The sequence below is a fragment of the Pseudoduganella sp. OTU4001 genome, from assembly GCF_038440195.1.
Taxonomy (GTDB): Bacteria; Pseudomonadota; Gammaproteobacteria; order Burkholderiales; family Burkholderiaceae_D; genus Rugamonas.
This window is the reverse complement of record NZ_JASATG010000021.1, coordinates 1-84,605: the sequence shown is the minus strand read 5'-3', so window position 1 is coordinate 84,605 and position 84,605 is coordinate 1. Positions and strand designations below refer to the sequence as shown.

Below are 84,605 nucleotides of genomic sequence, written 5' to 3'. Positions count from 1 at the left end.
CGGCGTCGTTGCGCGCCAGCGCCGCCAGGTGTTCGTCGCGCGAGCCGACCATGCCGCGCAAGCCGCCGGCCGACAGCACCACGGCCACCAGGACAATGCTGCCAAAACCGATGGCAATCCGGTTTGCTACCCGCATAAACCTTGTCTCCTTGTAAAAAGGGCCGGGGCCCTCAGTCATCCTGAGGGGGCCCGGCCCGTCACGCACCCCTCGACTCAGGGGGTGCTGCGGCGCGGCAGCAACAAGGCCGCCAGCGCGGGGATCATAATGATGGCGCCCACCATATTCCACAGGAACATGAACATCAGCAGCAGGCCCATGTCGGCCTGGAACTTGATGTCCGACCAGACCCAGGTCAGCACGCCCAGCGCCAGGGTGACGCCGGTCAGCGCCACCGCCACGCCGGTGGTCTTCAGGGTCTCGAAGTAGGCTTCCTTCAGCGCCATGCCGCGGTCCAGGAAGCACTGCAGGCGGTTGTAGATATAGATGCCGTAGTCGACACCGATACCGATACCGAGCGCAATCACCGGCAGGGTGGCCACCTTCACGCCCAGGCCCAGCTGGGCCATGATGGCCTCGCACAGCGCGGAAGTGATGTACAGCGGCACCATGATGCAGATGGTCACGCGCAGCGAGCGGAATTCCCACCAGACCAGCAGCGCCACGATGGCATACACCAGCACCAGCATCATGACCTCGGCCTGCTTGATCACGATATTGGTGGCCGCCTCGATGCCCGAGTTGCCCGCCGCCAGGATGAACTCCGCCTGCGGCGTGTTGTTCTCGGCGGCGAAGGCCTGCGCCGCCTTCACCACGCGGCTCAGGGTGTCGGCCTTGTGGTCGGCCAGGAACACCAGCACCGGCAGCATCGAGCAGTCGTTGCTATACAGCTCGGACGGGATCATGCGCTGCGCCGAATTGGACACGAAACGGTTGCGCGACAGCGCCTGCCATTTCAGGCTGCCGCCGTTGACGTTGGCGATGATCTTCTTCTGGATGGTAAACAGCGAGGTGGTCGATTCCACGCCGGCCACGTTCTCCATCTCCCACTGGAAGCGGTCCACCACTTCGGCAGTCGGATAAGCGCCGCATTCGCCGGCCGGGGTCTTGACCATCACCACGAACACGTCGGAGCTGGTCGAGTAGTGGCCGGTGATGTAGGCGTTGTCGCGGTTGTAGCGCGAGTCGGCCCGCAGCTCCGGCGCGCCCGGATCGAGGTCGCCGATCTTCAGGTCGCGGTTCAGCACGAAGGCGGTGGCAAAAATCGCCACGGCGCCCAGCACCGCAATCTTGGCGAACTTCGGTTCGGCAAAGCGCGACAGCATGCGCATGAAGCGGTGGTCGCTCTGCGCCTTTTTCGCCTGGTGGCGCAGGCAGGCGTCGGTCACGCCCACATACGACATCAGGATCGGCAGCAGGAACATCTTGGTCAGCACGATCACCGCCACGCCGACCGAAGCGGAAATGGCCAGCTCGCGGATCACGCCGATCTCGATCACCAGCAGGGTCGAGAAACCGACCGCGTCGCACAACAGCGCGATGGTGCCCGGGATGAACAGCTGGCGGAAGGTCTGCTTGGCGGTTTCCATATTGGACTTGCCCGCCAGGCGCTCGGTGGCCATGGTGTTGATGTTCTGCACCGCGTGCGACACGCCGATGGCAAAGGTCAGGAACGGCACCAGGATCGAGTACGGGTCCAGGCCAAAGCCCAAGAGGCGCACGATGCCGAGCTGCCAGATCACCGCCAGCGAGCAGCAGAACACCGTCACCAGGGTCGACTTCCAGCAGCGCGAGTACCACAGCAGCAGCACCACCGTCATCACGAAGGTGATGGCGAAGAACAGGCCGATCGCCTTGGCGCCGTGGATCAGGTCACCCACCACCTTGGCAAAGCCGACGATATGGATCTTCACGCCCTGCGCTTCGTACTTGTCGCGCACCAGCTTTTCCAGGCGCTCGGAGAACAGGCCGTAATCGAGCTTGGTGCCCTTGTCCGGATCGATCTCCAGCAGCGGCACCTGGACGATGGTGGACTTCTGGTCGGCCGCCACCAGGCTGCCGATGCGGCCGGAACGGGCAATATTGGCGCGCACCTCGTCCAGCATGGCCGGCGAGCCGTCGAAGCCCTGCGGGATGATCTGGCCGCTGTTCAGGCCCGTCTCGGTGACCTCCATCCACTGCACGTTCGGGGTCCACAGCGACTTCAGGTTGCCGCGGTCCACGCCCGGGATGTAGAACACTTCATCGGTCACCGCCTTCAGGGTGTCCAGGTACTCTTTCGAGTAGATGTCGCCGTTCTTGGCTTCCACCGCAATACGGATATTGTTGCCCAGCGGGCGCAACTCGTTCTCGTATTTCAGGTAGTTGGCGATGAACGGGTGGGTGGCCGGCACCATCTTCTGGAAGCTGGCGTCCGGCTTCAAGAGCGCCGCCTGCCAGGCGAACAGCACCGACGCCAGCAGGAACAGGATCATGATGACAAAGCGGTGCTGGAACAGGCGCGGCTCCAGCCAGTGCTCGACCGAGGTGAAGCGCTGGTGGCCTTCCTCGGCTACCTTGCAGGTTTTCTCGTCGTCGCGCTTCATTTCGCGCCCTCCAGTTGTGCGGCGCGCACGCCGCCGATGCCCGACAGCAGCACGGTGCCGTTCAGTGCCAGCATGCCGGCCGTCGCCACCGCATCGCCCTGGCGCACCAGGCGGAAGCTGGCGCCGTCGTCATCGCTTTGCAGCAGCGCGCCATCCTGCGCCGCCAGCACGATGCTGGCGCCGCGCAGGGTGGCGCCGATCAGGCTCTTCTTGGTCACGGCCGGCGTTTCGCGCCAGGTGGCGCCGCCGTCTTCGCTGCGGAACACATGGCCGCCGAAGCCGTAGGCCAGCATGCTGCGGCCCGTGAACAGCACGCCGTACAACTGGCCGCTGTAGCCGGTCTCGATGCGCTGCCAGGCGTTGCCGCCGTCCAGCGAACGGTAGATGTAGCCGCCTTCGCCGGCAATCGCCAGCAGGTTGCCGGGGCCGCCGGCAATCGCGTTGTAGTGCAGGCCTTCAGGGTTCGGCAAGCCGGCGCCCATCGAAGTCCAGTTGATGCCGCCGTCCGTGGTACGGAAAGCCTGGCCGTATGCGCCCACCGCGTAGCCGGTCTTGGCATCGCGGAACCATACGCCCAGCAAAGGGCGCGACGGGCCGAACTTGGCCGCCGCTTCGATATCGCCCAGCGCGTTCTCGGCGTCCATCAATTTGTCGCCGCCGGTCGCCTGCGCCTTGTCCACTGCTGCCTTGGCATCCGCCAGCATCAGGGTATTGGCCTTGTTGCCGTCAAAGCGGGTCGTCCATTGGGCCCCGCCGTCGTTGGTGGAAAGGATCACGCCGTCGTGGCCCACCGCCCAGCCATCGCGGCCGTTGGCGAACGCCACGTCGGTCAGGGTGACCGAGACCGGCACCTTGGCCTGCTGCCAGGCCGCTTTTTCGCCGCCGTCGCGCACCAGGATGATGCCATGTTCGCCCACCGCCACGGTGCGCTGGCCCGCCAGCGCCATGGCCGTCAGCATGGCTTTCGGCGCGCGCGCCGACATGCGGGCCGGCGTTTGCAGCGGATCTTTTGCCTGCGCCGGCAAGCCAGCCAATGCGCCCAGCAGGACCGCACCAGCTTGTATCAATACTTTATTCATGCTTTTCCTAGGGAAAAAAAGGGCGCTTCGCCTGGTCAAAGACGAGCGCCCAAAGAGACACCCCCAAACCCGCTACACCACTCTTAGTTGGAAGAGCGGCGCAGCGTATCTGGCGTGAAGTTCGACGGATCGAGCTTCACACCAAATTTCATCGGCTTCTCCTGGTTGGAGATGCCGGACAACAGGTAGCGACGCGCCTGCAGGTCGTAGAACACTTCGTTGGCGAAGTAGTGGGTCTGCGCATCGTAGTACTGGATGCCGCCGATCTCGTGCACGCGCCACAGTTCACCACGGCCGTCATAGGCGTCGGTGTGGGCAACCTGCCAGCTGTCCTCGTCCACGTAGAACACGCGCTTGGCGTAGATGTGGCGCTTGTCCTTCTTCAGGGTCGCTTCCACCACCCACACGCGGTGCAGTTCATAGCGCACCAGGTCCTGGTTCATGTGGCCCGGACGCACCACGTCGGCGTACTTGATCGACTTGTCGGTCAGCTTGTAGTTGTTGTAGGAGATCAGCATCTCCTTCTTGCCTACCAGCTTCCAGTCATAGCGGTCAGGCGCGCCGTTGAAACCGTCGTAGTCGTCAGTGGTACGCAGGCCGTCCGCGCCCTGGCCTGGCGAGTCATACGCCACGTTTGGTGCGCGCAGCACGCGGCGCTGGCCCGGATTGTAGGTCCACGCCATGCGCGACTCCTTCACCTGGTCGAGCGGGTCGACCACCAGCAGCGCGTCGCCGGCCACCGAGGACGGGCCGGTCAGGGTCGCCATGTAGTACAGTAGGCGGTTAGGTTCCGCGTTGCTCATGCTCTGGGCGAAGGCCACCTTCTCGGTACGGGTCACCGGCGTGAAGGCGCCGTTGGTCTGCACCGGGAATTCGGCCGTGTTGCGCTCGATGGTGCCGCCGCGGTAGCGCATCAGGTGGTTCCAGATCACTTCCACGCCGGTTTTCGGGATCGGGAACGGCACCGTGGTCTTGGCGATGCCGGTCACGCCGTTGCCACCGCCGGTCAGGTCGGCCTTGGTCGCTTCCGCCTTGATGGTGTCGTACACGTTCTGCGGATAGCCGGCAGTACGGTAGGTCTTGTAGACGTTCATCTTGTAGGTCGGATAGCGCTTCAGCATCTCCATCTGGCCCGGGGTCAGCACGTCCTTGTACTTGTCCATATTGGCCGAGGTGATGGTGTACAGCGGCGCTTCCTTCGGCAGCGGGTCGGCATAGCCCTTGGTAGGGTCATAGCCGGCCGGCGCCTTGGTGATACCGCCGGTCCAGGCCGGGATGGTGCCGGCCTTGTTGCCGTCCTTCTCGGCGCCGACCGGGGTCAGGTCCTTGCCCAAGCGGTCCACCTCGGCCTGCGACAGGCCGGCCAGGGCGCTGCCCGCGATGCACGTCAGCGCTGCGGCCAGCAAGCTTTGCTTCATCATCTTCATCGTGTCTCCTATGTCTCTTTATTAGAAGTTGGCGCCAATCACGAACGACATATTGTCGCGGTCGTGGAACTGGTCGTACTTGGCCTTCTTGTTATAGCTGGTGAAGCTCAGGTCCGCGTAGTAGCGCTGGTTGTAGTCGGCGCGCAGGCCGATGCTGCGGGTCTGGCGGTCTTCCACGAACAGGTTGTCCGCTGCGTAGCCCTTCACGTCGTGCGAGAAGAACAGGCGTGGCTTCAGGTTGACGCCGGCGATGGCGTTCGGGAACAGCATTTCAGCCGACAGGCGGTAGCCCCAGGCGCTGCTGGTGGCGTAGCCTTCGTTCTCGCAGTAGGAGGCGTTCGGCTGGATGCCGGCCGGGCCGCAGGTGCCGCCCAGGGCCTTGGTCGGGCCGAAGTTGTAGCCGAAGCCGCGCACATAGCGGGTGCTGGTGTTCGGATCGCCGATGCCGCTCCACTTCTGGCCGGCCACCTCACCCAGCAGGGTCAGGGAATCGGCGCCCATCAGCTGCGGGAACACGCGGATGAAGGACACCTGCGCCTGGGTCTTGTCCTTGCGGTCGTAGCCGTGCAGCACATAGCCGGTCGGCAGGGCCGGGTTGCGCGCGATGGCGGCCCACGACGCCTGCGGGCCGATGCCCAGCGCGGTGCCGACCAGCATGTCGATCGCGTTGATCTGGACCGGGATGTCGCGCGTGCGGGAGATTTCACCGAACACCGAGAAGCCGGCCAGTTCGGTGGCGGCCGACAGGCCCAGGGTCTTGACGTTCTCGCCGCTGTAGTCCCACACGATATTACCGGCTGGCAGCACGCCCAGGGTGCCCAGCGAAGCGGCCAGCTGCGGCACCGCCTTGACCAGCTGCGCCAGTTTGCCCGACCACACCGACGGCAGTTCCGACGGCTGCTTGATGACGGACACGATCGGCGAGTGGCTGTGGTAGCGCGCGAAGTAGACGCCGAAGTCGGTCGAAATCGCGTCGGCGAAGTAGTGGCTCGAGACGCCGAACTGGCCGGAATCCTTCGGCTCGATCTTCTGCGCGGTGGTCATGCGGAAGTTCAGCGGCATGGAGCGCGACAGGCCGAGCGAGGCCAGCACCGGATCCAGCGCGGCCGGCAGCGCGGCCAGGAATGGCGCGCCGTTGTACTGGCCGCGGTCATTCATCTTGGTGCCGTCGCCAAACAGCACGGTGCCGTTGTTACAGTTCAGGGAGTCGGCAGCCGACCAGTAGGTGCCGCAGCCGTCCACCACGCTCTGGCGCCAGCCCAGCTGGTAGAACGCCTCCATCGACAGGCCGTTACCGAGGCCGATATTGGCCATCAGGGCCGGCTGCGGACGCAGGATCTCTTTCACCTGGGCGCCAGGGCGGCGCGCCGCGCTGGTGTCGAACGCGCCCATGGCGTTCACGCCCGGCACGAACAGGCTCTCGCCCCAGTTGATCACCTGGTTACCCAGCTTGACGCTGACCGGCTTGCCGCCCAGGTCCCAGTTGGCGAACACGTAGGCATCGGCCAGGGCCGCGCCGTCGAAGGTGGACAGCTTGTCGAATTTCTTGTCGCTCAGCTCAGCGCCCGGCACGTAGCCGTTGTTGAAGCTGCCGTGCGGCATATTGTGGCTCTTCAGCGTGTAGTCGTACCAGGCGAAGGCGCGCATGAAGACGCCGTAGTTTTCGCCTTTCAGCTCGAATTCGCCGGTCAGCTTGCCGACGGTCGAGTAGGCGTCATGCTTTTTGAAGTTCAGGTTGCCGTCATCGGCGCCGGCGCCTGCCGTGCCGCCGTTGACGGTGGAAATCAGGTTCTTGTCTGCATCCTTCATCCGGATACTGGTGCCGACCGAAGCGCTGAGGGACCAGCGCCCTTCCAGGCCATTGTCGGTGGTGAAGGTATCTGCGTGCGCCAGTGGGGCTGCCAGCGCCGCCGCCACAGCGAGTGCCATGGTACGGTTGTACTTCCTCGTCATCCTTGTGTCTCCTTTGGTTTTTACAGCTTTTGATGTCCAGCTTTTTTATACTGCTTTCTTATACTGCTTAAACTGCTCGCGCAATTTCATCTTCTGCACTTTGCCGTTGGCCGAAACCGGCAGCTCGCTGACGAACACCACATCGTCCGGAAGCCACCATTTCGCTACGCGGCTGGCAAGGTAGCCTAACACTTCATCGCGCGCGGGGGAACTGCCATTACGCGGAACAACCACTAATAACGGGCGTTCCTGCCATTTTTCATGCGGGATGCCGATCACCGCGGCAGCCGCCACATCGGGGTGGCCCATCGCCGCGTTCTCGACATCGATCGATGAAATCCATTCACCGCCGGACTTGATGACGTCCTTGGCGCGGTCGGTGATCTGCAGGTAGCCGTCGCCGTCGATATTGGCGATATCCCCTGTATCGAAGAAGCCTTCTTCGTCCAGCACCGGCGCATCGCTGCCGTAATAGCCCGACAAAATCCACGGTCCGCGCACCATCAGGCGGCCCGACGCCACGCCGTCATGCGGCAGGCGCTGGCCGTTTTCGTCCTTCAATGCAAGCTCCACGCCGCAGGCCGGGCGCCCTTGGCGCGCCTGCACGCGCAGCTTTTCTTCTTCGCTGGCGTTGTCGTGTGTTTGCAACAAATTGCATACCGTTCCGAGCGGCGACATCTCCGTCATGCCCCAGGCCTGCATCAAAGTCGCGCCCAAGGTGGCGCGCACGCGCGTGAACATCACCGGCGGGATCGCCGAGCCGCCGCACAGCAGGCGGTCCAGGCAGAGTTCCTGCAGCGCCGGGCGCGCTTCGCTGTCGACATGGTTCAGGAGGCCCAGCCAGACGGTCGGCACGCCCAGGCCCATGGTCACGCGCTCGCCGCGCATCAATTCGTAAATGCTCTTGCCGTCCAGGCCCGGGCCCGGCAGCACCAGCTTGGCGCCGCTCATTGCACCAGCATAGGGCATGCCCCAGGCGTTCACGTGGAACAGCGGCACCACCACCAGGCAGCTGTCGCGGTGCGAGATGGCGGCGGTGCTGGCCTGGCACAGGCCCATCGAGTGCAGGTAGGTCGAGCGGTGCGAGTACAGCACGCCCTTCGGGTTGCCGGTGGTGCCGGAGGTGTAGCACAGCGCCGAGGCGCTGCGTTCGTCGAACTGCGGCCAGCTGAATTCCTCGGACGCGCCTTCCAGCAGCTCCTCGTAGCACAGCGTGCCCTCCGGCAGGCCGGCCGGCATATGGGCGCGCTCGGTCATGCAGACGAAGGCGCGCACGCAGCCCAGGCGCGGCGCCAGCGCCGCCACCAGCGGGGCGAAGGTGATGTCGAAGCACAGCACCTGGTCCTGCGCGTGGTTGACGATGTACTCGACTTGTTCCGGGAACAGGCGCGGGTTGATGGTGTTCAGTACCGCGCCCATGCCGGACACGGCGAAATACAGCTCCATATGGCGGTGCGTATTCCAGGCCAGGGTGCCGACGCGGTCGCCCATGCCCACCCCCAGCGCTTGCAGCGCATTGGCCAGGCGCCGCGCGCGGCGCCCCACTTCGCCGTAGCTGCTGCGGTGCAGCGTGCCTTCGCACAGGCGCGACACGATCTCGGCGCGCGGGTGCACGCGTTCCGCATGCTGCAGCAGCGAGGAAATCAGCAAAGGCTGGTCTTGCATCAAGGCTTGCATGGTCGTACCCATTACATATGGCGCTTCAGGAAGCCGGCCAGCGCGTCGAACACGCGGCCGTAAGGTGGTCGGAACAGGCCGAAACCGTTCAGGCGCGCCTGGCGGTAGATCGGCTTTTGCTTGGAGAAGGCCAGGAAGCCATGCTCGCCGTGGTAGGCGCCGATGCCGCTGGCGCCGACGCCGCCAAACGGCAGGTTTTCCTGCGCCGCGTGCCACAGCGCGTCGTTGATGGTGACGCCGCCGGAAATGGTGGACTTCAGCACCTTGCTGCAATTGCTGCGGTTGCGGCCGAACCAGTACAGCGCCAGCGGGCGTTCGCGCTCGTTGATGAAGGCGATGGCTTGCTGCAGCGTGTCATACGGCACCACCGGCAGCAGCGGGCCGAAGATCTCTTCGCGCATCACTGCCATGTCCGGCGTCACGTCCAGCAGCAGCACCGGCGCCATGCGCCGCCCGCTGCCCTCGCCCAGGCGCACCACGGTGGCGCCCTGCGCTTCCGCATCGCGCACCAGCTGCTGCAGGCGCGCGTGATGGCGTTCGCTGATGATGCTGGTGTATTGCTCATTGCCGCCGAACTGCGGGTACATGGCGGCGGCGGCGGCGCTGACTTCGCGCACGAAGTCGGCCACGCGCGCGCGCGGCACCAGCGCGTAGTCCGGCGCCACGCAGGTCTGGCCGGCGTTGAACAGCTTACCAAAGGTCAGGCGCGGCGCCGACTCGGCCAGGTCGCAGCTGTCGTCGATGATGGCGGGCGACTTGCCGCCCAATTCCAGGGTGACCGGGGTCAGGTTGTGCGCCGCGGCGAGCGCCACCTGGCGGCCGACGGCGGTGGAACCGGTGAACACCAGGTGGTCGAACGGCAGCGCGGAAAATTCGCGGCTGACCTCCACCCCGCCTTCGACCACCGCCAGCTCGGACGGATGGAAGTAGCGGGCCGCCAGCTGCGCCAGCAGGCGCGAAAAGGCCGGCGTCAGTTCGCTCGGCTTGATCATCACGCGGTTGCCGGCCGCCAGTGCGGCCGCCGCCGGCACCAGCGCCAGCTGCAGCGGGTAATTCCACGGCACGATATTGCCCACCACGCCCAGCGGCTGCGGCATCAGCTGGCTGCTGCCCGGCAGCATGTGCAGCGGCGTCGCCACCCGGCGCGGGCGCATCCAGCGCCCCAGCTTGTGGCGCTGCTGGCGGATCGCCGAGCGCACGATGAACAGCTCGGTCAGCACCATCTCCTGGCGCGAGCGGCCGCCGAAGTCGGCGCTGATCGCATCCAGGATGGCTTCCTCGTTGTCGGCCACCAGGGCGTGCAGCCGCTGCAGCCGTTCGCGCCGGATCGCGGCCGAAGGCAGCATGTCGGCGGCAAAGGCGGCGCGCTGGATTTCCAGCACTTCGGCCATCGCGCTAGCCTGGGTATGCTGCGGTGCGTTCATGGCTGGCCCAGCGAATTAGGTACATTGACGGCCGGCGTCACGATATTGAACGCCGGATCGAATTCGCGCAGGCCGCCGAACACTTTGGCCAACGCGCGCGGATCGCCTTCCACCTTGACGATGCCGGCATCGACCGCCTGCTGCAGCTGCAGCTTGCCCAGCAGCAGGCCAAACAGCGCCTGGCGCGGCAGCGACAGCGACACATCGGCCTTGGCCAGCTTGCGGCCCGGTGCATTATTCAGCACCGCGTTGGACAATTCCAGCGCGAAGTCCTCCTTGGTGTCGCTGATATGCAGGTTGATACTGGCCTTGGCGCCGTCCATTTTCTGATGGTCCAGGCGCACCGACAGGATGTCGAACACGCTTTCCAGCGGCAGCTTGGCCAGCATTTCCACCGACAGCGGCGAGGCAGGCAGCGGACCGGTGGCGCGCAGCTCCTTGGCTGCGGTCAGATACTGGTTGCGCCATACGCCCGATTCCGCCTGGTATCCCAGTTGCTCCAGCGCGTCGGCCTGCAACAGGCGTGCGGCGCGGTTGCCTGGCTCGGCAAACACCAGATGGCTGCCCATTTCAGTGGCCCAGCGATAGTCGCCAGCCTCGATGGCCTTGCGCATTTTCGCCAGCACCGCTTTGGCGCCGCCCATCGCTTCCACGTAGCGCTTGCCCTGCTCCTGGCGCGGCAGCGGATTGAGGGTGGCCGGGTTGCTGTCGTAGAAGCCCAGGTAGAAGTTGTACACGCCGCGCAGGTTGTGGCTCAGGGTGCCGTAGTAGCCGTGGGTCGAAAAGTCCTGCTGCAGGCCTTTCGGGTAGAAGTCGGCGTTGGCCAGGTCGGACATGGTGGCGCCCTGGTTGGCCATACCCATCGCGCGGTCGTGGATGAAGCGGTACATGTCGCGCTGCTGCGCCAGGTGGTGCTGCACCTTGCCCTGGCCCCACACCGGCCAGTGGTGGCTGCGGAATGCAATCTCCGCCTGCGGGAAGGCATCCAGCAGCTGGTTGACGTATTTGCTCCAGGCCAGCGCGTCGCGCACCTTGGCGCCGCGCAGGGTGTAGATATTGTGCATGGTAGAGCTCACCACTTCGGACAGGCATAGCGCCTTCAGTTCCGGCAGGTAGAACATGAACTCGGCCGGCGCCTCGGAGCCGTTCGCCATGTGGAACACCATGCGCACGCCATCGACATCCAGTTCCTGCCCCGATTTGGTGACAACGTCGGTCGGCGGCAGGATCCCGATGGTACCGCCGGCTACCGCCTTGCCCAGGCCGACCCCGACCGCGCCGCGTTCGCCGGTCGGCATGGTCATGCCGAACTGGTATTGCGCGCGGCGCGTCATCACGTTGCCGGCCAGGACGTTCTCCGCCAGCGCCGACTCCATGAAGCCGTCCGGCACGATCACCCGCACCTTGGCCGCATCCGCCGCAGGGACGATGCCGTTGACGCCGCCGAAGTGGTCGGCATGGCCGTGGGTGAAGATAACGGCGCTGACCGGGCGCGCGCCCAGTTTTTCCTGAGCCAGCGCGAAAGCGGCCTTGGCCACTTCGGAGGTGGTCAGCGGATCGACCACGATCCAGCCGGTCTTGCCGGCGATCAGGGTCATGTTCGAGACGTCATAGCCGCGCAGCTGGTACACACCCTCGGTCACCTTGAACAGGCCGTGGATATTGTTTAACTGCTCCTGGCGCCACAGGCTGGGATTCACCGAATCCGGCGCCGCGCCCTTCATGAAGTCATAGCGCGCGGTATCCCACACCACCTTGCCTTGCGCATCGGCGATCCTGGTGCCCGCCGGCAGGGTCGCCAACAGGCCGCGCGACGCCGCCTCGAAGTCGGCCTGGTCGGCCAGCGGCAGCTGGGCGCCGAATGCGCGGTTGGCTTGCGCGGTGTGGCGCGAGGCCGCCTGCGGGCCGACGTCGGCTGCATGCGCAAATGCGCAAGCAAGGGCCCCTGCCAGGGCAATGGCGTTCATGCGTTTCATCTTAAACCTCTGCGGTATCCAGGCTGGTGGTGGTTGTGCGCGCATCTGCGCGGATCATGTCGGCCGCCTTCTCGCCGATCATGATGGAAGGAGCGTTGGTGTTGCCGCCTACCAGGCTAGGCATGATCGACGCATCGACCACGCGCAGCCCGGCAATGCCGTGTACGCGCAAGCGTTCGTCGACCACCGCCAGCGGGTCGCTGGCCGGGCCCATCTTGCAGGTGCCCACCGGGTGGTACTGGGTATCTGCGCGGCGGCGGATATCGGCCTTGAGCGCTGCGCGGTCCTGGCGGTCCACCTGGTACAGCATCTTGCCGCGGATGGCGTCGAACGGCGCCGATTCCATGATGGCTTGCTGCTTCTGGGCGCCGGTGGCCAGCAGTTCCAGGTCGCGTTCATCGGAGAAGAAGCGCGGGTCGATGCGCGGCGCCTGGCGCGGGTCATTGCTCTCCAGGCCCACGGTACCGGTGCTGTGCGGGCGCAGCACGGTAACATGGCAGGAGAAACCGTGGCCCAGGTGCATCTTGCGCGCATGGTCGTCGACGATGGCCAGCACGAACACCAGCTGCAGGTCCGGCACTTCCACCTCCGGCGCGCTACGGAAGAAGGCGCCCGCCTCGGTATAGGTGCTGGTCACCATGCCGCTGCGCAGCTTGCGCCATTCGCCGACCGCCTTGGCCATGTGGTAGCCGCCGGCCGCCGATACGCCGAAAGTGTCGGCGTTGGAGCGCGTGCGGTAGGACTGTACGTAATCGATATGGTCTTGCAGGTTCTGGCCCACGCCCGCCAGCACATGGCGCGGCGCGATGCCGTGGCGCTGCAGCTCGTCGACCGGGCCGATGCCGGACAACATCAGCAGCTGCGGCGAACCGAAAGCGCCGCCGGAGACGATCACTTCGCTGCGGGCGCGCACCTGGCAGGTCTCGTTGCCCTGCAGGTATTCGACGCCGACCGCGCGCTTGCCTTCCATCAGGATGCGGGTGGTGGTGGCGTGCGTCACCACTTTCAGGTTGGGGCGCGCCATATTCGGCGTCAGGTAGGCCTTGGCCGCGCTGCAACGTTCGCCGTTGCGGTGCGTGACCTGGTAAGGGAAGCTGCCTTCCTGCTGCGCACCGTTGTAGTCGGCGGTCGGCTGGATGCCGTTCTGCGCGCAAGCCTGCATGAACATCTCGTTGAGCGGACTGCTGTGGCGCGGATAGGTCACGCCCAACGGGCCGTGGTTGCCGTGGTAAGGGTCGCCCAGGAACAGTTCGCAGCCTTCGGAGCGCTTGAAGTACGGCAGCACCTCATCGTAGGTCCAGCCGGCGTTGCCCAGGCCCGCCCAGTGGTCGTAGTCCCAGCGGTGGCCGCGCACATACAGCATGGCGTTGATCGAGCTGGAACCGCCGAGGGTCTTGCCGCGCGGCTGGTAGCCGCGGCGGCCGCCCAGGCCGGGCTGGGGTACGGTCTGGTAGCCGTAGTTGTTGATCTTGGTCGGCAGCATCGCCACCACCCCGGCCGGCGCGTGGATCAGCACGCTGCTGTCCGGGCCGCCCGCTTCCAGCAGGCAAACCGAAATGTTCGGGTCTTCCGTCAAGCGGGCGGCTACCACACAGCCGGCCGAGCCAGCCCCTACGACTACATAGTCGAATTCCTGAACATTCATCACAGTGTCTCCAGTTTGCGCCGCGTTTTATTAACGCTGTCGTTGAATGGAGTATGTAATTTGCACTACTATTCGTCCAATGCATTGTTTTTATCCGTCAAATGCATAACGTGCATACAAGGGGTCTTTCATGGATTTCAAGCGCCTGCGCTACGCCCTGGCGGTAGCGGACGAAGGCAATTTCGTGCGTGCGGCCGAGCGCGTCAGCATCAGCCAGCCCGCTCTGTCGCGGGCGGTGCAGACCCTCGAGGAAGAGCTGGGCTTCCTGCTGTTTGACCGCGGCAACCGCAATGTGGCGGTGACGGTGGCGGGCGCGGCATTTTTCAACCATGCGCGCCGTTTGCTGTTTGATGTACGCAACATGGAGCACGACTTGGCACTGTTGCGAAATGGAGACAGCGGCCAGGTGGCCTTCGGCATCGGCCCGCTGCACTCCGGCGCCCTGCTGCCGCGCATGCTGCGCCAGGTGCGCGCCGACCAGCCGGGCATCACGCTGTCGGTGGCGATCAACAACTCCAGCTACCTGCTGGACCACCTGCGCGCCGAAGACCTGGAATTCTTCATGTCCGACGTGCGCCTGATCGAGGCGGCCGAAGACCTGATCATCACCCACGAGTGCCGCCAGTACGGCGGCATCTACTGCCGCCCCGGCCACCCGCTGCTGGAACGCAGCGACGTGACGCCGACCGAGCTGCTGCCCTACGGCATGGCGGCGCCCACCATCCCGGAAGTGCTGATGACGCAGCTGAACAAGCTGTTCCGCCTGCCGCCGGGACGCGACCTGCCGATCGTGCTCAGTTGCGACAGCATCCACACCCTGGTCGACGTGGCGGCTGAAAGCGACCTGCTGCTGCTGTCCAGCCATGCGGCGCTGGCAGAGGCGGCCGAGCTGGGACGCCTGAAGCAGCTGCCGGTGCCGCTGCCGCCGGTGTACGCCGACATCGCCACCATCCGCCTGCGCGGCCGCACCCTGTCGCCCGGCGCCCAGCGCGTGCTGCAGGCGGCGCGCGCCATCCTGTCGCAGCTGGCCGGCACCGAGATGCCGCGTCAGTAAGCGATGCTATCCTACCCAGCATACGCAACAGCAACTACGAGGCCGCACTGAAATGAACGACCACGAAAAGCAACTGCGCATCGACCTGGCGGCCTGCTACCGCCTGGTGGCGCTGCATGGCTGGAGCGACCTGGTATTCACCCACATCAGCGCACGCATCCCGGGCCCCGAGCACCACTTCCTGATCAACCCTTACGGCATGCTGTTCGACGAGATTACGGCCTCCAGCCTGGTCAAGGTCGACCAGCAGGGCAACAAGCTCGATGACAGCCCCTACCCGGTCAACCCTGCCGGCTTCACCATCCACAGCTGCATCCACGCCGCGCGCGAGGACGTGGGCTGCGTGCTGCACACGCATACCCGCGCCGGCGTCGCCGTCAGCGCGCAGAAGGCCGGTGTGCTGCCGATCAGCCAGCAGTCGACCTTTGTGCTGTCGTCGCTGGCCTACCATGATTACGAGGGGGTGGCAGTGCGCGAGGATGAAAAGCCGCGCCTGCAGCAGGACCTGGGCCACGCCACCTTCTACATGCTGCGCAACCACGGCCTGCTGACCGTCGGCCCGACGGTGGCCGACGCCTTCCTGGCCATGTATGCGTTCGAGACCACCTGCCAGATCCAGGTCGCGGCGCAAGCCGGCGGCGCGGAACTGGTGCACATCCCGCAGCCGATCGTCGACGGCATCGGCCAGGCGCTCAAGGTGCAGGGTGTCGGCGGCGCGCTGGTATGGCCGGCGCTGCTGCGCAAACTGGACCGGCTGGACCCGGGCTACCGCCAGTAGCTAGCCGGCCGTTTGCGGCAGCATGAATTCGAAGCGCACGCCCTGGCCGGGTGCGCTGCTCAGGCTCACGCTGCCCTGCAGCGCGCCGCACACCAGGTTGTTCACGATATACATGCCCAGCCCGGAACCGCCGGCGCCGATCTTGGTGGAGAAGAAGGGTTCGAAGATTTTCTGTTGCAGTTCGGGCGCGATGCCGACGCCGTCGTCGCTGTACACCAGCCGGATATGTTCGCCGTCCACGCTGGCGGCAATCGTCACCTTGCCGCCGCTGCGCCCTTCAAAACCGTGCAGGATGGAGTTGACGATCAGGTTGTTGAAGATCTGCTCCAGGTGGCCGGGATAGGAATCCATCAGCACACCGGGCGGCACGTGCAGCTCCACCGCCACATTGGCCTGGCGCGTCATGCGGCCCAGCGTGACCAGGATGTCGTGCAGGCAGGTGTGCAGGTCGAACTGGCGGCGGCGCTGGCTGGTCTGGTCCACCGCCACGTTCTTGAAGCTTTCAATCAATTCGCGCGCCTTGCCGGCGCTGCGCACCAGCACATCGCCGGCCTCGCGGCACTCGGTGGCCGAAGTCACCAGGCCGGAACGTGTCAGCTTGCCTTCCAGCGCACGGTCCGCCATCTCGCTGATCCGGTCGCGCAGGGCGGTGGCCAGCAGCACCAGGTTGCCCAGCGGGGTATTCAGTTCGTGCGCCACGCCGGCCACGATGCTGCCCAGCGCCACCATCTTTTCCTGCTCCACGATCTGCTGCAAGGCCTGGCGCAGCTCGCAGCTACGCGCCTCCTCCGCCTCCTTGCGTTGGGTGATGTCGCGCACCAGGGCGGCATAGGCCGGCGGCTGCGATTGCGGCACCTGCCACTGCGACACCTCGATATCGAACTCGCGCCCATCGCGGTGGCGGCCGCGCTGCCCGCCGCCCTGCTGCGCCAGCAGTACGCGGCTGGACGGCTGGCCCATCATCTCGTCGCGGCGCCAGCCGAACAGCTCTTCCGCCGCATGGTTCCAGTCGGTGACGAAGCCGTGGGCGTCGCTGCCGATGAAGGCTTCGCTGGCGCTATCGATCACCATGCGCAGGCGCCGCTCCGATTCGTGCAGCGCCTGGGTGCGCTCCTGCACCTTGGCGTACAGCTCGCACAGCACCGCCACCTTGTTGCGCAGCACCGCCGGCTCGATCGGCTTGTTGAGGAAATCCACCGCGCCCATTTCGTAGCCCTTGAACTGGCGCACGCGGTCGTGCAGGCCGGCGGTGACGAAGATGATGGGCAAGTGGCGCGTGCGCGGGTTGGCGCGCAGCAGCTCGGCCGTTTCCAGGCCGTCCATCTCCGGCATCTGCACGTCCAGCAGCACCACGGCGAAATCGCGCTTGAGCGACTGGCGTAGTGCCTCATTGCCGGACAAGGCAGGCACCAGTTCCAGCGGCAGCGGCATGTCTTCCAGCAGCGCCGCCAGCGCCGTCAGGTTTTCCTGCCGGTCGTCGACCATCAGCACTGGAATCTTGCGGTTCATGCGCTCCCCTGGCGTCTTATCCAGACCCGCAGCAGCGACAACAGCTGCTGGGTGTCAATCGGCTTGGCGAGGTAATCGCTGGCGCCCGCCTCCAGGCATTTCTGATGGTCGCCGGGCATGGCCTTGGCGGTCATCGCGATGATTGGCAGGTCCTTGAAGCGCGCGTCGGCGCGGATCCGCCGCATCGCTTCATAACCATCCATCTGCGGCATCATTATATCCATCAGCACGGCGTCGAAGTTTTCCTCGTCCTTCAGCTTTTCCAGCGCCTCCAGGCCATGCTCCGCCTCCACCACCTGCACGCCGCGTTCGCCCAGCAAGCTGGCCAGCGAGAACAGGTTGCGCATATCGTCGTCCACCACCAGAACCTTGCAGCCTGCAAGCGCGAACGGCTCCTGCTGCACGCCGCGGTCGCCCTTCTCCACGCTATGCAGGAACAGCTGCACTTCGCCCAGCAAGCGTTCCGGGCTGTGGGTGCCTTTGATGATCACGCTGCGCGCGTAGCGGTTCAGCATGCGCAGCTGCTCGCGGCTCAGGTCCTGGCCGGAATGGATCACCACCGGCAGCTGGCGCAATTGCGGGTTGGCTTGCAGCTGCTCCAGCACGGCGTAGCCCGACATGTCCTGCAACCCCAGGTCGAGCACCATGCAGTCGAAATGGCTTTGCTGCAGCAGCTGCAGCGCTTCGCGTCCGCCACGGGCGCGCACCACTTCCACATCGCGCGCTGCCAGCAGGGCGGCCAGGCTGCTCAACTGGCCTTCGTCGTCCTCCACCACCAGCACGCGCTTCAGCGTAGCGGCCCAGGCACTTTCAACGGTGTCGAACACCTGCGCCAGCTGCTCCGGCGTGGCCGGCTTGGTCAGCAGGCCGATGGCGCCCAGGTCGCGCGCGCGCTGCAGTTCGTCCAGGCAGGTGATGAAGTGCACCGGCAGGTGGCAGGTGCGCGGGTCTTCGCGCAGCTGGCGCATCACTTCCCAGCCGTCCATGCCGGGCATCATGACGTCCAGCAGCACGGCATGCGGCGCTTCGTAGCGCGCCAGCGCCAGGCCTTGCTCGCCGTCGGACGCCACCATGGGCTGGTAGCCGCGCGCCAGCACCAGGTCAGCCAATATCCCCGCGAAGACGGGGTCGTCCTCCACGATCAGGATGCGGCGGCCGACAAGGTCCGTCCCGCGCACTGCCGCCGCCGCACCAGCATCCAAGCCCGCCGCGCCGGCCGTAAGCGCCGGCTGACCCGCTCCCGGCCACGCAGCTGCGCCCGGCGCGCCGCCAGCCTCCGGCTGCAGCGGCAGCATGAAGGTAAACGTGCTGCCCTCGCCCTCCTTGCTATGCAAGTGCAGCGCCCCACCCATGGTGCGGGCCAGCTGCAGCGAAATTGACAAGCCCAGCCCCGTGCCGCCGTAATGGCGGCTGATGCTGCCGTCCGCCTGCCGGAACGCCTCAAAGATCATCACCTGCTTATCGGCCGGCACGCCGATTCCCGTATCGCTGACCGCAAACGACAGCTGCTCCCCGACCACCGCGATCCGCAGCACAACGCTGCCGGCGTGGGTGAACTTCAAGGCGTTCGCCAGCAGGTTGCGCAGCACCTGTTGCACCCGCTGCCGGTCCATCGGCACCGACTGCGGCGTTCCCGGCGCACGCTCCACCTGCAGGACCAGCCCCTTCTGCTCCGCCTGCGGCCGGAACTGCGCCACCAGTTCATCGCACAAGCCGGCCAGCTCCACCGGCTCGATATGCAGCTCCACCTTGCCCGCCTCCATCTTGGCCAGGTCCAGGATATCGTTGATCAGGTTAAGCAGGTCGCGCCCCGCGTTATGGATGGTGCCGGCGTATTCCAGCTGCCGCTCGTCCAGGTTGCGTCCCTTGTTCTCGCGCAGCAGCGACGACAGGATCAGCATCGAATTCAAAGGCGTGCGCAGCTCATGCGACATATTCGCCATGAATTCGCTCTTGTAGGCGCTGACCCGCTGGATCTCCTCGCGCTGCCGCTCCAGCTGGTCGGCGCGCTCCTCCAGCTCGGAATTACTTTGCTGCAGTTCCTCCTGCTGCACCCGCAATTCCTCCGCCTGCTGCGCCGTCTCGGCCAGCAAGGCCCGCGTCCGCTGGCGCGTGATATTCACTTCCAGCCCGATCGCCATCACCTCGGCGCACGAATCCACAAAAGCCAGCTCGTTGTCGCTGAAGGGCCGGAACGAACCGAGCTCCATCAGGCCCACCATATTGCGGCCATGCTGCAGCGGCAGCACCAGCACCGACGAAGGTCCCGCGCTACCCAGCGCCGACCCGATCGACAGGTAGCCCGGCGGCGCCGCATCCAGCAGCACGCGCTTGCCATCGCGCAGCGCCTGCCCCGCCATCCCCTCGCCCGGCACCAGCTGCGCCGGGTGCTGCCCCTGCACCAGCCCATAGCCCGCCAGCAGCCGCATGCCCTGGCCCTGCCCTTCATCCACATACAGCGAGCCAACGCGCGCGCCCAGGCGCTCCGCTACATAGGTGAGGATGCGCTGTCCCAGCTCGGCCAGTTCCTGCTCGCCGCGCATCACGGTATTGAGTTCATTCTGGCTCGACTTGAGCCAGTCGCGTTCACGCTCGGCCAGGTTGCTGGCGCGCAGGGCCTGCGTCATCTGGGCGAAGGCCTGGTCAAAGCTGTGCTGCGCCTCCGCCAGTGCAGCCACCGATTGCAGCAAATCGCCCGCTTCGTCATGCGCTACGCCGCGCAAATCAATCTGTGGCAACGGCGCCGGCGCAAAGTCATGTTCCAGGTTCCCGTCCGCCACCGCCTGCACCGCGTTCACATGGCCCGCGCGCGAGCCGGCCAGGGCGCGCGCAGAGTCCAGCGCACGGTGCAACGGCTGCGCCACATTACGCTGGTAGAACACGCGCAAGGCCACCGCCACCAGCAGCAGCGTGGCACCCAGCGCGATCATGACCCAGCTCGCAATGCGCGCCGCGCTGGCTGCCTCGCGCGTGGAATTCACTTCCAGCACGCCGCGCACATCGCCCAGCTTCCAGTCGGTCTTCGGGCTTTGCGGATGGCTGTTATGGCAGGCCACGCAAGCCTGGGCGCTCATGCGGTCGGCCAGCGCCACGCGCACCGTGGTTTTGCCATTCACGGTTTCAGTACGCGAGAACACGCCGTCGGGAGTTTTCTGCAGATAGCTCCAGGCGTCCTGCGCAAACTGGTCGCTGGCGCGCTCGCGCCGCTGCGGGAAGGGAAAGGGACTGTAAAGCTTGACCGACGTGCCGCTGCCTTGCATCAGCGCGCTCAGGTCGTGGATCATGGTGGCCGGCAGCGGGATGGCATTTTCCTTGTTGCGGTAATCCGGGTCCACCTGCATGTCGGAATGCGCCAGCACGCGCGCTGCCACGTTCTCGGTGTAGTACTTGCGCAGCACCAGGAACTGACGCACGGTGGCCTGCGCCCCGTCCACCGCGTCGCGCTCCGCATTTTCCGTGATCAGGATCGGCAATAGTGCCGAAACGACCAGACCGCACAAGACCAGCAACGCGCCAATTGGCAGAAACAGCTTCCAGAACAGGCTACTGGAACGTGCAAGCACAGCGAGTCTCCGCAGGGAAAGGTAGTTGCCCTATTTTTACGCGGAAATGCTTGTTAAGCAAGCCTACTAATAGTTACTTCAACGTTTGGGACGCAGTTCAATCTCAAACAGCTTCGGCCAGCGCTTGCCGGTCACGAACAGGCGGCGCGACTTGGCGTCGTAAGCGATTCCGTTCAGGACATTGTCGACATCCTTGCCCGCCTTGGCGGTGGCGGCCAGGCCGGACAGGTCGATCCAGCCCAGTACCTTGCCGCTGAACGGGTCGATGCGCGCGATGCGGTCGGACTGCCAGACATTGGCGTAAATCTGCCCTTCCACCCACTCCAGCTCATTGATGCGCAGCAGCGGCTGGCCATCGACCGTGACCTTGATGCGGCGCTGTTCGCCGAACGATTTGGGATCGAGCACGCGGATCTCCTGCGTGCCGTCGCTCATGTACAGGCGCTCGCCGTCGCTGGTCAGGCCCCAGCCCTCGCCCATGTAATTGAAGGTGCCCTTGATGGCCATGCTGCCCTGGTCCATCACATAGCCGGCCTGGTTCATCCAGGTGATGCCGACGATGCTGTCGCCGTGCGGCGCAATGCCTTCGCCGAATACCTTTTCCGGCAGCTCGCGCTTTTGCAGCACCTTGCCGGTCGCCAGCTCCACCTTGCGCACCGACGATGCGCCGTACTGGCCGGTGCTCTCCCACAGGAAGCCGTCCTTGAAAAACAGGCCCTGGGTGAAGGCTTGCGGATCATGCGGATAAGTAGCCTTGATGGCGAAGCCCTGCACCGGCGTCGCAGCATGTGCGGCGGCGGCAGTCAGGACTGCCGCACCCAGCGCGGCGAGCTTACGCATCCCACAGGTCCCCGGAGGCATTGCTGCGCGGCGGGTTGACGCCGAAATGCTGGTAAGCCTGCGGCGTGGCGACGCGGCCGCGCGGCGTGCGTTGCAGGTAGCCCTGCTGGATCAGGTAAGGTTCCAATACGTCCTCAATGGTATCCGCGGCCTCGCCGATTGCAGCGGCCAGGTTGCCGATGCCGACCGGGCCACCGCCGAATTTGTACAGCACGGCCTCCAGCAGCTTGCGGTCCATGACGTCAAAGCCTACGTGATCGACATCCAACATGCGCAGCGCGGCATCGGCCAGCTCGCGCGTGATGTCGCCGTTGCCCTTCACTTCCGCATAGTCGCGCACCCGGCGCAGCAGGCGGTTGGCGATACGCGGCGTGCCGCGCGCGCGGCGTGCGATTTCCACCGCACCGCCGTCGTCGATATTCGCCTTCAGCAGGGCGGCGCTGCGGCTGACGATTTTCGCCAGCTCCTCGGTGGTGTAGAACTCCAGGCGCGCCACGATGCCGAAACGGTCGCGCAGCGGGTTGGTCAGCATGCCGGCACGGGTGGTGGCCCCGACCAGGGTGAAGGGCTGCAGGTCCAGCTTGACGCTGCGCGCGGCAGGGCCCTCGCCGATCATGATATCGATCTGGTAATCCTCCAGCGCCGGATACAGGATTTCCTCGACCACCGGCGACAGGCGGTGGATCTCGTCGATGAACAGGACGTCGTTGGCTTCCAGGTTGGTCAGGATCGCCGCCAGGTCGCCCGGGCGCTCCAGCACCGGGCCGGAAGTCTGGCGCAGGTTGACGCCCATCTCGCGTGCGATGATGTTGGCCAGCGTGGTCTTGCCCAGGCCGGGAGGGCCGAACAGCAAAGTATGGTCGAGCGCCTCGCTCCGCTTGCGGGCGGCGGAAATGAAGATTTCCAGCTGGTCGCGGATCTTGGCCTGGCCGACGTATTCATCCAGGTGCTTGGGGCGCAAGGCGCGCTCGATCGCCTCCTCGTTGGGGGAGGACGGTGCCGCATCGATAATGCGCTGTTCGGTGAAGTTGTCGGTCTGGATGCTCATCCCGGCATTGTACCTGTTAGCGGTACTTCGCTGCCGTTATGAACTGTCCAAACGTTTCACACCAGACAACTACCGTCGTGTAGCGGGCCGGGTCGACGCCGGGCGGCAGCGGCACCACGAAATTATTGAAGGTTTTCACGTCGCCGACCCGCACCATGGCGGGCTTGAGGCGGTGGAAGTCCGCCTCGGTTTCCAGGTATTCGGGCGACAGGTAGAGCTTATAGTCCGGCCCCGGCGCCAGCTCGCCGTCCAGGATCACCGAGGCCGGCGTCACCGACACCTTGCCCTCGCCCCAGTGCAGGGCGTCACTGTCTTTCAGGTCACGCCGGAAGGTGCCGCTATAGCGGGCTGCCGCCGCCTCGCTGCGCACCGCCTGCGCACTGGGAGCCTGCGGCGCGATCAGGATCGGCAGCAGGTAGACGCCCAGCGCAAAACCGGCGCCCAGGGCCAGCAGGTGTGTGGCCGCGCCAAGCAGCCAGCGGCGGGCGTTCATTTTGGCGCCTGCCGGCGGTACAGGACCGTCAACTCGCTCTTCCAGCCATCGCCGTCCGGCACTTCGCGGCTGACCTCAAAGGAATTGGCATCGATACGCTTCCAGACCGAACGAAACGCAACCTTGGACGGTTCTTTTCGGCTGCGCATCGGGAATACCAGCCGCTCGCCCTCGTAGTTTGCCTCCTGGCGCGAATGGTTGCCGTCAGAACCCCAGACGTAATAGTCGATGCGGCGCTCCGCCCCATTCCACGCAAACAGCGAATCGCCCTGGAAACCGATCGATAAATTCGAGGTACCGCGAATGAAGCGCCCGAACTGCTCCGTGTAGCAGTGGGTGTGCAGCGTTTTCCCATCGGGCAAAGTGCCGGCCCAGCATGAGCCGACCATGTCCGAGAACCAGCCGAATTGCGCCAGCGGCGGCGGTTCGGCAGCCCAAGCTGCGGAGGCGGCAGGAAGCATCAGAATGCAAGCGAGTTTGCGCATAAGACGGCCCACCTTTCTCAAGATTGCCCCTTCACCATATCACTTCCGTTTCAGCCGCACCAGCAAACACCCCAGCAGCCCGCCGATCGCGCCGCCCACCAACGCCTGCGGCAACGCCGTTAACGGATGGCGAGCACCTTCAGCGAGAGTAATCAAGTCCTCGATCACGAACAGCGGCCCCATCGCCGCGCCCAGCGGCACGGCCAGCCAGGCTGGCCACAAATGGCTCTGCTGCCAGCCGATGACGCCCCCGATCCACCATGCCACGGCGAGCATCCCACCAAGGAAGCCCAGCACGGCGCCGCGCATCAGTTTTCCTCGGGAATTGGGCGCGTCACCAGGAACAGGTAAGACATGGCGCCCAAGAAAGCAATCGCCGCGCCGGTCAACAGTGCCGGCGCGAAGGACCAGCTTTGCGCAATGTAACCGGTGAGCACGGGTGCCAGCGCACCGCCCAGGAAGCCGCCAAAGTTCTGGATCGCACCCAGCGAGGCGATACGGCTGCGTGGCGCTGCCACCGTCGCCAGCGACCAGGCGCAAGCCGATGAAGCATTGGCCAGGAAGATCACCATGGAAATGCAGGCCACCGCCACCACATTGCTCTCCGCCAGCGCCGCCGGAATGGTAAATGCCACCATGCCCAAGGTCGCCACCACCACCGCATTGCGGCGGCCCTTGATGGGCGACATGGCGTTGCGTGTAATGCGGTCCGAGGCCCAGCCGGCGATCAGGGCGCCGGCAAAACCGCACAGGAACGGCACCGCGGCAGCCAGGCCGGCCATGGCCAGATCCATTTTGCGTTCGGTGCGCAGATAGCCCGGCAGCCATGTGAGATAGACCCAGTTCAGGTAGACCGAGCCAAAGAAGCCCAGCATCATGCCCCAGGTCACGCGGTAGCGGAACAGCGCGCACCAGGCCGCGAAACTGGTTTTCGGTGCAGGCGCACTGCTCTCACCCTGCTCCAGGTAAGCCCGCTCCTCCGGCGACATCTCCGCCTTCACGGGATCGCGATACAGCGATACCCAGACCACGGCCGCCACCAGTCCCATGGCGCCGGTCACGAAGAACGCCCAATGCCAGCTGGTCGCCGCGATCAGCGGCGGCAGCAGCAAAGGCGCCAGCGCCACGCCAAGCGGCGAAGCGGAGTTATAGATGCCAGTCGGCGTACCGCGCGCGCGCAGCGGGAACCAGTTGCTCACCACCCGCGCCGCCGATGGGAATTGCGGCGCCTCGCCGATCCCCAGCACAATGCGCGCCACGACGAAATAACTGAAGGTCGCCGCGAAGCCGCCCGCCATCTGCGCCACCGACCACAGTACCAGTCCCGCCCCAAGCAGCCAGCGCGGCCCGATCTTGTCGACCAGCGCACCAACCGGCAGCTGGCACAGCGCATAGCTCCACGAGAATGCCGACAGCAGCACGCCCATTTCGCCCAGCGACAGCCCAAGGTCGGCCCGGATGTACTCATTGGCTACCGCCAGCGTCGCGCGGTCCAGGTAGTTGATGACGCCACAGACCACCAGCATGACAAGCGCCAGGGTCTGGCTGCGGCGGATACTCGGTGGAGTTGGGAGGGAGTGCGTGGCCAGTGCCGGTGGAACTGCGGACATTCAATGTTTCCTGATTTTGTTCTAATCCGCCAATTATAGATTGCCGGCTACGGGTAACGCCGCTGCGTGTCCTCGATCGACTTGACGATAATTTGCTCGAGCACCTTGCGGTCCAGGTCATCCAGCTTCTTGAAGTACAGGCAGGATTTGGTCATCTTGTGTTTCCCGAGCCGCTGCAGCAGCTCGCCCTCGCCCGCCTCGCAGGACAGGTACACCACCAGTTCCCGCCCGCGCACCGCAAAACCCGCCAACGGCGCCTCGCCGGTGCGGCCGCTGTCATAGGTATAGCGGTAGACGCCAAAGCCCACGATACTCGGCCCCCACATCTTCGGCGGCTGGCTGGTGGCCTTCTTGCACAAGTCAATCAGCTCCCGGCAATCCGCCAGCTGCTGCTCGGTGGCCCTGGACGCCAGATACTCCTCGACACTCGCCCCAGTGGCTTTAGTCTTATTCTCGCTCATGGTTGTCTGTCCCCTCGCGTTCAGTCTGAGTATCGCGTACTTTATCACCACCAAGCCGAGTGGCATGGAGCGCGTCAGTTGCCTGGTTCTTCCTGGACTGGAACGACGCACGCTGCTCCTCAGTCTGGCCCTGCAGCAGCTCCCCGGCAAACTGGAAATTGACCGCAGCAATCGCATGCAGGGCCTCATGCCGGGATAGTCCCTCGGACTGTAGACGGGCAATGGCGCGCTTACTCGGCCCATAGCCCTGTGCGATCTGAGTCTCCACGATCGCATGAGACACGGCATGGAATTTCATGCCACCGCCTCTTACCTTCGCTGCAACGTGGTAATTTTGCACCAGGCGTAATCGTTCCAGCTCCGGCAATGCAAGCCATTCACGGGGATCGGGAGCAACATCTGCGTCGTACAAAGTCGACATCGCGGTCCTATATCTCAATGCCCAACTTCGCCAGGCGGCGCCTCAGCCTGCGCTGGCATCACGCGACAACCAACCTGTGATCCGCATCCAGCACCCATCCGTCTTCGTAATCGACTTCGAACAGATGCCCGTCGGGATCTTTGAAATATCCGGCGACGCCCCAGTCAGTCCGGGTGGCAGGTTTGATTAATTCGCCCCCTGCTTCAACCGCCTGCGCCAGGATTTGCGGAACCTCCTCGGCGGTCTTAGCCAGGTAAACCAGGCCTACACCGGCAAACCCGCTGCCCCAAGAGGTGGGCGATAAGGCATCCCGAGCAAATGCCTCGCGTTCGATCAGGCAGAGGGCAAAGCCGCCAAGATCGAACTTAACGAAGCCCTCGCTGCTGCTGGCCGACTTCCGCCAGCCAAGGGACTCATAGAAATGAACGGATGCGGCTACATCTTTTACGCCGAGAAGTATCAGGTGCAGCCGCTGGCTGGGTCGTGTGGATTGGTGCATGTGCTATAGGGCTCAACGGAGTGGTTAAATTTGCGCGAGCATAAGCACGTAGCCGTCAGGATCTTCCAGCCGGCATTCGCCACCTGGCATGTAGAACGGGTACGTGATCGGACCTGGCGCGTGGCCCAGCGCTAGTAACGCGTCGCGCGTCTGTTTGATGTTGTCGAAGTAAAGATAGAAAAGGATCGCTTGCTGGGATGCGTCGATAGGCCCGTCGGCCAAGCCCACCATCAGGTCGGCCTTCTCGCTTTCCAGCCAGGCCCAGACTGGGGAAGACTGGCCTTGCGGGACGACGGTGTTCTTAACCTCAAATCCAAGGTCCGCATAGAACTTGATGCTGCGCTCCACACTTGCGACGTGGACGAATGCAACGAGTGATCGAGTTTGAGCTGCCATATCACGCCTCCTCTTTGGCGAAGCCAATCACGCTATCAACCCAATCCTTGTAATGCCTCAGGCGGACATTGCAGCTGATCTGGCCATACATCCCCGGACGATTCCGAACTGCGCCAAGAGGTGCCGTCCACGAAGTCAGCCCTGCCAATCGCCATTCCTGCTTGTTCTCGATAAGGACGGGACCACCGCTATCGCCACTTCCCGAGCCGCCTTCGAGCGGCAACGATTCCGACGACTTGTCGAACACATAGCAGAACCAGCGGCCGTGGGCGCTGGTGACCTTATTGAAAGCGCGCCGAAGCTCCGTACGGTGCGGGCTAGTGAACTCGTAACCAGTCGCGCCATTACCGGTTGCGCCCTTCCCGATGATTTTGATGATTTGCCCGAATTCGTCATCCCCTTTGTGGAGTATGGCCGGTGCAACGTCGGTGACGGGTTGCGCCAACTTTATGAGTGCAATGTCATCAGCGGAGGAAAGCAGCACCATGAACAGCGTCCAGTCCCAGGTGGCCAAGGCGTTTTGCTGCAGGTCCTGCGGCGGCTTCTTGTAGCCGGGATGAACCACCACGCGTTCAACTTCACGAATTTTCCCATTGATGGTCACGTGATTGATTTCGGATTGCCACGTGATCGCGTGGGCCGCTGTAATGATCCACTGCGGCGCAATCAGGACACCGTGCCCTTCACCAGGCATGTCGGCAAGAGCCGGAAACTCAGTCGGCTGAATTCGATACTTGGAGTCCTTCACGTCACCGCGGATGACGATAGCGTTCGCGTTGAAAGAGACAAGAAGAAAAGAAAGCAGCAGGAGTCGAATCATCAATTAATCCCTTCCACCTAGCTATGTCGCGAATGCCTTCGGTACTTGTGGCAAAAAGCGCTGAAACGCAGCGATGACCTTCTTCGCTTCGGTCTCATCCATCGATGCACCGATAAAAATGGCCCGCGATCCATAGTCGAAAGAAATCGCCCCATGGCCGGCCCCAAACAATGGTGGCATCGCCACTTTCTGGTTGCTGAATACGCTTAGGTTATAAGGAGCGGTTCTAAGATCCCGCACATCCTGCAAACGGTATGTCTTATTGATTCCAATCCCAAGCACTTCGATTCGCTGGGTAAGCGAGTGGTGATCGATCGTCAGGATTTCGTAACCCAGCAACTGCCACGCAATGGTGATCACCGCCCATATGCCACCCAAGGTCCACCCGGCTAACCAGAACATTGTGAATGTCCGGTTCGCGTCGTCGACTCCCGATGTCAATGTTCTGATGGCGCTGGTCTCCCCCAAATACCACCCCACCAGCCAAGCGCCGATAAAGAGAATGAAGAAGATGTTTTTGAATGACGGCACGCGGACAGAAGTCTCGGTCGCGCCTTCAGCGATCGTAAAGCGTTCGTTGGATGCGGAAATATGCATGCTTGCGAGGCCTAGCTAATAGGAACATTGGGAAGATCCTTTTATATTGTAAGCGTGATATCCCGCAAACATTCTCTCCGATCATTGCACTCTGCGAGGGCAATCAGCCCTTCGACAGGGCCTTGAGGGCCTGCTTGATGCCGTCGGAGACGGTGGAACCGGCGGGGATGGTCTTCAGCGCCAGAGTCGCTTCCTTGTCGGAGTAGCCCAGCGCCAGCAAGGCGTTCAGGATGTCGGCTTGTGAATCGTGGATCGGGTGTGCGCCACCGGCGCCAATGTCGGCGCCGAGCTTGCCTTTCAGCTCCAGCAGCAGGCGTTCGGCAGTCTTCTTTCCGATGCCCGGGATTTTCACCAGGCGACCGGCTTCCTGCAAGGTAACGGCTTGCGCCAGGTCGGCGATAGAGAGGCCGGACAAAATCGACAGCGCAGTACGCGCACCGATGCCGCTGATCTTGATCAACTGGCGGAACACGGCGCGTTCTTCCGCATTGCCGAAGCCGAACAGCAGGTGCGCGTCTTCGCGGATAGTCAGGTGGGTGAACAGGCTGACCTTCTCACCCACGCCGGGCAGGTTGTAGAAAGTGGACATCGGCACGTCGACTTCGTAGCCGACGCCCTGGACGTCTACCAGCAGTTGCGGGGGATTCTTTTCGAGCAGGATGCCGGTGAGGCGACCGATCATGTTCTTCCTTTGGATGCGGTTAGCCGACCAGGCGGCCGCGCTTCATGCGCAAGCCGGACAGGGCGGGATGGGCGTTGGTGACCACGGCCAGGGTGGCCTGGCTATTGGCGTGGCAGATGGCGATGCCAAGGGCGTCGGCGGCGTCGCTGCCGGGCAGGCCGGGCAGCGCCAGCAGGCGGGCGACCATGTCCTGCACCTGGACTTTGGTGGCGCGGCCGGTGCCGACCACGGCTTGCTTCAGCTGCGTCGGGGAGTATTCGGCGACTTTGAGGTCGTGCGTAACCAAAGCGCAGATCGCGGCGCCGCGGGCCTGGCCGAGCAGCAGCGTGGATTGCGGGTTGACGTTGACAAAGACTTTTTCGATTGCGGCGCAATCGGGTTTGTAGGTGGCGGCGATTTCCGCTACCCCGTCGAGGATCACTTTGAGGCGTTGTGGCAGGTCGCCCTCGCCGCTCTTGATGGTGCCGGAGGCGATGTAGCGTAGCTTGTTGCCCACTTTTTGGATAACGCCAAAACCAGTGGTGCGTAAGCCAGGGTCGATGCCGAGAATAATCATTCCCGGATTGTACCTTTTGTCCACCTTGGGGTCAGGAACGAAAGTGGACATTTTTTGCCTACAACCAAAAATTGTCCACTTTCGTTCCTGACGGACCGCCGTACCGCCCCAAAGTGGACAAAAGTTGCTTGGCGCTTAGTGGCGGAAGTGGCGGGTGCCGGTGTACAGCATCACCACGCCGCGCTCATCGGCGGCGTCGATCACTTCCTGGTCGCGCATGGAGCCGCCTGGCTGGATCACGCAGGTGGCGCCTGCATCAACCACCACATCCAGGCCGTCGCGGAACGGGAAGAAGGCGTCGGAAGCTACCACGGAACCTTGCAGCGACAGGCCGGCATTCTGCGCCTTGATCGAGGCGATACGCGCGGAGTCAATGCGGGACATCTGGCCTGCGCCTACGCCCAGGGTCATGTTCCCGCCGCAGAAGACGATGGCGTTCGACTTGACGTACTTGGCCACGCGCCATGCGAACATCAGGTCCGCCAGCTGCTGCTGGGTAGGCTGCAGCTTGGTCACCACGCGCAGTTCGGACTGCAGCACGTTCTTGGAGTCTGCCGACTGCACCAGCAGGCCGCCGCCTACGCGCTTGAAGTCCATCGGGTTCACGCCATCGCCCAGCGGGATTTCCAGCAGGCGCACGTTCTGCTTAGCCGACATGATCTGACGCGCTTCGGCAGTGAAGGAAGGAGCGATCAGCACTTCCACGAACAGCTTGGCCAGCTCGGTCGCCGCGGCGCCGTCCACTTCGACGTTGAAGGCGATGATGCCGCCGAAGGCGGAAGTCGGGTCGGTCTTCAGTGCGCGCTGGTAGGCTTCCAGTGCGTTCGCGCCCAGGGCCACGCCGCATGGGTTGGCGTGCTTGATGATCACGCAGGCGGTGGAGCCCATCGACTTCACGCACTCCCACGCTGCATCAGCGTCGGCGATGTTGTTGAACGACAGTTCCTTGCCTTGCAGCTGGCGGTAGTTGGCCAGTGCGCCGGCAACCGGGTTCAAGTCGCGGTAGAAGGCAGCCGACTGGTGCGGGTTTTCGCCGTAGCGCATGTCCTGCACTTTTTCGAAGGCCACGTTCAGGGTCGCCGGGTAGGCGGAACGGGTCTCGTGCTTGCGGTCCGGGCCCAGGCTGGAGAAGTAGTTGGTGATGGCGCCGTCGTACTGGGCGGTGTGCGCGTACACCTTCTTGGCCAGGTTGAAGCGGGTTTCGTAGGACACGTAGCCAGGGGCATTGTCGGTGCCCTTCATCTCCGCCAGCACCACGCCGTAGTCGGTCGGGTCGCAGATCACCACCACGTCCTTGTGGTTCTTGGCAGCGGAGCGCAGCATGGCCGGGCCGCCGATGTCGATGTTCTCAATCGCGTCCTCCAGCGAGCACTCGGCCTTGGCCACGGTCGCCTGGAACGGGTACAGGTTCACCACCACCATGTCGATGGTCGGGATCTGGTGCTCTTCCAGCTTGGCGACGTGCTCAGGGAAATCGCGGCGGGCCAGGATGCCGCCGTGGACTTTCGGGTGCAGGGTCTTGACGCGGCCATCCAGCATTTCCGGGAAGCCGGTGTAGTCGGCCACTTCGGTGACCGGCACGCCGTTATCGGCCAGCAGTTTTGCGGTACCGCCGGTGGACAGGATGTTGACGCCCATGGCCGACAGGGCCTTGGCGAAATCCAGCACGCCGGTCTTGTCGGATACGGAGATGAGAGCTTGTTTGATCATAGCTGTGGGGGGAAGGTTGTTGAAATCTGTACAAAACCCACCGGCCCCACGGCCCGTCGCGGCCTCAATGGGGACCGGGACGCGGAATCAGCCTTAGAGCAGGCCGTGTTCCTGTAATTTCTTGCGCAAAGTATTGCGGTTGATGCCCAGCATCTGGGCAGCATGCGACTGGTTGCCGTCGGCGCGGCCCATGACCACTTCGAGGATTGGACGCTCAACGGTCAGCACCACCATGTCGTACACGTTCGATGCTTGCTGCTCGCCCAGGTCATTGAAATAGTCTTCCAGGCTTTTCTGGACTACTTCCTGAATGCTTTCTTTGCTCATTTTTTTATCGATCTTGCTAAATTTTTTGCCAAACCGGCGCGTGTTACGCAGCCAGCGGTTCTTCGGCGAGGCGGTATTGTAACCGGTCGCCGTACTTCCATTGGGATTCGAAGAAGCTGTCGACTGCGCGCAGTTGTTCTGCGGTCGACTCGAGGCGGTTCATCTCCTGCCGGAACTCCTCCCCGCCCGGGAGGTCGCGCACATACCAGCCGATGTGTTTGCGCGCGGTGCGCACGCCCAGGAATTCGCCGTAGAAGGCGTAATGGGCCTGCAAATGTTCGTCCATCAGCTTGCGCACCTCGGCCACCAGCGGTGCCGGCATATGTTCGCCGGTGCGCAGGAAATGGTCGATTTCGCGGAAGATCCATGGGCGTCCCTGGGCAGCGCGGCCGATCATGACGGCGTCGGCGCCGGTCTTGTCGAGCACATAACGCGCTTTCTCAGGGGTGGTGATGTCGCCGTTGGCGACCACCGGAATGTTCGCTGCCGCCTTGACGGCGGCAATGGTGTCGTATTCGGCGTCGCCGGTATAGCCGTCGGCGCGGGTGCGGCCGTGCAGCGTCAGCATCTGGATGCCGGCTTGTTCGGCGATGCGGGCAATGCGCAGGGCGTTCTTGTTTTCGCGGTTCCAGCCGGTGCGGAATTTCAGGGTAACCGGCACGTTCACGGCCGGCACCACCGCTTCCAGGATGCGCTGGACCAGGTCTTCGTGCTGCAACAGGGCCGAGCCGCACCAGTTGTTGCACACCTTTTTCACCGGGCAGCCCATATTGATATCAATGATCTGCGCGCCGCGGTCGACGTTGAATTTGGCGCAATCGGCCAGTTCTTCCGGCACTGCGCCGGCGATCTGCACGGCTTTCGGCTCCATCTCGCCGGTGTGGTCGGTGCGGCGCGAGGACTTCTCGCTGGCCCACAGGCGCGGGTTGGAGGCGGCCATCTCGGACACAGCGTAGCCCGCACCCAGTTCCTTGCACAATTGGCGGAACGGGCGGTCCGTCACACCTGCCATAGGCGCGACAAAGACATTGTTGCGGAGCTCGTGGGGTCCGATTTTCAATTGATAAATCCGTAATGCGGCTTGGGAAAGGGGGCTATTTTAACCGATCCACTGCCCAAAAACTAAGCACTTTTTTATACGATGTCGTCGCGGCTTTCGGACAGGTGCTCGACCTCGCCCCATTGCTCAAGTGCCAATACACCGTTACCAAAGGTAAAACGGTTGATGCTGGCGTTCTTGACCTGGAAATCGCGCGGGCCGTCGATCGACAGGCCGCGTGCGGCGCGGTAGGCGCATTCCAGCACGCCGCCGTGGGCGACGATCAGGATGGATTGTTGCGGGTATTGCACCGCCCAGCGCGCGATGCCGTCCTGGCAGCGCTGGTAGAACTGGCGGAAGCTTTCAGCCACGCGCTCGCCGGCCGGCATCACGGCGTCCACGTCCCGCGCCTGCCATTCGGCAAACTCGATCGGGTAGCGTTCTGCGATTTCTGTATATAAGAGGCCTTCAAAGGCGCCGTAGCCGCGCTCGCGCAGGCCGGGGTCGGTGTGCAGCGGCAGCTGCGGGTGCAGCACGGCGACCGCCTGGGCGGTTTGCAGGGCGCGACCCAGGTCGCTGGAGATGATGGCGTCAAGCGGTTCGTCGGCCAGCGCGCGGGCCAGGGCTTCGGCCTGGCGCTCGCCGGTTGGACTCAGGGGGATGTCGGTGTGGCCTTGCAGGCGGCGCACGGCGTTCCACGTGGTTTCGCCGTGGCGGATCAGCAGGATTTTGGTCATTCAAACAGTGAGTAGCTGCCGATTACCTGGGCCTCGTCGAGGATATGGCCGTGGATGGCTTTCAGCACATCCTGGCAGGTAAAGCGGCCTTCCAGTTCCAGGCGCGGGATGTCCAACGCGTACAGGCGGAAAACGTAGTGGTGGGTGCGCTCGTCGTTCCATGGCGGGCATGGGCCGTCGTAGCCGTAATAGTCGCCGGCCATGTCCTTGTCGGACGCGAACCAGCCGGTGTAGTCGTTGATGCCGTGGCGCAGGGGCGCTGGCAGGGTCGCCGGCTTGCCTTTAGGGGTTACTTCTTTCGAAAACTCGCCGGCGGCAATGCTGGTGCGGCTGGTTGGGATGTCGACCAGGGACCAGTGGAAGAAGTCGGCGCGCGGCATCGATGCCGGCAGCGTGGCGCCTTCCTTGTTGACGTTGGTGCCGTCGGTGGGGGCGTCGCCGTCGATGCAGAGCAGGACCAGGGATTGGGTGCCGTTGGGCACCTCAGACCAGGCCAGGTGCGGGTTCTTGTTGGCGGACAGGCGCACTTTGGTGGCCGGGTCGCGCACGGCGAAGGCGTACTCGCCGGGGATGGCGGCGCCGTCTTTGAAGGAATCGCTCCAGATTTTCATAGTATTCTCCAAACCCAGATATGCCGAAGCCCGTGGCCGTAGCTCAGACAGGGTCTGACCCTTGGGTCAGACCCAGGTTTACCGGTTTACTTAGGATTCACCTGCAACCAAAACGTCACCGGCCCATCATTGGTCAGCGACACCTTCATATCCGCCCCAAACACGCCCGTGCCAACGACCGCGTGCTTCGAACGCGCCTGCGCCACAAAGTACTCAAACAAACGCTTGCCATCCGCCGGCGCAGCCGCCGGGCTGAACGAAGGCCGCGTGCCCGAGTTGGTATCCGCAGCCAGGGTGAACTGCGGCACCAGCAACAACCCGCCCGCAACATCCGTCACGGACTTGTTCATTTTGCCAGCATCATCGGAAAACACGCGATACGTCAGAAGCTTGGCCAGCAGCTGGTCAGCCTCCTTCTCCGTATCGCCCTTCTCCGCGCACACCAGCACCATCAGCCCGCCGTCGATAGCGCCGGTGGTCTCGCCATCGACAACCACCTTGGCCGACGAAACGCGTTGCAGCAGCCCGATCATGCCGACAGGGTCACTTTCGCAAACTTACGCTTACCGACTTGCATCACAAACGTGCCAGCCTCAACCTTGAGTGCCTTATCGGAGATCACAGTGCCATCGATACGAACGCCACCCTGGTCGATCATGCGCAGCGCTTCCGAAGTCGAAGCGCACAGGTTAGCCTGCTTCAGCAGCTGGCCGATACCGACCGGCGCGCCGGACAGGGCCACTTCCGGCACGTCGTCAGGAATACCGCCCTTCGAGCGGTTGACGAAGTCGGCCAGCGCATCTTCCGCCGCCTGGCGCGAGTGGAAGCGTTCCACGATTTCCTGCGCCAGCGCCACTTTCGCATCGCGCGGGTTGGCGCCGCCCTCGATCGCCTTCTTCAGGCCAGCGATTTCCTCGATCGACTTCCACGACAGCAGGTCGTAGTAACGCCACATCATCACGTCCGAAATCGACATCACCTTGGCGAACATGGTGTTGGCCGGCTCGGTGATACCAATATAGTTGTTCTTCGACTTGGACATCTTCTCCACGCCGTCCAGGCCTTCCAGCAGCGGCATGGTCAGGATGCACTGCTGCTCCTGGCCGTAATCCTTTTGCAACTCGCGGCCAACCAGCAGGTTGAACTTCTGGTCGGTGCCGCCCAGCTCCAGGTCAGCCTTCAGCGCCACCGAGTCGTAGCCCTGCATCAGCGGGTACAGGAACTCGTGCACGGAAATCGGGGTGCCGTTCTTGAAACGCTTGGAAAAGTCGTCGCGTTCCATCATGCGCGCCACGGTGTAGCGCGAAGACAGCTGGATCATGCCGCGCGCGCCCAGCGGATCGCACCACTCCGAGTTGTAGCGGATTTCAGTCTTGGCCGCATCCAGCACCAGCGAAGCTTGCTTGAAGTAAGTCTGTGCGTTCAGCTCGATCTGCTCGCGGGTCAGCGGCGGACGGGTCACGTTGCGGCCCGACGGGTCGCCAATCATGGAGGTGAAGTCACCGATCAGGAAGATCACCTGATGACCCAGGTTCTGCAGCTGGCGCATCTTGTTCAGCACCACGGTGTGGCCCAGGTGCAAGTCAGGAGCGGTCGGGTCCAGGCCCAGTTTGATGCGCAGCGGCACGCCCGTCTTTTCCGAGCGCGCCAGCTTTTGAGCGAATTCGCTTTCGATGATGAGCTCGTCCACACCGCGTTTGGTGATGGCGAGGGCTTCCTGGACGCTGTCGCTCAGCGGCAGGATTTTGTTATCTGTATTCATATTTCGCGAGATTCTCTCAAATTGTTGGCACGGCTCAGGACTTTGATATAATGCCCGATCCCATCAATCTTGCCCGATGAAAACGAATTAAATCAACAACTTAGAACAAAATACCAAGAATCCTAAAAGTTCAAGCGGCAAATTTTAACTGATTGCATGAACCCTATAAACAAGTTCACAAGCTCACGCTTGTACAATCTGCTAGGTTCGACGCGAAAAGCCCGGATCATCAGCGCATCGGCCCTCTTCCTGGCCGTATGCGCTTTTGGTGCAGCTGGCGTGGCTCCGCTGGCGCCCGACGCCAGCGACCTGCCCGTGAAGACCATTGCCCAGGATATCCAGCTCCCGGATCTCTCCACGCAGATCACCGCCCTGCAGCAGCAAGAAGCCACCCAGAAATACGTCCACGAAGAAAAGATCCGCGCCGGCGACACCCTCGCTACGCTGCTGAACCGTTTGGGCGTAGAAGATGACGCTGCTGAAAATTTCATCAAGAAGGACAAGACCGCGCGCGCCATCATGCAGCTGCGCAGCGGCAAGCGCGTGCAGGCGCAGACCGACGAAAACGGCAACCTGCTGTGGCTGAAAGCCACCGTTGTGGACGGCAAAGACAACCCCGTCAAGAATATTCTGGTCACCCGCACGGGTGACACCTTCACGGCCGAAGAAGTGGCCGCGAAACTGGAGCGCCGCGTCGAGATGCGCGCCCGTGAAATCACCACCACCCTGTACGCCGCAACCGACTCCAGCTCGGATGGCAGCAGCCTGCCCGATTCGATCGTGGCGCAGATCATCGAGATGTTCTCGACCAGCATCGACTTCCGCTCCGACCTGAAGCGCGGCGACCGTTTCAACGTGGTGTACGAAACCTTCTGGCAGGACGGCGAGTTCGTGCGCGCCGGCCGTATTCTGGCGGGCGAATTCACCAATAAGGGCACCACATACCAGAGCGTATGGTTTGAGGACCCGCAGACCAAGTCGGGCGGCGGCTACTACAGCTTCGACGGCAAATCGCTGAAGAAAGCCTTCCTGAAATCGCCGCTGGAGTTCTCGCGTATTTCGTCCGGTTTCGGCATGCGCTCGCACCCGATTTCCGGCAACTGGAAGCAGCACAAGGGCACCGACTTCGCAGCCGCAGCCGGCACCCCGATCCGCGCTGCCGGTGATGGCGTGATCGACTTCGCCGGCGTGCAGGGCGGCTACGGCAACGTGGTCGTGATCAAGCACTGGGCCAACTACACCACCGCTTACGCGCACATGAGCCGCTTCGGTAATGGCATGCGCAAAGGCGCCAAGGTCAGCCAGGGCGATATCATTGGCTATGTCGGCTCCACTGGCTGGTCCACCGGCGCCCACCTGCACTACGAATTCCGCGTAGGCGGCGAAGCCCGCGACCCGAACAAGCTCAACATCCAGGCGCAAGCCCCGTTGACCGCCGCCGAAATGGCCCGCTTCAAAACCCACGCAGGCGACATGATCCACCGCTTCGCCCTGCTGCGCCCGAATAGCAACGTCAACAACGTCGCCGCCAAATAAAGTCGGGGTCATGTCTGACAAATGGACAAAAGGCGCACTTTCGTGCGCCTTTTGTCCATTTGTCAGACATGACCCCGAATTACAATGTAGCAAAGGAGGAGCACATGAGCTTATATATCGGCCTGATGTCGGGCACCAGCCTGGATGGCGTGGATGGGGTGCTGGTGGATTTCTGGGCAGGCGCGGCGCGTACCATGTCGGCGGCCTATGTAGAGTTCCCGCAGGCGCTGCGTGACGAGCTGATGGCGCTGCAAGCCGCGTCTCCGAACGAAATCGAACGCGAGGCGCTGGCCGGTAACAAGCTCGCGGAAATTTACGCTGATTGCGTGGCGCAGCTGCTGGCCAAAGCCGACATGAAAGCGGCCGACGTGCGCGCTGTTGGCGTCCACGGCCAGACGATTCGCCACCGCCCTGAACTGGGCTTCACACGCCAGACCAATAACCCTGCCCTGCTGGCCGAACTGTGCGGCATCGATGTGATTGCCGATTTCCGCTCGCGCGACGTGGCAGCTGGCGGCCAGGGCGCGCCGCTGGTACCGGCGGCGCATAAGGCGCTGTTCGGCAAGGAAGGCAAAACGCGCGTGCTGGCCAATATCGGCGGCATCGCCAATATCTCCCTGCTGCATAAGGATGGCACGGTCGGCGGCTACGACACCGGTCCCGGCAATGTGCTGATGAATGCCTGGATCACCCGCCACAAAGGCGTGGAGTATGACGACAACGGCGCCTGGGCCGCCACCGGCAAGGAAGTGCCGGGCCTGCTGGCTGCGCTGCTGGCCGAGCCCTACTTTGCCCTGCCGGCGCCGAAGAGTACCGGCCGCGACCTATTCCACGCCGATTGGCTCGATGCGCGGCTGGCGCCGTTCTCCGGCGCTCCCGCTGAGGATGTGATGTTCACGCTGACGCGCCTGACCGCCGTCTCCCTGGCGCGTGAAATTGCCCCGCATGGTTCGGATGCCGTCTATGTTTGCGGCGGTGGCGCCTACAACGCCACGCTGATGCGCGAGCTGCAGGCAGAACTGGGCGAAGCGACAACGGTACAGTCGACTGATGCGCTGGGCGTCCCACCCAACCGGGTAGAGGCGCTGGCCTTTGCCTGGCTCGCCTTCCGCTTCGGCGAACGCCAGGCTGGCAACCTGCCCTCGGTCACCGGCGCGCGCGGCGAACGCATCCTCGGCGCTTTATATCCCCGTTAACGCAAGAGCCCGTGTCCACCAAAGGGTCTGACCCCAAGGTGGACACGGGCTCGGCCGTATAAGCTTGGCTTAGACGGAGAAGGATGAGCCGCAGCCGCAGGTGGAGGTTGCGGATGGGTTCTTGATCACGAATTGCGCGCCTTCCAGGTCGTCCTTGTAGTCGATCTCTGCGCCGACCAGGTACTGGTAGCTCATCGAGTCGATCAGCAGCTGGACGCCGTTCTTCACCATGGTGGTGTCGTCTTCGTTGACGATTTCGTCAAAGGTGAAGCCGTATTGGAAGCCGGAGCAACCGCCACCCTGCACGAATACGCGCAGCTTCAGGTCTGGATTGCCTTCTTCTTCGATCAGTTGCGCTACTTTCTCGGCCGCGGCGTCGGTGAAAACGATCGGTGCCGGAATCACGTCTTCGGCTACTGCAGTCATGTGTTACTCCTACTTAAAATCAGTTGACCCATTATAGTCCATGCCGGACCTGGCCGCTTTCTCAGCGTACGTTCGTTGCCTCGGTAGCAACGATTTTTCCCTTTTCCGACATGCTGACCGCAACAGCTACCGCTTTGGCGCCCTCGGGCAGCTCCAGCGTGCCGTCAACGCGCTGGTAATGCTCGATTTTCATGTCGTAGCGCTCGGCACCCTCTTTCGGGTACTCAAGCACAGATTTCTTGCCGCCCTGCTCGACCGTGACGGCCAGCTTGAGCCGGCCCGCCCAGGCGGCGGGGCCTTTCTTCTTTGCCCCATATTGGAGCAGAACCGTGTAATGCAATAGCCGGGGCGAAGCCATGCGGGCTTGCATGCCGCGGATCTGTAAGCCGCTGCCGGGCTTGGCTGGCGGGAGGACGTCTTCCAGCAGCGCCAGGTCGGCGTGCAGCTTGGCCAGCTCGGCGTCGGGAGCGCCGGACGTGGCAGCAGCGGCGACCGGCGGGGCAGCCTTCAGCTTTTCCGCCAGCGCATCGCGCTCGGCCGTCACGCGGGCCAGCTCCAGCTCGGCGGCGGCCAACTGCTTCGCCACCGTCGGCCCGGCTTCGCCCTTGGAAACCCCGATCACGCGCTTGCCCAGGTCCACGCCCCACATCACCAGCACGCCAGCGGCGACCAGGACAGCGGCGAGGCCCAGCACGCGCGCCAGCAAGGGCACGCGAGGCTGTTCAGCAGCAGCTTCCACTTATGGCATCAGGGCGATGGTTTGCAGGCCCAGGCCTTCGTCCAGGCCGAACATCAGGTTCATACACTGCACAGCCTGGCCGGATGCGCCCTTGACCAGGTTGTCCTGCACTACCAGCACGATCAGGGTGTCGCCATTGTCCGGACGGTGCAGCGCCAGACGCAGCATATTGGCGCCACGGGTGCTGCGGGTTTCCGGGTGCGAGCCCCATGGCATCACGTCGACGAACGGCTGGTCGGCGTAGGCGTCTTCGAACAGCTTTTGCAGCGCTTCGTTCGACACGTCCTTGGTCAGGCGCGCGTACAGGGTCGAGTGCATGCCGCGGATCATCGGGGTCAGGTGCGGGGTGAAGATCAGGTTGACCTTCTCGCTGGTGTAGCGCTGCAACTGGGCCGAAGTCTCCGGGGTGTGGCGGTGACCGCTCACGCCGTAGGCCTTGAAGTTGTCCGACGATTCGGAGAACAGGGTGCCGATTTCCGCCTTGCGGCCTGCGCCGGACACGCCGGATTTGCAGTCGGCGATCAGGTGGCCAGCGTCGATCAGGCCTGCCTTCAGCAGCGGTACGAAGCCCAGCTGCATGGTGGTCGGGTAGCAGCCTGGGTTGGCGATCAGGTTTGCCTTTTTGATGTCTTCGCGGTTCAGCTCCGGCAGGCCGTACACGGCTTGCTCCAGCAGTTCCGGCGCGGTGTGGTCGATCTTGTAGGTCTTTTCGAACACGGCGCGGTCCTTGATGCGGAAGTCCGCCGCCAGGTCGATCACTTTCACGCCTTTGGCCAGCAGCTCAGGCGCCTGCGCCATCGCCACGCCGTGCGGGGTGGCGAAGAACACCACGTCGCACTGGCTCAGGTCGACCTTGTCCGGCGAGCTGAAAGCGATGTTCACGCGGCCGCGCAGGGAAGGATACATCTCAGCCACCGGCAGACCGTCCTCTTTGCGCGAAGTAATCGCGGTCAGCTGGACTTCAGGGTGTGCGGCTAACAGTCGCAGCAGTTCCACACCCGTGTAACCAGTGCCGCCGACGATGCCTACTTTGATCATTTTTTTCTTCCTTGCGAGGTAAATTTTAAACGAGGGGTCATTCTATCAAAACCGGTAAATCTGGGTCTGACCCTTGGGTCAGACCCAGATTTACCGGTTCTAAAAAACAAAAAAGCCGCTGAATCCAGCGGCTTTTTGTACGAGAGCGTAAAGATTAACGCTTCGAGAATTGCTTTGCGCGACGTGCTTTGCGCAGACCAACTTTTTTACGTTCAACTTCACGAGCATCGCGAGTGACGAAGCCGGCACGTGCCAGATCGCCCTTCAGGCCTGCATCGTAGTCGATCAGTGCACGGGTGATACCGTGACGCACTGCACCTGCCTGGCCGGACTCGCCGCCACCGTGCACGTTGACTTTGATGTCGAAACGTTCGGTGTTGCCGGTCAGTTCCAGCGGCTGACGGATCACCATCAGGCCGGTTTCACGGGAGAAGTACTCAGCTGCTGGCTTGCCGTTCACGATGATCTGGCCGGTGCCAGCTTTGATGAACACGCGAGCAACTGCACTCTTGCGACGGCCGGTGCCGTAGTTGTAGTTACCGATCATGTCAGTTCCTTAGAATTCGAGTGCTTTAGGTTGCTGGGCAGCGTGTGGGTGGGAACCCTCAGCGTACACTTTCAGCTTCTTGATCATGGCGTAGCCCAGAGGACCCTTCGGCAGCATGCCTTTCACTGCCTTTTCCAGGGCGCGGCCTGGGAAGCGCTGTTGCATCTTCAGGAAGTTGGTCTCGTAGATGCCGCCTGGGTAACCGGAGTGACGGTAGTAGGTCTTCTCGGTTGCCTTGGTACCGGTCACGCGCAGTTTGCCTGCGTTCACGACAACGATGAAGTCGCCGGTGTCAACGTGAGGGGTGAATTCTGGCTTATGCTTGCCGCGCAGTCGGCGTGCCACTTCGCTGGCAACACGGCCGAGGACTTTGTCCGTCGCGTCAATCACGAACCAATCGCGCTGGACTTCATGGCCCTTAGCGGAAAAAGTTTTCATGTTTGAACTTTCTGTGAAAGATAAAAAACGCTCTATCGGTGGTTCCGCCCCTGTGCTTCAGCGGACGCAGCCTTCTTGTTTAATTTTCCCGAGCGAAAAGGAAAGCTGGCGATTGTAGCCCGGATCGGCTTGCCGAGTCAACCCCGCCCTGTACCGCGTTTCCGTTGCTAAGCAAATATTGCAGAGCTACTATGGAGCTCCAGAACCCATAAGAGGAGACGGCTATGCGTTCGGTCCTGGCCTTGGCGGCGCTACTGGCGCCGGCCCTGGCGCTTGCCCAATCCGGCAGGGATTGCCACCTGCCGGGCACGGAGGAAGCCTTGCGCTGCCACCGTCTGGCCGTGCCGCTGGACCATAACACCCCCGGCGCCACCCTCAGCCTGCACGTGGTGGTGGCGCCCGCCCTGCGCGAGTCGGCCCGGCGCGACCCGCTGTTCCTGCTGGCCGGCGGCCCGGGCGAAGCGGGCAGCGACCTGGTGCCCTTGCTGAATACAACCTTCCGCAAGGTGCGCGCGACGCGCGACATTGTCCTGATCGACCAGCGCGGCACCGGATTATCGGGCAAACTTGATTGCAAACCCGGCAAGAATGTCGAAACCGCCACCGAAGACGAGCTGCTGGCCGAAACCCGCAATTGCATCAAGGGCCTGAACAAGCGCTTCAACTTGTATACAACCGAGCAGGCGGCGCGCGATATCGAATTCGTCCGCTCGTCGCTGGGCTATGGCCGCATCAACCTGTGGGGCGGCTCTTACGGCAGCCGCCTGGCCCAGGCCTATGCCAGGCTGAACCCCGGCAGCGTGCGCGCCATGGTGCTGGATGGCGTGGCGGCGCCCGACCAGGTGGTGCCGGCCGGCGCGCGCGACGCCCAGGCCGCCCTTGACGCCCTGTTCAAGCAATGCGCCGACGATACCGTCTGCGCCACCGCCTTCCCCAACCTGCGGCGCGAATTCGACGCCCTGGCGGCGCGCCTGGCGAGATCGCCCGCCACCCTGAACCTGCCGGACCCGCGCACGGCCGAAGCCAGCAAGGTGGAAATGACCAGCATGCGCTTCCTCGGCACCGTACACAACATCCTTTATTCGCAGGCGGACAGCCGCCGCCTGCCCTTCCTGATCCACAGCGCCTACCAGGACCGCTGGCAGCCCTTTATCGCGCGCAGCAATATCTCGCGCGATTTCGCGTCCGACAGCGGCCCCGCCATGCCGCTGCACCTGGCGGTGGTATGCGCCGAAGACTTCCCGCGCCTGACGCCGCAATTGCTGGAAGAGGACACGCGCGGCTCCTTCCTTGGCGCGCCGCAGATCATGCGCATCGGGAAAATGTGCGAAACCATGTCGGTGCCGGCAGTGCCGTACAAGGAGCCGTCGATGATCGAGGCGCCAGTGTTGCTGATGTCCGGCGCCCTGGATCCGGTCACGCCGCCGCGCCGTGCCGAGTCGGCGCGCCGCTATATGAAGAATGCCCAGCACCTGGTGGTGAAGAACGGCGGCCATATCGTGTCGCCGCTGGGCTGCATGCCGCGCCTGATGCGCAGCTTCCTTGACCAGCCCGGGGTAGCGCTGAAGGCCGAATGCCTGAGCGAGATCCCGGCCCCGACTTTCCAGCTGAATAGCGCGGGTCCCCAACCATGATCGAAGTCCACAACCTCTGCAAGCGCTTCGGCAAAGTGCAGGCGCTGGCCGGCGCCAGCTTCACCGCCCGCGACGGCATCATCACCGCCCTGCTGGGACCGAACGGCGCCGGCAAGACCACCTTGCTGCGTACCCTGGTCGGTCTGCTGCAGCGCGACCACGGCACCATCTCCATCGACGGTGTCGACCCGGCCCTGGATCCGATGACGGTGCGGCGCAACGTCGGCGTGCTGACCGACCAATTCGGCCTGTACGAACGCCTGACCACGCGCGAATACCTGCGCTACTTCGGTGAACTGAACGACATGGCCGACCAGGCGATCGAGCAGCGCACGCGCGAAGTCATCGACCTGCTGTCGCTGGAGGACATCATCGACCGCCGCGCCAAGGGCTTCTCGCAAGGCCAGCGCATCAAGGTCGCATTGGCGCGCACCCTGCTGCACCGCCCGCGCCACCTGCTGCTGGACGAACCAAGCCGCGGCCTGGACGTGATGAGCACGCGCGCCCTGCGCCGCGCCCTGGCCGCACTGAAAGCCGACGGCTGCTGCGTCATCATGGCAACCCACGTCATGCAGGAAGTGATCCATTCCTGCGACGACGTGATCGTGATCGCCAACGGCACCACGGTCACCCAGGGCACGCCGCAGCAGCTATGCGAGCTGGCCGGCTTGCCAAGCCTGGAGGATGCCTTCGTGCGCCTGGTCGGCACCGAGGAAGGGATCGAGCTATGAAACTCAAGTTCCCCATCGTGCTGCGCAAGGAACTGGTGGAAACGCTGCGCGACCGCCGCGCCCTCAGCCTGCTGCTGCTGTTCGTGCTGATGTACCCCTTGTTGGTGGGGCTGGTACTGCAGCGCCAGATCGACCGCGCCACCAAGCCGGAACGCGAGGGCGTGGAACTGGGCGTGATCGGCGGCGACCAGGCGCCTACCCTCATGAACCAGCTGCGCCAGCGCAACGTCACCATCAAGGAACTTGAGCCGGCCAACGAGGAAGAAATCAACGCCCTGTTGCGGAGCCAGTCGGTACCCGCCGTGCTGCGCCTGACGCCCGATTTCGCGGAGAACTACCATGCCATGCGTCCGGCCCGGGTTGAACTTTGGTACAACTCGGCCTCCGACAGCGCGCGCAAACTCGATGAAGTGGAGTATGTGCTGCGCGATTACAGCCGCAACATCGCCAGCGCCCGCCTATTGGCGCATGGCGTATCGCCGGTCAACCTGAACCCGGTGCTGGTGCAGCGCTACGATGCCGGCAACAGCGCGGCACGCTCGGCCAACACCATCAGTACCATGCTGGGCATCTTCTTCATCCCGGCCTTCATGTTCTGCATGAGCACTGCGGTCGACAGTACCGCGGGCGAACGCGAACGCCGCTCGCTGGAAGTGCTGATGGCGCAGCCGGTGCGCCCGGCCGACCTGATCATCGGCAAATGGCTGGCCGCTTCCCTGCTGTCGATTGTCGGCATCACGCTGGAGCTGGCGATTGCGCACGGCATCCTGAAATACCTGCCGCTGGAGGAAATCGGCCTGTCGTGGCGCTTGGGCTGGCGCGACCTGGCCATGGTGTGCCTGGCCTCCGTCGCCCTGTCGCTGTTTGCCGCCGCACTGGAAATCGCGCTCGCCATCAACGCCCGCTCCTTCAAGGAGGCGCAAACCCTGGTCAGCTTCACCATGATCGTGCCGCTGGTGCCGGTGATCGTGGTGCCGATGATGAACCTATCCAACAGCTGGTGGATGTATATGGTGCCGGTGCTCTCCAACCAGACCTTGCTGCGCGAACTGGCCAAAGGCCAGAGCATCGGCTGGCTGCCCTTCGCCCAGACCTTCTTCAGCAGCCTGCTGCTGGCCATGCTGTGCGTCTGGTACACCGAGCGGCGCATGAAGAGCGAGAAATACATGATGACCGTATAATGCCCAGACGCATTTTACGGAGAGATTTCGATGGAAGTGAAAGTCAGCTGGAATGGCCCTTCGGGCATGAGTTTTCGCGCCCAGACGGGTTCTGGCCACATGGTGGCGATGGATGGCGCACCCGGAGGCGGCGGCCATAACCTGGCGCCGCGCCCGATGGAGATGGTGTTGCTGGGCACCGGCGGCTGCACCGCTTATGACGTGGTGCTGATCCTGAAGAAGGGCCGGGCCGACGTGCAGGGCTGCGAGGTGACCTTGCAGGCCGAGCGCGCCGAGACCGAACCGAAGGTCTTCACCAAGATCAACTTCCACTTCGTCGTTACCGGCAAGGGGCTCAAGCCCGAGGTGGTCGACCGCGCGATCACCCTGTCCCACGACAAGTACTGCTCCGCCAGCATCATGCTGGCCAAGACCGCGCAAATCACCCACAGCTTCGAGATCATCGAAGCCTGAGCAGCGTCTCCGCAAAGCCCTGCCCGAACAGCAGGGCTGTCTTGATATCGCCGGGCGCGAATTCATCGCTCGGCGCACCGTGGCCCGCCTGGGCCATCATCCCCGACCACGATCCGAGCCGGTTCGCTGCCTGCTCGTACGACACCCCGCTTTGCTGTTCGGGGATGATCGGATTGCCTACCCATAGCATGCCGTGCTGCATACAGAAGGTGAACATCGACATCAGCGTCGATTGCTTGTCCCCCGCCGGCAGCGAAGACACCGTGAAGCCGGCGGCCAGCTTGCCCTTCAGCTGCTGCGTGCGCCACATCTTTCCGGTGGCATCCATGAAGGACTTGAACGCGCCCGACACACCGCCCAGGTAGGTCGGAGAACCAAGCAGCAGGCCATCGTATTGCAGCAGCGCCTCCGGCGCGGTGGCCATTTCAGCCGCTTGCAGCACATGCACCTCGGTCCCCGCCACGGTGGCGGCGCCCTGGGCAATGTGCGAGGCGATATGGGCGGTGTGGCCGTGCGAGCTATGGTAAATGACGGCGATTTTCTTCATGGTGCGATTCCTTTGACGATTAAGGCGGAGAGGTAAAGGCCGAAGCCGAATACGGCGTGGTTGGCCAGGCTGCGCAAGCAGTTCTTCAGCGGTGTCGGCGTCTTGCTGGAGGCCACGCCCAAGCCCATGGCAGGCTGCATTACAAACAGCGGCGCACCCACCGTGGCGATGCCGACCGCCAGCGCCGGCGCCAGCGTGGGGGCCGCCAGCCAGCCCTGGCCCGCCACCGCCACCAGCGCGACGGCAAAGGCGATGCCGGTGGCGTAGTGCACCGCCCAGCCCAACGCACCCTCCCCGGGCACTGGCTCCGCCGCCCCGATTGAGGCATGCGCCAGGCGGCCGCGCGCCAGATGGCCCGCCCAGCGGCCGATGAAGGCCATATTGAGCGTCTTTACACCCAGCCGTTTGAGCATGGCCAGCCACAGGTCCATCACGAAGGTGGCGCCGATGCCGATAATGATGATTTCCATTGCAATCTCCTTGAGCGATGTGCACACTGTAGAGGTTGAAGTCAACTTCAAGTCAAGGGATTTCTGATGGATATTGCAGAAGTAGCGGAGCGCGCCAATGTCGCCGCCTCGGCGCTGCGCTATTACGAAAAAAAGGGATTGATCAAGCCATCCGGCCGCAACGGCCTGCGGCGCACTTACGCGCCGAGCGTGCTCGATACGCTCGCGTTGATCGCGCTGGGGCAGTCGGCCGGCCTGTCGCTCGATGAAATCGGCGCCATGTTCACGCCCGACGGCGGCACCGCCATCGACCGCGCGTTTTTGCTGGCCAAGGCCGAGGAGATTGACGCCCTGTCCAAGCGCCTGAAAGCCATGAGCGAAGGCCTGCGCCACGCCGCCGCCTGCCCTGCCCCCAGCCACGCCGAATGTCCTAAATTCCAGCGCCTCCTCAAGGCCGCCACCTCCGGCGCCATCGAGCGCAGCCTGAAAAAAATTTGAACTTTCGCGCACCGCCCCTGTCCAAGCTCAAAGCCTCCCGCCGTGAACTGCGGCAGAGTCTAACCAACGCCGAGCGGGAGGAGCCATGGATTACGAGGAACGCGTCGTCAAATTGGAAGTGAACATGGATGCGCAAAAAGAAGAGCTAACTCTTCTTCAAAGGCAGGTTGCCAGACTGGACGAAAAAGCCGATGAGTTCCGCGAGCACGCCTATCGCAAAATGGACGAACTGCGAGACCGCATCGATGGAACACGCGATGCCATGATTAATCGCATCGATGCATCTCGCGATCACACCGACCGGCGTTTCGACGAAATGCATACCGAAATGGTCCAGCTTCGCCGTGACCACGAAAGGCTCATCTACTGGGTAGCGGGCTTCACGATCGCCAACCTAGTCGCCACCACCGGCTGGATACTTAAGGCAGCCGGTGTTTTCTAAGTTGAACTATTTGCGCTCACCCCTGAGGGTATAAATTGGCGCCTCGGTTTCGCCCTTCTCCACCATGGCGAGCAGGCGTTGCAGCTCGGTACGCCCCTTGTCTTCCTTTGCGGCTGCGACAAGGTGACGCAAGATGGCGGCATGCGCCGTTTGCAGCGCCTGTGCCGCGGGAACCGCGATATCCGGTTTCACGCCGACATGCTCCCAGTTGGTTTTGGTGACGAAATTGGTCGTGCGCGAGGTCGGGATCGCCACAGCAATGTCATGTCCCACGCTGAACCATCCCACCGGATTGGAGCCGCCGCCGGTGGTCTCCCCAACCAGCGTCCCGCGCTTTTGCACCTGGATGCCGTACGAGAAATCCTCCCCGCCGGAAAAGGTACGTGCCGAGGTCAATACGTACACCGGCTTGTCGTAACGCTGTGCGACCGTCGGCACAGTCCAGTACTGCTGCGTAGTATTGTTCGGGCGATTGTACATGTCGATCAGGTGACGATGGTCGCCGACCGGGAAAAAGTGGCTGATCAGGTAAGCCACACTATCCGGGCTGCCGCCACCGTTGCGGCGCAGGTCGATGATCAGCGCATCCGTTCCCGCCATCAGCGTCATTGCCGCGGTATATGCCGGGGCGACGAATGCCGGGCTGCCGAAATTGCGCAGCTCGATGTAGCCAACGTTGCCGGGAAGGCGTTCGATCTTTTCGATACCATACCCGCGCCGTGCGGTCTGCTCGCGCCACTCTTCGATCTGGGCACGGCTAGGCAGCTCGGCAGCACCGCTGGACTCGCTGAAACCTTCGTACACCCCGGCGCCGAAGTGCTTGTCGCCACTGAGTTCGCGCAAGTCCTTGGCCAGCGCCTCACTCAGCGCTTTCGCGCTGGCGGCGGACGCATAGCCTCCCTTGGCATTCTTGCTTGCGATCGCACGGCCAACGCGTTCGGCCACGGCAGGCTCGATGTAGTTTGCGTTCATTTTCGCCACCAGCGTCTGCACGATTGCAGCGCGATCGGAGGCATTCAACGGGGCGTCATCCGCCGCGAGGGCGGGCAACGACAACAGCATGCTCAACACAGCGCCTGCGACAAGCTTCTTCTTACCTAACATACATTCTCCAAGTTGGACTGTGAATCGGGTCTTGTTTTGCGCTGTTGCAGCGCTGCCGCCAGGGCGGGCATATAGGTGCGGCTGGCCCGCAGGACACTGCCGTCGCGCAGGCGCAGCAACGCGTCCCGGTTGGTGAGCGAGCGCAGTTCGGCGATCATGTCCAGCCGCACGATGGTCGAGCGGTGCACGCGGTGGAACTGGCGCGGATCGAGCTGCCTGGCCAGGCTGTGCAGGCGTTCGCGCACCAGCCAGGTCGTCCCGTTCGCATGCAGGGAAGCATAGTCGCCGTCGGCCTCGATGCGTTCAACCTCCGCCACCGGCACCAGTACCGTGCGCGCTCCGACACGCACGCTGAAGCTTTGCAGCGCCGGTTCTGCGGCCGGTGCCGTGGCACGACCCGGGCTTCGGTAGGGAAAAGCCTGCTGTGTGCGGTCAAGCGCTTCGTCGAAGCGTTCGTCATCGACCGGCTTAAGCAGGTAATCGAGGGCGGCCAGTTCGAAGGCTTGCAGGGCAAAGCTGTCGTAGGCAGTGAGCAGGATCGCCATCGGCCGCTGCTCCGGCGGCAGCGCGGCCAGCACTTCGAGGCCGGACTTGCCAGGCATTTCAACATCGACGAACACCAGGTCGGGCTGCAGCGCTACAATACCTTCGACAGCGCGGGCGCCGTCACCGAATTCGCCCACCAGCTCGAAACCGTCGCGCCGCGCCAGTCTGACTTTGATGGCCAGCCTGGCCAGCGGCTCGTCGTCGATGATCACCACGCGGATATTCAAGCTCCCGCCTCCACAGCATGCAGTGGCATGGCGATGCGGACCTGGAAGCGGCCTTCCAATCTCCAGCCGGCATCCACCTGCTGCTCCGCCCCATACAGGTGGCGTAAGCGCTCCCTGACGTTGGCCAGGCCAATGCCGCTGCCCGTGTGCGGCCGTTGCTGGCCGTCGTTCTGCACCTCAATCAGCAGGCGCTCGCCCTCACGCTCGACCAGAATATCGAGCCGCCCGGGCGTCGACAGAGGTGCGATGCCGTGCCGGATCGCGTTCTCCACCAGCGGTTGCAGGATCAGGTAAGGCACGACGCTGTCCAGCAGGTCGGGGCCGACCTTCATCGTCAGGCGCAGGCGTTCGCCGAGCCGCGCCTTTTCGATGGCGAGGTAGGCGTCGAGCAAGGCCAGTTCATCGGCCAGCGCATGCTCGTGGCGGCCATCGTGGGCCAGGGTGGCGCGCAGAAAGTCGGACAGCGATGCCAGCATGCGGTTGGCCTCCCGGTTGGACTGGGCCGACACCAGCGCCGATATTGCGTTCAGGGAGTTGAACAGGAAGTGCGGATTAACCTGCAGGCGCAGCGCACGCAACTCGGCATCGCGCGCCGCCCCTTGCGCCTGGGCCAGATGCAGTTGCACCTGTTGCAGCGACAGGTAATAGCCTCCCATCGCGTGGACCGCACAAAAGGCGATCAGCGCCAGCCAGCAGCTATCCAGGCCGCGCGCCAGCCTGCCCCATTGATGGCCCGTTTCCATGCCCAGCACGATCCCGAAACTTTGCCCCAGCAGTGCGTTCGTAAGGGCCATGGCATAGGTAACCACCAGCAAAACTAATCCCATGCGCAGCCAGGACCAATGGCGACGCCACATGGCCCGCTGCAGCAGCGTCAGCGGAATAAGCCATAGCAGGCAGGCGACCAGGAACAGCGTACGGAAGGCAACGATATAGTGATCGCTGACGGCGGGCAAACCCAGAATGACCATGCAGGCTGACACCGGCAGTGCAGACAGCACGGGAACGAACAAAGGTGTTTCGACTTTCACGCAGGGTTTCCAGAAATGCAATTCTGCAATTCTAGCGTTTCAATCAACCAACGAATAGCAAGCATGCGGTGACCCGTGCATATCTTGCCGCCCAGTCGGTGAGAAAGTGCGCATTTTCACGCGCCTTCGCGCTGATATCCTCTTGGGCCTAATACAATAATTCCATGGGGAAATTAAAATGAAGATCCGTACCTGGGTGGCGACGCTCGCCTTCCTGCCTGTTCTGGCCATCGCACAGCAGATGTCAGCCGAAGAACGCCAGGCCGAATTCGCAAAGCTCGACTGGCACACCGGCCCGCGCGCTGAGTCCATCGCCGGCAAGGCGACGCTGAAAACGCCGAACGACAAGACGCAGTTCCTGGACGAGAAAAACTCGCGCCGCTTCCTGGAGTTGACCGGCAACCTGCCGGAAAACGGCAACTTCATCGTGCTGGATAACGACGCCGGCTGGTGGGCCGCCTTCACTTTCGACCCGAGCGGCTATGTGAAAGATGGCGAGAAGATCGACGCCGACGCGCTGCTGAAAACCCTGAAGGAAAACGATGGCCCGGCCAATGAGGAGCGCAAGCGTCTCGGCCTGGGCGCGCTGCATACCGAAGGCTGGTTTGTCCCGCCGCACTACGACGAAAAGACCAAGCGCCTGGAATGGGCGCTGAAACTGCGCTCGGATAACGGCGTATCGCTGAACTACACCATCCGCCTGCTGGGCCGCACCGGTGTAATGAGCGCGACCCTGGTGTCGTCGCCGGAAACGCTGGACGCCGACATCGCCAGCTTCCGCAAGACGCTGCTGGGCTATGACTTCAACGATGGTGAGAAGTACTCCGAATTCCGGGCGGGCGACCATGTAGCGGAGTTCGGCCTGGCCGCGCTGGTCACCGGCGGTGCTGCCGCGATCGCGACCAAGAAAGGCTTCTGGGCAGCGGCGGCGGCATTCTTCGCGTCGATGTGGAAGATCCTGGTGGCAGGCGCGGTGGCTGCAGTCGCCGGCCTTAAATCGCTGTTCAAGAAGAAGGATAGCAGCGAGTGATGCCGATCCCCGCCGAGGTATTGCTGCTGGCCGCCATGGCCGGCTTGTACCTGTACGACTCGGCGCGGCTGCTGCACGCCAACGAAGGCGTGCTGATGGTCTCGCTGGGTGGCCGCTGGTCGCTGCACTTCGGCGCGGAGCATTACACCTTGCGCGGCAAGGAGCCTTTCATTCCTCATCCCCTGCTGCCGCATCGTCCGCTGTTTGCTTTGCACTGGAAACAGCAGGTCGCGCCAGCCGGTGCGGGGCCGCGCTGGACGCCGCCGCCTTTCGGGCCGTACAAGGTGCTGGCGCCCATGGTGTGGCTGATGGCGCTGGCCTTGTTTGGCCTGGTGCCGCTGGGGCTCTTTTCCCGCTTCGGCAACGTGGCGATTGCTGCCGGCATCCTGCTGTTTTATGCCGTGGCGCTGGTAGCGCTGGGCTTTACCTGGGCCAGGCGCAGCAGCCTGGCGCTGACTTCGCGCCAGGTGGGCGCGCTGGCCTTCGAATCGCTGACCTGCCCGCCTTTTGCCATCAACCTGGTACGCCATATCAGCTGGCTCGCCAAGCCGCAGGAAGAGCTGGTCGCCGCCGGCCGCCGCCTGCTGCGCAATGAGGACTGGCACGCCACCCTGCCGGCCGTGATCAAACGCGTCGACACCGCCATCTCCTGGGAAGCGGAAGGCACCCCGCGCGCGCAAACACTGGCGGCATACCAGGCCGCCCTCAACCGCGAACTCGAATCATGTCCATCCAAGAAATAGGCGCAATCCTGCTGGGACTTGTCGGCGGCTACTGGGGCATCAGCCGCCTGCTGTCCGCCCAGGAAGCCGCCGCCCAAACGCCCTGGCACCTGGTCCTCAAGGTGCCGCCAGACGCCACGCTGGAGCAGGTCGACCAGGCCTACCAGTCCATGATGAAAACCAAAGAAGTCCGCAACGCCTACGCGGCCGCCATCAAGACCCTGACACTCTGAGCGTTAGACGGAAAAGTCGATTCGGTGCGCGGCGAAATACTTAAGCTGACTCGTTGGACCGCCGGCTTGGTGATCGCGAACGCAGTGATGATCCTCGGCTGGGCGCTTAAGGCTGCTGGCGTCTACTAGATGTAGTAAGTGGTCGAGGTCATGACCTTCGACATGGCCTTCATTGCCAGCTGGATCGGCAGCGGGGTTTTCTCGGCGCCCATGTCTTCGGCGGCCTTGCCGTGGGCGATTTCGTCGAGGCGCATTTGTTCGACGATGGCGCGCGACTTGGCGTCCTGCGGCGGCAGCTTGTCGAGGTGGCTGGCCAGGTGGGCTTCAACCTGGCGCTCAGTCTCCACCACAAAACCCAGGCTTTGCTTATCGCCCGCCAGCGCGGCGGCGGTGCCCAGCGCATAAGCGCCGGCATAGAACAAAGGATTCAGGAAGCTTGGCTGCGAGCCCAGCTCCGACAGGCGCGAGGCGCACCACGCCAGGTGGTCTTCCTCTTCCCGGCTGGCCTTGTCGAAAGCCGCGCGCGCCTCGTCGCTCTTGGCAAAGCGCGCCTGCGAGTTGTACAGCGCCTGCGCCATCACCTCGCCCACATGGTTCACCCGCATCAGGCCCGCGCTGTGGCGGTGTTCCTGCTCCGTCATATCCGCGTCCGCCGCATGCACAGCCGGATTCGGGCGCGACGCCGAATGGACGCCAGCCAGCACGCGTAGTGCCTTGTCGGCGCCAGTGATGAAACGGTCGAGGGGATTATGGTAGCGGTTCATGATGATTGGTCCAGCGTATTCGGAAGGCTACATTATATGCCCGGGTCTACGGCGCCGCGCTGCACTTCCATCACGCCCTGCAGCGCACCGAACGCAAAGCCTGCCGCCAGCACCAGCACGAGAACCAGCAAACCAAACAGCGCGCCGCGCAGGAACCCTGCGGGATGGCCATCGCGGTCTTTGGCCCGCACGCCGAGGAACCAGGCGCCCATCAGCGCATGGAAGGCGAAAGCAATCGCCGCACCCAGCGCTGCCGGCAGCGCGATGCCGCTGAAAAAGCGCAGCAGCACGCCCGCCAAGCCTGCCACCGTCACCAGCGCGCCATATTCGAAGCCATGGCGCCAGGTCAGCTTGTAACGGCGCGACATCAGCATGACCAGTTGCGCCACCAGTCCGACCACGAGGGTGCCGATAACGATTGCCAGCAGCGCGGGGATCAGGATCATGCTTCGCCCTCCCGCAACTGGCGCTGCTTTTCCAGCCAGTCGGCGACCGGTCCGCGCGCATCGATCTTGGAAATATCCTTTGCCACCCCCAGGTTCAGGCCAAGCAGGAAGGGAATCGAATCCACCGGCACCTCCGGAAAGTAGTCCGCCATGGCGCGCATGAAGCGCGGCGACTCCAGCACCTCCACCACCCTGGCCCCGCTCATGAACTGCAGGATGCTGGTGGTGCTGTGCCCGGCGCCGATGCTGCGGTATATGAATTTATTGAAGGCCTTGTCGAGCGCCTTGAAATCCAGCTGCTCCTTGGTCATCAGCCCGGCCAGGTAGTACAGGCCGATGGCGGTGCGGAAAAAGCCGCTGGATTCGCGCGCGGTCAGGCCGCAGCGCATCACCGTCAGGATTTTTTCCTGCACTGCAGCATCGAGTTTGGGATGGTGTACTTGCATGGCTTGGGACTATATAGCAGTTTTGTCCAGATTTGTTCCTTGCGCGGGGGAATCAAGCTTGTTACCCTTGAAACTTTAGTGCTAAACCATCCCCAAAAACTGCATCCTGGGGCGCGGAATATGCGGGCTATCGCATATGAGCAACCGATATGTCGTGTATTCAATACAATGCCATCATGTGAAAAGGGGTTAGCGGAGTAACCATGGAATTACGCATCAAGAACTTGTCAAAGACGTATGCCAACGGTGTGGTCGCGCTCGATAACGTGTCGCTGACCATCCCGGCCGGCATGTTCGGCTTGCTGGGCCCGAACGGCGCCGGCAAGTCGACCCTGATGCGTACCCTGGCCACCTTGCAGGAATGCGATTCCGGCTCGGTCTTCTTCGGCGACCTCGACGTGCTGGACGAGAAGGATGAAATCCGCCGCTTGCTAGGCTATCTGCCGCAGGATTTCGGCGTTTACCCGAAAGTAACCGCTTACGAACTACTGGACCACTTTGCGGTCCTGAAAGGCCTGTCCAACCGCGCGCGCCGGCGCGAGGTGGTGGACGGCCTGCTGCAGCAGACCAACCTGTTCGAAGTGCGCAACCAGCGCCTGGGCGGCTTCTCCGGCGGCATGCGCCAGCGCTTCGGCATCGCGCAAGCCCTGCTGGGCGACCCGAAACTGATCATCGTCGACGAACCGACCGCCGGCCTGGACCCGCAGGAGCGCGTGCGCTTCCACAACCTGCTGTCCGATATCGGCGAAGACCGCACCGTGATCCTGTCGACCCACATCGTGTCCGACGTGGCCGACCTGTGCGCCAATATGGCGATCATCAACAAGGGCAAACTGCTGGTGGCCGGCGCCACCCAGCAACTGATCGATGACGTCAGCTGCAAGATCTGGGCGCGCTTCATCGACAAGAAGGAGCTGGCCTACTTCCAGCAGCGCCATGCCGTGATCTCGACCCGCCTGATGTCCGGCCGCACCCTGATCCACGTCTACAACGACGACGATCCGGGCGACGGTTTCGAGGAGGCCCTGGGCGACCTGGAAGACCTCTACTTCGCGACCATCCTCGGCCGCCACGACGTCAGCAACGCCTGCGACTGACCGGGGGTCGCCATGTTCGCCATCGCCCTCTTTGAAGCGAAGCAGCGCCTGAAGCTGGTCTCGACCTGGGTCTATTTCGCCATGTTCATGCTGCTGGCCGTGCTGTGGATGGCCGCTGCGGGCGGCGTGTTCAAGGAAGCCATCGTCACTTTCGGCGGGCGCGTGTTCATCAACGCGCCGCGCTCGATCATGCTGACCAGCTCCTTCCTGGGCTGCATGGGCGTGATCGTGATCGCCGCCGTCATGGGCCGCGCGGTGCAGCAGGACTTTGAGTACGAGACGCACCACTTCTTCTTCTCCGCCCCGATCCGCAAATCGCAATACATGTTCGGCCGCTTCCTCGGCGCGTGGATGGTGCTGTGCGTGGTGTTTGCCTCGATCCCGCTCGGCGTGTGGATCGGCACCCAGTTGCCGGGCATCGATCCGGAACGCCTGGGGCCATTCAACCTGCTGCATTACCTGCTGCCGTACGGCCTGTCGCTGCTGCCCAACCTGTTCATCTTCGGCGCCATCTTCTTCGTGCTGGCGGCGCTGACGCGGCGCATGCTGCCGGTGTACGTGTCCAGCGTGGTCATGCTGGTCGGCTATATCGTGGCGCCGGGCCTGGCGCGCGACCTCGATTACAAGACCCTGGCCGCGCTGATCGATCCGTTCGGCACCACCGCCGTGATCCGGCTGACCGAATACTGGCCGATCGCCGAGCGCAATGTGCGCCTGGTGCTGCCGGAAGCCGTGTTCCTGCTGAACCGCGCGATCTGGTCCTCGTTCGCCCTGGTGGCGCTGCTGCTTGGCTACTGGCGCTTCCACTTCGTCAGCACGGTCGACAGCGGCGCCGCGGCGCGCGACAGCGATATGCCGGCCACCCTGACCCATACCGCGGTCGACACCAACGAGAAACCGGACTTCAAGGCGCGCAGCCTCGGCCTGCTGCTGCTGCGTTTCAGCTACCTGAACATGCGCGAGACGATCAAGAACATCTACTTCTTCGTGATCGTGCTGGCCGGCGTGCTGACAATGTATGCCGGATCGCTCGACATGGGCTCGATGTACGGCACCGGCACCTATCCGGTCACCTACCAGGTGCTGGAGCTGGTGACCAACACCTTCTCGCTGTTCATGCTGGTGGTGACCACCTTCTACGCCGGCGAGATGGTGTGGCGCGAACGCGAACACCGCATGTCCCAGATGCTGGACGCGCTGCCGGTGCCGACCTGGCTGCCGATCCTGTCCAAACTGTTCGGCCTGATCGGCGTGCAGGCCTTCCTGCTGTTCATCGTCATGCTGGTCGGCATGTCGATCCAGCTGTTCAAGGGCTACTTCAACCTGCAGCCCGGCCTCTACTTCGAATGGCTGTTCACGGTACAGCTGCCGGCCTGCGCCTTCATCGCGGTGCTGGCGATTGCGGTGCAGGTGCTGGTCAACCACCGCTATGTGGCCTACTTCGTGATGATCGTCTACTACGTGGCCTCGGTCACCGCGGCCGCCATGGGCCTCGACCACCCGATGGTGATGTACGGCGTCACGCCCGACCTGCCCTATTCCGACATGAACGGCTTCGGCCACTTCATGGTGCGCGAGCGCTGGTATGAGCTGTACTGGACCGGCGCCGCCATCATGCTGCTGGTGCTGGCCGTGGTGTTCTGGCCGCGCGGCACCAACGAGGAATGGCGCCAGCGCGCCAGCCTGGCGCGCCACTCGCTGACGCTGCCGGTACTGGCCAGCTTCGGCTTCGGCCTGGCGGTATTCGTCGGCGCCGGCGGCGTGCTGGCTTATAACCTGTGCGCCGGCGACTACAAGACCAACTTCGGCCGCGATACGCTGCGCGCCGACTACGAACGCAAATACAAGCAGGTGCTGGACGTGCCGCAGCCGCGCATCACCGGCGTGAAGCTGGGCCTGGACATGTACCCGGAGCAGCGCACCTTGAAGGTCAAAGGCTGGTACCAGCTGGAGAACAAGACCCAGCAAGCCATCAGCACCATCTACATCCAGCAGACCACCGATGCCGACATCCACTCGCTCAAATTCGGCAGCGCAGCGCACCGCGTGCTGAACGACACGGAACTGGGCTTCTACAGCTACCGCCTGGAGAACCCGCTGCAGCCGGGCGAGAAAATCACGCTGGACTTCGTGCTGGGCTTCGAACCAAAAGGCTTCTTCGACCTGGGCAAGACCACGCCGGTGCAGAACAACGGCACCTTCTTCAACAACACGGTGCTGCCGCACATCGGCTACCAGCGCCACGCCGAGCTGACCGACCCGCGCGACCGCAAGAAGCACGGCCTGCCGGCGCAGGAACGCGCCCTGCCGCGCGACGACCCGAAAGGCCTGTCCAGCAACTACCTGGGCGCCGACGCGGACTGGGTCACCTTCGAAGCCACCCTCGGCACCGCCGGCGACCAGACCGCCGTGGCGCCGGGCACCCTGGTCAAGGAATGGCGCAGGAATGGCCGCCGCTACTTCCATTACAAGATGGAACAGCCGATCCTGAACTTCTACGCCTTCCAGTCGGCGCGCTATGCGGTCAAGCACGACTGGTGGCAGGACGTCGGCATCGAGATCTATTACCAGCCGGGCCACGAGTACAACCTGGACCGCATGGTCAAAGGCGTCAAGGATTCGCTCGACTACTACACGCGCAACTTCAGCCCCTACCAGCACAAGATCGTGCGCATCGTCGAATTCCCGCGCTACGAACGTTTTGCGCAATCGTTCCCGAACACCATCCCGTATTCGGAATCGGTGGGCTTTATCGCCAAGGTCGATGACAAGAATCCGAAGGATATCGACTACCCGGCCTATGTGACCGCACACGAAGTGGCGCACCAGTGGTGGGCCCACCAGCTGGTGGGCGGCAACACCCGCGGCGCCACGGTGCTGAGCGAAACGCTGGCCGAATACTCGGCACTGATGGTGATGAGGAAGAGCTTCGGCCCGCAGCGCATGCGCCGCTTCCTGCGCTATGACCTGAACAAATACCTGTTCGGCCGCGCCACCGAAAACAAGAAGGAACTGCCGCTGGCCGACAACGAAAACCAGGGCTATATCCACTACCACAAGGGCTCCCTGGCCATGTACCTGCTGGCCGATATCGTCGGCGAAGCCAAGGTCAACGAGCTGCTGGCCAGCCTGCTGCGCCAGCACGCCAACCACGCGCCGCCGTACCCAAGCGTGACGGTGCTGGTGGATGGCTTGCGCCGCATCGTGCCGCCGGAGCAGGCTTACCTGGTGGACGACCTGTTCAATTCCATCGTGCTGTTCGACAACCGCCTGGTTGCCGCCACCGCTGAGAAGCGCGCCGACGGCAAATACGATGTCACGCTGACCGTGCATGCCGCCAAGCTGCGCTCCGATGAAGTGGGCGCGGAAAAGGAAGTGCCGGTGCGCGACCTGATCGAGATCGGCGTCGACGACAGCAACGGCAACGCCCTGCTGCGCGAACGCAAGCTGATCGACCGCCGCGAATCGACCTTCAAGCTGGTGGTGCCGGGCCGCCCGGCCAAGGCAGGTATCGATCCTGACAATAAACTGATCGACCGCAAGCCGGACGACAATATGGGGGCGGTGGAAACCTCGCGTTAAGGGTTATGCAACGCACTTTGTGCGCCGCCCATGCTTGTTAAGCTTTCACGCAAACTGAAAGCGAGGACATCATGGGCATCCTGAGCAAGATTTTCCACAAGATTTTCCCGTCGTCGCACCAAGAGGCCGCCCCAACGCCGGCCTCTGGTGCGCCTTCAATGCAGCGTGCCGACACGCCCGCCGCACCACCCGCCCCAGCGCCAACCCAGTCTGCGCCCGCCGCTGCCGTAGTGCAGGTCGACGTCGAGGCCATCCTGGATGCCAAAGCGGCGCAAGCCGGCCAGCCGCTCAACTGGCACACTTCCATTGTCGACTTGCTTAAGCTGCTCGACCTGGATTCAAGCCTGGCGGCACGCAAGGAACTGGCGCTGGAACTGCACTACACCGGCGACACCGGCGATTCCGCAACAATGAATATCTGGCTGCACAAGCAAGTGATGCGCAAGCTGGCAGAAAATGGCGGCAAGGTTCCCCCAGAATTGCGTGCTTGAGTAAAATGGGTGGATGAACCCATTACGACGCGTATTCGCGGGCGCCTTGCTTGCGCTTTGCACCCTTCCGCTGCACGCGGCGGATAAAACTTACGGCACCCACGGCATGGCCTTGTTCGGCGGGCAGGAAGGCTTGTACGCCTCCCACCTGCCGATGTTCCACGCCCCGCATGACTTCCAGGTCATCCTGCAGATCCATATCGCGGACAAGGCCACCGATGCTGCGCTGCGCAAGCGGCTGGACGGCAAGACCGCGCTGTGGACCATCGATCCCGAGAAATTTGAGTTGAGCACCCTCGCGCCAAATGCCGAAAAACCGCGCAAGGAGTTCCGCGCCGACCTGGTGCAGGGACACTTCGAACGCGGCGGCAGTACCCAGTACAAAGGCGCCAGGGTAGTCATCGACAAGGTGCTGGTGTTCCGCCAGCTGAGCGACAAGCCGCTCGACGCCAGCCTGTCGCGCTATATGCAGATTGGCAGCGGCAAGCAGCGCTTCCTGGTGAAGGAAATCAATACCCGCCCGGACTATGACCACATCGTGGCCTACAACGCGGCGCCTGGCGCGCCGACGGCCTCGTTCAACGTCCGCAAATGGGGCATGCAGCAGCCGGGCAACGATGCCCTCGCCCTGGGCCTGCGTGCCAATCTGGCGGCCATCGCCGGCACCATCTACTTTGAAACCGGCGACCTGAAATGAGCGTCCCGCAGGCATATGAAGGATTGTGGCGGCGCAAGGGCATCTGGCGCAGCAACGGCAGCAGCGACCTGGTAACGCCGGTATGGTGGTTCCAGGCCGCCGACTTCCATATCGACCTGCGCATTCCTGCCGACCGCAAGGCGGTGACCGGTTTCGCCGGCACCACCGCGGTGGAGGGCGAGCGCTGCGAATGGCGCCCCGAGATCGCCTACCCCTTCGTCAGTCCCGAGCTGGATGCGGGCTTCATGCGCTTCGAGGGAGCCGACGCGCTGCATGAGGAAGGCGTGGACGGCAGCTACGATGAAGACTGGTGGCGCGAGGCCGGCGTCCCGGTGAGCAGCAGCCGCACAGTGCTGGACGACGGCCGCATCCAGTATGAAATCTCCTGCGGCGAATTCCTGGCGCGCGCCACCGGCAAGCCGCACAAAGCCGCCGACATCACCGTCTGGCGCCGTTTGCCGACCGGGCTGTGGCGCGTGATCGCCTCCACCACGGCGGCGCGCGAGAATGTGACGGTCGAAACGCCTTAGAGACTGAGCAGGCTGCCGCTGCGGAATGGCGTGGCGCCGGCAATTTTCGCCACGTTCATGCCGCGGATGATGTAGCGGTGCGACAGGCGCGTGAACAGCACGCCGTCCACCTGCGATGCCAGCGGCGTGGTCTCGCCCGTCACCGGGTCGACCAGGTCGGCAATCACGTCGCCGGCGCGCACCACGTCGCCCACCTCGCGGCGGTAGACCAGCAGGCCCGCATGCGGCGCATCGACGCGCTGCGTACCTTCCAGCGGGGTCGGCGCGCAGCCCTGCTCCGGCACTGCAACGTCGCCCGCATCGACCATGCCCCGCACGCCCAGGTAGCCGATGATGGCTTCCGCATCGCGTGCTGCCAGCTCGTAGCTGACCGAAGTTTCGCCGCGCAGTTCGACCGTGGCGGCCATGCAGGCGGAAGGGATCGGGAATTGCGGGCCGAAATGATCGGCCAGATCCCACCACAGGCGGCTGCAGGCTTCGTCGAACGGTTCGCCGCCGGCGCCGGTGGTGTGCAGCACGGCGCAGGCGCCCATCAGGTTGGCCAGCGGCTGCGCGACGCCGCACAGCGAAGTGCCGACGTACAGGTGCAGCTCGCCCTCGTTTTCGCAATGCAGGTCCAGCACCACATCGGCGTCAATCGCCATCTGCAGCAGGTTTTTCTTCAGCGTGGTGGCATCGGACGTGGGCTGCCACTGTGCCACCAGCTCGCGCAGGTGGCGGCGGATGGTGCGCACGTTGGCGTCGGCGTCGGCGCCAAGCTGCCCCGGCGCGGCCAGGCGTGTTTTCAGCTGCTCGAAATAGTGCGGATAGCCGCGATTGAAATTGATGCCGTTGCTCAGGTCAAACCGCCCGAACGGGCGCTCGTTGATCACCTGCGTCAAGCCGATCGGATTGGCGGCCGGCACCAGGATCACTTCGCCCGGCACCTTGCCCGCTGCATCCAGGGCCGTCAGGCGCTTGCGCAGCTCCTGCGCCACCAGCATGGCCGGCACCTCGTCCGCATGCAGCGCGGCCTGGATATAGGCCTTCGGCCCGCCCGGCTTTCCGAAGTGGTAGCTGGTCAGTTCGTAGTGCGCCGTGCCGTGCGGCGCGGAGATCGGGTGTTTGATGGTTTCCATGCCCGCCATCCTACCAGTTCATCAGGCACGGCGGCACCAGCAACACCAAAGCCAGCACCAGGTAGATCAGCTGCAGCGGCACCATCCACTTGGCCCAGGTCAGCCACGGGATGCGCGCCAGCGCCAGCACACCCACGGTGATGCCGGAAGTCGGGATCATCGGCGTGGTGAATTCGCCGAACTGGAAGGCCAGGATGGCGGTCTGGCGCGTCACGCCCACCAGGTCGGCCAGCGGCGCCATGATCGGCATGGTCAGCGCGGCCTGGCCGCTGCCGGAGTGGATGAAGAAGTTGATCACCGACTGGATCAGGAACATTTTTTGCGCCGCGAATACCGGCGAGGACGAGGCCACCAGCGGCATCAGGCCATGCAGCATGGTGTCGATGATCTGCGCGTCGCGCGCCAGCACCATGGTGGCCCGTGCCAGCGCGATCACCAGCGCGGTGCCGACCAGGTCTTTGGAGCCCTGTACGAACGCCGCCACCGCCGCGTCGGAACTGAGGCGGCCGATCAGCGCCACCATCACCGTCATGGCCAGGAACAGCGCGCCAATCTCCTCGATGAACCAGCCGAATTTCACCACGCCGAACACCATGCCTCCCAGCGTGGCGGCGAAGACCCACAGCACCAGGCGGTGGCGCGTGGTCATGCCTTCGAAGTTGCCGAAATCGATGGTGCCCTCGCTGCGCTTCTCCTGGTCCAGCAGGAAGGTCGGGCTCTTTTCCGGATGGCGCTTGATGCGCGCCGCATACCACATCAGGAAGGCAATCGTGACGACGGTTGCGATCAGCCACACGATCACGCGGTAGCCCATGCCGGAGAACAGCGGCACGCCGGCAATGCCTTGTGCGATGCCGACGTTGAACGGGTTGAGGAAAGCGGCGGCAAAGCCGACCTGCGAGCCGACAAACGGGATCGACACGCCGACAATCGAGTCATAGCCCAGCGCCAGCGCCAGCGGCACGAAAATCAGGATGAAGGGGATCGCCTCCTCGTTCATGCCGAAGGTGGCGCCGCCGATCGAGAACAGCGTGACGAACACCGGGATCAGCGCCACGCGCACCAGCCGCGAGCTCGAATGGGCCTTGGCGATCGACTTGATCATGGCGTCCACCGCTTCGGTCTTATGCAGCACGTTGAAGGCGCCGCCGGTCAGCAGCACGAAGCCGATGATCAGGCCCGCTTCCGCAAAGCCTTTGATGGGCGCCATCAGGAAAGCGGCCAGGCCTTGCGGCTTGCTGTCGATGTAGTGGAAGGTGTCCGGGTTGATCAGCTGTTTGCCGTTGACCAGGTGGGTTTCGTACTTGCCGCCGGGGACCAGCCAGGTCGCCAGCGCGATCATCGCCATGATCAGGAACAGCAGCACGAAGGTGTTGGGCAGCTTCAGTTTTTTCATAGACTTAACAGGTTGCCTTCTCGGAAAGGTTGGACACCGGCGATCTTACCGACATTCATGCCGCGAATCACGTAGCGGTGCGATAAACGTGCAAAAAATACGCCATCCACGCTCGCACGCAGCGTGGTGGTTTCGCCGCTGGTGGGGTCGATCAGGTCGGCGATGGCGTCGCCGGCCGCCACCTGGTCACCCAGCGCGCGCAGGTAGACCAGCATGCCGGCGTGCGGCGCATCCAGGCGCTGCGTGCCTTCCAGCGGCGTTGGGCGGCAGCTTGCCGGCGGCAGCCCGCTTTCATCCAGCTGCAGGATGCCTTGCAGCGCCAGGTAGCGCAGGATCGCATAAGCGTCGTTGGCCGCCGTGGCGTAATCGACCTGCACTTCGCCGCGCAGCTCGATGGTGGCGGCCAGGCAGGCCAGCGGCAGCGGAGTCTGTGCGCCCAGCTGCGCGGCCAGTTCCGACCAGGGGCGGAAGCAGGCTTCGTCGAATGGGTCGCCACCCGCCACGCTGCTATGCAGCAGGGCGCTGGCCTGCATCAGGCGCGCCAGCGGTTCGAGCTCGGCGACCTGGTGGCTGCTGGCGTAGATATGCAGGGCGGCCTCGTTATCGCAATGCAGGTCCAGCACCACGTCGGCATCGATCGCCATGCCCAGCAGGGTTTTCTTCAGCTGGTTCACGTTCGAGGAGGCCGGCCAGGCTTCCACCAGTTCGCGCAGCCGGGCGCGCACCAGGCGCACATTGGCGTCGGCGTCCGGTCCCAGCTGGCCGGCCAGGGCCTGCGCCAGCGGCGCGCCCAGCGCTGGATAGCCGCGGTTGTAATTGATGCCGGTGGCCAGGTCGAAGCGGCCGAACGGACGCTCGTTGATCACCTGCGCCAACCCGAGCGGATTGGCGGCCGGCACCAGCACCACCTCCCCCAGCACCCTGCCCTGCTGTTCGAGCATTTGCAGGCGCGTGCGCAGGCTTTGCGCCACCAGCATGGCCGGCACTTCATCGGCATGCAGCGCCGCCTGGATATAGGCCTTGCGGCCGCCGGGCTGGCCGAAACGGTAGCTGGTCAGTTCGGAGTGCACGCTACCGTGGGATGCACTGATCGGGTGTCGAATTGTTTGCATCGACCGATTATGTATCATTTTTTTCATAAAGTGCACACTTGAAAATAAATTTTCATAAATCTGTTGAGTTTTCAATTCGATGTGCGTACATTTCCGATATCGGATAAATTTTCATCTTTCCATTATTTGAAAATTCGCTTACATGAAATCGTCCATCGCCCACGAAGCCAGTTCGCCGGAAGTCGCCTTCGCCCAGTCCCCGCTGGGCCAGGAGCTCAAGCGCGTGCTTAATGAAGGTTCGGCCTCCAGCCGTACCATCGCCGACTTCGTGCTGCGCAATCCGGTGCGCGTCACCGCTTTCGGCATCGAGGAACTGGCGGAACACTGCGCCGTCTCCAACGCCACGGCCAGCCGCTTTGCACGCGATATCGGTTTCGCCAATTACGCCGCCATGCGCGGCGAGATCGCCGCCACCATGCAGGGCATCCTGCAGCCGGTCGAGAAGCTGCGCAGCAGCATCGAGCGCGGCGAGGGCCGCGGCACGCCGGCGGCGGAAAGCCTGGAATACACGATCGCCAATATCGGCGCCACGGCGCAGGCAATCGATCCAGCCGGTCTCGATAAAGTGGTGCAGAAGCTGACCCGCGCGCGCACCGTCTATGTGATGGGCTTCGGCCTGTCTTCGCACCTGGCCGGCCTGCTCTCGCTGCACCTGCAGCCGTTCTGCCAGCATGTGGTGGAAGTGGCCGGCCACGGCGGCACCGAAGTGGCCGCCGGCCATCTCGCCAATATCACGCCCGACGATGTGCTGGTGGTGATCTCGTTCCCGCGCTACGCGCTGGACGTGATCCGCCTGGCCGGCTTTGCCCGCAGCCGCTCCGCCTGCATCGTCTCGCTCACCGATTCGCCGGCTTCGCCTTTGGCGGAGCTGGCCGATGTCGCACTGTTTGCGCAAGCCACCCACCCGGTCCTGCCAAGCAGCTCCAGCGCCGCCCTGGCGCTGATTGAAGCACTGGTTGCCACGCTGATGGTGTCCAACAAGGACAACGTCGAGAAGGCGGCCCGCCTCACCGAAGCTATCTCCGCCTATCTGTACGGCGCAGAGGCCGGGAGAGTGAAACCCAAGAAGAATCGATAACAGGAGAGTGTAATGAAGCAGATACAGGTTCCGGCACCAACGGTGCTGGCGGGATTGTTGCGCCTTGCGTTTGGCGCGGTGGCACTGGGCGCGGCCGGTTCGGCGCAGGCACAGGCTGAAGACAGCAAGCTGCAGCGGGTGGAAATCACCGGCAGTTCGATCAAGCGACTGGACGCGGAAACCGCGCTGCCGGTGCAGGTGATCCGCCGCGAAGACATCGACAAATCCGGCGTCACCACCGCCGCAGAACTGCTGGGCAAAGTGTCGGCCAGCGCGGCCGGCTTGACCGACGGCGCCAGCTTCAGCGACATCTCGGGCCAGCGCGGCTTCAACGGCGCCAACCTGCGCGGCATCGGCGTCTCGTCCACCCTGGTGCTGCTGAATGGCCGCCGCCTGGCCAACTTTGCTTCGCCCGGCGCCAATGCCGGCGTCGACCTGAACGCCATCCCGGCCGCCGCGATTGCCCGCGTCGAAGTGCTGAAGGACGGCGCCTCCGCCATCTACGGCACCGACGCCATCGGCGGCGTGATCAACTTCATTACCCGCGCCGACTATATCGGCGCCGACGCCAGCATCTACGGCAGCGCCACCCAGCACGGCGGCGCCGGCAAGACCATGGCCACCCTGTCGGGCGGCACCGGCAAACTGACCGAGCAAGGCTACAACGTGTTCGCCGTGCTGGACTACCAGGACAATAAGCCGCTGCGCTCGGGCCAGCGCGACTGGATCGGTTCGGCCTACCAGCCGGACATCAACCTCGACGTCGGCAGCTCCAATACCTTCCCGGCCAATGTGCGCCGCGTGCGCCCGAACGGTTCGCCGACCGGCCCGCGCCTGAATCCTTCGGCGCCGAACTGCAACCCGCCAGCCACCGTGTATGCGCCGGGCAGCTTCGTCGGCAGCCAGGCCTGCCTGTACGACTACATGCAGGACACCGAGATCTTCCCTGAATCGAAGCGCCTGTCGCTGCTGACGCGCGGCGAGCTGGAACTGGGCGACGGCCACACCCTGTTCGCCGAAGCGCTGCACAACGTCACCCGCAGCACTTACCGCATCAGCCCTCTGACCATCACCAACCTGAATTACCCGCTGGCCGGCCAGTACTATCCGCACAGCCTGATCACCACCAACAAGACCGACCTGCGCGTGTCGATGCGCCTGCAGGAAGGCGGCAACCGCACCAACGAAGTCGAGTCCACCGCGCAGCGCCTGGTGCTGGGCGCCAAAGGCACCCTGGCCGGCTGGGACTACAACACGGCGCTGAACCACAGCGTCAACACCGTGGACGACCAGTACATCGACGGTTATGTACGCACCAGCGCCTTTGACACCGCCTTCGCCACCGGCAAGATCAACCCGTTCGGCGCTTCCGGCGCGGATGGCCAGGCCCTGCTGAAGGCCGCCAAGATCAACGACGCGGCACGCCAGTCGCGCGGCACCACCAATGTGTTCGATGCCAAGGCCACGCGCGACCTGTTCGCCATGGCTGGCGGCAACGCCGCCATCGCGGTCGGCGGCGAATACCGCAAGGAGAAGATGCGCTTCACGCCTTCGGCCCTGCTGGCGGCAGGCGAGATCCGCGGCGACGGCGCAGCGCAGGCCTTTGCCGGCGAGCGCACCGTGAAGGCGGCGTATGTGGAACTGAACCTGCCGTTCATGACCAGCGTCGAAGCCCAGGTGGCCCTGCGCCACGACCGCTACGACGACTTCGGCGGCACCACCAACCCGAAATTCGGCCTGCGCTGGCAGCCGGCCAAGGAGCTGGTGCTGCGCACCTCGTACAGCGAAGGCTTCCGCGCGCCATCGCTGTCGGACCTGTACAACCCGCCGCGCACCGGCCAGACCAACGGCATCTACGACGACCCGCTGGGCTGTATCAAGACCGCCAAGTTCGACAACACCAACAATCCGGACTACTGCGGCCTGCAGCCGGACAAGCTGCTGGGCGGCCGTGCCGGCCTGAGGCCAGAGACCTCGAAGCAGTTCTCGGCCGGCGTCGTGTTTGAACCGCAGCGCAACCTGACCACCACGCTGGATTACTGGAAGATCCGCAAGAACGACGTGATCGTGGCGCCCGAAGGCTCCTACTTCAGCGATCCGGTGCGCAATGCGGCCTACATCGTGCGCGACGCGGCCGATCCTGCATTGCCAGGCATTCCGGGCCCGATCGTGTCGATCGACTCGCGCCTGCGCAATATCGGCTCGCTGGAAACCTCGGGCCTCGACCTGGGCATCAACTGGCGCAGCGCGGCCAGCAGCTGGGGCCGCGTGGGGGTGGGCCTGACCGGCACCTATGTGCTGGACTACAAGACCCGTGAAGACGATGCACCGGAAGTCAACGGCGCTGGCGTGTTCGCCAACGACCAGGTGGTGCAGCGCTGGCGCCATACCCTCAGCCTCGACTATGACAACGGTCCATGGTCGGCGACGCTGCAGCAGACCTTCTACTCGCACTACCGCGACCAGAATCCGAATCCGGACGGCAGCGAGCGCCGGGTCAAGGCCTACCAGCTGTGGGACCTGACCGGCAGCTACGCCTGGTCGAAGGCGCTGCGCGTGCGCGGCGGCATCCGCAACCTGTTCGACACCAATCCGCCGCGTTCGAACCAGATCTACAGCTTCCTGGCTGGCTACGATCCGAACTACACGGATTCGCGCGGACGCTCGCTGTTCCTGTCGGCTAACTACAGCTTCCGCTGATGCGCCGTCAGTTCCTCAAAGCCGCCGGCGTCCTGCTGGCGGCAGCGGCCCTCCCCGCCGCTGCCGCGCCGTCCGGTGCGCTGGTCATCATCGGCGGCGCGCTGCGGCCCGACACGGCGGAGGTGTGGCAACGCATCGTCGCCCTGGCGGGCGGTCCCGGCGCGCGCATCGCGGTCATGCCCAGCGCCGCCGCGCGTCCGGAGCGCTCCGGCGCCAACATCGCCGCCACCTTGAAGCGCTACGGCGCCGACGCCTTCGTGGTGCCGGTGGCGGTGCGCCTGGCGGGCAGCGACTACCGCGCCCGCGCCGATGACGCCGAACTGGTGGCAGCCGTGCGCGGCGCCGGTGGCGTCTACTTCGCCGGCGGTGACCAGGCCCTGGTCACGCAAGCGCTGCTGCGCCCCGACGGCAGCCGCAGCGCCGTGCTGCAAGCGGTGTGGGACGTCTACCAGCGCGGCGGCGTGATCGCCGGCACCAGCGCCGGCGCCGCCATCATGTCCAGCACCATGTTCCATGCCCCGCGCCCGACGCTGGCCATGCTGCAGCAGGGCCTGACGCCTGGCCGCGACCTGGCGCCCGGCCTCGGCTTCATTGGCGAACAGGTTTTCATCGACCAGCATTTCCTGGTGCGCGGCCGCTTCGCGCGCATGCTGCCGGCCATGCTGCAGGCGGGCTACAAGCTGGGCATCGGCGTGGACGAAAACACGGCGGTCGTAGTGCGCGCCCAGCGCGAGCTGGAAGTGGTCGGCTACAAGGGCGTGCTGATGGCCGACCTGACGCAAGCCAGCGCCGCGCCCGGCCCGTTCAACGTCAGCAACGCCCGCCTGAGCTACCTCGATCGCGGCGACCGCTACGACCTCGCCACCGGCAGGCACACGCCCGCGCCGGACAAGATCAACGGCCGCCTGGACGCGGCACGGCCAGCCCTGCGCGGCCCAGCCTACGCCAACGACATCCTGGCCAACAACGCGATTGTCGAACTGATGGAAAAGCTGATGGATGGCGACCAGCAGGAAGCACTGGGCATCGCCGCCGGCGACCCGCGCGCTGTGCCGCCGCAGCCCTCCTTCCATTTCCGCCTGACGCGCGACACGGCCAGCGTCGGCTACGCCTCCGACGTGGCGGAGGCGTATTCGCTGCTCAATGTGCGGCTGGACGCTGCGCCTGCCGCTCAGGGCGCGGCGAACAGGTAGCCGCAGCCCTGGTCCGCAGGATCGCGCGCCAGGATGCGGTCGTACAGGCCCGCGCGCTCGGTGATGATGCGCTCCAGGTCCTCCTGTAGCAGCAGGCGTGCTGCCAGCTGGCGTTCGGCGGCGGCGCGGGTGGCGGCGATAAATGCTTCGCGGTTGGCGTAGCGCGACTCCAGGCTTGGGCGCGGGTCGTTGGCGGCCTTGCGCTCCGCTTCCGTGCGCGCAAACGGCACGAAGCTGCCGTCGAAGCGCGAGGTGAAGCCGCCAAAGCCGGTTTCCGGCGCGCGCAAATTCCAGCCCGTGTGGGTGCCGAGCGGCGCCTGCATCTCCACCAGCCGCACGCCGCCACGGTCGTTGCCGTCGGCATCCGGCGCCGGCACGCGCGTTTCATACGCGATCTTCTGCAGCGGCGGCACGATGTCCGCAATGCCTTGCAGCGGGAAGCGCGGGCCGTAGTCGAGGCGCGGCTCGCGCAGGTTCTGTTCCGGCGGCGTGACGCCCGGCACGGCAGGGAAAGCCTTGCGGTAAGCCTCCACCGTCACCAGCGTGCCGTCTTCCAGGCGCGGGTAGGCGCTGGCGGGCGGCGGCGTGCCTTTGGTGGTCCACGCATCCAGCGCCAGCATCAACGCGCGCATCGGCAGGTAATGGTTGGTGGTCGAGACGCAAGCGGTGAACGGGGCGCGGTTGCGCGAGCGGCCGACGTAGTGCTGGGCGCCCATGAAGCCGTACACGCGCACATTGGAAGCCGGTGCGACATCGCCGCTGGCGTCCGGCGCGGTGGTGACTAGCGACGCGCCGCGGTTCCAGAATTCGGTCGAGGTGTTGGCGATGACGATTTTCGGCAGGCGGCCGCGCTTGTCCTTGGCCTTGTCCAGCGTGGAGGCCACGCGGCCGGTCACCGGGTCGCGCGAAGGCGCGCTGGTGAACGGGAAGGCGTCCGCAGGGTAATCGTGCTCCTCCAGCATCGAAGGATGGCGCGTCGGCTGCACGAAGCGGCCGTTGAAGCCTGCCGAACCGCCGGCGCCCGGCACTTCGAGGAAGGCGCCGTCGAAGGCCAGCCGTCCTTGCTCGTCCACATTCAGGCCATCGTGCATCATGCGGCCGATCACGCGCGCCGACTGGCTGATGCCGAAGATCAGCACATTCTTGGGCGGCATCACGTCTTCCACCGGATTGTCGCGGAACCACGCCAGCAGGTCGCGGATGCCGGCCAGGCCTGCGCCGGTGACGCGCGGGTCTTTCGCCTCGTAGCGCACTTCATATATCCTGCCCGGCTGGAAACCGCCTTCGATCTTGATGCGGCCCGGGCCGCCCGCCTGCTCCGGCACGACGAATTGCCAGCGTGCGCGCGGCAGCACCTTGCGCTCGCCGCCCTGGCTGATGCGCTCGGTCAGCACGGCGTGCGGGTCGTCTTGCGTGGCCGGCTCGTAGGTCAGGCCTCGCATGCCGGCGTAGGTTGCCACGTCAGCGGCGGCGTTGACGATGAATTCGTTGGCGACTATACCGCGCACGCCCTTCGCCACCGGCGGCTTGAACACCAGCGGGCGCGCGCCTGCCGGCTGCGGCGCCACGTCCCAGGTCCAGGCCGAAAACAGCATGCTGAAGCCGTGGCGCATCATGAAGCCGTCGCCCGCGTCTTCCGCCGTAGTGGGGTCGTTGTTCTTTGGGCTCTTGCCGTTGATCTGGCCCAGCATCGCGATGCCGCCACGGTTGTTGACGTCGTACACCAGGGTGTTCGAGCGGCCGGTCACGGGCCGCAGCAGCACGAATTCGCTGGAGAAGCGCACCATGCCGCGCTTGTCGCGCGCCGCGCGCTTCAGGTCGACGATGGACAGGTTGGGTGTGGCCTTCGGGTTCAGCGCGAAGTGCGCAATGCCGCGCAGCTTCTCATACTCGCCCGCCTCGCCGAATTTGACGCCCGGCGCAAACGGCACGCGCTCCGTGATCTCGATGCGTTCGACGGCCGCCTGCGCTGGCGCCGCGGCGGCCAACGCCGCTGCCGCAATGGCGTGCAGCGCCGGGGTGCGGAAATTCTTCATGTAGTCGTACAAAGTAAAACGGGACCGCAAGGGTCCCGTTGTTTTATTCCGCTGCTGCGGTCTTTTTGGCGGCTGCCTTCTTGGCTGCCGGCTTCTTGGCCGCAGCCTTTTTGGCTGGCGCCTTCTTCGCCGCAGCCTTGGCGGCCGGCTTGGCCTTGGCTGGAGCCTCGTCCACACCCGCTTCGCCGACATCGGCCTTGGCCGCGGTCTTCTTGGCCGCAGCATCCAGCTTGGCCTTGCGTGGCTCGAACTCGAAGCTGATCTTGCCATCCTTGCCACGCACCAGGAAGGCCTTGAACGGCCGGCGGGTACGCTGCGAGATAAAGCCCGGCAGCAGGTCGGTCTTGCCCTCGTTGAGCAGCTTGGACATCTGTTCCGGCAGGATCTCCTGTTGCAGGATGATGCGGCTGGAGCGGAAATCGCAGGTCTTCGGCTTGGCTACCTGGTTTTCGCAGGAATAGGCCAGGCCCATCTCGTAGACGTTGCCGGCGCATTTCGGGCACGGACCGACCGGCGTCTGGCCGGTGAAGTCGACACCCTCGCCTTCCTCGCCTTCCTCATCGTTCTGGCCGAAATCGAACTCCAGCTTGTGGTTCTTGATTTCGTCGTCCTTCACGATACGCAGGATCGCCGCGAACGGACGGCCCATCTTGGAACGGAAACCTTGCAGAGGGCCGATGGTGCGGTCGCGCAGCAGCTGTTCCACTTCCTCGATCTCGAACTGGCGGCCGCCCGGCACCTTGGTCATCGAGAACTCGCACTTGGTGCAGGCGAAGCGGCGGTAGTTTTCCTTGACCACCCCACCGCAATTCGGGCACGGCGCATGCAGCGTCGCGTAATCGCCCGGGATGGTGTCGTTGTCGTACTCTTTCGCGCGCTTGACGATGATCTGGGTCATCTGGGCGATTTCGCGCATGAACTCTTCACGCGAAATCTTGCCCTTCTCCATCTGCGACAGCTTGTATTCCCACTCACCGGTCAGTTCCGGCGCGGTCAGCTCGCTCACGCCCAGGCCGCGCAGCAGCGTCATGAGCTGGAACGCTTTGGCGGTCGGCATCAGTTCGCGGCCTTCGCGCAGCAGGTATTTCTCCGTCAGCAGGCCTTCGATGATGGCCGCGCGCGTGGCCGGCGTGCCCAGGCCCTTGCCGGCCATTGCATCGCGCAGCTCGTCGGAGTCCACCAGCTTGCCCGCGCTTTCCATGGCCGACAGCAGGGTCGCTTCGGTATAGCGTGCAGGCGGTTTGGTCACCAGGCCGTTCGGCGTAACCTTCTCGGTCTGCACCTTCTCGCCCTTGGCGACAGCCACCAGGTTGCCGCCAGCGCCATCCTTCTCGTCGTCGCCTGCGGCATCCTTGCCATAGATCGCCAGCCAGCCCGGGTTGGTCATCACCTTGCCCTCGGTCTTGAACTGGTGGCCGGCCACTTCGGTGAAGCGGGTGGTGACCAGGAATTCCGCGGCCGGGAAGAACACCGCCATGAAGCGGCGCGTCACCAGGTCGTACAGCTTTTGCTCAGGCTCGCTCAGGCCTTTCGGCTGGATGCCGGTCGGGATGATCGCGAAGTGGTCGCTGATCTTCGTGTTATCGAAGATACGCTTGTTCGGCTTGACCCAGCCCTTGTCCAGGATCTGCTTGGCGAACTGGTTGTAATTGTGGTTTTCCTTCAGGACGTCCAGCGTGTCCTTGACGGTCGGCAGGTAGTCTTCCGGCAAATGGCGCGAATCGGTACGAGGGTAAGTCAGCACTTTGTGCTTCTCGTACAGCGCCTGCGCCAGGCCCAGGGTATTCTTGGCCGAGAAGCCGAAACGCGAGTTGGCTTCACGCTGCAGCGAAGTCAGGTCGAACAGGCCAGGCGACATTGAGGTGGTCGGCTTCGACTCCTCGGTCACATTGCCCTGCTTGCCCTTGCAGGCCAGCGCGATCGAATCGGCGGCCGCCTTGCTCCACAGGCGCTCGGCGCGCTTCTCCGGATCGTGCTCGTCCTTCTTGAAATTAGTGTCGAGCCAGCGGCCTTCGTACACGCCGGCGGCGCACACGAATTCAGCGCGCACTTCCCAATAGTCGCGCGACACGAACTTCTTGATCTTCTCTTCACGCTCGACCACGATCGACAGGGTCGGCGTCTGCACGCGGCCCACGGTGGTCAGGTAGAAACCGCCCTCTTTCGAGTTGAAGGCGGTCATGGCGCGGGTGCCGTTGATGCCGATCAGCCAGTCCGCCTCCGAACGGCAGCGCGCCGCGTCGGCCAGCGGCAGCATTTCCTCGTCGCTGCGCAGGTGGGTGAAGCCGTCGCGGATCGCGTTCGGCGTCATCGACTGCAGCCACAAACGCTTGACCGGCTGCTTGGCTTTGGCATTCTGCGCAATCAGGCGGAAGATCAGTTCACCTTCGCGGCCCGCGTCGCATGCGTTGATCAGGGTGGTGACGTCCTTGCGCTTGATCAGCTTGTTCAGCACCTTGAGGCGCGATTCCGTCTTGGCGATCGGGTTCAACGCAAAGTACGGCGGGATCATCGGCAAATGGGTGAAAGTCCATTTGCCGCGCTTGACGTCGTGCTCTTCAGGCACGGCGATTTCCAGCAGGTGACCCACTGCGGAGGACAGCACGTAGTCGTCGGATTCGAAATACTCATCGTGCTTGCTGAAGCCGCCAAGGGCTTTCGCGATGTCGTTCGCGACAGAAGGTTTCTCAGCGATGATGAGGGCTTTACTCATATTTATAGTTCTCGTCGGTGTATGCGGCAGGGCGCATCATACAACATTAGTAAGTAAGCGATGTCAAAGTGACTTCTTTGTAAAGTCACTTTGGAGCGAATATTAATACGGAAATGGCCGGCGCAGGGTAACGCTGGCAAGAGTGTGCTCAGTGCAACAGGCGTGGCGCCTGGTCTTCCTCGGCGCCGAACAGGTCGTCGAACATCAGGGCGTCCGGCTCCTTGCCCTGGCTCCACAGCAGCATCAGCACAATGATTTTCAGCTTGCCAAGCGAAACCGGCGCCTCGTCCAGCGCCAGGGCGCGTTCGATGACGATTTCACGTTGCAGCGGGGACAGCAGGCCGGCGCTCTCCAGGAACTGGATAAAGCCGATGGCGGAAGCGCCGAGTACATCGAGTTCCTGACGCACGTAGAAGCGCGTGCCCGTGGAGGCAGACGTCAACGACTGCTCGACGCCAGCCATGGCGGCAAGATCGTTCAGCCAGACCAGCGCCTCGGAAATCTCTACGTCGTCGAAACCGACTGCGGAGAGTTTCTTTGCCAATGCTGCAGGTTCTGGGCAGGCATCAGGGCGGTAGTAGGTCTCGTACAGGTAAACCAGGATGTCAAACATGGCGCTACTTTAGCAGCTTCTGCGCGCCCGGCACAAGCTTCGCGGCGGTTCAAGGTGCCTTCAAACGCTGAAAAACACCGCCAGGCAGCCTTTCCACCACACCGGCCAGTTCCAATGTTAACAAGCTTGCCTGCATGTCACTTGGGTCAAGTTGCAACCTTGTAGCAAGTTCATCGGCGCCAATCGGGTCATGGCCCAGCGCCTTCAGCAGGCTGTCCGCCAGCTCGTCCAGTTCGATCGCGGCAGGCGCGCCCGGCTTGCGCAAACCGAGGTCTTCCAGCAAGTCCTCCGCGCTCGCGACCAGCGTTGCGCCGCCGCGTATCAGGGCATTGCAGCCGACCGCTTGCGGCGCGTGGATCGAGCCGGGCAGCACGTAGACGTCGCGCCCCGCCGTGGCCGCTGCCTGGGCCGTGATCAGGGAGCCGGAGCGCTGTGCCGCCTCCACCACCAGGGTGGCGCGCGCCATGCCGGCGATGATGCGGTTGCGGATCGGGAAATTCCGCGCTTGGGCGTGCGTGCCAAGCGGGAATTCGCTAAGCAGGCAGCCCTCCTCCGCGATGCGGTGCGCCAGGGCGGCGTTGCGGCGCGGGTAGATGCGGTCGATGCCGGTGCCGATGACAGCCACCGTGCCGCTGCCGCCCGCCAGGCCGCCTTCATGCGCGGCGGCGTCGATGCCCAGGGCCAGGCCGGAGACCACCAGCATTCCCGCCTGCGACAGCGCCTCGGCAAAATGCCGTGCATTGGCCTTGCCCTGGGTAGTGGCGTTGCGAGCGCCCACTACCGCCACGGACTCGCATTGGAGCAGGCTGATGTCGCCCTTGGCGTGCAGCACGAGCGGCGGATCGGCAATATGCCGCAGGCTGGGCGGGTAGTCGGGCGAGCCCAGCAGGACCAGGTGGTTGCCGGGTTGCTGCGCCCAGGCCCACGTGGTTTCCGCCAGCGCACGGATGCGGTCAGGCATCGGGCCGGCCAGCAGACGGGCCGCCGCGCGCGAAATCAGCGTCGCGCCGCCGGGGTCGTCCGGGTCGTCGGCCGCCTCGAAGCGCAGCAGCCCGCGCGGCCGGGTGCCGGCGGCGGGCGCTGGCGGCTCGGCGTCGCTGCACGCAGGCGGCCCGGCCAGGCGCTCGTTGGCGGCGGCAAAAACAGCTTGAGGGGATTGGAAAAACTGCAGCAGCTCATACGCTGCGTGATGGCTGACGCCCGGCGAGTTTGCCAGGCGCAGCCAGACTGCCAGGCTGTCGGGATCCTGGCAGGCGGGGATGGGGGCGTCCGTGTCCTGCACGGCCATGGGAATTACTCCGCTGTCTTGGCGACATCCCCCACAACGATCGGTTCAGTCACCTGCATGATCAAGCCGTACGACACATGCTTGAACACGCGGAAGATAAACAAGCTGCCCACACGTTCATCCGGCAGCTTGACCTTCGGATCGCGCAAGCCGTGCCAGCCTTTATCGCCGCCCGGATCGCTCACCGTGTCACCCCGATGGTACAGCTGCAGCACAGATCCGATATCGAGTCCGTCAACCTTTCCGCGATTAATGCTGACAACCTGGTTCTGGCCGGCGTGCGTGACACCGCCGTAGACCGCCAGCACATGCGCATTGACCTCCATTTCCGGAGGGTGCGGCACGTAGTTCTGCATTGGCATCGGCGGCATGGCCATCAGCATGTCGCCCTTGCCCATTTCTTCCTTGGCGCTTTGCACCTTGAAAGTGTGGACATCGCTGCCCGCCTCGGCCGGCGCATCCAGCTTCAGCGTGCCCAGGTAGAAGGCCTCCTGCGCCACGACCGCCTTGGTGATCGGGTCCTTCAGCGGTTTGCCAGGGCGGAACACCTGGAACGAGGTCCCGCCTTTCAGGTCGCCACGCACATAGGCCTTGTCGTCCTTGCCCAGGTAGACCCGGTTGCCGCGCGTGGCAATGATGCGCGGCGCATTCTTCAGTTCATCTTCCTCGATGATCAGCGGCTGGCTCAGGAACGGCTCGATCACGCCGGACGGGATCGATTGCACCGCATCCTTGCCCAGGCCCTGCATGCGCAGCTGTGGCGACAGGCGCATATCGCCGGCGCCACCGGCGGAACCATCGCCACCGACTTTATTGCCAAGGCGCAAGCGGCCGGCTTCACGGTCGAACCAGACGATCTGGCCCGGATAAATCCAGTGCGGATTGGCGATTTCTTCTTTGTTCATGCCCCATACCTGCGGCCAGCACCATGGCTTGTCGAGGAAGGTACCGGCGATGCCCCACAGGGTGTCGCCCTTGACCACAGTGTGGCTATCAGGAGCGTTAGGCTTGAATTCGCAGACGAGCGGTTTGGCTTGGGCCGAAACGGCCGTCACACCGCAAAACAGGGCGGCGGCCAACAGGCGGCTGCTGCTTGTGCTAAAATTTTTCATTGATATATCCGTTAGGTGCGGCAATGACGGAAGGCCTGAAAGGCTTGCCTCACTGAATCAAATTCTGCCCATATTACCCTGATCAAGCAAGGAAATCGTGTCACAGGAGCAACCGTGCACACGTAATATGGGCCCTTTCCCGCACATTCGCCGCACATTTATTGTCGTTTGACTAAGATATTACCCGTGAAACTGAATATTCTCCGCTACCCTGATCCCCGCTTGCACAAGGTCGCCAAACCCGTCGCCGTATTTGACGAGCGCCTGGCCAAACTGGTGGAAGACATGGCGGAAACCATGTACGACGCACCAGGCATCGGCCTGGCCGCCACTCAGGTCGACGTGCACGAGCAGGTCGTCGTGATCGATACGACTGAAGACAAAACCGGCCTGACCGCCTTCATCAATCCGGAAATCCTGTGGTCGAGCGAAGACAAGCAGGTGTACGACGAGGGCTGCCTGTCCGTGCCTGGCATCTATGACGGCGTCGAGCGCCCGTCCAAGGTGAAAGTGCGCGCCTTCAACGTGAAGGGCGAAGCCTTCGAACTGGAAGCCGACGGCCTGCTGGCAGTCTGCATCCAGCACGAAATGGACCACCTGAAGGGTAAGGTCTTCGTTGAATACCTGTCTCCCTTGAAACGCAATCGTATCAAGACCAAACTGCAAAAAGAAGAACGTGGCATGCAGCGCGAAGAAGCGCTGCGCGCCTCCGGTCGCCGTTACTGATACCAGCGGGGGGAAGCATGAAAGTGATCTTCGCGGGCACGCCTGAATTTGCGGCGGTTGCCCTCCAGTCCCTGCACGAAGCAGGTTTCGAGATTCCCCTGGTACTGACCCAGCCTGACCGCCCGGCTGGCCGCGGCATGCAGCTGCAGCCGTCGGCGGTCAAGCAATATGCCGTCAAGCACGGCATCGAGGTGCTGCAACCGCTGTCGCTGCGCATGGACGCCAAGGACCCGCAGCGCGCAGCGGAAGCCGAAGCCGCCCACGAACGCCTGCTGGCCACCGATTACGACGTGATGGTGGTGGCCGCCTACGGTCTGATCCTGCCGCGCTCCACCCTCGACATCAAGCCTTGCCTGAATATCCACGGCTCGCTGCTGCCACGCTGGCGCGGCGCCGCCCCGATCCACCGCGCGATCGAAGCGGGCGATGCCGAAACCGGCGTCACCATCATGCAAATGGAAGAAGGCCTGGACACCGGCCCGATGCTGCTGATCGAGCGCACTCCGATCACCGCCCAGGACACCACCGCCACCCTGCACGACAAGCTGGCCGCCATGGGCGCCAGGATGATGGTCAAGGTGCTGCGCAAGATGGAACAAGGCGTGGTGGAAGCCGTGCCGCAGCCGGAGCAAGGCGTCACCTACGCCAACAAGATCCTGAAAGAAGAAGCGGCGCTGGACTTCACCCAGCCTGCGCGCGAGATCAGCCGCAAGATCCGCGCCTTCAATCCTTTCCCTGGTGCGCACGGTGACGTGGCTGGCACAGTCATCAAGCTGTGGGGTGCGGAAGTACTGGATGAAGGCAGCAACGCCACCCCGGGCCAGGTGATTGCCGCCGACGCCCACCACGGCATCATCGTTGCCTGCGGCGAAGGCGCCCTGCGCCTGACGCAGCTGCAAAAACCGGGCGGCAAACGCCTGCCCGCAGCGGAATTCATCAAAGGCTTCCCGCTCGACGGGCAGCGTTTCCAGTAAATGGACCAACTCGCGGCGCTGCGCGCGCTCCGCCGCGTGGTTGAAATGGGCAGCTTCACGGCTGCCGCCGACGCCCTCGGCATCTCCCACACCATCGTTTCCCGCCAGGTGCGCCAGCTCGAGGAGCATCTCGGCGTCCAGCTCCTGAACCGCACTACGCGCCGTTTCGCCCTGACCGACGCCGGCCGCGATTACTACGAAGCCGCGCGCCAGGTGCTCGACACCCTGGACGATGCCGACCGCAACGTCGGCCGGCACCAGGCCGAGCCCACCGGCACGCTGCGCATCAACGCGCCGATGGCCTTCGGCACCATCGAAGTCGCGCAATGGCTGCCGGGCTTCCTGGCGCGCTACCCAAGCCTGCAGGTGGACCTGGTGTGCAACGACCGCATGGTGGATTTGATCGAGGACGGCTTTGACGTCGCCCTGCGCCTGGCGCGCGAGCTGCCCGATTCGACCCTGGTCGCCCGCCGTCTGGCCACCAGCAAGGTGGTGCTGGCTGCCAGCCCCGCCTACCTGCGCCAGCACGACGCGCCAGCCACGCCGTCCGACCTGGTACAGCACAACTGCCTGGTCTACACCGGCGCCGCCCGCCCCAATGAATGGACCTTGACCGGTCCGGATGGCGCCGAGCAGACCGTCGCCGTGCGCGGCACGCTGCAAGCCAACACCAATATCGCCCTGCGCGCCGCAGCGGTGGCAGGCGTTGGCATCGCCAACGCCGCCGCCTTCATCCTGCGCGAAGAACTGGCCAGCGGCGCGCTGATGGAAGTCCTGCCCGGCTACACCGCCAAGCCGCGCGAGCTGTACGCCCTCTACCCGCAGAACCGCCACCTGTCGCCGAAGGTACGCGCCTTCGTCGATTACGCGGCCGCCATGTATAAAGAAGAAAGGCCAATATGAATGCCTCCTCATTCCTGGAACTGGTCGAAGCGCGCTACCGCGAGCTGCACGACTACGCGGACCATGGGCAAGTGAAGCGTGCCGGGCCCGGTGGCGAATGCAATTTCACCACCGACTACCACCAGGGCGGCACATTTCGTTTCCGTGCCTGGTTCGGCCATCCCTATCGGCCGCTGCGCCACATGATCTTCCGCCATGAAATTGGGATGGACCAGTCGAAGGCGCCCTACTCCGTCAGCCAGTTTCATGAGGATGCAGCGCAGCGCAGGGAGGAGGAATCGCTTGCAATGGCAATTGCCGGCGCGACCGGAATTTCGCACGGCTCGGCGCACACCATCGGCACCCTGCTGTTCCAGGATGTGGGCGGCATGCCGCTGAAAAACTGGAAGCGCCTGCGTTTCCGCCGCATGCGCGACGTGGACGGTGTTTTATGCATCACGATCAGCGGCCGCCGCCCGAGCGCCGGCCGCATGCTCGCCTGCTTTGGCGCCGAGGACCTGCTGCTGCGCCGCCTGCAATGGAAATTCACCAAAGGCCATCGCTCGGAAAAACGGCGCGTGATCGACAAGGCAGTCTTTACATCAGCATCTTCTGCACTGCCCGGAATTGCTGCGTAAGTCCGCCCCAGCCCCAGGCGGCTGGGCGCGCGTCGTCGATGTGGATGTAACTCACCTCATGCAGCTCGCCCAGCAGCTCCTGCAAGTCCTTGTACACCGCCGCGATATACGCCGCCTTCTCGTTGGCGGTATTGGTTTCGTCGGTGATCTTGATATCGAAGAAGAAGCTCGACTTGCCCAGCTCCGCCAGCGACTCGCCGCCCACGAACCACTGCTCGCGCGGCGTGTAGTGGACAGCGATGGCCGTCAGTGCCGGTGCTTTGTGCAAGATGGCGCCGGTGTGCTTCATCAGGAGGTCATTCACTTTTTTGGCAGGCACTTTGTCCGGGGTGCCGCTGACGGTGATATTCAGGATAGGCATTTTGTGACTCCTTCAAGTGGTTGGTTGATGGAGCCATCGTAGGCCGCCAGCCAGCCATTTGGTAGCCGCCTGGCAACACAAGATTTGTGCATTCCCGACACAAATGTCATCCTGGGGTCAGGAACGAATTGCGACATTTATGGCTAAATGACAAGTTTTGTCCACTTTTGTTCCTGACCCCGAAGTGGACAGAATTTTTCGCGGAGAAACAAGGGCTTGCAGGAAGAAAATGCTGCTTTGCCGTATAATTTCAGGTCCACGTTGCCCAACCCGCGATATCAAAATGACCAACACCACCCGTCCGACCTCCAAGACCGAAGCCCAGCTGCGCGAGATCCTCGCGAAGCGCATCATGTTCCTGGACGGTGCGATGGGTACCATCATCCAGCAGTACAAGCTGGACGAGAAGGCATATCGCGGCGAGCGCTTCGCCGATTTCGCGGCGCCGGCCGGTAGCGGTCATCGCGAGCTGTTCGTCAAGGGGAATAACGAGCTGCTGACGCTGACCCAGCCGCACGTGATCCAGGAGATCCACGAGCGCTACCTGGCGGCCGGTGCGGACCTGATTGAGACCAATACCTTCGGCGCCACCACCATCGCGCAGGACGATTACTTCATGGCCCACCTGGCCTATGAAATGAACGTGGAAGCGGCCAAGCTGGCGAAAGCCGCCACCGCCAAGTACTCCACTCCGGATAAGCCGCGCTTCGTCTGCGGCGCGCTGGGCCCGACCCCGAAGACCGCTTCCATCTCGCCGGACGTGAACGACCCGGCCGCCCGCAATATCACCTTCGACCAGCTGGTCACCGCCTACTACGAGCAGGTGCGCGGCCTGGTGGATGGCGGCGCCGACGTGCTGCTGGTGGAAACCATCTTCGATACCCTGAACTGCAAGGCGGCGCTGTTCGCCATCGACCAGTACTTCGACGAGCACCAGGACAAGGAGCGCCTGCCGCTGATGATCTCGGGCACCGTGACCGATGCTTCCGGCCGTATCCTGTCCGGCCAGACTGTGCCGGCTTTCTGGAACTCGGTGCGCCACGCCAAGCCGCTGACCATTGGCCTGAACTGCGCGCTGGGCGCAACCCTGATGCGTCCTTACGCAGAGGAGCTGTCGCAGATCGCCGATACCTTCGTCTGTATCTATCCGAATGCCGGCCTGCCTAACCCGATGAGCGACACCGGCTTCGACGAGCTGCCGGCCGACACCGCGCGCCTGCTGCGCGAATTCTCGGACGCGGGCTTCATCAACGTGGCTGGCGGCTGCTGCGGCACCACGCCTGACCACATCGCCGCCGTCGCCAAGCTGCTGTCGACCGCCAAGCCGCGCGCCGTGCCGCATGTGCCGGTGGCGCAGCGCCTGTCCGGCCTGGAGCCGTTCACCATCGACGACGACTCGCTGTTCGTCAACGTGGGCGAGCGTACCAACGTGACCGGCTCCAAGGCCTTCGCGCGCATGATCCTGAACGAGCAGTACGACGAGGCGTTGTCCGTCGCGCGCCAGCAGGTGGAAAACGGCGCCCAGGTCATCGACATCAATATGGACGAGGCGATGCTGGATTCCCAGGCCGCCATGACCCGCTTCCTGAACCTGATCGCGTCCGAGCCGGATATCTCGCGCGTGCCGATCATGATCGACTCCTCCAAGTGGTCGGTCATTGAAGCGGGCCTGAAGTGCGTGCAGGGCAAGGCGGTCGTGAACTCGATCTCGCTGAAGGAAGGCGAGGAGGAATTCCTGCGCCAGGCCAAGCTGTGCCGCCGTTACGGCGCCGCCGTGATCGTCATGGCCTTCGACGAGAAGGGCCAGGCCGACACCTTCCAGCGCAAGATCGAAATCTGCGAGCGCGCCTACCGCACGCTGGTGGACAAGGTCGGCTTCCCGCCGGAAGACATCATCTTCGACCCGAACATCTTCGCCATCGCAACCGGTATCGAAGAGCACAACAACTACGCCGTGGACTTCATCGAAGCCACGCGCTGGATCAAGAACAACCTGCCGCACGCGAAGATTTCCGGCGGCGTGTCGAACGTGTCGTTCTCCTTCCGCGGCAACGACCCCGCGCGCGAGGCGATCCACACCGTGTTCCTGTACCACGCCATCAAGGCCGGTATGACCATGGGCATCGTCAACGCCGGCATGATCGGCGTCTATGACGACCTGTCGCCGGAGCTGCGCGAGCGCGTGGAAGACGTGGTGCTGAACCGCCGCGACGACGCCACCGAGCGCATGATCGAATTCGCGGCCTCGCTGAAGGGCGGCGCCAAGCAGGAAGCGGCCAACCTGGAATGGCGCAACGCGCCGGTCGAGAAGCGCCTGGCGCACGCGCTGGTGCATGGCATTACCCAGTTCATCACCGACGATACGGAAGAAATGCGCCAGCAGGTGTTCGCCTCCGGCGGCCGCCCGATCAATGTGATCGAAGGCCCGCTGATGGACGGCATGAATATCGTCGGCGACCTGTTCGGCCAGGGCAAGATGTTCCTGCCGCAGGTGGTGAAATCGGCGCGTGTGATGAAGCAGGCCGTGGCCCACCTGATCCCTTACATCGAGGAAGAAAAGAAGGCGGAGGAAGCCCGTACCGGCATCGTCGCCAAGCCGAAGGGCAAGATCGTCATCGCCACCGTGAAGGGCGACGTGCACGATATCGGCAAGAACATCGTGTCCGTGGTCCTGCAGTGTAATAACTTTGAAGTGGTGAACATGGGCGTGATGGTGCCGGCCTCCGAAATCCTGGCCAAGGCCAAGGCGGAGAACGCGGACATCATTGGCCTGTCCGGCCTGATCACGCCGTCGCTGGAAGAAATGGCGCACGTGGCGAAGGAGATGCAGCGCGACGAGCACTTCCGCATGCTGAAGATCCCTCTGCTGATCGGCGGCGCGACCACCAGCCGCGCCCACACCGCAGTGAAGATCGCCCACAACTACGAAGGTCCGGTGGTGTACGTGCCGGATGCTTCGCGCTCAGTCTCGGTGGCGCAGTCGCTGCTGACCGACGAGCAGCGCAACAAGTTCGTGGAAGAACTGGACCACGACTATGCGCGTATCCGCGAACAGCACGCCAACAAGAAGGCGCTGCCGACCGTGTCGCTGGAAACCGCGCGCGCCAACAAGATGAAGCTGGACTTTGCGCCGGTGAAGCCGAAGTTCGTCGGCCGCCGCATGTTCAAGAATGTAGATCTGGCCACGCTGGCCAACTACATCGACTGGGGTCCGTTCTTCCAGACCTGGGACCTGGCGGGTCCGTTCCCGGCCATCCTGACCGACTCCGTGGTCGGCGAAGCGGCATCCAAGGTGTACGAGGAAGGCCAGGCCCTGCTGAAGAAGATCATCGAGGGCCGCTGGCTGACCGCCAACGGCGTGATCGCGCTGCTGCCTGCCAACTCGGTCAATGAGGACGATATCGAAATCTACACCGACGATACGCGTTCGGAAGTGGCGTTTACCTACTACGGCCTGCGCCAGCAGGGTTTGAAGCCGGTGATCGATGGCGTGCAGCGCCCTAACCAGTGCCTGGCAGACTTCATTGCGCCGAAGGCTTCGGGCAAGCAGGATTACATCGGCATGTTCGCTGTGACAGCGGGCCTGGGCATCGAGAAGTATGAGAAGCGCTTTGAAGATGCGCACGATGACTATTCGTCGATCATGCTGAAGGCGCTGGCGGACCGTCTGGCGGAAGCCTTTGCGGAGTACCTGCACGAACGCGTGCGTAAGGACCTGTGGGGCTATGCGGCGGATGAGGCGCTGTCGAATGAAGCGCTGATCAAGGAAGAGTACAAGGGTATCCGTCCGGCGCCGGGTTATCCGGCCTGCCCTGAGCACACTGTGAAGAAGGATGTGTTCCGTGTGCTGGCGGCTGAGGAAATCGGGATGGAGCTGACGGAATCGTTCGCGATGTTCCCGGGGGCTGCGGTGTCGGGCTTCTACTTCGCGCACCCGCAGTCGAAGTACTTCACCGTCGGTAAGATCAACGAGGACCAGGTCAACGACATGGCCGCTCGCCGTGGCGTGGAGAAGGACCAGCTGGAACGCTGGCTGGCGCCGAACCTCTAAACCGGAACCCGGGGGGGGGGCCCCCCGGGGGGGGGGCCCCCGCCGCCCCCC

At 63.8% G+C, this 84,605-nt stretch carries 79 protein-coding genes; 26 read left to right on the top strand and 53 right to left on the bottom strand.

Going from position 1 to position 84,605, the window contains the following annotated elements:
* Positions 1 to 213: 213 nt before the first annotated feature.
* From AAHE99_RS18390 to AAHE99_RS18355, 8 genes are all read right to left on the bottom strand, one after another.
* A complete protein-coding gene (locus AAHE99_RS18390; protein ID WP_342118794.1) occupies positions 214 to 2,583 on the bottom strand; it encodes an efflux RND transporter permease subunit in 2,370 nt (789 codons plus the stop codon).
* A complete protein-coding gene (locus AAHE99_RS18385) occupies positions 2,580 to 3,662 on the bottom strand; it encodes a WD40/YVTN/BNR-like repeat-containing protein (RefSeq protein WP_342118793.1) in 1,083 nt (360 codons plus the stop codon). Before AAHE99_RS18385 ends, AAHE99_RS18390 begins: the two co-directional genes overlap by 4 nt.
* A gap of 83 nt (positions 3,663 to 3,745) precedes the next feature.
* Positions 3,746 to 5,089, bottom strand: coding sequence for a DUF1329 domain-containing protein (locus AAHE99_RS18380; protein WP_342118792.1), 1,344 nt, complete (start codon positions 5,087 to 5,089; stop codon positions 3,746 to 3,748).
* A gap of 21 nt (positions 5,090 to 5,110) precedes the next feature.
* Positions 5,111 to 7,042: a DUF1302 domain-containing protein gene (locus AAHE99_RS18375; RefSeq protein ID WP_342118791.1), complete on the bottom strand. Its 1,932-nt coding sequence runs from the start codon at positions 7,040 to 7,042 to the stop codon at positions 5,111 to 5,113.
* A gap of 45 nt (positions 7,043 to 7,087) precedes the next feature.
* Positions 7,088 to 8,719 carry a long-chain-fatty-acid--CoA ligase gene (locus AAHE99_RS18370; protein ID WP_342118795.1) on the bottom strand — a complete coding sequence of 544 codons (1,632 nt, stop codon included), beginning with the start codon at positions 8,717 to 8,719 and terminating at the stop codon, positions 7,088 to 7,090.
* 11 nt (positions 8,720 to 8,730) lie between these two features.
* Complete coding sequence (locus tag AAHE99_RS18365; RefSeq protein ID WP_342118790.1) at positions 8,731 to 10,143, bottom strand: coniferyl aldehyde dehydrogenase; 1,413 nt, start codon at positions 10,141 to 10,143, stop codon at positions 8,731 to 8,733.
* Positions 10,140 to 12,119 carry an alkyl/aryl-sulfatase gene (locus AAHE99_RS18360; RefSeq protein ID WP_342118789.1) on the bottom strand — a complete coding sequence of 660 codons (1,980 nt, stop codon included), beginning with the start codon at positions 12,117 to 12,119 and terminating at the stop codon, positions 10,140 to 10,142. Before AAHE99_RS18360 ends, AAHE99_RS18365 begins: the two co-directional genes overlap by 4 nt.
* Position 12,120: 1 nt before the next feature.
* Positions 12,121 to 13,764, bottom strand: a complete 1,644-nt coding sequence (locus AAHE99_RS18355; protein ID WP_342118788.1) for a GMC family oxidoreductase — start codon at positions 13,762 to 13,764, stop codon at positions 12,121 to 12,123.
* A 130-nt stretch (positions 13,765 to 13,894) separates the two neighbouring features.
* Here AAHE99_RS18355 and AAHE99_RS18350 point away from each other — a divergent pair, with 130 nt between their 5' ends.
* Positions 13,895 to 14,818, top strand: coding sequence for a LysR family transcriptional regulator (locus AAHE99_RS18350; RefSeq protein ID WP_342118787.1), 924 nt, complete (start codon positions 13,895 to 13,897; stop codon positions 14,816 to 14,818).
* A 52-nt stretch (positions 14,819 to 14,870) separates the two neighbouring features.
* Positions 14,871 to 15,596, top strand: coding sequence for a class II aldolase/adducin family protein (locus AAHE99_RS18345; RefSeq protein WP_446728937.1), 726 nt, complete (start codon positions 14,871 to 14,873; stop codon positions 15,594 to 15,596).
* Here AAHE99_RS18345 and AAHE99_RS18340 read toward each other — a convergent pair whose 3' ends face one another.
* The 23 genes from AAHE99_RS18340 to tyrS all read right to left on the bottom strand — a co-directional run bounded on the left by AAHE99_RS18340 (position 15,597) and on the right by tyrS (position 35,762).
* Positions 15,597 to 17,105 carry an ATP-binding protein gene (locus tag AAHE99_RS18340; RefSeq protein ID WP_342118786.1) on the bottom strand — a complete coding sequence of 503 codons (1,509 nt, stop codon included), beginning with the start codon at positions 17,103 to 17,105 and terminating at the stop codon, positions 15,597 to 15,599.
* Positions 17,102 to 20,668 carry a response regulator gene (locus AAHE99_RS18335; RefSeq protein ID WP_342118785.1) on the bottom strand — a complete coding sequence of 1,189 codons (3,567 nt, stop codon included), beginning with the start codon at positions 20,666 to 20,668 and terminating at the stop codon, positions 17,102 to 17,104. The genes AAHE99_RS18340 and AAHE99_RS18335 overlap by 4 nt, the downstream gene beginning before the upstream one ends.
* A gap of 78 nt (positions 20,669 to 20,746) precedes the next feature.
* The gene (locus AAHE99_RS18330; RefSeq protein ID WP_342118784.1) at positions 20,747 to 21,508 is read right to left on the bottom strand and encodes a glutaminyl-peptide cyclotransferase; all 762 of its coding nucleotides are present in this window, start codon (positions 21,506 to 21,508) and stop codon (positions 20,747 to 20,749) included.
* Positions 21,501 to 22,556, bottom strand: coding sequence for a Holliday junction branch migration DNA helicase RuvB (gene ruvB / locus AAHE99_RS18325; RefSeq protein WP_342118783.1), 1,056 nt, complete (start codon positions 22,554 to 22,556; stop codon positions 21,501 to 21,503). Before ruvB ends, AAHE99_RS18330 begins: the two co-directional genes overlap by 8 nt.
* Positions 22,557 to 22,572: 16 nt before the next feature.
* Positions 22,573 to 23,049: a DM13 domain-containing protein gene (locus AAHE99_RS18320; protein ID WP_342118782.1), complete on the bottom strand. Its 477-nt coding sequence runs from the start codon at positions 23,047 to 23,049 to the stop codon at positions 22,573 to 22,575.
* Positions 23,046 to 23,534 (bottom strand): hypothetical protein, encoded by a 489-nt coding sequence (locus tag AAHE99_RS18315; RefSeq protein WP_342118781.1) that lies wholly within the window; start codon positions 23,532 to 23,534, stop codon positions 23,046 to 23,048. Before AAHE99_RS18315 ends, AAHE99_RS18320 begins: the two co-directional genes overlap by 4 nt.
* Positions 23,535 to 23,573: 39 nt before the next feature.
* Positions 23,574 to 23,843, bottom strand: a complete 270-nt coding sequence (locus AAHE99_RS18310) for a hypothetical protein (RefSeq protein ID WP_342118780.1) — start codon at positions 23,841 to 23,843, stop codon at positions 23,574 to 23,576.
* Positions 23,843 to 25,144, bottom strand: coding sequence for an MFS transporter (locus AAHE99_RS18305; protein WP_342118779.1), 1,302 nt, complete (start codon positions 25,142 to 25,144; stop codon positions 23,843 to 23,845). The genes AAHE99_RS18310 and AAHE99_RS18305 overlap by 1 nt, the downstream gene beginning before the upstream one ends.
* 47 nt (positions 25,145 to 25,191) lie before the next feature.
* Positions 25,192 to 25,605 (bottom strand): DUF1801 domain-containing protein, encoded by a 414-nt coding sequence (locus AAHE99_RS18300; RefSeq protein WP_342118778.1) that lies wholly within the window; start codon positions 25,603 to 25,605, stop codon positions 25,192 to 25,194.
* Positions 25,592 to 26,026, bottom strand: a complete 435-nt coding sequence (locus AAHE99_RS18295; RefSeq protein ID WP_342118777.1) for a hypothetical protein — start codon at positions 26,024 to 26,026, stop codon at positions 25,592 to 25,594. The genes AAHE99_RS18300 and AAHE99_RS18295 overlap by 14 nt, the downstream gene beginning before the upstream one ends.
* Before the next feature lie 58 nt (positions 26,027 to 26,084).
* A complete protein-coding gene (locus AAHE99_RS18290; protein ID WP_342118776.1) occupies positions 26,085 to 26,525 on the bottom strand; it encodes a VOC family protein in 441 nt (146 codons plus the stop codon).
* Between the two features lie 24 nt (positions 26,526 to 26,549).
* On the bottom strand, positions 26,550 to 26,921 hold the full coding sequence (locus tag AAHE99_RS18285) for a VOC family protein (RefSeq protein ID WP_342118775.1): 372 nt from the start codon (positions 26,919 to 26,921) through the stop codon (positions 26,550 to 26,552).
* A 1-nt stretch (position 26,922) separates the two neighbouring features.
* Positions 26,923 to 27,741, bottom strand: a complete 819-nt coding sequence (locus tag AAHE99_RS18280; protein WP_342118773.1) for a trypsin-like serine protease — start codon at positions 27,739 to 27,741, stop codon at positions 26,923 to 26,925.
* Between the two features lie 21 nt (positions 27,742 to 27,762).
* On the bottom strand, positions 27,763 to 28,338 hold the full coding sequence (locus AAHE99_RS18275; RefSeq protein WP_342118772.1) for a hypothetical protein: 576 nt from the start codon (positions 28,336 to 28,338) through the stop codon (positions 27,763 to 27,765).
* 103 nt (positions 28,339 to 28,441) lie between these two features.
* The gene (gene ruvA, locus AAHE99_RS18270; protein WP_342118771.1) at positions 28,442 to 29,020 is read right to left on the bottom strand and encodes a Holliday junction branch migration protein RuvA; all 579 of its coding nucleotides are present in this window, start codon (positions 29,018 to 29,020) and stop codon (positions 28,442 to 28,444) included.
* A gap of 19 nt (positions 29,021 to 29,039) precedes the next feature.
* Positions 29,040 to 29,576: a crossover junction endodeoxyribonuclease RuvC gene (gene ruvC, locus AAHE99_RS18265; protein WP_342118770.1), complete on the bottom strand. Its 537-nt coding sequence runs from the start codon at positions 29,574 to 29,576 to the stop codon at positions 29,040 to 29,042.
* Between the two features lie 135 nt (positions 29,577 to 29,711).
* A complete protein-coding gene (gene purH, locus AAHE99_RS18260) occupies positions 29,712 to 31,286 on the bottom strand; it encodes a bifunctional phosphoribosylaminoimidazolecarboxamide formyltransferase/IMP cyclohydrolase (RefSeq protein WP_342118769.1) in 1,575 nt (524 codons plus the stop codon).
* A gap of 93 nt (positions 31,287 to 31,379) precedes the next feature.
* Complete coding sequence (locus tag AAHE99_RS18255) at positions 31,380 to 31,613, bottom strand: helix-turn-helix domain-containing protein (protein ID WP_342118768.1); 234 nt, start codon at positions 31,611 to 31,613, stop codon at positions 31,380 to 31,382.
* Positions 31,614 to 31,656: 43 nt separating this feature from the next.
* Positions 31,657 to 32,673, bottom strand: coding sequence for a tRNA dihydrouridine synthase DusB (gene dusB / locus AAHE99_RS18250; RefSeq protein ID WP_342118767.1), 1,017 nt, complete (start codon positions 32,671 to 32,673; stop codon positions 31,657 to 31,659).
* 74 nt (positions 32,674 to 32,747) lie between these two features.
* Complete coding sequence (locus tag AAHE99_RS18245) at positions 32,748 to 33,389, bottom strand: histidine phosphatase family protein (RefSeq protein WP_342118766.1); 642 nt, start codon at positions 33,387 to 33,389, stop codon at positions 32,748 to 32,750.
* Positions 33,386 to 34,000 (bottom strand): YbhB/YbcL family Raf kinase inhibitor-like protein, encoded by a 615-nt coding sequence (locus AAHE99_RS18240; protein WP_342118765.1) that lies wholly within the window; start codon positions 33,998 to 34,000, stop codon positions 33,386 to 33,388. Before AAHE99_RS18240 ends, AAHE99_RS18245 begins: the two co-directional genes overlap by 4 nt.
* An 86-nt stretch (positions 34,001 to 34,086) precedes the next feature.
* Positions 34,087 to 34,533, bottom strand: coding sequence for a D-aminoacyl-tRNA deacylase (gene dtd, locus AAHE99_RS18235; RefSeq protein WP_342118764.1), 447 nt, complete (start codon positions 34,531 to 34,533; stop codon positions 34,087 to 34,089).
* Positions 34,530 to 35,762, bottom strand: a complete 1,233-nt coding sequence (gene tyrS / locus AAHE99_RS18230; RefSeq protein WP_342118763.1) for a tyrosine--tRNA ligase — start codon at positions 35,760 to 35,762, stop codon at positions 34,530 to 34,532. The genes dtd and tyrS overlap by 4 nt, the downstream gene beginning before the upstream one ends.
* 156 nt (positions 35,763 to 35,918) lie before the next feature.
* Between tyrS and AAHE99_RS18225 the strand changes: the two genes are divergently transcribed.
* Both AAHE99_RS18225 and AAHE99_RS18220 read left to right on the top strand, forming a co-directional pair.
* Entirely contained in the window at positions 35,919 to 37,298 is a 1,380-nt protein-coding gene (locus AAHE99_RS18225; RefSeq protein WP_342118762.1) for a M23 family metallopeptidase, read from the top strand.
* Between the two features lie 104 nt (positions 37,299 to 37,402).
* Positions 37,403 to 38,494, top strand: coding sequence for an anhydro-N-acetylmuramic acid kinase (locus tag AAHE99_RS18220; protein ID WP_342118761.1), 1,092 nt, complete (start codon positions 37,403 to 37,405; stop codon positions 38,492 to 38,494).
* Between the two features lie 69 nt (positions 38,495 to 38,563).
* Here AAHE99_RS18220 and erpA read toward each other — a convergent pair whose 3' ends face one another.
* From erpA to rplM, 5 genes are all read right to left on the bottom strand, one after another.
* Positions 38,564 to 38,920, bottom strand: a complete 357-nt coding sequence (gene erpA / locus AAHE99_RS18215) for an iron-sulfur cluster insertion protein ErpA (RefSeq protein ID WP_028102302.1) — start codon at positions 38,918 to 38,920, stop codon at positions 38,564 to 38,566.
* Between the two features lie 61 nt (positions 38,921 to 38,981).
* Positions 38,982 to 39,659, bottom strand: a complete 678-nt coding sequence (locus AAHE99_RS18210) for a DUF6776 family protein (RefSeq protein ID WP_342118760.1) — start codon at positions 39,657 to 39,659, stop codon at positions 38,982 to 38,984.
* Positions 39,660 to 40,697 (bottom strand): N-acetyl-gamma-glutamyl-phosphate reductase, encoded by a 1,038-nt coding sequence (gene argC, locus AAHE99_RS18205; protein ID WP_342118759.1) that lies wholly within the window; start codon positions 40,695 to 40,697, stop codon positions 39,660 to 39,662.
* Between the two features lie 154 nt (positions 40,698 to 40,851).
* Positions 40,852 to 41,244 (bottom strand): 30S ribosomal protein S9, encoded by a 393-nt coding sequence (rpsI, locus tag AAHE99_RS18200; protein ID WP_130315551.1) that lies wholly within the window; start codon positions 41,242 to 41,244, stop codon positions 40,852 to 40,854.
* Positions 41,245 to 41,253: 9 nt separating this feature from the next.
* Positions 41,254 to 41,682: a 50S ribosomal protein L13 gene (rplM, locus tag AAHE99_RS18195; protein ID WP_028102306.1), complete on the bottom strand. Its 429-nt coding sequence runs from the start codon at positions 41,680 to 41,682 to the stop codon at positions 41,254 to 41,256.
* A 224-nt stretch (positions 41,683 to 41,906) separates the two neighbouring features.
* On the opposite strand from rplM, the gene AAHE99_RS18190 reads away from it, so the two are divergent.
* From AAHE99_RS18190 to AAHE99_RS18175, 4 genes are read left to right on the top strand one after another with little or no spacing between them, the layout of a single operon-like run.
* Positions 41,907 to 43,316: an alpha/beta fold hydrolase gene (locus AAHE99_RS18190; RefSeq protein ID WP_342118758.1), complete on the top strand. Its 1,410-nt coding sequence runs from the start codon at positions 41,907 to 41,909 to the stop codon at positions 43,314 to 43,316.
* Positions 43,313 to 44,047: an ABC transporter ATP-binding protein gene (locus tag AAHE99_RS18185; RefSeq protein ID WP_342118757.1), complete on the top strand. Its 735-nt coding sequence runs from the start codon at positions 43,313 to 43,315 to the stop codon at positions 44,045 to 44,047. The genes AAHE99_RS18190 and AAHE99_RS18185 overlap by 4 nt, the downstream gene beginning before the upstream one ends.
* Positions 44,044 to 45,228, top strand: a complete 1,185-nt coding sequence (locus tag AAHE99_RS18180) for an ABC transporter permease (RefSeq protein WP_342118756.1) — start codon at positions 44,044 to 44,046, stop codon at positions 45,226 to 45,228. Before AAHE99_RS18185 ends, AAHE99_RS18180 begins: the two co-directional genes overlap by 4 nt.
* 30 nt (positions 45,229 to 45,258) lie before the next feature.
* The gene (locus AAHE99_RS18175) at positions 45,259 to 45,681 is read left to right on the top strand and encodes an OsmC family protein (protein ID WP_342118755.1); all 423 of its coding nucleotides are present in this window, start codon (positions 45,259 to 45,261) and stop codon (positions 45,679 to 45,681) included.
* Here AAHE99_RS18175 and AAHE99_RS18170 read toward each other — a convergent pair.
* Both AAHE99_RS18170 and AAHE99_RS18165 read right to left on the bottom strand, forming a co-directional pair.
* A complete protein-coding gene (locus AAHE99_RS18170; protein ID WP_342118754.1) occupies positions 45,668 to 46,228 on the bottom strand; it encodes a flavodoxin family protein in 561 nt (186 codons plus the stop codon). The two genes, AAHE99_RS18175 and AAHE99_RS18170, sit on opposite strands and share 14 nt — an antisense overlap.
* Positions 46,225 to 46,698 (bottom strand): DUF2938 domain-containing protein, encoded by a 474-nt coding sequence (locus AAHE99_RS18165; protein ID WP_342118753.1) that lies wholly within the window; start codon positions 46,696 to 46,698, stop codon positions 46,225 to 46,227. The genes AAHE99_RS18170 and AAHE99_RS18165 overlap by 4 nt, the downstream gene beginning before the upstream one ends.
* A 66-nt stretch (positions 46,699 to 46,764) precedes the next feature.
* Between AAHE99_RS18165 and AAHE99_RS18160 the strand changes: the two genes are divergently transcribed.
* Complete coding sequence (locus AAHE99_RS18160; protein WP_342118752.1) at positions 46,765 to 47,175, top strand: helix-turn-helix domain-containing protein; 411 nt, start codon at positions 46,765 to 46,767, stop codon at positions 47,173 to 47,175.
* 85 nt (positions 47,176 to 47,260) lie between these two features.
* On the top strand, positions 47,261 to 47,617 hold the full coding sequence (locus AAHE99_RS18155) for a hypothetical protein (protein ID WP_342118751.1): 357 nt from the start codon (positions 47,261 to 47,263) through the stop codon (positions 47,615 to 47,617).
* 6 nt (positions 47,618 to 47,623) lie between these two features.
* Here AAHE99_RS18155 and AAHE99_RS18150 read toward each other — a convergent pair whose 3' ends face one another.
* From AAHE99_RS18150 to AAHE99_RS18140, 3 genes are read right to left on the bottom strand one after another with little or no spacing between them, the layout of a single operon-like run.
* Positions 47,624 to 48,721 carry a S41 family peptidase gene (locus tag AAHE99_RS18150; protein WP_342118750.1) on the bottom strand — a complete coding sequence of 366 codons (1,098 nt, stop codon included), beginning with the start codon at positions 48,719 to 48,721 and terminating at the stop codon, positions 47,624 to 47,626.
* Complete coding sequence (locus tag AAHE99_RS18145) at positions 48,715 to 49,494, bottom strand: LytR/AlgR family response regulator transcription factor (RefSeq protein WP_342118749.1); 780 nt, start codon at positions 49,492 to 49,494, stop codon at positions 48,715 to 48,717. Before AAHE99_RS18145 ends, AAHE99_RS18150 begins: the two co-directional genes overlap by 7 nt.
* Positions 49,491 to 50,525: a sensor histidine kinase gene (locus AAHE99_RS18140; RefSeq protein WP_342118748.1), complete on the bottom strand. Its 1,035-nt coding sequence runs from the start codon at positions 50,523 to 50,525 to the stop codon at positions 49,491 to 49,493. Before AAHE99_RS18140 ends, AAHE99_RS18145 begins: the two co-directional genes overlap by 4 nt.
* A 178-nt stretch (positions 50,526 to 50,703) precedes the next feature.
* Between AAHE99_RS18140 and AAHE99_RS18135 the strand changes: the two genes are divergently transcribed.
* The 3 genes from AAHE99_RS18135 to AAHE99_RS18125 are packed head-to-tail and all read left to right on the top strand — an operon-like array spanning position 50,704 to position 52,510.
* Positions 50,704 to 51,555: a DUF2167 domain-containing protein gene (locus AAHE99_RS18135; protein ID WP_342118747.1), complete on the top strand. Its 852-nt coding sequence runs from the start codon at positions 50,704 to 50,706 to the stop codon at positions 51,553 to 51,555.
* Positions 51,555 to 52,298, top strand: a complete 744-nt coding sequence (locus AAHE99_RS18130) for a hypothetical protein (RefSeq protein WP_342118746.1) — start codon at positions 51,555 to 51,557, stop codon at positions 52,296 to 52,298. The genes AAHE99_RS18135 and AAHE99_RS18130 overlap by 1 nt, the downstream gene beginning before the upstream one ends.
* Positions 52,280 to 52,510 (top strand): hypothetical protein, encoded by a 231-nt coding sequence (locus tag AAHE99_RS18125; protein ID WP_342118745.1) that lies wholly within the window; start codon positions 52,280 to 52,282, stop codon positions 52,508 to 52,510. Before AAHE99_RS18130 ends, AAHE99_RS18125 begins: the two co-directional genes overlap by 19 nt.
* A 125-nt stretch (positions 52,511 to 52,635) precedes the next feature.
* On the opposite strand, the gene coq7 is transcribed toward AAHE99_RS18125, so the two are convergent.
* The 3 genes from coq7 to AAHE99_RS18110 are packed head-to-tail and all read right to left on the bottom strand — an operon-like array spanning position 52,636 to position 54,166.
* Positions 52,636 to 53,274 carry a 2-polyprenyl-3-methyl-6-methoxy-1,4-benzoquinone monooxygenase gene (coq7, locus tag AAHE99_RS18120; RefSeq protein ID WP_342118744.1) on the bottom strand — a complete coding sequence of 213 codons (639 nt, stop codon included), beginning with the start codon at positions 53,272 to 53,274 and terminating at the stop codon, positions 52,636 to 52,638.
* A 32-nt stretch (positions 53,275 to 53,306) separates the two neighbouring features.
* Complete coding sequence (locus AAHE99_RS18115) at positions 53,307 to 53,720, bottom strand: hypothetical protein (protein ID WP_342118743.1); 414 nt, start codon at positions 53,718 to 53,720, stop codon at positions 53,307 to 53,309.
* Positions 53,717 to 54,166, bottom strand: a complete 450-nt coding sequence (locus AAHE99_RS18110; RefSeq protein WP_342118742.1) for a hypothetical protein — start codon at positions 54,164 to 54,166, stop codon at positions 53,717 to 53,719. Before AAHE99_RS18110 ends, AAHE99_RS18115 begins: the two co-directional genes overlap by 4 nt.
* A gap of 203 nt (positions 54,167 to 54,369) precedes the next feature.
* Between AAHE99_RS18110 and AAHE99_RS18105 the strand changes: the two genes are divergently transcribed.
* From AAHE99_RS18105 to AAHE99_RS18085, 5 genes are all read left to right on the top strand, one after another.
* Entirely contained in the window at positions 54,370 to 55,263 is an 894-nt protein-coding gene (locus AAHE99_RS18105; RefSeq protein WP_342118741.1) for an ABC transporter ATP-binding protein, read from the top strand.
* 12 nt (positions 55,264 to 55,275) lie between these two features.
* A complete protein-coding gene (locus AAHE99_RS18100) occupies positions 55,276 to 58,845 on the top strand; it encodes an ABC transporter permease/M1 family aminopeptidase (protein ID WP_342118740.1) in 3,570 nt (1,189 codons plus the stop codon).
* A 71-nt stretch (positions 58,846 to 58,916) separates the two neighbouring features.
* Positions 58,917 to 59,336: a DUF3597 domain-containing protein gene (locus AAHE99_RS18095; protein WP_342118739.1), complete on the top strand. Its 420-nt coding sequence runs from the start codon at positions 58,917 to 58,919 to the stop codon at positions 59,334 to 59,336.
* Positions 59,337 to 59,349: 13 nt separating this feature from the next.
* Entirely contained in the window at positions 59,350 to 60,033 is a 684-nt protein-coding gene (locus tag AAHE99_RS18090) for a hypothetical protein (RefSeq protein WP_342118738.1), read from the top strand.
* Complete coding sequence (locus AAHE99_RS18085; protein WP_342118737.1) at positions 60,030 to 60,563, top strand: hypothetical protein; 534 nt, start codon at positions 60,030 to 60,032, stop codon at positions 60,561 to 60,563. The genes AAHE99_RS18090 and AAHE99_RS18085 overlap by 4 nt, the downstream gene beginning before the upstream one ends.
* On the opposite strand, the gene AAHE99_RS18080 is transcribed toward AAHE99_RS18085, so the two are convergent.
* The 3 genes from AAHE99_RS18080 to AAHE99_RS18070 are packed head-to-tail and all read right to left on the bottom strand — an operon-like array spanning position 60,560 to position 64,189.
* Entirely contained in the window at positions 60,560 to 61,681 is a 1,122-nt protein-coding gene (locus tag AAHE99_RS18080; RefSeq protein WP_342118736.1) for a succinylglutamate desuccinylase/aspartoacylase family protein, read from the bottom strand. The genes AAHE99_RS18085 and AAHE99_RS18080 overlap by 4 nt on opposite strands.
* Before the next feature lie 10 nt (positions 61,682 to 61,691).
* Complete coding sequence (locus AAHE99_RS18075; protein ID WP_342118735.1) at positions 61,692 to 63,077, bottom strand: YfcC family protein; 1,386 nt, start codon at positions 63,075 to 63,077, stop codon at positions 61,692 to 61,694.
* Entirely contained in the window at positions 63,074 to 64,189 is a 1,116-nt protein-coding gene (locus tag AAHE99_RS18070; protein WP_342118734.1) for a succinylglutamate desuccinylase/aspartoacylase family protein, read from the bottom strand. The genes AAHE99_RS18075 and AAHE99_RS18070 overlap by 4 nt, the downstream gene beginning before the upstream one ends.
* Positions 64,190 to 64,331: 142 nt before the next feature.
* Between AAHE99_RS18070 and AAHE99_RS18065 the strand changes: the two genes are divergently transcribed.
* From AAHE99_RS18065 to AAHE99_RS18055, 3 genes are read left to right on the top strand one after another with little or no spacing between them, the layout of a single operon-like run.
* Positions 64,332 to 65,267: a MurR/RpiR family transcriptional regulator gene (locus AAHE99_RS18065; protein WP_342118733.1), complete on the top strand. Its 936-nt coding sequence runs from the start codon at positions 64,332 to 64,334 to the stop codon at positions 65,265 to 65,267.
* 12 nt (positions 65,268 to 65,279) lie between these two features.
* Positions 65,280 to 67,967, top strand: a complete 2,688-nt coding sequence (locus tag AAHE99_RS18060) for a TonB-dependent receptor (RefSeq protein WP_342118732.1) — start codon at positions 65,280 to 65,282, stop codon at positions 67,965 to 67,967.
* Entirely contained in the window at positions 67,967 to 69,160 is a 1,194-nt protein-coding gene (locus AAHE99_RS18055; RefSeq protein WP_342118731.1) for a cyanophycinase, read from the top strand. Before AAHE99_RS18060 ends, AAHE99_RS18055 begins: the two co-directional genes overlap by 1 nt.
* Here AAHE99_RS18055 and AAHE99_RS18050 read toward each other — a convergent pair.
* From AAHE99_RS18050 to AAHE99_RS18030, 5 genes are all read right to left on the bottom strand, one after another.
* Complete coding sequence (locus AAHE99_RS18050; RefSeq protein ID WP_342118730.1) at positions 69,139 to 71,196, bottom strand: alpha/beta hydrolase domain-containing protein; 2,058 nt, start codon at positions 71,194 to 71,196, stop codon at positions 69,139 to 69,141. The genes AAHE99_RS18055 and AAHE99_RS18050 overlap by 22 nt on opposite strands.
* 43 nt (positions 71,197 to 71,239) lie before the next feature.
* Entirely contained in the window at positions 71,240 to 73,909 is a 2,670-nt protein-coding gene (locus AAHE99_RS18045; RefSeq protein ID WP_342118729.1) for a DNA topoisomerase III, read from the bottom strand.
* Positions 73,910 to 74,057: 148 nt separating this feature from the next.
* Positions 74,058 to 74,522: a DUF494 family protein gene (locus AAHE99_RS18040; RefSeq protein ID WP_342118728.1), complete on the bottom strand. Its 465-nt coding sequence runs from the start codon at positions 74,520 to 74,522 to the stop codon at positions 74,058 to 74,060.
* Positions 74,523 to 74,571: 49 nt separating this feature from the next.
* A complete protein-coding gene (dprA, locus tag AAHE99_RS18035; RefSeq protein ID WP_342118727.1) occupies positions 74,572 to 75,810 on the bottom strand; it encodes a DNA-processing protein DprA in 1,239 nt (412 codons plus the stop codon).
* A 5-nt stretch (positions 75,811 to 75,815) separates the two neighbouring features.
* Positions 75,816 to 76,922 (bottom strand): LysM peptidoglycan-binding domain-containing protein, encoded by a 1,107-nt coding sequence (locus AAHE99_RS18030; protein ID WP_342118726.1) that lies wholly within the window; start codon positions 76,920 to 76,922, stop codon positions 75,816 to 75,818.
* A 186-nt stretch (positions 76,923 to 77,108) separates the two neighbouring features.
* Between AAHE99_RS18030 and def the strand changes: the two genes are divergently transcribed.
* The 4 genes from def to AAHE99_RS18010 are packed head-to-tail and all read left to right on the top strand — an operon-like array spanning position 77,109 to position 80,142.
* Complete coding sequence (gene def / locus AAHE99_RS18025) at positions 77,109 to 77,648, top strand: peptide deformylase (RefSeq protein ID WP_342118725.1); 540 nt, start codon at positions 77,109 to 77,111, stop codon at positions 77,646 to 77,648.
* A gap of 17 nt (positions 77,649 to 77,665) precedes the next feature.
* Positions 77,666 to 78,622, top strand: coding sequence for a methionyl-tRNA formyltransferase (gene fmt, locus AAHE99_RS18020; protein WP_342118724.1), 957 nt, complete (start codon positions 77,666 to 77,668; stop codon positions 78,620 to 78,622).
* A complete protein-coding gene (locus AAHE99_RS18015) occupies positions 78,623 to 79,525 on the top strand; it encodes a LysR family transcriptional regulator (RefSeq protein ID WP_342118723.1) in 903 nt (300 codons plus the stop codon).
* Positions 79,522 to 80,142, top strand: a complete 621-nt coding sequence (locus AAHE99_RS18010; RefSeq protein WP_342118722.1) for a hypothetical protein — start codon at positions 79,522 to 79,524, stop codon at positions 80,140 to 80,142. Before AAHE99_RS18015 ends, AAHE99_RS18010 begins: the two co-directional genes overlap by 4 nt.
* On the opposite strand, the gene AAHE99_RS18005 is transcribed toward AAHE99_RS18010, so the two are convergent.
* A complete protein-coding gene (locus AAHE99_RS18005; protein WP_342118721.1) occupies positions 80,102 to 80,503 on the bottom strand; it encodes a tautomerase family protein in 402 nt (133 codons plus the stop codon). The two genes, AAHE99_RS18010 and AAHE99_RS18005, sit on opposite strands and share 41 nt — an antisense overlap.
* A gap of 283 nt (positions 80,504 to 80,786) precedes the next feature.
* Here AAHE99_RS18005 and metH point away from each other — a divergent pair, with 283 nt between their 5' ends.
* Positions 80,787 to 84,554 (top strand): methionine synthase, encoded by a 3,768-nt coding sequence (gene metH / locus AAHE99_RS18000; RefSeq protein ID WP_342118720.1) that lies wholly within the window; start codon positions 80,787 to 80,789, stop codon positions 84,552 to 84,554.
* The last annotated feature ends 51 nt before the right edge of the window (positions 84,555 to 84,605 follow it).

Bases quoted from the DNA above. Each gene is read 5' to 3' on its own strand.
- AAHE99_RS18390 (WP_342118794.1), bottom strand. From the start codon at position 2,583: ATGAAGCGCGACGACGAGAAAACCTGCAAGGTAGCCGAGGAAGGCCAC.
- AAHE99_RS18385 (WP_342118793.1), bottom strand. From the start codon at position 3,662: ATGAATAAAGTATTGATACAAGCTGGTGCGGTCCTGCTGGGCGCATTG.
- AAHE99_RS18380 (WP_342118792.1), bottom strand. From the start codon at position 5,089: ATGAAGATGATGAAGCAAAGCTTGCTGGCCGCAGCGCTGACGTGCATC.
- AAHE99_RS18375 (WP_342118791.1), bottom strand. From the start codon at position 7,042: ATGACGAGGAAGTACAACCGTACCATGGCACTCGCTGTGGCGGCGGCG.
- AAHE99_RS18370 (WP_342118795.1), bottom strand. From the start codon at position 8,719: ATGCAAGCCTTGATGCAAGACCAGCCTTTGCTGATTTCCTCGCTGCTG.
- AAHE99_RS18365 (WP_342118790.1), bottom strand. From the start codon at position 10,143: ATGAACGCACCGCAGCATACCCAGGCTAGCGCGATGGCCGAAGTGCTG.
- AAHE99_RS18360 (WP_342118789.1), bottom strand. From the start codon at position 12,119: ATGAAACGCATGAACGCCATTGCCCTGGCAGGGGCCCTTGCTTGCGCA.
- AAHE99_RS18355 (WP_342118788.1), bottom strand. From the start codon at position 13,764: ATGAATGTTCAGGAATTCGACTATGTAGTCGTAGGGGCTGGCTCGGCC.
- AAHE99_RS18350 (WP_342118787.1), top strand. From the start codon at position 13,895: ATGGATTTCAAGCGCCTGCGCTACGCCCTGGCGGTAGCGGACGAAGGC.
- AAHE99_RS18345 (WP_446728937.1), top strand. From the start codon at position 14,871: ATGAACGACCACGAAAAGCAACTGCGCATCGACCTGGCGGCCTGCTAC.
- AAHE99_RS18340 (WP_342118786.1), bottom strand. From the start codon at position 17,105: ATGAACCGCAAGATTCCAGTGCTGATGGTCGACGACCGGCAGGAAAAC.
- AAHE99_RS18330 (WP_342118784.1), bottom strand. From the start codon at position 21,508: ATGCGTAAGCTCGCCGCGCTGGGTGCGGCAGTCCTGACTGCCGCCGCC.
- ruvB (WP_342118783.1), bottom strand. From the start codon at position 22,556: ATGAGCATCCAGACCGACAACTTCACCGAACAGCGCATTATCGATGCG.
- AAHE99_RS18320 (WP_342118782.1), bottom strand. From the start codon at position 23,049: ATGAACGCCCGCCGCTGGCTGCTTGGCGCGGCCACACACCTGCTGGCC.
- AAHE99_RS18315 (WP_342118781.1), bottom strand. From the start codon at position 23,534: ATGCGCAAACTCGCTTGCATTCTGATGCTTCCTGCCGCCTCCGCAGCT.
- AAHE99_RS18310 (WP_342118780.1), bottom strand. From the start codon at position 23,843: ATGCGCGGCGCCGTGCTGGGCTTCCTTGGTGGGATGCTCGCCGTGGCA.
- AAHE99_RS18305 (WP_342118779.1), bottom strand. From the start codon at position 25,144: ATGTCCGCAGTTCCACCGGCACTGGCCACGCACTCCCTCCCAACTCCA.
- AAHE99_RS18300 (WP_342118778.1), bottom strand. From the start codon at position 25,605: ATGAGCGAGAATAAGACTAAAGCCACTGGGGCGAGTGTCGAGGAGTAT.
- AAHE99_RS18295 (WP_342118777.1), bottom strand. From the start codon at position 26,026: ATGTCGACTTTGTACGACGCAGATGTTGCTCCCGATCCCCGTGAATGG.
- AAHE99_RS18290 (WP_342118776.1), bottom strand. From the start codon at position 26,525: ATGCACCAATCCACACGACCCAGCCAGCGGCTGCACCTGATACTTCTC.
- AAHE99_RS18285 (WP_342118775.1), bottom strand. From the start codon at position 26,921: ATGGCAGCTCAAACTCGATCACTCGTTGCATTCGTCCACGTCGCAAGT.
- AAHE99_RS18280 (WP_342118773.1), bottom strand. From the start codon at position 27,741: ATGATTCGACTCCTGCTGCTTTCTTTTCTTCTTGTCTCTTTCAACGCG.
- AAHE99_RS18275 (WP_342118772.1), bottom strand. From the start codon at position 28,338: ATGCATATTTCCGCATCCAACGAACGCTTTACGATCGCTGAAGGCGCG.
- ruvA (WP_342118771.1), bottom strand. From the start codon at position 29,020: ATGATCGGTCGCCTCACCGGCATCCTGCTCGAAAAGAATCCCCCGCAA.
- ruvC (WP_342118770.1), bottom strand. From the start codon at position 29,576: ATGATTATTCTCGGCATCGACCCTGGCTTACGCACCACTGGTTTTGGC.
- purH (WP_342118769.1), bottom strand. From the start codon at position 31,286: ATGATCAAACAAGCTCTCATCTCCGTATCCGACAAGACCGGCGTGCTG.
- AAHE99_RS18255 (WP_342118768.1), bottom strand. From the start codon at position 31,613: ATGAGCAAAGAAAGCATTCAGGAAGTAGTCCAGAAAAGCCTGGAAGAC.
- AAHE99_RS18245 (WP_342118766.1), bottom strand. From the start codon at position 33,389: ATGACCAAAATCCTGCTGATCCGCCACGGCGAAACCACGTGGAACGCC.
- AAHE99_RS18240 (WP_342118765.1), bottom strand. From the start codon at position 34,000: ATGAAAATCTGGAGCGATTCCTTCAAAGACGGCGCCGCCATCCCCGGC.
- dtd (WP_342118764.1), bottom strand. From the start codon at position 34,533: ATGATCGGGCTGCTGCAACGCGTTTCGTCGGCCAAGGTGGTTGTCGAT.
- tyrS (WP_342118763.1), bottom strand. From the start codon at position 35,762: ATGAATACAGATAACAAAATCCTGCCGCTGAGCGACAGCGTCCAGGAA.
- AAHE99_RS18225 (WP_342118762.1), top strand. From the start codon at position 35,919: ATGAACCCTATAAACAAGTTCACAAGCTCACGCTTGTACAATCTGCTA.
- AAHE99_RS18220 (WP_342118761.1), top strand. From the start codon at position 37,403: ATGAGCTTATATATCGGCCTGATGTCGGGCACCAGCCTGGATGGCGTG.
- erpA (WP_028102302.1), bottom strand. From the start codon at position 38,920: ATGACTGCAGTAGCCGAAGACGTGATTCCGGCACCGATCGTTTTCACC.
- argC (WP_342118759.1), bottom strand. From the start codon at position 40,697: ATGATCAAAGTAGGCATCGTCGGCGGCACTGGTTACACGGGTGTGGAA.
- rpsI (WP_130315551.1), bottom strand. From the start codon at position 41,244: ATGATCGGTAACTACAACTACGGCACCGGCCGTCGCAAGAGTGCAGTT.
- rplM (WP_028102306.1), bottom strand. From the start codon at position 41,682: ATGAAAACTTTTTCCGCTAAGGGCCATGAAGTCCAGCGCGATTGGTTC.
- AAHE99_RS18190 (WP_342118758.1), top strand. From the start codon at position 41,907: ATGCGTTCGGTCCTGGCCTTGGCGGCGCTACTGGCGCCGGCCCTGGCG.
- AAHE99_RS18185 (WP_342118757.1), top strand. From the start codon at position 43,313: ATGATCGAAGTCCACAACCTCTGCAAGCGCTTCGGCAAAGTGCAGGCG.
- AAHE99_RS18180 (WP_342118756.1), top strand. From the start codon at position 44,044: ATGAAACTCAAGTTCCCCATCGTGCTGCGCAAGGAACTGGTGGAAACG.
- AAHE99_RS18175 (WP_342118755.1), top strand. From the start codon at position 45,259: ATGGAAGTGAAAGTCAGCTGGAATGGCCCTTCGGGCATGAGTTTTCGC.
- AAHE99_RS18170 (WP_342118754.1), bottom strand. From the start codon at position 46,228: ATGAAGAAAATCGCCGTCATTTACCATAGCTCGCACGGCCACACCGCC.
- AAHE99_RS18165 (WP_342118753.1), bottom strand. From the start codon at position 46,698: ATGGAAATCATCATTATCGGCATCGGCGCCACCTTCGTGATGGACCTG.
- AAHE99_RS18160 (WP_342118752.1), top strand. From the start codon at position 46,765: ATGGATATTGCAGAAGTAGCGGAGCGCGCCAATGTCGCCGCCTCGGCG.
- AAHE99_RS18155 (WP_342118751.1), top strand. From the start codon at position 47,261: ATGGATTACGAGGAACGCGTCGTCAAATTGGAAGTGAACATGGATGCG.
- AAHE99_RS18150 (WP_342118750.1), bottom strand. From the start codon at position 48,721: ATGTTAGGTAAGAAGAAGCTTGTCGCAGGCGCTGTGTTGAGCATGCTG.
- AAHE99_RS18135 (WP_342118747.1), top strand. From the start codon at position 50,704: ATGAAGATCCGTACCTGGGTGGCGACGCTCGCCTTCCTGCCTGTTCTG.
- AAHE99_RS18130 (WP_342118746.1), top strand. From the start codon at position 51,555: ATGCCGATCCCCGCCGAGGTATTGCTGCTGGCCGCCATGGCCGGCTTG.
- AAHE99_RS18125 (WP_342118745.1), top strand. From the start codon at position 52,280: ATGTCCATCCAAGAAATAGGCGCAATCCTGCTGGGACTTGTCGGCGGC.
- coq7 (WP_342118744.1), bottom strand. From the start codon at position 53,274: ATGAACCGCTACCATAATCCCCTCGACCGTTTCATCACTGGCGCCGAC.
- AAHE99_RS18115 (WP_342118743.1), bottom strand. From the start codon at position 53,720: ATGATCCTGATCCCCGCGCTGCTGGCAATCGTTATCGGCACCCTCGTG.
- AAHE99_RS18110 (WP_342118742.1), bottom strand. From the start codon at position 54,166: ATGCAAGTACACCATCCCAAACTCGATGCTGCAGTGCAGGAAAAAATC.
- AAHE99_RS18105 (WP_342118741.1), top strand. From the start codon at position 54,370: ATGGAATTACGCATCAAGAACTTGTCAAAGACGTATGCCAACGGTGTG.
- AAHE99_RS18100 (WP_342118740.1), top strand. From the start codon at position 55,276: ATGTTCGCCATCGCCCTCTTTGAAGCGAAGCAGCGCCTGAAGCTGGTC.
- AAHE99_RS18095 (WP_342118739.1), top strand. From the start codon at position 58,917: ATGGGCATCCTGAGCAAGATTTTCCACAAGATTTTCCCGTCGTCGCAC.
- AAHE99_RS18090 (WP_342118738.1), top strand. From the start codon at position 59,350: ATGAACCCATTACGACGCGTATTCGCGGGCGCCTTGCTTGCGCTTTGC.
- AAHE99_RS18085 (WP_342118737.1), top strand. From the start codon at position 60,030: ATGAGCGTCCCGCAGGCATATGAAGGATTGTGGCGGCGCAAGGGCATC.
- AAHE99_RS18080 (WP_342118736.1), bottom strand. From the start codon at position 61,681: ATGGAAACCATCAAACACCCGATCTCCGCGCCGCACGGCACGGCGCAC.
- AAHE99_RS18075 (WP_342118735.1), bottom strand. From the start codon at position 63,077: ATGAAAAAACTGAAGCTGCCCAACACCTTCGTGCTGCTGTTCCTGATC.
- AAHE99_RS18070 (WP_342118734.1), bottom strand. From the start codon at position 64,189: ATGCAAACAATTCGACACCCGATCAGTGCATCCCACGGTAGCGTGCAC.
- AAHE99_RS18065 (WP_342118733.1), top strand. From the start codon at position 64,332: ATGAAATCGTCCATCGCCCACGAAGCCAGTTCGCCGGAAGTCGCCTTC.
- AAHE99_RS18060 (WP_342118732.1), top strand. From the start codon at position 65,280: ATGAAGCAGATACAGGTTCCGGCACCAACGGTGCTGGCGGGATTGTTG.
- AAHE99_RS18055 (WP_342118731.1), top strand. From the start codon at position 67,967: ATGCGCCGTCAGTTCCTCAAAGCCGCCGGCGTCCTGCTGGCGGCAGCG.
- AAHE99_RS18050 (WP_342118730.1), bottom strand. From the start codon at position 71,196: ATGAAGAATTTCCGCACCCCGGCGCTGCACGCCATTGCGGCAGCGGCG.
- AAHE99_RS18045 (WP_342118729.1), bottom strand. From the start codon at position 73,909: ATGAGTAAAGCCCTCATCATCGCTGAGAAACCTTCTGTCGCGAACGAC.
- AAHE99_RS18040 (WP_342118728.1), bottom strand. From the start codon at position 74,522: ATGTTTGACATCCTGGTTTACCTGTACGAGACCTACTACCGCCCTGAT.
- dprA (WP_342118727.1), bottom strand. From the start codon at position 75,810: ATGGCCGTGCAGGACACGGACGCCCCCATCCCCGCCTGCCAGGATCCC.
- AAHE99_RS18030 (WP_342118726.1), bottom strand. From the start codon at position 76,922: ATGAAAAATTTTAGCACAAGCAGCAGCCGCCTGTTGGCCGCCGCCCTG.
- fmt (WP_342118724.1), top strand. From the start codon at position 77,666: ATGAAAGTGATCTTCGCGGGCACGCCTGAATTTGCGGCGGTTGCCCTC.
- AAHE99_RS18015 (WP_342118723.1), top strand. From the start codon at position 78,623: ATGGACCAACTCGCGGCGCTGCGCGCGCTCCGCCGCGTGGTTGAAATG.
- AAHE99_RS18010 (WP_342118722.1), top strand. From the start codon at position 79,522: ATGAATGCCTCCTCATTCCTGGAACTGGTCGAAGCGCGCTACCGCGAG.
- AAHE99_RS18005 (WP_342118721.1), bottom strand. From the start codon at position 80,503: ATGCCTATCCTGAATATCACCGTCAGCGGCACCCCGGACAAAGTGCCT.
- metH (WP_342118720.1), top strand. From the start codon at position 80,787: ATGACCAACACCACCCGTCCGACCTCCAAGACCGAAGCCCAGCTGCGC.